The organism is Pseudomonas sp. CH235 (genome assembly GCF_004368175.1).
Classification (GTDB): domain Bacteria; phylum Pseudomonadota; class Gammaproteobacteria; order Pseudomonadales; family Pseudomonadaceae; genus Aquipseudomonas; species Aquipseudomonas paraglycinae.
Genome location: NZ_RRZJ01000019.1, coordinates 1 through 107,018, shown reverse-complemented (window position 1 = coordinate 107,018; position 107,018 = coordinate 1). Strand labels below are relative to the sequence as shown.

92 protein-coding genes are annotated in these 107,018 nt (G+C 60.2%); 31 read left to right on the top strand and 61 right to left on the bottom strand.

The genetic code is table 11. The annotated features are described in order from the left end of the window. Both EIY71_RS19405 and EIY71_RS19400 read right to left on the bottom strand, forming a co-directional pair. Window positions 1-610: TIR domain-containing protein (locus tag EIY71_RS19405; RefSeq protein WP_134022769.1), on the bottom strand; the 610-nt coding region annotated here is incomplete at its 3' end. A 135-nt stretch (window positions 611-745) separates the two neighbouring features. Further along, entirely contained in the window at window positions 746-1,405 is a 660-nt protein-coding gene (locus EIY71_RS19400) for a hypothetical protein (RefSeq protein ID WP_134022768.1), read from the bottom strand. Between the two features lie 171 nt (window positions 1,406-1,576). On the opposite strand from EIY71_RS19400, the gene dusA reads away from it, so the two are divergent. Both dusA and EIY71_RS19390 read left to right on the top strand, forming a co-directional pair. Continuing rightward, entirely contained in the window at window positions 1,577-2,572 is a 996-nt protein-coding gene (dusA, locus tag EIY71_RS19395) for a tRNA dihydrouridine(20/20a) synthase DusA (protein WP_134022767.1), read from the top strand. Window positions 2,573-2,647: 75 nt separating this feature from the next. Next, window positions 2,648-3,028 carry a DUF2388 domain-containing protein gene (locus EIY71_RS19390; RefSeq protein WP_166673438.1) on the top strand — a complete coding sequence of 127 codons (381 nt, stop codon included), beginning with the start codon at window positions 2,648-2,650 and terminating at the stop codon, window positions 3,026-3,028. Here EIY71_RS19390 and EIY71_RS19385 read toward each other — a convergent pair whose 3' ends face one another. Next, entirely contained in the window at window positions 3,029-3,862 is an 834-nt protein-coding gene (locus EIY71_RS19385; RefSeq protein WP_134022765.1) for an undecaprenyl-diphosphate phosphatase, read from the bottom strand. It lies immediately after the preceding gene. 506 nt (window positions 3,863-4,368) lie between these two features. On the opposite strand from EIY71_RS19385, the gene EIY71_RS19380 reads away from it, so the two are divergent. The 3 genes from EIY71_RS19380 to EIY71_RS19370 all read left to right on the top strand — a co-directional run bounded on the left by EIY71_RS19380 (window position 4,369) and on the right by EIY71_RS19370 (window position 7,837). Continuing rightward, window positions 4,369-5,109 carry a winged helix-turn-helix domain-containing protein gene (locus tag EIY71_RS19380; protein WP_102718186.1) on the top strand — a complete coding sequence of 247 codons (741 nt, stop codon included), beginning with the start codon at window positions 4,369-4,371 and terminating at the stop codon, window positions 5,107-5,109. 291 nt (window positions 5,110-5,400) lie between these two features. After that, on the top strand, window positions 5,401-6,060 hold the full coding sequence (locus EIY71_RS19375; RefSeq protein WP_134022763.1) for a helix-turn-helix domain-containing protein: 660 nt from the start codon (window positions 5,401-5,403) through the stop codon (window positions 6,058-6,060). Between the two features lie 382 nt (window positions 6,061-6,442). Continuing rightward, on the top strand, window positions 6,443-7,837 hold the full coding sequence (locus EIY71_RS19370; RefSeq protein WP_134022761.1) for an undecaprenyl-phosphate glucose phosphotransferase: 1,395 nt from the start codon (window positions 6,443-6,445) through the stop codon (window positions 7,835-7,837). 362 nt (window positions 7,838-8,199) lie between these two features. Here the strand turns inward: EIY71_RS19370 and EIY71_RS19365 are convergent, their stop codons facing one another. The 6 genes from EIY71_RS19365 to galE all read right to left on the bottom strand — a co-directional run bounded on the left by EIY71_RS19365 (window position 8,200) and on the right by galE (window position 14,399). After that, window positions 8,200-10,278, bottom strand: a complete 2,079-nt coding sequence (locus EIY71_RS19365; RefSeq protein WP_134022759.1) for a YjbH domain-containing protein — start codon at window positions 10,276-10,278, stop codon at window positions 8,200-8,202. Further along, on the bottom strand, window positions 10,275-11,039 hold the full coding sequence (locus EIY71_RS19360) for a capsule biosynthesis GfcC family protein (protein ID WP_372239290.1): 765 nt from the start codon (window positions 11,037-11,039) through the stop codon (window positions 10,275-10,277). The genes EIY71_RS19365 and EIY71_RS19360 overlap by 4 nt, the downstream gene beginning before the upstream one ends. Then, on the bottom strand, window positions 11,036-11,701 hold the full coding sequence (locus tag EIY71_RS19355; protein WP_134022757.1) for a YjbF family lipoprotein: 666 nt from the start codon (window positions 11,699-11,701) through the stop codon (window positions 11,036-11,038). Before EIY71_RS19355 ends, EIY71_RS19360 begins: the two co-directional genes overlap by 4 nt. An 11-nt stretch (window positions 11,702-11,712) precedes the next feature. Next, window positions 11,713-12,828, bottom strand: a complete 1,116-nt coding sequence (locus EIY71_RS19350) for a polysaccharide biosynthesis/export family protein (protein WP_172829496.1) — start codon at window positions 12,826-12,828, stop codon at window positions 11,713-11,715. Between the two features lie 90 nt (window positions 12,829-12,918). Beyond that, complete coding sequence (locus EIY71_RS19345; protein ID WP_003226528.1) at window positions 12,919-13,155, bottom strand: hypothetical protein; 237 nt, start codon at window positions 13,153-13,155, stop codon at window positions 12,919-12,921. A gap of 227 nt (window positions 13,156-13,382) precedes the next feature. Beyond that, entirely contained in the window at window positions 13,383-14,399 is a 1,017-nt protein-coding gene (gene galE / locus EIY71_RS19340; protein WP_039772766.1) for a UDP-glucose 4-epimerase GalE, read from the bottom strand. A gap of 379 nt (window positions 14,400-14,778) precedes the next feature. Between galE and galU the strand changes: the two genes are divergently transcribed. Both galU and EIY71_RS19330 read left to right on the top strand, forming a co-directional pair. Then, window positions 14,779-15,612, top strand: a complete 834-nt coding sequence (gene galU, locus EIY71_RS19335; protein ID WP_011335161.1) for a UTP--glucose-1-phosphate uridylyltransferase GalU — start codon at window positions 14,779-14,781, stop codon at window positions 15,610-15,612. A 47-nt stretch (window positions 15,613-15,659) separates the two neighbouring features. Next, window positions 15,660-16,067 (top strand): mannose-1-phosphate guanylyltransferase, encoded by a 408-nt coding sequence (locus EIY71_RS19330; protein ID WP_039772767.1) that lies wholly within the window; start codon window positions 15,660-15,662, stop codon window positions 16,065-16,067. 3 nt (window positions 16,068-16,070) lie between these two features. On the opposite strand, the gene EIY71_RS19325 is transcribed toward EIY71_RS19330, so the two are convergent. Genes EIY71_RS19325 through EIY71_RS19290 form a run of 8 tightly spaced genes read right to left on the bottom strand, consistent with a single transcriptional unit; the run spans window position 16,071 to window position 25,557 of the window. Then, the gene (locus tag EIY71_RS19325) at window positions 16,071-17,219 is read right to left on the bottom strand and encodes an SGNH/GDSL hydrolase family protein (RefSeq protein ID WP_134022755.1); all 1,149 of its coding nucleotides are present in this window, start codon (window positions 17,217-17,219) and stop codon (window positions 16,071-16,073) included. 12 nt (window positions 17,220-17,231) lie between these two features. Then, window positions 17,232-18,275 (bottom strand): acyltransferase family protein, encoded by a 1,044-nt coding sequence (locus tag EIY71_RS19320; RefSeq protein ID WP_134022753.1) that lies wholly within the window; start codon window positions 18,273-18,275, stop codon window positions 17,232-17,234. Between the two features lie 12 nt (window positions 18,276-18,287). Further along, on the bottom strand, window positions 18,288-19,391 hold the full coding sequence (locus tag EIY71_RS19315) for a hypothetical protein (protein WP_011335164.1): 1,104 nt from the start codon (window positions 19,389-19,391) through the stop codon (window positions 18,288-18,290). Continuing rightward, entirely contained in the window at window positions 19,382-20,614 is a 1,233-nt protein-coding gene (locus EIY71_RS19310) for a phosphoribosylaminoimidazole carboxylase (RefSeq protein ID WP_134022751.1), read from the bottom strand. The genes EIY71_RS19315 and EIY71_RS19310 overlap by 10 nt, the downstream gene beginning before the upstream one ends. Further along, complete coding sequence (locus EIY71_RS19305) at window positions 20,611-21,723, bottom strand: polysaccharide pyruvyl transferase family protein (protein WP_134022749.1); 1,113 nt, start codon at window positions 21,721-21,723, stop codon at window positions 20,611-20,613. The genes EIY71_RS19310 and EIY71_RS19305 overlap by 4 nt, the downstream gene beginning before the upstream one ends. 14 nt (window positions 21,724-21,737) lie before the next feature. Continuing rightward, window positions 21,738-22,814, bottom strand: coding sequence for a glycosyltransferase (locus tag EIY71_RS19300; protein WP_102718177.1), 1,077 nt, complete (start codon window positions 22,812-22,814; stop codon window positions 21,738-21,740). 41 nt (window positions 22,815-22,855) lie between these two features. Beyond that, window positions 22,856-25,078 carry a polysaccharide biosynthesis tyrosine autokinase gene (locus tag EIY71_RS19295; protein ID WP_134022747.1) on the bottom strand — a complete coding sequence of 741 codons (2,223 nt, stop codon included), beginning with the start codon at window positions 25,076-25,078 and terminating at the stop codon, window positions 22,856-22,858. A gap of 38 nt (window positions 25,079-25,116) precedes the next feature. Further along, window positions 25,117-25,557, bottom strand: a complete 441-nt coding sequence (locus tag EIY71_RS19290; RefSeq protein ID WP_085748355.1) for a low molecular weight protein-tyrosine-phosphatase — start codon at window positions 25,555-25,557, stop codon at window positions 25,117-25,119. Window positions 25,558-25,847: 290 nt separating this feature from the next. Between EIY71_RS19290 and EIY71_RS19285 the strand changes: the two genes are divergently transcribed. Next, the gene (locus EIY71_RS19285; protein WP_102718174.1) at window positions 25,848-26,792 is read left to right on the top strand and encodes a glycosyl hydrolase family 5; all 945 of its coding nucleotides are present in this window, start codon (window positions 25,848-25,850) and stop codon (window positions 26,790-26,792) included. A gap of 188 nt (window positions 26,793-26,980) precedes the next feature. After that, window positions 26,981-27,907, top strand: a complete 927-nt coding sequence (gene tal / locus EIY71_RS19280; RefSeq protein WP_102688112.1) for a transaldolase — start codon at window positions 26,981-26,983, stop codon at window positions 27,905-27,907. Window positions 27,908-27,980: 73 nt separating this feature from the next. Here the strand turns inward: tal and rssC are convergent, their stop codons facing one another. The 3 genes from rssC to EIY71_RS19265 all read right to left on the bottom strand — a co-directional run bounded on the left by rssC (window position 27,981) and on the right by EIY71_RS19265 (window position 30,656). Continuing rightward, the gene (gene rssC, locus EIY71_RS19275; protein ID WP_003226553.1) at window positions 27,981-28,463 is read right to left on the bottom strand and encodes an anti-sigma factor antagonist RssC; all 483 of its coding nucleotides are present in this window, start codon (window positions 28,461-28,463) and stop codon (window positions 27,981-27,983) included. After that, window positions 28,463-29,644: a two-component system response regulator RssB gene (rssB, locus tag EIY71_RS19270; protein ID WP_041475374.1), complete on the bottom strand. Its 1,182-nt coding sequence runs from the start codon at window positions 29,642-29,644 to the stop codon at window positions 28,463-28,465. Before rssB ends, rssC begins: the two co-directional genes overlap by 1 nt. A gap of 322 nt (window positions 29,645-29,966) precedes the next feature. Continuing rightward, a complete protein-coding gene (locus EIY71_RS19265) occupies window positions 29,967-30,656 on the bottom strand; it encodes a VacJ family lipoprotein (RefSeq protein ID WP_085748352.1) in 690 nt (229 codons plus the stop codon). 186 nt (window positions 30,657-30,842) lie between these two features. On the opposite strand from EIY71_RS19265, the gene EIY71_RS19260 reads away from it, so the two are divergent. Both EIY71_RS19260 and EIY71_RS19255 read left to right on the top strand, forming a co-directional pair. Continuing rightward, window positions 30,843-31,463, top strand: coding sequence for an HAD family phosphatase (locus tag EIY71_RS19260; RefSeq protein ID WP_129973233.1), 621 nt, complete (start codon window positions 30,843-30,845; stop codon window positions 31,461-31,463). 108 nt (window positions 31,464-31,571) lie between these two features. Continuing rightward, entirely contained in the window at window positions 31,572-31,835 is a 264-nt protein-coding gene (locus tag EIY71_RS19255) for a DUF4404 family protein (RefSeq protein WP_039772780.1), read from the top strand. 63 nt (window positions 31,836-31,898) lie between these two features. On the opposite strand, the gene queF is transcribed toward EIY71_RS19255, so the two are convergent. Both queF and EIY71_RS19245 read right to left on the bottom strand, forming a co-directional pair. Then, a complete protein-coding gene (gene queF, locus EIY71_RS19250; RefSeq protein ID WP_085608218.1) occupies window positions 31,899-32,729 on the bottom strand; it encodes an NADPH-dependent 7-cyano-7-deazaguanine reductase QueF in 831 nt (276 codons plus the stop codon). Between the two features lie 61 nt (window positions 32,730-32,790). Further along, window positions 32,791-33,324, bottom strand: coding sequence for a plastocyanin/azurin family copper-binding protein (locus EIY71_RS19245; protein ID WP_102688110.1), 534 nt, complete (start codon window positions 33,322-33,324; stop codon window positions 32,791-32,793). A 154-nt stretch (window positions 33,325-33,478) separates the two neighbouring features. On the opposite strand from EIY71_RS19245, the gene EIY71_RS19240 reads away from it, so the two are divergent. Further along, window positions 33,479-34,159: a heavy metal response regulator transcription factor gene (locus EIY71_RS19240; protein WP_134022745.1), complete on the top strand. Its 681-nt coding sequence runs from the start codon at window positions 33,479-33,481 to the stop codon at window positions 34,157-34,159. Then, window positions 34,159-35,496: a heavy metal sensor histidine kinase gene (locus tag EIY71_RS19235; RefSeq protein ID WP_134022743.1), complete on the top strand. Its 1,338-nt coding sequence runs from the start codon at window positions 34,159-34,161 to the stop codon at window positions 35,494-35,496. Before EIY71_RS19240 ends, EIY71_RS19235 begins: the two co-directional genes overlap by 1 nt. Before the next feature lie 119 nt (window positions 35,497-35,615). On the opposite strand, the gene EIY71_RS19230 is transcribed toward EIY71_RS19235, so the two are convergent. The 3 genes from EIY71_RS19230 to EIY71_RS19220 form a co-directional block, all read right to left on the bottom strand. Continuing rightward, on the bottom strand, window positions 35,616-36,860 hold the full coding sequence (locus tag EIY71_RS19230) for a lipoprotein-releasing ABC transporter permease subunit (protein WP_011335181.1): 1,245 nt from the start codon (window positions 36,858-36,860) through the stop codon (window positions 35,616-35,618). Window positions 36,861-36,923: 63 nt separating this feature from the next. Beyond that, window positions 36,924-37,607, bottom strand: coding sequence for a lipoprotein-releasing ABC transporter ATP-binding protein LolD (gene lolD, locus EIY71_RS19225; protein WP_162831788.1), 684 nt, complete (start codon window positions 37,605-37,607; stop codon window positions 36,924-36,926). Window positions 37,608-37,614: 7 nt separating this feature from the next. After that, complete coding sequence (locus EIY71_RS19220; RefSeq protein ID WP_102688108.1) at window positions 37,615-38,865, bottom strand: lipoprotein-releasing ABC transporter permease subunit; 1,251 nt, start codon at window positions 38,863-38,865, stop codon at window positions 37,615-37,617. Window positions 38,866-38,959: 94 nt separating this feature from the next. On the opposite strand from EIY71_RS19220, the gene EIY71_RS19215 reads away from it, so the two are divergent. Further along, window positions 38,960-39,541, top strand: coding sequence for a PilZ domain-containing protein (locus EIY71_RS19215; protein WP_039772787.1), 582 nt, complete (start codon window positions 38,960-38,962; stop codon window positions 39,539-39,541). A gap of 14 nt (window positions 39,542-39,555) precedes the next feature. Further along, window positions 39,556-40,278 carry a glycerophosphodiester phosphodiesterase gene (locus EIY71_RS19210; RefSeq protein ID WP_007953017.1) on the top strand — a complete coding sequence of 241 codons (723 nt, stop codon included), beginning with the start codon at window positions 39,556-39,558 and terminating at the stop codon, window positions 40,276-40,278. Window positions 40,279-40,320: 42 nt separating this feature from the next. Here EIY71_RS19210 and sthA read toward each other — a convergent pair whose 3' ends face one another. Both sthA and EIY71_RS19200 read right to left on the bottom strand, forming a co-directional pair. After that, entirely contained in the window at window positions 40,321-41,715 is a 1,395-nt protein-coding gene (gene sthA / locus EIY71_RS19205) for a Si-specific NAD(P)(+) transhydrogenase (RefSeq protein ID WP_007953019.1), read from the bottom strand. Between the two features lie 197 nt (window positions 41,716-41,912). Continuing rightward, the gene (locus EIY71_RS19200; RefSeq protein WP_178083785.1) at window positions 41,913-42,962 is read right to left on the bottom strand and encodes an FAD:protein FMN transferase; all 1,050 of its coding nucleotides are present in this window, start codon (window positions 42,960-42,962) and stop codon (window positions 41,913-41,915) included. Window positions 42,963-43,015: 53 nt separating this feature from the next. Here EIY71_RS19200 and EIY71_RS19195 point away from each other — a divergent pair, with 53 nt between their 5' ends. Further along, a complete protein-coding gene (locus EIY71_RS19195) occupies window positions 43,016-44,308 on the top strand; it encodes an MFS transporter (RefSeq protein ID WP_007953024.1) in 1,293 nt (430 codons plus the stop codon). Between the two features lie 65 nt (window positions 44,309-44,373). On the opposite strand, the gene EIY71_RS19190 is transcribed toward EIY71_RS19195, so the two are convergent. Then, entirely contained in the window at window positions 44,374-45,837 is a 1,464-nt protein-coding gene (locus EIY71_RS19190) for a glyceraldehyde-3-phosphate dehydrogenase (RefSeq protein ID WP_007953026.1), read from the bottom strand. Window positions 45,838-46,191: 354 nt separating this feature from the next. Between EIY71_RS19190 and mfd the strand changes: the two genes are divergently transcribed. From mfd to EIY71_RS19175, 3 genes are read left to right on the top strand one after another with little or no spacing between them, the layout of a single operon-like run. Further along, window positions 46,192-49,641: a transcription-repair coupling factor gene (gene mfd, locus EIY71_RS19185; protein WP_134022741.1), complete on the top strand. Its 3,450-nt coding sequence runs from the start codon at window positions 46,192-46,194 to the stop codon at window positions 49,639-49,641. A gap of 10 nt (window positions 49,642-49,651) precedes the next feature. Further along, on the top strand, window positions 49,652-50,218 hold the full coding sequence (locus EIY71_RS19180; RefSeq protein ID WP_007953029.1) for a CsiV family protein: 567 nt from the start codon (window positions 49,652-49,654) through the stop codon (window positions 50,216-50,218). Between the two features lie 11 nt (window positions 50,219-50,229). Further along, window positions 50,230-52,920: a DEAD/DEAH box helicase gene (locus EIY71_RS19175; RefSeq protein ID WP_134022739.1), complete on the top strand. Its 2,691-nt coding sequence runs from the start codon at window positions 50,230-50,232 to the stop codon at window positions 52,918-52,920. Between the two features lie 41 nt (window positions 52,921-52,961). Here the strand turns inward: EIY71_RS19175 and EIY71_RS19170 are convergent, their stop codons facing one another. The 3 genes from EIY71_RS19170 to EIY71_RS19160 all read right to left on the bottom strand — a co-directional run bounded on the left by EIY71_RS19170 (window position 52,962) and on the right by EIY71_RS19160 (window position 55,588). After that, window positions 52,962-53,699 (bottom strand): S-methyl-5'-thioinosine phosphorylase, encoded by a 738-nt coding sequence (locus EIY71_RS19170; RefSeq protein ID WP_007953033.1) that lies wholly within the window; start codon window positions 53,697-53,699, stop codon window positions 52,962-52,964. Between the two features lie 12 nt (window positions 53,700-53,711). After that, window positions 53,712-54,722, bottom strand: coding sequence for a beta-N-acetylhexosaminidase (gene nagZ, locus EIY71_RS19165; RefSeq protein WP_134022737.1), 1,011 nt, complete (start codon window positions 54,720-54,722; stop codon window positions 53,712-53,714). Between the two features lie 158 nt (window positions 54,723-54,880). Next, window positions 54,881-55,588: a TetR/AcrR family transcriptional regulator gene (locus tag EIY71_RS19160; RefSeq protein ID WP_007953037.1), complete on the bottom strand. Its 708-nt coding sequence runs from the start codon at window positions 55,586-55,588 to the stop codon at window positions 54,881-54,883. 230 nt (window positions 55,589-55,818) lie between these two features. On the opposite strand from EIY71_RS19160, the gene lexA reads away from it, so the two are divergent. Both lexA and sulA read left to right on the top strand, forming a co-directional pair. Next, window positions 55,819-56,427, top strand: a complete 609-nt coding sequence (gene lexA, locus EIY71_RS19155) for a transcriptional repressor LexA (RefSeq protein WP_007953044.1) — start codon at window positions 55,819-55,821, stop codon at window positions 56,425-56,427. 10 nt (window positions 56,428-56,437) lie between these two features. Further along, complete coding sequence (gene sulA / locus EIY71_RS19150; RefSeq protein ID WP_085748343.1) at window positions 56,438-56,911, top strand: SOS-induced cell division inhibitor SulA; 474 nt, start codon at window positions 56,438-56,440, stop codon at window positions 56,909-56,911. Window positions 56,912-56,997: 86 nt separating this feature from the next. On the opposite strand, the gene EIY71_RS19145 is transcribed toward sulA, so the two are convergent. The 7 genes from EIY71_RS19145 to EIY71_RS19110 form a co-directional block, all read right to left on the bottom strand. After that, entirely contained in the window at window positions 56,998-57,231 is a 234-nt protein-coding gene (locus EIY71_RS19145; RefSeq protein WP_007953047.1) for a hypothetical protein, read from the bottom strand. Between the two features lie 106 nt (window positions 57,232-57,337). Beyond that, the gene (locus tag EIY71_RS19140) at window positions 57,338-57,862 is read right to left on the bottom strand and encodes a DUF6586 family protein (RefSeq protein WP_134022735.1); all 525 of its coding nucleotides are present in this window, start codon (window positions 57,860-57,862) and stop codon (window positions 57,338-57,340) included. A 171-nt stretch (window positions 57,863-58,033) separates the two neighbouring features. Continuing rightward, window positions 58,034-60,664, bottom strand: coding sequence for a type I DNA topoisomerase (gene topA, locus EIY71_RS19135; protein WP_007953057.1), 2,631 nt, complete (start codon window positions 60,662-60,664; stop codon window positions 58,034-58,036). A gap of 114 nt (window positions 60,665-60,778) precedes the next feature. Then, complete coding sequence (locus EIY71_RS19130) at window positions 60,779-61,015, bottom strand: DUF1653 domain-containing protein (protein ID WP_007953059.1); 237 nt, start codon at window positions 61,013-61,015, stop codon at window positions 60,779-60,781. 99 nt (window positions 61,016-61,114) lie between these two features. Beyond that, a complete protein-coding gene (fadA, locus tag EIY71_RS19125; protein ID WP_134022733.1) occupies window positions 61,115-62,290 on the bottom strand; it encodes an acetyl-CoA C-acyltransferase FadA in 1,176 nt (391 codons plus the stop codon). A 29-nt stretch (window positions 62,291-62,319) separates the two neighbouring features. Then, window positions 62,320-64,467, bottom strand: a complete 2,148-nt coding sequence (fadB, locus tag EIY71_RS19120) for a fatty acid oxidation complex subunit alpha FadB (protein ID WP_134022732.1) — start codon at window positions 64,465-64,467, stop codon at window positions 62,320-62,322. Between the two features lie 540 nt (window positions 64,468-65,007). Further along, window positions 65,008-65,445: a hypothetical protein gene (locus EIY71_RS19110; protein WP_102688103.1), complete on the bottom strand. Its 438-nt coding sequence runs from the start codon at window positions 65,443-65,445 to the stop codon at window positions 65,008-65,010. Between the two features lie 103 nt (window positions 65,446-65,548). On the opposite strand from EIY71_RS19110, the gene EIY71_RS19105 reads away from it, so the two are divergent. Further along, entirely contained in the window at window positions 65,549-65,986 is a 438-nt protein-coding gene (locus EIY71_RS19105) for a universal stress protein (protein ID WP_011335197.1), read from the top strand. A gap of 76 nt (window positions 65,987-66,062) precedes the next feature. Here the strand turns inward: EIY71_RS19105 and EIY71_RS19100 are convergent, their stop codons facing one another. Next, on the bottom strand, window positions 66,063-67,985 hold the full coding sequence (locus EIY71_RS19100) for an ATP-binding cassette domain-containing protein (RefSeq protein ID WP_102718167.1): 1,923 nt from the start codon (window positions 67,983-67,985) through the stop codon (window positions 66,063-66,065). A gap of 215 nt (window positions 67,986-68,200) precedes the next feature. Between EIY71_RS19100 and EIY71_RS19090 the strand changes: the two genes are divergently transcribed. Continuing rightward, window positions 68,201-70,129, top strand: coding sequence for a transglycosylase SLT domain-containing protein (locus EIY71_RS19090; protein ID WP_134022730.1), 1,929 nt, complete (start codon window positions 68,201-68,203; stop codon window positions 70,127-70,129). Between the two features lie 93 nt (window positions 70,130-70,222). Here the strand turns inward: EIY71_RS19090 and EIY71_RS19085 are convergent, their stop codons facing one another. Further along, window positions 70,223-72,016 (bottom strand): ABC transporter transmembrane domain-containing protein, encoded by a 1,794-nt coding sequence (locus tag EIY71_RS19085; protein WP_166673437.1) that lies wholly within the window; start codon window positions 72,014-72,016, stop codon window positions 70,223-70,225. A gap of 259 nt (window positions 72,017-72,275) precedes the next feature. On the opposite strand from EIY71_RS19085, the gene EIY71_RS19080 reads away from it, so the two are divergent. Beyond that, a complete protein-coding gene (locus EIY71_RS19080) occupies window positions 72,276-72,455 on the top strand; it encodes a PA1571 family protein (RefSeq protein ID WP_085748338.1) in 180 nt (59 codons plus the stop codon). A 57-nt stretch (window positions 72,456-72,512) separates the two neighbouring features. Here EIY71_RS19080 and pdxB read toward each other — a convergent pair whose 3' ends face one another. Further along, a complete protein-coding gene (gene pdxB / locus EIY71_RS19075) occupies window positions 72,513-73,655 on the bottom strand; it encodes a 4-phosphoerythronate dehydrogenase PdxB (protein WP_134022728.1) in 1,143 nt (380 codons plus the stop codon). 180 nt (window positions 73,656-73,835) lie between these two features. Here pdxB and EIY71_RS19070 point away from each other — a divergent pair, with 180 nt between their 5' ends. After that, window positions 73,836-75,245 (top strand): MATE family efflux transporter, encoded by a 1,410-nt coding sequence (locus tag EIY71_RS19070; protein ID WP_129973222.1) that lies wholly within the window; start codon window positions 73,836-73,838, stop codon window positions 75,243-75,245. Window positions 75,246-75,296: 51 nt separating this feature from the next. On the opposite strand, the gene tusA is transcribed toward EIY71_RS19070, so the two are convergent. Further along, window positions 75,297-75,548, bottom strand: coding sequence for a sulfurtransferase TusA (gene tusA, locus EIY71_RS19065; RefSeq protein ID WP_011335204.1), 252 nt, complete (start codon window positions 75,546-75,548; stop codon window positions 75,297-75,299). A gap of 65 nt (window positions 75,549-75,613) precedes the next feature. Further along, on the bottom strand, window positions 75,614-76,687 hold the full coding sequence (gene rlmM / locus EIY71_RS19060; RefSeq protein ID WP_134022726.1) for a 23S rRNA (cytidine(2498)-2'-O)-methyltransferase RlmM: 1,074 nt from the start codon (window positions 76,685-76,687) through the stop codon (window positions 75,614-75,616). A 221-nt stretch (window positions 76,688-76,908) separates the two neighbouring features. Here rlmM and acnA point away from each other — a divergent pair, with 221 nt between their 5' ends. Beyond that, window positions 76,909-79,650, top strand: coding sequence for an aconitate hydratase AcnA (acnA, locus tag EIY71_RS19055; protein WP_134022724.1), 2,742 nt, complete (start codon window positions 76,909-76,911; stop codon window positions 79,648-79,650). 289 nt (window positions 79,651-79,939) lie between these two features. Here the strand turns inward: acnA and EIY71_RS19050 are convergent, their stop codons facing one another. Further along, window positions 79,940-80,755 carry an aminoglycoside phosphotransferase family protein gene (locus EIY71_RS19050; RefSeq protein WP_134022723.1) on the bottom strand — a complete coding sequence of 272 codons (816 nt, stop codon included), beginning with the start codon at window positions 80,753-80,755 and terminating at the stop codon, window positions 79,940-79,942. Continuing rightward, the gene (locus EIY71_RS19045) at window positions 80,748-81,236 is read right to left on the bottom strand and encodes an SRPBCC family protein (RefSeq protein ID WP_134022721.1); all 489 of its coding nucleotides are present in this window, start codon (window positions 81,234-81,236) and stop codon (window positions 80,748-80,750) included. The genes EIY71_RS19050 and EIY71_RS19045 overlap by 8 nt, the downstream gene beginning before the upstream one ends. A gap of 196 nt (window positions 81,237-81,432) precedes the next feature. Here EIY71_RS19045 and EIY71_RS19040 point away from each other — a divergent pair, with 196 nt between their 5' ends. Further along, window positions 81,433-82,350, top strand: a complete 918-nt coding sequence (locus EIY71_RS19040; protein WP_134022719.1) for an ADP-ribosylglycohydrolase family protein — start codon at window positions 81,433-81,435, stop codon at window positions 82,348-82,350. A 58-nt stretch (window positions 82,351-82,408) separates the two neighbouring features. Beyond that, window positions 82,409-82,813 (top strand): lysozyme inhibitor LprI family protein, encoded by a 405-nt coding sequence (locus tag EIY71_RS19035; protein ID WP_007953090.1) that lies wholly within the window; start codon window positions 82,409-82,411, stop codon window positions 82,811-82,813. A gap of 122 nt (window positions 82,814-82,935) precedes the next feature. On the opposite strand, the gene peaD is transcribed toward EIY71_RS19035, so the two are convergent. The 5 genes from peaD to EIY71_RS19010 all read right to left on the bottom strand — a co-directional run bounded on the left by peaD (window position 82,936) and on the right by EIY71_RS19010 (window position 88,311). Further along, entirely contained in the window at window positions 82,936-84,057 is a 1,122-nt protein-coding gene (gene peaD, locus EIY71_RS19030) for a quinohemoprotein amine dehydrogenase subunit beta (RefSeq protein WP_085748332.1), read from the bottom strand. A 23-nt stretch (window positions 84,058-84,080) separates the two neighbouring features. Further along, window positions 84,081-84,404, bottom strand: a complete 324-nt coding sequence (gene qhpC, locus EIY71_RS19025) for a quinohemoprotein amine dehydrogenase subunit gamma (RefSeq protein WP_008016081.1) — start codon at window positions 84,402-84,404, stop codon at window positions 84,081-84,083. Window position 84,405: 1 nt separating this feature from the next. Beyond that, window positions 84,406-85,836, bottom strand: a complete 1,431-nt coding sequence (gene peaB, locus EIY71_RS19020; protein ID WP_085608195.1) for a quinohemoprotein amine dehydrogenase maturation protein — start codon at window positions 85,834-85,836, stop codon at window positions 84,406-84,408. 94 nt (window positions 85,837-85,930) lie between these two features. Then, window positions 85,931-87,511 carry a quinohemoprotein amine dehydrogenase subunit alpha gene (gene peaA, locus EIY71_RS19015; protein WP_085748331.1) on the bottom strand — a complete coding sequence of 527 codons (1,581 nt, stop codon included), beginning with the start codon at window positions 87,509-87,511 and terminating at the stop codon, window positions 85,931-85,933. Window positions 87,512-88,113: 602 nt separating this feature from the next. Continuing rightward, window positions 88,114-88,311, bottom strand: coding sequence for a hypothetical protein (locus EIY71_RS19010; protein WP_007953098.1), 198 nt, complete (start codon window positions 88,309-88,311; stop codon window positions 88,114-88,116). A gap of 356 nt (window positions 88,312-88,667) precedes the next feature. Here EIY71_RS19010 and EIY71_RS19005 point away from each other — a divergent pair, with 356 nt between their 5' ends. Beyond that, a complete protein-coding gene (locus EIY71_RS19005; RefSeq protein WP_134022717.1) occupies window positions 88,668-90,158 on the top strand; it encodes an aldehyde dehydrogenase in 1,491 nt (496 codons plus the stop codon). Window positions 90,159-90,343: 185 nt separating this feature from the next. Here EIY71_RS19005 and EIY71_RS19000 read toward each other — a convergent pair whose 3' ends face one another. From EIY71_RS19000 to EIY71_RS18970, 7 genes are all read right to left on the bottom strand, one after another. Beyond that, on the bottom strand, window positions 90,344-91,645 hold the full coding sequence (locus EIY71_RS19000) for an NAD(P)/FAD-dependent oxidoreductase (RefSeq protein ID WP_134022715.1): 1,302 nt from the start codon (window positions 91,643-91,645) through the stop codon (window positions 90,344-90,346). Next, entirely contained in the window at window positions 91,642-92,319 is a 678-nt protein-coding gene (locus EIY71_RS18995; protein ID WP_129973213.1) for a S8 family serine peptidase, read from the bottom strand. The genes EIY71_RS19000 and EIY71_RS18995 overlap by 4 nt, the downstream gene beginning before the upstream one ends. Then, window positions 92,309-94,027, bottom strand: a complete 1,719-nt coding sequence (locus tag EIY71_RS18990) for an ABC transporter ATP-binding protein (protein ID WP_134022713.1) — start codon at window positions 94,025-94,027, stop codon at window positions 92,309-92,311. The genes EIY71_RS18995 and EIY71_RS18990 overlap by 11 nt, the downstream gene beginning before the upstream one ends. Further along, on the bottom strand, window positions 94,027-95,931 hold the full coding sequence (locus EIY71_RS18985; protein WP_134022711.1) for a sigma-54-dependent Fis family transcriptional regulator: 1,905 nt from the start codon (window positions 95,929-95,931) through the stop codon (window positions 94,027-94,029). The genes EIY71_RS18990 and EIY71_RS18985 overlap by 1 nt, the downstream gene beginning before the upstream one ends. Window positions 95,932-96,054: 123 nt before the next feature. After that, a complete protein-coding gene (locus EIY71_RS18980; protein ID WP_134022709.1) occupies window positions 96,055-97,080 on the bottom strand; it encodes a histone deacetylase family protein in 1,026 nt (341 codons plus the stop codon). A 3-nt stretch (window positions 97,081-97,083) separates the two neighbouring features. Beyond that, window positions 97,084-98,322: a Zn-dependent hydrolase gene (locus tag EIY71_RS18975; RefSeq protein WP_134022707.1), complete on the bottom strand. Its 1,239-nt coding sequence runs from the start codon at window positions 98,320-98,322 to the stop codon at window positions 97,084-97,086. Window positions 98,323-98,344: 22 nt separating this feature from the next. After that, the gene (locus tag EIY71_RS18970; protein ID WP_134022705.1) at window positions 98,345-99,655 is read right to left on the bottom strand and encodes an MFS transporter; all 1,311 of its coding nucleotides are present in this window, start codon (window positions 99,653-99,655) and stop codon (window positions 98,345-98,347) included. A gap of 163 nt (window positions 99,656-99,818) precedes the next feature. Between EIY71_RS18970 and EIY71_RS18965 the strand changes: the two genes are divergently transcribed. Next, window positions 99,819-100,754: a LysR family transcriptional regulator gene (locus tag EIY71_RS18965; RefSeq protein ID WP_134022703.1), complete on the top strand. Its 936-nt coding sequence runs from the start codon at window positions 99,819-99,821 to the stop codon at window positions 100,752-100,754. On the opposite strand, the gene EIY71_RS18960 is transcribed toward EIY71_RS18965, so the two are convergent. Genes EIY71_RS18960 through EIY71_RS18950 form a run of 3 tightly spaced genes read right to left on the bottom strand, consistent with a single transcriptional unit; the run spans window position 100,748 to window position 103,727 of the window. Beyond that, window positions 100,748-101,677, bottom strand: coding sequence for a glyoxylate/hydroxypyruvate reductase A (locus EIY71_RS18960; protein WP_134022701.1), 930 nt, complete (start codon window positions 101,675-101,677; stop codon window positions 100,748-100,750). The two genes, EIY71_RS18965 and EIY71_RS18960, sit on opposite strands and share 7 nt — an antisense overlap. After that, the gene (locus EIY71_RS18955) at window positions 101,674-102,429 is read right to left on the bottom strand and encodes a class II aldolase/adducin family protein (protein ID WP_011335215.1); all 756 of its coding nucleotides are present in this window, start codon (window positions 102,427-102,429) and stop codon (window positions 101,674-101,676) included. The genes EIY71_RS18960 and EIY71_RS18955 overlap by 4 nt, the downstream gene beginning before the upstream one ends. After that, window positions 102,426-103,727 (bottom strand): MFS transporter, encoded by a 1,302-nt coding sequence (locus EIY71_RS18950; protein WP_134022699.1) that lies wholly within the window; start codon window positions 103,725-103,727, stop codon window positions 102,426-102,428. Before EIY71_RS18950 ends, EIY71_RS18955 begins: the two co-directional genes overlap by 4 nt. 144 nt (window positions 103,728-103,871) lie before the next feature. Here EIY71_RS18950 and EIY71_RS18945 point away from each other — a divergent pair, with 144 nt between their 5' ends. Continuing rightward, entirely contained in the window at window positions 103,872-104,828 is a 957-nt protein-coding gene (locus EIY71_RS18945; protein ID WP_102688078.1) for a LysR family transcriptional regulator, read from the top strand. Window positions 104,829-104,840: 12 nt separating this feature from the next. Here the strand turns inward: EIY71_RS18945 and mrdA are convergent, their stop codons facing one another. Next, entirely contained in the window at window positions 104,841-106,733 is a 1,893-nt protein-coding gene (gene mrdA / locus EIY71_RS18940; RefSeq protein ID WP_085748317.1) for a penicillin-binding protein 2, read from the bottom strand. Window positions 106,734-107,018 lie beyond the last annotated feature (285 nt).

Sequence of the window (107,018 nt, the reverse complement as noted above, 5' to 3'; positions counted from 1 at the left end):
AATACTCGTCTACAGCCCCAGCAGCGAACGACTTACCATTCTTTACTGCGTCCAGCGCCCGCCGGTGTGTCGCACTGGTTCCTAACGAAACTGTAGATGATTCGGTCAGAAATGCTGGGCGTGTGCCTATCTCTGGTTTTAGATGTAGAGGTTGATCATAATTCCATCTGAGCACTTGTTCAAAATTCTTCGAGTAGTTTTCAGCTTCGCTGAGGTCAATATATATTCGCTTTCCATAGAATGTAGGCAACCACGCTTTGCCATCTTCTTTCTCGGGAACTACGGCTACAAATTTTTCTTGCTTAGAGCTTTCATAGACTTTGGCTGAAATAATTTGGCTTTCCGTACCGACACCACCCGCTCGTCCATCTGCTTTGGTTGCGTAGGCCTTATCTGAAACAATGATGACTTTGGTAACACTCTCATCGGTCACCATGGACTCCATAAAACCGATGGAGTCATGTCCTTCTCTGAGGTCCCACTTGTCAAGTATCACATCAACACCAGACTCTCTCAGCTCGGTTGCTAATGTCATTACCCACTGCTGATGGTCAGGAGTCGACCAGCTGTACGAAATAAAAAGTCTTGGCGGTCGGTCGCTACTAATCATGAATTATCCTTAATAATGAAGGTAGGTAAGCTTGGCTTTGACAATGGGGCAGATTCATTTACCTCCCCCACACAAAAAAACTGAATCATCCCGTTCTCATCGCATCTAAGTGCTACGAAGTAATCAACCAACTCATTAAAACGACTCAACCGGCTTCTTAGCCTCAGCCAAAATTTTATTCGCCTCTAACCGCGGAAACGTAAACCGAATAATCATCCCCGAATCAGCCCCCTGCCCCACCATAACCAACTCAGCGGACCGAATATTTTCCGGCGCAGCAGCTAACGCACTAACAGCATTGGTCTGCCCTTTAGCGTTCAACCCTTCAAGAAACGTATAAGTCAGATTCCCAGACGCCAGACCAACCTGTTCAAAATTGGAAATCTTCGTCGTCAGCTCTTCAGTGCTTCTCGACTTTCTCGCGGTATCGAACATATCCAGGATGGACTTTTCATCGCTCATGGAAACCAGCGTGAATGATTTTGAAAGCCCCGCGATGGCTTTGACGTACAGGTTCTGATCAAACGAGCTGATGAGTGAAACCATCATCAGCTTGTCACCCGAGAAGATGAGCGCGACAGTGAATTTCTCTTCCAGGAAATCCACATCGTCGATGCATCTCGCGGTTCCGCCAACGTCTTCGGAGCAGTCGTAGTAACTGGCCGCTTCGGTGAATTTGGCGAGTGGGGTTTGGTAGACGTAGTTTTTGAACAGCTTTTCTTCGGCGAAAGCCCCTTGAGCGGAGGCAAGCAGAGCGCCGGCGACAAGTACAGATGATGCGAGTTTTTTCAGCATGGGATCCCTTCCTCACTCTTGTTGATAGCCCGATGCTATCAGTCCACTTCATGGCTGTCTTGCTTAATCCCACACTTGATGAGGTTGTATTTCCGCCGGATATCACTGAGCCCGAGCGGTCATTCCTGATAAACTCCCCCACCTCCCAGTCACACCGATTCCGTACCCCCAATGCCCTCAATCACCGCCACACCCGCCCCACTCTCCCGCCGTTTCTCCGTCGCGCCCATGATGGATTGGACTGACCGCCACTGCCGGTACTTCCTGCGCATCCTGTCGAAAAACGCCCTGCTCTACACCGAGATGGTCACCACCGGCGCTCTGCTCAACGGCGATCACGAGCGTTTCCTCCGTCACAACGAAGCCGAGCACCCTCTGGCCTTGCAGTTGGGCGGTAGTGTTCCACTGGACCTGGCCGCTTGCGCCCGTATGGCTCAGGAACACGGTTACGACGAGGTGAATCTGAACGTTGGCTGCCCGAGTGATCGGGTGCAGAACAATATGATCGGGGCGTGCCTGATGGGGCATCCGCAGTTGGTGGCGGATTGTGTGAAGGCGATGCGTGATGCGGTGTCGATTCCGGTGACGGTGAAGCATCGGATCGGGATTAATGGGCGGGACAGTTATGAGCAGCTGTGCGATTTCGTCGGCACGGTGCGGGATGCCGGGTGCACCAGTTTTACGGTGCATGCGCGGATTGCGATTCTGGAGGGGTTGTCGCCGAAGGAGAACCGAGACATTCCGCCGTTGCGTTATGACGTGGCGGCGCGGTTGAAGGCGGATTTTCCGGAGCTGGAGTTCATTCTGAACGGCGGGATCAAGACGATGGAGGCCTGCCATAAGCATTTGCAGACCTTTGACGGCGTGATGCTAGGGCGCGAGGCGTATCACAATCCGTATCTGCTGGCCGAGGTGGATCAGCAGTTGTTCGGCAGCAGCGCGCCGGTGATCAGCCGGGCCGAGGCGCTGGCGCAGTTGCGGCCTTATATAGCCGAGCATTTGCTGGCCGGCGGCGCGATGCATCACATCACCCGGCATGTGCTGGGCCTGGGCACCGGTTTTCCGGGGGCGCGCAAGTTTCGTCAGTTGTTGTCGGTGGATATTCACAAGGCCAAGGATCCGCTGGCGTTGCTGGATCAGGCGGCGGAGTTGCTGGCCGGGCGTTGATCGACGCTTGGAGCGTGTGGGCAACGAATGAGCGTTGCCCGGTGTTTTGCTGTACTGACAGGATGTCTTTTGGTTATGCCCGCGTTCAGCTGTGTTTTATTCAAGCGTTTCACCCTCCTCGCTTTACTCTCGACTCTCTATGCAAGCGCCTATGCATCCTGTGATTTTGCGAAGGGGTGCGGCAACGGGGAAAATGGCCCTTTTCAATCTACCCAAATGTCTGGTTTTCTGGTTTTCACGACGACGATGGTCACAGTCGACGGGATGTCGGACATTTCCGGACTGAAAAAACGTGTGTATTCGGTAGAGGAAATAGAAGCGGCACGTTATTTCCTCGCCAGTGACGGCATGCTGCAAGCCGCGTATTTCACCTCGGCGTTGCAGCGGTTTCGTCAGGATTCGCCCGACTCTGAATTGAATGACCTCGCCGTCGCTGCGCTGCTCAGCAGTCAGTAATCAGCTTGCCGCCGCAGCCGTCCAGTTCACCCAACCAAATTGCCAGGTGGCAAGGATCAGCAAGCCGAAGGCGATGCGGTACCAGGCGAAGGTGGCGTAGCTGTGGTTTGCAATGAACTTCAGAAGGCCGCGCACGGCGATCATCGCGAAGATGAATGCTACGACAAAGCCCAAGGCGAAGACCGGCAGGTCGCTGCTCTGGAACAGTTCGCGGTACTTGTAGCCGGAATACACTGCGGCACCGACCATGGTCGGCATTGCCAGAAAGAACGAGAACTCCGTGGCGGCCTTGCGTGACAGGCCGAACAGCAAACCGCCGATGATGGTGGAACCGGAGCGCGACGTGCCTGGAATCATCGCCAGGCACTGTACGCAACCGATCTTCAGCGCGTCGGCCCACTTCATGTCGTCCACATGGTCGACATTCACTACATGATCCCGCTGCTCGGCCCACAACATCACGATGCCGCCCACGACCAATGCAACCGCTACGGTGATCGGGTTGAACAGGTATTCATGAATCGTGTCGGCGAATAACACGCCGAGAATGACCGCCGGGAAAAAGGCGATCAGCAAATTGCGGGTAAAACGCTGGGCATTGCTTTGGGTCGGCAGGCCTTTGACGATCTCGAAGATCTTCGGGCGAAACTCCCAGACCACGGCCAGAATGGCGCCCAGTTGAATAATGATGTTGAACGCCATGGCGCGTTCGCCGCCGAACTCCAGCAAGTCGGCAACAATAATCTGGTGGCCCGTACTGGAAATGGGCAGGAACTCGGTCAGGCCTTCTACCGCCCCAAGAATCAGCACCTTGAACAAGGTCAGTAAATCCATTAATCCTCCGTCAGAGCGCTCTTTGCGGGCGCCCTGTTAAATGCATTCAGGCATTGAGTATCTGAAGTAAAACAATTGGCAGATGCACACCCATTGCCCGACTCGGGGACGGAGAATATGTCTTATCAAAAGCCACACTCAAGGCATGTTAATAAACGTCCGTGTGTGAACTTGTCGACGTTATAGCCAAAAGACAGGCCTCCCCATAAAATGTGACCCACCTCACACTGTTCTGATACGTATGCAGTTGAGTGATGGCCAAGGGACATAAAAACAGCTCGCGATAATTACAAAATAGTGGCACCATTCCATATTGCCACCATCTAACGGCCTCAATTCCGTTAGTTCACAGCCCCGAAAAAATCAACTAAAAGCTTGAATCGCTTAATTATTGTTAGAAAACTCGGGAGCCACGTCTAAAATTCGTCCAAATGTTACCAATTGTCAGTCACAGATGAGAACCGGTGCTTTAACATCCCGATGTCAGCACCTTTTCGAGTCAATGCATGATGCTCACAGGTAACTTAGCGACTAGAAGCCCGCGCCGCACAAGCGACGAACCAGGTGTTCTCACCCTGGGTCGTACCCGTGGCGTGGCTGAACACTTTAGCGCGCTAATCGCGAAGCATGTGCAGAGCGGTGTGGCTGTTGAAGCCGACGCCTACATTAGTTCATATCAGCACAACGAATATCACGGCCTGTATCGGGCGATCTTCATTATCATCGACAGCCCTCAGGCACTCGAAGATAACCTTGCCCTGGTGGAAAACCTGCGCAACGACAACTTGAAGCCGATTATTTGTGCAGTGATCACGGGGCGCGGCGCCCACAACAAGATCAAGTACTTTCTGGCCGGTGCCGACTTCTGTATCAAACTCAATACCTTGTCCGATGAAAGCGGCGAGCTGCTCGGCGAGTTCTTCAACAGTGAAGAATGGCAGCGCGATATCAATCTGGTGCTGGACCCCACCCGCATCTGCCTCTCGGATACCAGCAAGAAACTGGATATCTCCTTTGCCGAAATGAAGATCCTGCAAGCCTTTGCGCAGACCGGCAATCACATTCTCAGCCACGATGAAATCGCCAGCATCATGGGGCTGAACACCCAATTCTACGACCCTCGGGCGCTGGAAAAATCCATCAGCCGCTTGCGCGGGAAAATCAAGGACGTGTACGGTACGAACGCCATACAGAGCATTCGCGGGTATGGCTATCGTCTGATGAGGGGGTTGATCTCAACTCCTTGATTCAGGGAAAACACTCTTTTGCAGCATACGAGGGAACGTCTGATGCAACGCTTCAAACATCCGCTTTCTCATAGTTTTAACCGCGTCACACATCTAATAAAAAGCTGTCAATTGCATGAGCGCTGCAACACTTAAACATAACAATAAACCATTACTCTAACGCAGACCGAGTGGAACTTATCGAGGCCATCTTTGGGCCCAGACCCTGCCTGATCGATTAATTCCGAGGAAAACATTGCTCGCCTGCCATTATTTTTTCGCCAAATTTGGTGTGTACTTTAGGAGAGAGACATGGAAACCAGCACGACCCTCCCAAGAAAATACTTTGTTGTCGTGACTAACAGCTCAGCGTCGCAACGCGAACTCGAGAGCATTCTCTCCAGTGAGCGTTTCAATTCGTTTGGCACGTCTCAGGCACAAATGTTTATTGAAGGTGTTGCTTCGCCCTCTTCCACTCCGATGCTGATGGAGTTCACTTACCCACGCGGCACAAGGAAGCATGTCGCACCCAGCATTGAACATGATACCCAGCGCATATTGGCCACCCTCGAATCGGAATGGCTGGCAGCACAATCGGCGCATTCATTTCACAATTCCACGGCCATGTCCGAAAACCCCACTGACACTACCCGAACGATTAAATCCGACGCGCCCTGCACCGAAGCCTGGCATCTGGACAATGATCAGGGTGCATTGACCAAAGAAGGCGTCGAGATCAGTCTCACCGGGCTCGAAATCGCACTGGTCCGCAAGATGCTTCACCATGAAGAGCGTGTTGTCAGTCGCGACGATCTGATCCTCAGCATCGGCCGCGAGCCGGAGCAGTACCGGGGACTGGAAATGTGCCTGAGCCGTCTTCAAGACAAATTCAAGAACGCCAGCAACGGTGAACGATTGTTTCGTGCCGTGCGTAATCGCGGTTATTGCCTGATCCAGGAAGTTGTTGCCTAAACAACATCCCCCACTACAAGACAAACAGATACAAGTGCGATTACAAAAATAAAAAAGCACTCTGTTTGGTTTCACCCCTCCTTGGTTATACCCGCCTCCTGACCCCACCTACGATAGCAAACACAATATTGATTATTCACCCCCTGCCTTTCGACCTTTTCTAACGTTTGAATATTGGAAATTCAAATAAGTTGGCATTGTGCCATCTTGTTAGAACTCGTCAGACAGCATCCCCGACAATAACTTAGTCTATTGACTGACGACAGTTCCGCATTCCGGCGTTGTTACCTCAGGACACTGGCTCAAACAACAATAACAAGTCTGCTTAACAACTCGGTTTTCTACTGTCGAAACCTGAATGGACGTCTTTTGGGGATATCGTATGGATCTTTCTCTTCGTATCAATCGAAACACCGGCCTCAAGGGACTGACCTTTTGGGGCCAATGGGCGCTGGCACAGAGTTTCATTGTTTCCCTGTTGTTCATACTGGCCGAACAGCACACTGGCACCGTCGAGTTCTACTATCGGATGTGCACGATCCTGGCGGTACTGGCCTCGGTGCCGGCTTATACCTTCAGCGGCGCGTATCGAAAGCGAGACAATTATCTGACCGGGCTGGGTCGACTGTTCATGGGCTGGTTCATGACCATGGCCGGGCTGGCGTTCATCGCCTTCATCTGCAAGGCCGATGCGCTGTTCTCCCGCCAAGTCATCCTTGAGTGGGCGGTGTACGGTTTCCTCGGTCAGGCGCTGCTGTACGCACCGCTGCATGCGTTCTCGAAGTTCTACCAGCGGTCGCGCAAAAGCGAACACAAGACCCTGATCGTCGGCACCGGCGAACTGGCGTTGGGTCTGGCGAAGAAGTTGAGCCAGCACGAAAACCTGCCGCTGGTCGGTCTGGTCAGCAACGGCGATACCCCGTCGCTGGAAGCGGACGCCCCGCGCGTTGTCGGCGCTCAGGACGAACTGCTCGAGCTGATCCAGAACCACGACATCCGCCGCCTGTACATCACGCTGCCACTGTCGGAAGCCGCCAAGATCGAGGCGATGTATGTGGACTTGCTGGATGCCAACGTTGACGTTGTCTGGGTGCCGGATCTGAACAGCCTGACACTGCTTAATCACTCGGTGAAAGTCGTGGATGGCCTGCCGGCGATCTACCTCAACGAAAGCCCGTTGACCAGCCGCCCGACCGCTGCGCTGAGCAAAAGCCTGGTGGAAAAAGCCGTCGCCCTGCTGGCCATCATCCTGTTGAGCCCGGTGCTGCTGGCCGTGGCGTTGGCGGTGAAGCTCAACTCGCCAGGCCCGGTGTTCTTCAAGCAGGATCGCCATGGCTGGAACGGCAAGGTGATCAAGGTCTGGAAATTCCGCTCGATGCGCGTGCACGATGACCGTGACGTCAAGCAGGCCAGCCGCAACGATTCGCGCATTACCGCGGTCGGTCGCTTTATCCGTCGCACTTCGCTGGACGAGCTGCCGCAACTGTTCAACGTGCTGCAAGGGCACATGGCACTGGTCGGCCCACGCCCGCACGCCGTGGCGCACAACAACTACTACTCGGGCAAGATCCTCGCCTACATGGCCCGCCACCGAATCAAACCGGGCATCACCGGCCTGGCACAGATCAGCGGTTGCCGGGGTGAGACGGACACCCTCGACAAAATGGAAAAGCGTGTCGAGATCGACCTGAAGTACATCAACAACTGGTCGCTGTGGCTGGATGTGAAGATCCTGGTGAAGACGCCGTTCACCCTGTTGTCGAAGGATATTTACTGAGACGCAGGGCTTGAGAAGGCAACACCGCAAGGGGACGAAAGTCCCCTTTTTTGTGGGCGGGATTTGGGGGTTGGCGGAGGGCTCTGCGGCCAAGGAGAGTCTGATGTTTTGATGTCGGCTGAGCGGACGCCTTCGCGGGCAAGCCCGCTCCCACAAGTTTCGAGGAGTGGCGAAGATTACGGCATCACCTAAAAACCTGTGGGAGCGGGCTTGCCCGCGAAGGCGCCGGATCATTCAACATCAGGTTTGAACCTGGAACACACCAACTCCCACAGCAATCACGGCTGCATCAAGATCACCCTTCACCACAAACCAAAACGGGAGCCATCAGGCTCCCGCTTTAACTGTCCTTCCCCCCGAACCTACTCGGTAATCTTCCCGAAGTTGCGGTAGAACATGTCCCCTTCCCGACTATCCGTCATGGAGTGCAGCTGGAAGCTGCGATTGAGCCGCGCGCCACCGTCACGGGTCAGCGGCGCCCACACCAGGTTGGCGCGGCGCATGGTCGACATGCTCATCATTTCGTCGAACGGAATCGACAGGTACAGCCCCTTGTCGAAACTACCCTCGCCATACTCGGCGCTGCCGGCAGTGGTGATCGTCGCCCAGGCGCCAAAGCGCACGCCGTTGAAGAACTCGCGGGAGATGTCCACCGTGCCGCCAAAGTCGCCCGCCAGATAACGGCCGACGCTGACCGCGGCCAGCGTGTCGAACGGCAGGTCTGTGTAGCCGGTGATGTGGCCGGTCCAGACCGAGTAATCCTGCAGGCCGAAACCCTGGTCGAATTCACGCTGACGCACGTAGTTCAGATCCGCACCGATCGACCAGCGCTTGCCGGTCGGACGAAACAGCACCTCACCCCCGACCCCGGCGAACATCGACTCCAGATAACCGCCGTAGACCATGCCGTACAAATCCTTGTCCAGTTGCTCGGCGTGGCTGACCTGAAACAGCGGCATGGTGGTGTCCGACGTGGTCAGGTACTGACGCAAGTCGGTGCGCACGCGCGGCAGGCCGCTGGGGGCGTCGTAGGTGAACTTGTCGAAGTTGTTGATCAGGTTCTGACTGAGCAGACCGTTCCACCAGGTGTTGCGGTTGAAGCGGTACTCGGCGTCCAGATCCGCCGTGAACTGATAGAGCAAACCATCGGGGCCGCCGACGTTCTGTTTGAAGCCCAGGCCGACGCCGTAATTGAAGTGCTGCGGCGCTTCGGTGTAGAGGGTTTTCTCGTTGCGCGGCATCGCCGGATTGATCTCGGTGGTGCGGTGCAGCGATTCCAGCGGCTCTTCGTTGTTGATCACTTCGCGGAAGGTCTGCCGGGGCACGCTGGTTTCTTCCAGCGGCAGGTCGTAGCGCTTGTTGACCACGGTGAACCAGTCGATGTCGTCGTTGACGCTGTTATCGAGAATCCGGCTCGCGCGGCCGACGGCTTTGGGCGAATGGAAATAACGCTGCTGCTCGCCGTACACGATCAGTTCGGAATCGCGCTGGGTGATGCGCTCGACCTTGTAACCGGCGTTCTGCTGCAAGCGGCGCGACACGTCGGCCCAGTTGACCTCATCCATCGTCGTGCTCGGCGCCTTCGCCGGCAGCGGTTCGGCCGGTGGGTCGAAGGTCTTGGCCGGGGCCTTGCGGCTGACGAAGTTGGTGTGGAACGTTATGCCGAACATCGCCGTGTTGCCGCGCTCCCAGGCTGCGCTCAGATCGACGGAATCGGTCACCTTGAACACCGCACCGAGGTTGATCGGCGAGTCCTGCTTGATGATGTTGTCCTTGGGCTCGTGCTTGTAGTCGTTGCCTTCGTATTCGAGCTTCAGGCTGAGACGGTCCCAGGGCGTCTGGTAACTCACACCGCCGAAAAACGATGGCTTGCCGCGAAAGTACGAGCCGGCGTTGACGTCACCGGTGCCTTCCAGATCAGGGCGAGTGTTGAAGCGGTCACTGATCGAACCCAACGGGTTGTCGACATCGCCGCGATTACCGATGTAACCCCAGGCGATGCCGGCGCTGAAATCGAAATTGTCCCAGCGCTTGTTGGCCACGAAGAATTCACTGGCAAACAGACCGGTACCACCGATGTCTCGAAAGCCCAGCGCCACTTCCGGCGCCCAGTGGCTTTCCTGCCACAGCCGGACCTTGGCGTCGACCGCCTTGTCCTTATAGCTCTGGCTGCCGCTCAGCGCTTCGGAACCGTACGGACGGTTGGTGATGGCGGTGTAGCGAAACGAACCTTCCAGCCAGTCGAGCGGCTGCAACGAAACGCTGTATCGGCTGTACGGTTCAGTGCGGTTGGCGTTGACGCTCAACTCACCGGCGGGCGACATGCGCGCGGTCGGGGTCTGCAACAGACCGACGCCGCCGAAGTCATTCTGGGTAATCCGAGGCTCGGCATGCACCAGGCCACACGGCAATAACAACACAGCTGCAAAACGCAAATTCAACGAACCACCTCAGCCAACTGCGTGGCAATCAATTCGGCCAACTGCTGATTCAGTTCAGGGACAGGCGGATCCAGATCATCGTTTTTTACCGGCACCAGAATCTTGCTGCCGGCCACGGGCATCTGCCCGCTCTCGCGGTTCCAGTGGGCGATGCCGACCCGCCGCGATTCGCCGTTGGGCTGGATCAGCCACAGATAATCGGCATCGGCGTCCGCCGTCAGCAACGTGCAGCCCTGCAGGTATTCACGGGCCTCCTGCAACGGCTGATAAGGCAGGCGGCACGGCTCGGCGACCGCGCCCAGCACTTCGACTTCGTCGACCCGTTTCGGGTAGATCAGTTGATCGCCATCGTCGAGGCGGATGTTGCGGGCGAAGCCGACTTCCACCGCCACCGGATCGAGATCGGCGATCTGCCGCCCGGTCACCGGCATCTGCCGGACCTGCTCGGCCAGGCGCTGGGCCAGCGCCGCACGACTCGGCTTGTCGAACAGCATCGCCATGCGTTGCAGCACATCCAGATCGAACAGCACGCCGACCTTGAGCCGCGTCTGTTCCTCCAGCAATGACTGACGCAACAGAACGCCCGCCAGCCAATAACCTTCGGCATTCGGTACAGCCTCGCCGATCACATCGTGCAAACGTCCGCCCGCCGGCAATTCGATCGGGCCCGGATTGGCGACATCACCGCTGACAATGACCGCGGCCTCGCTGACACCGGCAAGCAACATCAGGCACGCCGAGAGCGCTCTGAGCCGCTTCACGGGAGATGCCTGCGGTCAGGGGTCAGTTGCACGATCCTGACCCGCAACTGCGAGGTCAGTTGCTGTTCACTCTGCACAATGAAACCGTCCACCGGATCGACCCAGTAACGGTTGGTTGCGCGCAGGCCGATGGCTGGCGCGTCAATCTGCTCATCGACACGCAGCACGGTGTATTCCTTGTCGAGAATCTCGAGGGTTTCCAGGGATTTTCGGGAGAAGCGGCTGTTGAGGATGATCCCGACTTCCTGGCCCTTGTAGAGGTCGATCCAGCGGCGGCTGGTGTAGCCATCGGTGATGCGATGCAGGCCCTGTTTGAACGGCGAGTCATCGGACAGGCGCGTGCCGTCCAGATCGCCCTCCACGCCCAGGCCCACAGTGCGCATGGCCAGGCCGTCGCGCATCAGCAGCACCTGCTTGCCGGAGGCGACCCAGAACTGCAGGTCCTCGCGCTCGCGCACCAGCGCCAGCACCCCGGAGCCGGACGGTGTGGTCAGTTTGAGTTGGGGATACTTGACCCCCGCGACCTGCTCCGCCGACACATCGAGTTCATCCGGCCCGATGACGGCGGACTTGAGGTTGTTCAACGAAGCGCTCATCAGCGGATTGCAGCCACTGAGCAACACGGCCGCCATCAGGCACACGCCCACTTTCAACGTTTTCACAGTCGGCGGCCTTATTTGCTGTTGTTACTGTATTCGCTCCAGTTCTTCGCAGCGGAAGCCCCGGTCCCGACAATCGATGCCGACGGCACCAACTGGCTGATCAGGCGATTCCAGCGAGTCACGTTGGCAGGCCCGACATAGACCACGTCCTGAGGCCGCACTTCGAAGTGCGAGGCGAGCGCCATGGCGGTCGGCGATTCGGCTTCCAGCTGATAGATTTTCGCCGGCTCGACGTCGAGGTTTTCCACCCCGCGAATCACATACACGGCGTTGCCGTTGGAGGTGGTCTGGCTCAAGCCACCGACCGACCCGAGCACGTCGGACAGGTTCATGGTGGCGGTCTTGAAACTCAGCGCACGGGGCTGGTTGACCTCGCCCATCACGTAGATGCGCTTGTTGTCGTTGTACGGCAGATACAGCTGATCGCCTCCCTTGAGGTAGACGTTCTGCAATTCGGAATCCTGCTGATTGAGGGCGTCGAGATTGAGCGGATAGACCCGCCCGTTGCGCGTCAGCATCAGCCCGGACAAGTCGGCATTGTTGGTATCGACACCGGCCGAACCGAGGGCTTCGACCACGCTCAGCGGGTTGGTCGAAATCGCCTGGGGACCGGCCTTGGTTACAGCGCCCGAGACCACGACTTTCTGGCTGGCGAAACGCAACACCGCGACATCCACTTGCGGCTCGGCAATGAACGCCGAGAGGCGTTGCTCGATGTCCGAACGCAGTTGCTGGATGGTTTTGCCGGCGGCCTGAACTTCTTTGATGTACGGGTAATACAACGTGCCGTCGGAGCGCACCAGACGGCCGTTGGCGTCGATCTGCTGCTGCGCACCCGAAGGGGCCGTCAGCTCGGGGTGATCCCAGACCGTGATGTACAGCACATCGTTGCTGCCGATGCGGTATTCGGCCGGGGTCGCCAACAACTCTGCCGGCACCGACTCACGCTTGTACGTGGCGCGGTTCATGGCGATGAGTTTGGGGGTGATCGGAATGAGCTCGACCCGGCTGCTTTCGCTGGCGCCCTGGCGCGTGATGCTACTGGTGCTCAGGTACTGGCCGGGGGAGAACATGCAACCTTGCAAAGCGATACTTGCCAACAATAAAAGAGAAAAACGACGGGTCATAATGGCACTACGCTATTCAAGGGCGAATCCAAAAACAAAGTCACCCGACTTTCGTCGGGCGACCCTGTACTGCACCAACAGATACTTCAGTTAGTTGTGCGTGCCGGTTGTACCCGTGGTACCGGTGGTACCCGTTGTACCGCCGTTGGCACTTCCACCACTGTTGGACGCCGCTACAGCACTGGCGACCATGGCAGTACTGGCAGCAGGCGCTGTAGAAGCCGCGACACTGCCAGATACATTGGTCACTGCTGTAAGCGGCGCTTCAGCTGCGGAGGCCCAGTTGCTCAACATCGTCAACAGGGCGATCGCCATCACTTTCTTCATATCAACTCCTTTCTAACATTGCACCTGAACATCGGGTGTTGGTTAGAGGTGGTAGAGTTCAAGTCGCAAAAAGCGCGAACAAGATCCGTTGTTCTTTCACAGTCTTACGCAACTGATAAAAGTCGAACGGCAGGTTTATATCTACGGACTTGCAAAAGGCATTGCCAGTCTAATTTCCCGACGATATCTAACAACCTGACTGAAACTAACATTGCACTAAAACGCCATCATCCCTGATAACCCCGGGGATGATTCGATTGCCAGCGCCAGGTGTCGGTGACCATGTCCTGCAAGTTGCGCGTGGCTTTCCAGCCGAGTTCCTTCGCCGCCTTCGAAGCGTCGGCCCAGCTCTCGGCAATATCCCCGGAACGCCGTGGCATTACCCGGTAAGGCACCGGCTGCCCGCAGGCCTGCTCGAAGGCCCGCAGCACCTGCAACACGCTGTAGCCGTCGCCGGTGCCGAGGTTCCAGGTATGAATGCCAGTGCGGTCGGCGATGGTTTGCAGGGCTTTCAAGTGCCCGTCCGCCAGGTCGACGACGTGGATGTAATCACGCACGCCGGTGCCGTCGACCGTCGGGTAATCGTCGCCGAAGATCGACAACTCCTTGAGGCTGCCGACCGCCACCTGGCTGATGTAAGGCACCAGATTGTTCGGAATACCGTTGGGATCTTCGCCCATCTGGCCGCTGTGATGCGCGCCGATCGGGTTGAAGTAGCGCAGCAGCGCGATGCTCCAGCGCGGTTCGGACTGGCACAGGTCGCGCAGCACGTTCTCGACGATCAGCTTGGACTGGCCGTAGGGATTGGTCGGAGTGCCGGTCGGGAAGTCCTCGCGGATTGGCATCTGCGCCGGCTCGCCGTAGACCGTGGCGGACGAGCTGAACACCAGCCGGAACACCCCCGCCGCTGCCATCGCCTGGCACAGCGTGATGCTGCCGCTGACGTTGGTTTCGTAGTATTCGAGCGGCTTGCGCACGCTCTCGCCCACGGCCTTGAGCCCGGCGAAGTGCAGCACGGCATCGATGGCGTGCTGCTGGAAAATCCGGTCCAGCAGGGCCCGGTCACAGACATCCCCGCGAATCATCAGCGCACTTTTGCCGCAAATGGCTTCCACCGCGTGCAAGGCGGCGTCGCTGCTGTTGCAAAGATTATCCAGAACTACAACTTCATAACCTGCTTCAAGTAGTGCAAGTGTGGTGTGCGAGCCGATATAGCCGGCGCCACCCGTTACCAGAATCTTCATAGCGCGGTCCATAGTGGGAAAAGTGCCAACTCGCGTGTCAAGCGCTGTTTGTTTAATGTGTGTCTTGATTCACACAAACAGCGCGACAACAACCAGAAACAAAAACAGTTCAATCACTGGCTATAAATATTTTTACAAGCCAAACTGTATTGCCTGGTACTTATTAGCACTCCCGCGCATTCATCACTATCAACGGATGCCGACTAAAAATAACCAATAACTGCAAAACCGACATCTCATAACATTGTCGTGTTTTACACTCATTGCTATTTGCCACTCATCTCCCGAGTCAGGTATTAAAGTACAGCTTCAATAACTTGCAACCTTTCGTTATTGCAATAAACGATGGCAGTGCGCCATGAATGACCAGGAAACTTTTATGATCCGTAAATGTTTGTTCCCCGCTGCCGGTTATGGCACGCGTTTCTTGCCGGCCACCAAAGCCATGCCCAAGGAAATGCTGCCGATCGTCAACAAGCCGTTGATCGAATACGCCGTTGAAGAAGCACGGGACGCCGGCCTGCAACACATGGCCATCGTCACCGGCCGGGGCAAGCGCGCACTGGAAGACCACTTCGACATCAGCTACGAACTCGAACACCAGATTCGTGGCACCGAGAAAGAGAAGTTCCTGGCCGGCACTCGTGAGCTGATCGACACCTGCACCTTCTCCTACACCCGTCAGGTGGAAATGAAAGGCCTGGGCCACGCGATTCTCAGCGGTCGCCCGTTGATCGGCGACGAGCCCTTCGCTGTGGTTCTCGCGGACGACCTGTGCCTGAACCTCGAAGGCGACGGCGTGCTCACGCAGATGATCGAGCTGTACAAGAAATTCCGCTGCTCGATCGTCGCCATCCAGGAAGTCCCGCGCGACCAGACCCACAAGTACGGCGTGATCGCCGGCGAGGCAATTTCCGAGGGCATCTACCGGGTCAACCACATGGTGGAAAAACCAGCCCCGCAGGACGCACCGTCGAACCTGGCGATCATCGGCCGCTACATCCTCACGCCGGACATCTTCGACCTGATCGCCGACACCGAGCCGGGCAAGGGCGGCGAAATCCAGATCACCGACGCCCTGATGAAACAGGCGCAGAACGGTTGCGTGCTGGCCTACAAATTCAAGGGCCTACGCTTCGACTGCGGCGACGCCGAGGGTTACCTGCAGGCGACCAACTTCTGCTACGAAAACGTTTACCTGAAGGGCCGCTGAGCGGCCCCCACTGATCCATCGCAGCACGCACAGCCAACGAGGCAACCATGAACATTGCACAACATTCCGCAGAGATTGAACGTGAGGTGGACAACCTCGGGGTGATGAGCTGGTTATCCCGCCATCAGCCATTGCCCAGCGCCAATGGCCCGTGGCTGGGCACCCTGCTGCTGGTCGACCGCCTCGGCGTGTTTCCCTCGTCCGGGGACATACGCCGACCGATGCGCGATCCCTACCCCCTGCTCGCCCACCTGAAACGGATTTACGGCGAACAGGCGCTGGAGGTCGATGACCGCGACGGCCTGAAGATGATCTTCAGCGACTGGCGTTTTCGGGTGCGGATCTGCTGCAACGACCCGGCGATCATCGTCAACGTGGAAACCCGTTGCGTGACGCAGTTGATGCCGCAGAAAACCGCAGAACTGCTGAGCCATCTGGATCTGTTCGACAACTGACGGCTACTTCGAAGTCTCGCCACAGCTGTCCTGTGGCGAGACTTTTTGCTGTCCGCCCACGACCCAACGATAGAAGTAATCGGCAATCACCCGCCCGCCCGTGGCCGGCAGCGGATGAATCTTGTCCGGCCCGATCATGGCCGCTGCGTAGCGTTTGACGTCGGTGCCGAACGCGCATTGCAGATTGGCGTAACCCAGATGCTGCGCACGGGCCCAGGGCTCGATGACCTGCGCATAAGCCGACATCGGATAGGCGCTGGAGCGGGTGGTGTCCTGACGCAGGATCAGGTTGATGCTTGCCGCCGGTTGAATCTCGCGGAGCATGCCGACCAGCCCCTCAACATTGTGCAGATACTGCTCAGGCTTCACGCCAAAACCCTGATCGTTGCCACCGAGCATGATCAGGTAAATATCTGCGGGGATCTTCGACACCACGGCTTTCCACTGCGCCTGCCAGCGCGCATCGTCGTGATAGAAATCAGCGGATGCCGCGCCGGACGCCGCCAGTTTCGAGACCCGAACCCCGTTCTGATCGTTGCTCAGCCACAGACCGAACAGGGTCGGCGCGCCTTTCACCACTTCCAGCCTGAACGCCCAATCGGTCGCGGCCGACGTACCGGGCAGCGGGACTTCCTGTACGCCCTCGCCCGCGAGTTTCAACGGCTGCCAGTCGGCGGAGGGTGACCAGCGATAACGCAACTCACTGGGCTCACCGTTGCCGAGGTAAAGCAGTTTCGCCTGAGTGACGGCGGTATTGATGGCGGGCGTCGGGCTGGCCTCGACTTGCAGCCAGGCGCCGGGGTGGCCGGTCACCGTGCGGCTGTCGGGGCTGGCCTGGCCGAGGCCGGAGACTTGCCAGCCGCCGCCGAAGTATTTTTCGCTGCTGCGGGTGTACTTGAAATGCGTGCCGCCGAGCGCTGCGCCGTGATTGAACCCGACATACCCCGGCCCGGCAAACCCGACCTCCCCGGCCACGCGTTGCACCAGTTTGTTCAGGTAGAAATCCTGCCCGGCGCTGTAGCTGTCACCGATCACCGAGATCGACAACACCTTGCCGGCCTTGCCTTCGCGCCACTGGCCAAACCGCTCGCGGGCGTCACCGACCTGCACCACCGACGCCGCCACTGGCGGCACCTCATCAACAGCCAGCATGAATCGCTTCCTTCATCCGTTCTGCGCCACCGGTGCAATGGTCGCCGCCGGTTTCTTTTTAGTCGCCGCACGTTCGCCGAGAAACAACACTGAAGTGAAGTTGAACCGACTGAAAATCATCGACAACACCACCGGCCCGAGCAAACCACACGTCAAACCGCAGAACACCAGCACGCTTTCGTCTTTCACACCCAGGCGGCCGAGGATCGAACGCGACGTAGCGGCGAACAATACGTGAAACAGGAAAATCGCGTAGGAGTAACCGCCAAGCCAAGTCAGCGTCTTTGAGCGCATGTCACTCGACAGTAACGCGATGCAGGATACGCAGCCCACCGTCAGGCCGATCAGGCTGCGGCGGTCGACAATCAGCTCGCGATCCACCGCCGCCACGTACAGCAGCGTCAGCGAGATCAGCACAAACACAAGCGGGCCGATCACCTTGAACGTCTGCTTCAGCTCGCTGACTTTCTCCTGGCCGATCATGCCCGCCACGAAGAACGGCAGCAGATAAATCGCCCCGTTGATGCCGAACGCATCCACGGGAAACGGCGGCAACAGGAACACCGCCGCCGCGAAGGCGAACAACAGGTACAGGCGCGTCGGTGTACGCAGCAACCCGCGCCATTCCAGCAGGCCGACGAACATGAAAATGATGAACACCGCCTGCAAGAACCAGAAGTGGTTGATCGGCACATAGAACGACAACAGCGCATCCATCACGCTGACGTCCTTGTTCACCCCCGGCCCCACCGCCTGCAACACCGAGAACGGCACGCCCACGCAAAACAGCGGCACGATCAGCCGCCGCACCTTGCCGCTGAAGAACGCGGAAAAGTCATTGCCGCGAATCTTGTAGAGGGAATAGATGTAGCCGGAGATGAAGGTGAACAGCGGCATGCGCACGTACACCATCGAATCGGCGATCACCCGGAACGGCGAGCCGATGTCGATTTTCAAACCACCGCCCAACGGCCCGATCACGTGATAGAGCACCAGCAACAGGCACGCCAGGCCACGCAGGGTTTCGATCTCCAGGGACTTTTTCTTGCTCGACATAAAGCACCCGCCTCAATTCAGAATTCTTGATTCAACCTTCACCGGCTTGTTCGCCCGCAGCATCAGACCCAGACCCACGAACAGCACCGGCACCACCATCGAAAAGTGCCGGGCGAACGAACCGAAATCCGGCTCGAACAAGCCCTGAACCAACAGAAACGCCAGCGGAATCGCGATCAGTTCCTTGGGTTTGGTCTGGATCGGCGCGCCCTTGTAATCGGTCGAGGTGATGACTTTGAACAGCAGCAGTGCGGTCATGATCATCAACGCGACGAAGATCACCTGACCCGGCCCGGACAGCAGGATCAGCTCAACGGGGAACGACAAGCGGAAGAAAATGATCATCGAGTCCAGGGCCTGCGAGACGAAGTCGCTGCCGCTGAGCCACGAGACGATCAGCGATTTGGAACCCTCCTCGCCCGCCGTGCGCAGTTCGTTGTTGCTGGCGCGAATCGATGACACCGGAAAGCCCAGCGCCAGCTGAATCGCCATGGCAACCGCGAGATAGAACAGGAACAGCATCAGGAAGAAGGTCGTGCGCGAGACGTATTTCTTCATCACGCAGACGCCGACCCAGGACAGCGAAAACAGAATCCAGTAAGGCCGGATCAGCACGCCGTAGATCACCGCCGAGAGGAAAAATCCGCCGCGATATTTGCGCGTCAGCGAGCTGAACAGAATGCTCAGTACCGCCACCGACACAATGATTTCCTTGGTCAGGTTTTCCAGGAAAAACGAACGCACGATGCCCCACAGGCACAAAGTTCCGAAGATGGTCAGCGGCATGCGCCGGAACACCACCACGGGAATCGCCGTGAGGAAAAAATTGCAGAACATCCCGTAGGCCCAGGCGTTGGTCAGGTTGATCCCGGTGGGCCGCAGCAGAAACGCCGAACACTCATAGGACGAGCGATCCGGCGAGAACGGGTTCCAGAAATTACAGTTGTCGGCCCGGGCATAGGACGACCACAGGGTCATCGCGTCCGGGCCCGGATCGCGCGGCACCAGCAGCGGCATCGCCACCGACAGAAACAGCCCGGTGAACAGGATCAGGAACGACAGCGACGAATCCAGACGACGACCACGAAACTCGATGCACGGCAGTTTCAGGCCCATGACACGACAGCCTTTTTCGCCCGCGTGGCACGGGTCAGCAGCGCAATCACGCCGAGCTGCACGATGATCGCAAACACGTTGCCCCAAGCCGCGCCGTAGATCGACCAGTGCTTGATCAGCAGGTAACTGACCGGCGCTGAAACCAACAGACAAATGGCCGCGCTGGCGAGGGATACCCGACTGTTTTTCGAAGCGATCAACCCGCCCCAGACGATGTCGCCAATGGCACGCAGGGCGAAGGAGAAAATCAGCACGCCGAGGATGCCGTTGTCCGGACGCGGAACGCTGGTGGCGACGTAATCGAGCACCACGTTGAAGAACAGATAAATGCCCACCGCGACCGCCGCCGACACCGCCAGCGAACGCGCGACCCACTTGTTCACGAACAACTGCCGGACCGTGAACGGTTGCTGATCGGCCTGATAACGCTTGGCAAGCAGCGGAATGCCGACCACCGCCACCACCGCGTAGGACAGCGCCTGCAAGGTGTTGGCCGCCGACCACGCGTACACGTATTTACCGAGGCTGGCGTAGGGTTCGAGGTCGATGATCAGAAAGCGCTCGGCGTACTGACTCAGGGCGATCAGACCCGTGCCGAGGTAAAACGGCAACCCGGCTTTCCACACGGCCGCCGTCGCCAGGGTTCCCTCTTCGCGCCCGCGATGAACATTCACCACGATCAGGTAACCGGCGACGATCACCAGTACGTTGGCGATGACCCACAGCCACAGCACGCTGGCGATTGCGGACACCCAGCCGAGCGCCATGCCGCCCACGGCCAGCAGCGCCCAGAGCCCGGTTTTGATGAAAAACAGCAGCGCACCCGCCGTGGCTTTCTGCGCGGAAAACACGAACGAGTTGATCTCGAACGACAGGTGTTCGGTGAGCAGCACCAGCGTCACGCAGGCGATCAGCGCAGCCGTCGCTTGCACCGACTGGAACAGTGAATAAATCACCACCGTCAGCACCGACAACGCCAGGCCCACGGCCAGGTACAGCAGCAGCACCTTGTCCACGACCCGTCGCGAACTGCCGCCCACGCTGATCAGCCGATTGATCTCGGAACTGAATCCGACGCTGTAGAACTTCGACGCGATCAACGACGCCGCGACCACCACGCCGTAAAAACCCAGCGCCTCGTAACCGAGGTAATGGGTGATGGCGAGCACCAGCAAGAACTTCGCGCCCAGTGCCCCGCCCCGCAGCAACAGCCGGAATATCATCGAATGACGCCCTTGATGATGTCGTCCATGGCCACGGTTTTCGCCTCGATCTCGCGGCAGGTGTCGGTCAGGCGTTTGCCGAAACTCGACAGCGCGTCCGGCGCGTAAACCGTGTCGATGATGGTGTCGACATTGATGTCGCCGCCGTTGATGACCCAATCCTCGACGCCCATGTCCTGATAGGCGCCGAAGCCTTTGCGTTCGTAGCTGATGTGATACGCCGGGACACCCGAGAGCAGTGATTCGATCGCGCCGTGCAGGCGCACGGAAATCACCAGGTCCGGTTGGTATTTGGCCAGCGTTGCCTTCAGCGGCAACAGATCTTCGGTGATGCCCAGTTCGCGATAGAACGCGCCGTCATCATTACCGCGCACGGCGCTCTGTACGGCGCAGACCACTTTGCTTTTGTTCTTCAAGCGCTGCAGCAGCACCTTCAGGTTGGCCACGTAGGCGAGCTTCTTTTCCTTGCTCCACGCCGGCGGCTTGCGCAGTACCACGCACACCGTGGCCGGCGTCGAGGCGCAGCGGGTGAACTTGGGTTGCTGAAGGATCTTGCCGGCCAGCGCCTGCACCGCGAGGTCCGGTGCGCGGTAGACATTTTCACAGGCATCGAACAGCGCCGAGGAACGGTTATCGCGCACGAACACCGCGTCGGCGCTGGCGTAATGGCCGACGATCTTGTCGCTGTCGCCGTGGAACGGCCCGATGCTTTGCGGCAGGTACACCGACGGCACTTTGCTGAGGATCGCGGTTTCCAGCTGCTTGGCGTGGCCGAGTTTCAGCTTGATGTGCTCGAAGGCACTTTTGGAGCGCATGTAGCCGCCGCCGACACCGACGATCAGATCGGTTTTCTTCAACAGATCCGCCAACCCGGCGTAGGACTGATTGAGAAACACCGCCTGTTTGACTCGGCCCAAACCCTTGGCCGCCATCACCGGCGCGTCGAAACGCGGGTGCGGCAGGTACTTGAAAGAGTCCGGATCGGACGCCACGACGCTGATCGCGGTGTCTTCGCCAAAGTTGCGCTGCACCAGCGCAATGGCCAGATCGACCAGCAGACCATCGCCGGAATTGGAGGCACTGTAGCCATGCAAAATCGTTACGTTCATGAGCGGAGTTCTACTTAATAAGAGGGAGCGGAATACACGTCGTAGGTCTGGCGGATCATCAACGCGGCGCTGAAACGCTCGCGGACGATGCGCCGACCTTCGATGCCGAGAGCCGACAACGCAGGCTTCTGGATTTTCTTCAGGCGCTCGGCCAGCGCCTGGTGATCACCGGCGGGGAACACGTAACCGGACACACCATGGGTGACCAATTCGGGCAACGACGTGCAGTCGCTGGCAATCACCGGCAGGCCCAGCGCCATGCCTTCCAGCGGCACCATGGCAAAGCCTTCCCAGCGGCTCGGCACGATCAGCGCATCGGCTTTCTGATACAGCGCGTGCACTTCGGTTGGCGTCACCCAGGGCAGGTATTCCACCCCGTCCAGCGGCGGACATTCGACGACGTCCTCGTTCACCGCACTGCCCACCACCGTCAGTTTCAGGTCGCTGCGTTTTGCTTCGCTGTAGGCCTTGAGCAACACGTCGAAGCCTTTCTGGTAGTCGAGGCGACCGACGAACAGCAGATGAATCGGTGCCGGATCGTTGGCCTTGCGTTCTTCATGCTTGTGATCGATGCCGTTGTAGATCAGCGTCATGCGCTTGCGCTCGATGCCAAACTTCGCGGCCTTGTCCAGTTCGAACTGGCTGACGCAAATGATCTTGTCCGTGACCTTCTGCAGCACCCGCTCGATCCACGCATAGACTTTCTGCTTGATCGGCGAGCTTTCCATCAGGAACGAAAACGCATGGGGGCAGTAGACGATTTTCGGCTTGCGCCACGGCCGCAGGAGCACGCACACGCAACGGCCGATCACCCCGGAAAAGGTGCTGTGCAGATGCACCACATCGGGTTTTTCCTTGAGCAGGACCCGCGCCAGTTGCCAGGCAAAACGCAGCAGCGACGGCACATTCCGCCCGCTTCGGGCGAAGGTGCGGATCTGCTGTGCATCGATGCCGTGCAGTTCTTTCTTCTGGTCGAGCGGGACCAGATACACCAGCTCATAGCGCCCGTCTTCCGGAGCCGCCGAAATCGTGCGGATGACCGTCGCCACCCCGCCTTTGATCGTTTCCGCCACGTGCAGTATTTTTTTCACAACCCACCCACTTTCATGCCTGTAAGGACCGTCGCTGAATTTCAGGACTGGTCGGACGCGTATTCGTAGTTGTAATAGCTGCCGTTGCCGTAATAGCTGGCCGCACGCTTCTCGACGCCGTTGAACACCGCGCCCTTCAACTCGATACCGTTCTGGGCGAAACGACGGATCGTCATTTCGATTTCCTTGGCCGGGTTCACCCCGAACCGCGCTACGATCAGGCTGATGCCGGCTTCGCGACCGACAATCGCCGCATCGGTCACGGCCAGCAGCGGTGGCGTGTCGATGATCACCACGTCATAGCGCTCGCTGAGTTGCGCCAGCAGTTCGCGGAAATTGGCGTGCATCAACAGTTCGGAAGGGTTGGGCGGAACCTGGCCACGGCTGATGAAGTGCAGGTTGTCGACTTCGACCTTGTTGATCGCCTGATCGAGGGTGCAGCGCTTGACCAGCAGATCGGACAGGCCGTTGGTGATCGGCGTGTTCAGCGTCTTGTGCAGATGCCCTTTGCGCATGTCGGCGTCGATCAGCACCACGCGTTGCCCGCTCTGCGCCATGACCGCTGCGAGGTTGGAAGAGACGAAGGTCTTGCCGACCTGCGGGCTCGGGCCGGAAATCATGATGCGGTTGTTGGTCGAATCCAGCGCCGCGAAGTGCAGGCAGGTGCGCAGGCTGCGGATCGATTCGATGGACAGGTCCGTCGGGTTGCGCAGGGCCAGCAGATACGCCGGCGTGTCCGCCGCGACTTTGGCCCGGACTTTTTTGCTGTCCTCTTCCTGTTGCAGAGCGCTGTAGGGAATCGACGCGTAGACCGGCAAGCCGAGCTGCTCGATGCCTTCCGGCCCTTCCAAGCCCTTGCTCAGGGATTTGCGCAACAGCACCAGCGCCACGCCGACGAAGGCGCCGAGGAAGGTGGCGATCAACACGATCAGGGCTTTTTTCGGTTTGACCGGGCTGGTCAGGTCGACGTCCGCCGTATCCACCAGGCGCACGTTACCCACGGCACCGGCGCGAATGATGTCCAGCTCCTGGGATTTGTTGAGCAACTGGGTGTAGATCTGCGAAGCGACTTCGACATCGCGGGTCAGGTTGAGCAGTTCCTGCTGCGTGGCCGGCAGGTCCTGAACCTTGCCTTCCAGCGAGCGCTGCTGTTGGGTCAGTTCACCGATCTGGGTCATCAGCGCGCGGTAGGCCGGGTGCTGTTTGGTGAACTTGCGATCCATCTCCGCCTGTTGCAGTTTCAGCTCGGAAATCCGCGTTTCGAGCGCCACGGACTGGCCGAGCACCGATTGGGTTTCCATGGAGATGTTCACGGTCTTGCCGTGGGTCTGGTAGGCGTTGAGCGCATCGCTGGCCTTGGCCAGGTCACGCTTGACCTGCGGCAACTGGCTTTGCAGGAAGGCCAGGCTTTGCGCCGCTTCGGCGGAGGTGCGGCGCACGTTCTGATCGACGTACAGCGCGGCGATCTTGTTGAGGATCTTCACCGCTTCGGCGGCGTCGCTGCTGGCCAGGGCCAGACGGATGATGCCCGACTCCTTGCCTTGCTCGGAGATGTCCAGCGCGTCCTGATAACCCTGGATGGTCACGATTCGTGGGTAGCGCACCACTTCGAAACGGGTTCCGGGATTGGCCAACAGTTGCGCGACCTGCCCTTCTACGCCGTCCTGGGCGAAGGCTTCGCCCGCCACGCCTTCTACCAACAGGTTGTCGTTGTCGTCCAACAGCTGAAAGCGATGTTGTTCGCCGGCAATCAGGGTGAGTTTCTTGCCCAGCAGTTCCTTGGGCAGATTGAGCTTCGCAAACTCCAGACGCTCACCGCCCCAGGCGTAGCTGCTCAGGCCGAAACGCGGCGGCGCGACGCTGAGTTCGGTCTCACCGCGATAGCGCCGGGAGAGAAAGCCGCCGATCAGTGGAAAGGTGTTGGGGGTGACGTCGATATCCAGGCGCAGATCGTCGACCGTCTTGCCGATCACTGCGCGGGATTTGATGATGCCGATTTCGGTCACCGACGGCGATTGCCCGCCGAGCATGCTGTTGAGGTCGGAAAAACCGAGCATGTCGTTCTTTTTCGGTTCGACCTGCACCAGCGCGTTGGCCAGATACACCGGCGTGGCCAAAATCGCATAGGCCACACCGGTCATCATGAACGCGCCGGTGAACGCACCGATCAACCACTTCTGATCGATCAGGCTGCCGAAGATGCCGAGAAGATCAATACTGTCTTGATCGTTGTCGCGGGTGCCGATTACTGACGGTAACTGCATAAGTCTTTCTTACCATTCACTGAACTGAAGAATATTCATCAACGCGCCAGGCGTTGCGCCCATGAGCTAACAGCATCTTCAATCAATGCATGGGCATGAATAAAAGCGGCTTGCCCCTGACGATACGGGTCCTGTATTTCTCGTTCGCTCTGCCACTTGCCCAGCAGAAACACTTTGCCCCTGGCGTGAGAGGCAATCTTCAGTACTTGATTAACATGTTGTTTTTCCATGACCAGAATCAGGTCTGATTCATTGACGATGTCCGCTGTCAGTTGCCGCGCCGTGAACCCTTCGGCACTGTGTCCGCGGTCTTCCAGCACCTGGCGCGCGGTCGACTCCATGCCTTCGCCGACCCGCGCAGACAGGCCTGCGGAGGTCACGCTGATCGCCGAAGGTGTCAGTGCATTGCGCAACAGAAGTTCCGCTGTCGGACTTCGGCAGATATTGCCTACGCAAACGACAAGAATCTTTTTGAACAAGGTTTACTTTCCCGTGTAATGTCAATCGGCCAACATGCCTTGCACATTCGAATGAACCCGCAAGACCTTCCTTCACTCGGAAATAGATTCACCCTTAATACCGATGCATTAAGTACCACGGCCTCTAAAAGTCCCCCAACCAGAATTACCGGACTAAAAATAACTGTGATTTTCGGGCGAAAGTTTTCCGACAAAAAATAACATTCGTGCACTTAGCATCTTTATTGCCCTCGAAACCTGTGTAACGAGATAACCCTTCGCTAGATGTCATTCTCATCAGGAGAGCCGACATGAAATCAGCACATCTCAAACATCTTGGTGCCGCCGCCCTGTTGATGCTCAGTGCTACCGCGCAGGTTCACGCCAGCACGTTGTTCCCGTCACTGCCCGCCAGAACCATCGGCGTTCAGGTCAAGATCCAGAACTTCACCCCGGCCGACGCCGAGCAGATCAAGGCGGCGGGATTCAGTTTCGTGCGCTTCGGCGTGTGGAGCGACAGCCTCGGCGCCAAGGCCTATCAGAAACAGATCAGCGATGCGTTCGCGGCGGCGAGGTCCGCCGGCTTGCCGGTCTTGATGACTGTGCGCGCCACCAAGCCGTTGACCGGCGACCTGACAACCGCCGGTGAAGCGTTCGCCAACGCGGTGAGCGGGCTTGAGCAAGCATGGAGCACACAACTGGTGGGGATCGAAATCTGGAACGAGCCGGATCTCGACACCTACTGGCCCACCGGAGACTTCAAAAACACCTTCGTGCCGTTCATGACGGCCATGTGCAAGACGCTGCAGGGCAAACCGCAATCGACGCCTCTGGTAGGCTTCGGTTTTGCCCGCCCGCCGACGGCCGGTTCCGCCTCGACCGTGGCACTCAACAGCATTCTCGGCACCTATCCTGAGTGCCTGGACGCCATTTCCTACCACCCCTACGGCATGACCGCGACACAGATTATTAACGCGCAGAACTTCATTCAGCAAAACTTCCGTCTGCCGGGCGTCATCAGTGAATGGGGCATCTCGGCGCTCGCTTCAAACGGTGGGCCGGAAGGGCAAGCCAGTAAAATCTCTGCGTTCATCGCGGATGTTAAAAAACTCAACATTCCGCTGACGTCGATTTATGAATGGAAGAACAGCGAGTCGGGGAGCAACGACCGGGAGAAGAATTTCGGCCTGCTGACCTCCGATGGCCAGCCGAAACCGGCACAGGCGGCGGTCTCGACGCATTTGAACGCCGATTAAGCCGTACAGCGGGTCGGTTGCTTTGAACCTGTGGTTCTTTTTGGCATCGTATTGATCGATAACGCGCCCCGCCTTTCAAACAGCCGTTTTCAGGTTGTTGCCACCGGGGCGCTCGATACGCCGACATGCCCTTGAGTGGCTGTCGGCGCTCGGGTAATGTCACCAGACCCATAGGACAGAGCACGCTCATGACTTCCAAGCTGGAACAACTCAAACAGTTCACCACCGTCGTGGCCGACACCGGCGACTTCGAAGCGATTGCCCGGGTCAAACCGGTCGACGCCACCACCAACCCTTCCCTGCTGCTCAAGGCAGCCGCGATTCCGGCCTACGCCGAACTGCTGAACGCCAGCGTGCGCGACTGCAAGGGCGATGTCGGCCTGGCCAGCGACCGTTTCGGCGTCGCAGTCGGTCAGGAAATCCTCAAGGTCATTCCGGGCCGCATTTCCACCGAAGTGGATGCGCGCCTGTCGTTCGACAAGGACGCGATGCTCAAGCGTGCCCATCGCCTGATCGAACTGTACGACAAGGCCGGCGTCGGCCGTGACCGCGTGCTGATCAAGATCGCCTCGACCTGGGAAGGCATCCGTGCCGCCGAAGTCCTGGAGAAGGAAGGCATCCAGACCAACCTGACCCTGCTGTTCTCCTTCGCTCAGGCCGCTGCCTGCGCCGATGCCGGCGTGTTCCTGATCTCGCCGTTCGTGGGCCGCATCTACGACTGGTACAAGAAGGCCAACGGCAACGACTACACCGGTGCCGACGATCCGGGCGTGCAGTCCGTGACGCGCATCTACAATTACTACAAGGCCAATGACTACAAGACCGTGGTCATGGGCGCGAGCTTCCGCAACCTCAATCAGATCGAGCAACTGGCCGGCTGCGACCGTCTGACCATCAGCCCGGACCTGATCGACAAGCTGGCAGCCGACACCGGTAAGCTGGAACGCAAACTCGCTCCGGGCCATGCCGGCGAAGCGCGCCTGAGCCTCAACGAATCGCAATTCCGCTGGTTGTCCAACGAAGACGCGATGGCCACCGAGAAACTGGCCGAAGGCATCCGTCAGTTTGCCCGTGACCAGGAAAAACTCGAGGCGCTGCTGCAAGCCAAGCTGTAATCGGCCGAGCGCAAATGCAAAAAGGGCGAACCCTCACAGGTTCGCCCTTTTTTGTGCCTCGCGTTCTGGCTGATCAGTGCCGTTCGAGGGCATTCACCAGGTCATGGAAGGCTTCGCGGTTGGAGTCGTTCAGGCCCATGAGGATCTTGTGCGCTTCGAGCACCTTGATCCGCACCACCTCTTCCGACTGATCCTGATCCGGCAGGTCATCGAGGCATTCCGGGCACGGCACGGGATGGTTGACGATATTGAACACCTGCTCGAAACCCATCGACTGCAACAGACGGGTAATGTCCTCGTGGGTGGTGACCACGGTCGGCAGCAGGCCGACCTTCTGCCGCGACAGGATCGACAGCTTGGCCAACAGGCCCAAGGTGGTGCTGTCGATGCTGCGGGTTTCGGTCAAATCGATCACGATCGCGTTGAAATTCAGCGCGGTGAAGATTTTTTCAATAGTCGCATCCAACGCCGAACACAGGGTCAGGCGAACTTCACCGACGAACTTCAGGACGAAGGTGCCGTCCTGCTCGGCGAACTGGATTCTACCGGTACTCATCAAAGATTCCTGCTCAACACCAACAGGGCGATATCATCCGGCATCTCCCCTAGCGTGGCCAATCCAAAAACCTGCCGCAGACCATCCAGGCTGCCGCCCGCCGACTTTACCTTTTGCGGTAAAGCGGCTTCTTTCTCTTTGAGTGTGGGCTCTGGCAAAAGATCCAGAATGCCATCAGACATCAGCGTCAGGCTGAACGTCGGTGGCAGTTCGAGCACGTGGTCTTCGTAGGTGGCTTCATTGAAAAGCCCCACGGGCAGACCGCGCCCCTCGAGGTAGCGAACACTGTCAGGCGTGTACAACACAGGCAACGGCAGATGGCCGCCGATGCTATAGGTCAACAAACCGGTCTCCTCGTCGATGACTCCACCGACCATTGTGACGTGTTTACCCAGCTTACAACTGATCAGCCCCCGGTTGATATGACCGAGGACTTCCGAAGGCTTGAATTCCGGCAGCGTGCCGTTGCGCTTGGATTCGAACAGCAGGCGCGTAGTCATGAACTTCAGCAGCACGGTGACGAAGGCCGAAGAGGCGCCATGACCCGATACATCCGCCAGGTAGAACGCTACCCGGCGCTCGTCGACCCGGAAGTAGTCGACAAAATCACCCGACAGGTACAGCGACGGGATGATCTGGTGCGCGAACCTGAATTCGTCGATGGCCCAAGGACTTTCCGGCAGCATGTTCATCTGCACCTGGCGACCGGCGTTCTGGTCTTCCTGGAGCAGGTTCAGGCTGGCTTCGAGTTCACGGTTGGCCTTTTCCAGTTTCTCGCGGTAGCGCTGGTTTTCCAGCAGCAGACGCGCACGATCCAGGGCCCGGCGCACGGAGTGCTCGAGCACGGCCAGATCTTCGAGAGGCTTGATCAGGTAGTCCGCCGCGCCCAGGCGCAGGGCCTCGACCGCGTCGTTCATCACGCCGGCGCCCGAGACCACGATCACCGGAGTCTGCGGTGACCGCTCAGTGACCTGACGGATGAGTTCGAGACCGCCCATCTGCGGCATGCGCAGATCGCAGATGACCAAGTCGGGCGTGTCTTGCTCGAATACCTGAAGACCCTGCTGGCCGTTACTGGCCTGCAAGACGCTGAAACCACTGTCTTCCAAATAGGCCGCGAGGCTCGCGCGCACTACTTCGTCATCATCGATTATCAGCAGCGTGGCACTGGTTTTTGGCATGTGGGCAAACGGCGCCAGAATTAGGTTGGCGTAGCAGGCGGGGCAACGGCCCGGCGCAGACTACTGGATTCGCTTTCTAGCCTCTCTGCTGCACCGCTTCGGAGCGTTTGCCCCGCACACGGTTGCACCAGAGGTGCCCTTCTAAGGCGCAGACGGTACTCCCATCCTTCGAGCGTTTCAAGCATGCGCCGATGGTCGCTTGGAGACTTTGTTTGTCAAATCACTCGCAGTTATAAGAACGGCTTCAACCGTAACCCAATCATTGGACGCGCCCACAAAAAAGGCGACCTCGCGGTCGCCCTTTTGTACTGATCAATCGAGATCAGAAATCGTCTTCGACCTGCCCGTCCTTGACCTTGAACTCGCGGTTCTGCAGGTAGGCGTTGCGGATGAAGGTGTACTTGTCGCCGCTGATCAGCTTCTCGCTCGACAGCAGGCTGGCGCGGGTGTCGACGATGTTCAGGCCGAAAATCGAGTTACGCACCGGCACATCGTTGATGTAGCGGTACGGGCCGGTGAAGCTGTCGACGTACTTGGACGGCGCGTCGCGCAGGGTGCTCGGGCCCATCAGCGGCAGCATCACGTAAGGGCCGCTGCCGACGCCCCAATAGCCGAGGGTCTGGCCGAAGTCTTCGTCGCTGCGGTTCAGGCCCATTTTGGTGCCGACATCGAAGAAACCGAGCAGGCCGAAAGTGGTGTTGAAGATCAGGCGAGCGGTGTCGACGCCAGCGGCGGCCGGTTTGGCCTGAAGAATGTTGTTCGCCAGGTTGGTGACATCACCGACGTTGCGGAACATGTTGTGGATGCCGTCTTCCAGGAATTGCGGAGTAACAAATTCGTACCCCTGCGCCAGAGGCTTCAGCGCATAGGTGTCGACGAAATCGTTGAACTGGAAGATCGGACGGTTGACGCTTTCCCAAGGGTCTTCTTCCGTTGCAGCCTGAGCGGCGAACGGCACCAGCGTCACGCTGGCACATACACAAAGCTGAGCAAGAGGATGGCTCCAGCGCATAGAAAACTCCTTGGATAGTACGGACGCAGCACCTGGGCCGCGGCGATTAGTGCGTCAGTATAAGACGGAAACGGCGCTTTAGGCAGTTCCCCCGGTGAAACCCACTGTAGGACGCTTCGCCATTGGCCTGTCATGCAATTGTCACCGACATTGCCTAGCCTGATCGCTATTTCAGGGACGTTTTCCATGCCTCAAGCCGAAGCCTTGCCCCTCGCGGCACCGACGCTGACCGCCGTGCTGTTCGGACTCAGCGGCTGTCTGGTGGACTTCGGCGCCCGCGCCCGTCATCACGCCAGCGTCGGCCCGGAACACGCCGACGTCACACCCGGCGCCCTCGACAGCCTGAGCAGCCTGCAACGCCAGCAAATCCCCTGTGCCTGGCTCGATGAACTGTCGACGGCCTGCACTCAAGTCCTGTCATCGGCGCTGCCTGACTGGATCAAACCGTCGCAACATTCGGCAACAATCAATCCGTGGCCGGCGCCCAATGCCTGCTGGCAAGCGTTGATGGGCTTGAATGTCGATCGCCTCGACGGTTGCGTGCTGGTCAGCGGCGAACCGCGCCTGCTGCAATCGGGTCTGAACGCGGGGCTTTGGACCATTGGCCTGGCGTCGTGCGGCTCGCTGTGCGGCCTGGCGCCGGGCGAATGGCAAGCCCTGAGCCAGAAGGAGCGCGAACAGCTGCGCGGCAAGGCGACGGTGCAGCTGTTCGGCCTCGGCGTGCACTCGGTGATCGATCATCTGGGCGAACTCGACACTTGTCTGGCGGACATCAGCCTGCGCCGTCTCAAAGGCGAAAAGCCCTGACCGGGATCATGCAGGTTGGCCAAGAGTGGATTAGTCTTAAGGAGAGCCATAGACCTTTGGCGCACGGCTGCGGTCTATGCCAGTGCCTCTCGATAAAAGGAAACAACCATGCCCGCTCAAGAACTGCAGAAACAGCTCAATGCCCTGCGCGAGCAACTGGATCAAAATCCTCCGCTGACCGAAGCCGAGCGCGCTGATCTACATGCCCTGATGGAACAGATCGAACTGGAACTTGAACTGGAAACCAAAACCAAGGACTCCAACATTGCCGATGGCGTAAACCTGGCCGTTGAGCGCTTTGAAGTTGATCACCCCACCATCGCCGGCACACTGCGCAACATCATGAATTCCCTGGTCAGCATGGGCATCTGAAACCCGCGAATGCAAAAAAGCCCTGCCATCACTGGCAGGGCTTTTTCATGTCCGCGAGGCGGGTTACTGACGAACCAGACGATGGTTCGGCAGTTGCACGCTTTCAGTGCTGCGATAAGGGTTGATGTCCAGCCCGCCCCGGCGCACATAACGCGCGAACACCGTGAGTTTTTCCGGCTTCAGCAGGCGCTGCAGGTCGAGGAAGATCCGCTCCACGCATTGCTCGTGGAAGTCCGAGTGCTGACGGAAGCTGACGATGTATTCCAGCAGGCTGGCGTGATCCAGCGCCGCGCCACGGTATTCCACCACCACGCTGCCCCAGTCCGGCTGGCTGGTCACCGGGCAATTGGATTTGAGCAGATGGCTGTGCACGCTCTCCTCCACCACGCGCGAATCGTCGCAGCGCAGCAGTTCAGGACGCGGGTGTTCGTAGTTGCTGACGCTGATGTCCAGATCGTCGATGCACACACCCGGCAACGCCACGACGCCTTCGGCTTCGACGTCTTTCAAGCTGCGAACCCGCACGCCCACCGGTTTGCCGGCAGCAGCGGACAAGTCCTTGACCAGCGTCGCTTCAAGGCTCGCGATGTCGGCGAAAGGCGTCTGGTTCAGCGAGTTCAGGTAGAGCTTGAACGACTTGGATTCAATGATGTTCGGCGAATCCGCCGGAATGCTGAATTCACCGATCGCCACCACCGGTTTGCCCGACGGCAGCAGCCACGACAGTTCGAAGCAGTTCCAGAAATCCACGCCTTTATACGGCAGGGTTTCGGCGGTCAGGCCCAGCTCGGCCCATTTCGCGGTGCGCGGGATCGGGAACAGCAGGGACGGCGTGTACGTGGCGATGTATTCGCTGGATTTGCCCAGCGGCGAATGTTCGGCTGCGGGATGCATGGCGGAAACCTGACTGAAGAATCAGCGGATTCTACCAGCCTTTGCTCCCGCCTTTGAGTGCTTACTGACTGACTGTCAGTTTGCCGACCATTCCGGCCTGGTAATGCCCGGGAATGTTGCAGGCAAATTCCAGGTTTACCGCTTTGCTGAAGGTCCAGGTCAACTCGGCGGTCTTGCCCGGCTCCACCAGCACGCTGTTGGGGTCGTCATGCTTCATGCCGTGGCCCATCGAGCTGTGATCCATGCCCGCCATGTCGTGGGACATTTCCTTCATGCCGGTCGGCGTGAGCATGCCGCTTTGCTGCATCTGTAACATTTCCTGCTGATGTTTTGCATGCATCGCCGCGTCGCCGAGGTTGAATTCGTGCAGCAACTGGCCTTTATTCACCAGCACGAAACGAACGGTCTCACCGGCCTTGATCTCGATCGCCTTCGGATCAAAGCTCATGTCGCCCATCACCACTTCGATGCTGCGGGTGGCCTTGGCCGCCGGAGCCGGCTGGCCGAAGTCATAGGTGTGCGCCGGCGATGCCCACAGCGGCGAACTGAGCGCCAGCAGACACGCGGCAAGGGCCAGACGATTGCGCAAAAACATAGTCGTACTCCAACAAATCAAGGTTCAGCCTGTGGGAAACTCTAGCCCGCCTGCGCTGGCAGCGACCTGACAGGGAGATTACAACTTTGTCAGGTTGGCGCGCACCGCGTGAGCCCACGGTATAACGTCCTCGTTCCCGCAACCCGAGTCGCCCATGAAACTGCTCATCGTCGAAGACCAACCCAAAACCGGCCAGTACCTGCGCCAGGGCCTGACCGAGGCCGGTTTCAACACCGAACTGGTGGCCGACGGCACCACCGGCCAGCAATTGGCGTTGAGCGGCGACTATGCGCTGCTGATCCTCGACGTGATGCTGCCCGGTCGCAATGGCTGGCAGATTCTGCAAGCGGTGCGCAGCGCCGGTCTGGAAACGCCGATCCTGTTTTTGACCGCCAAGGACACCGTTGAAGACCGGGTTCACGGCCTCGAACTGGGCGCCGACGACTACCTGGTCAAACCGTTCGCCTTCTCTGAATTGCTGGCCCGGGTGCGCAGCCTGTTGCGTCGCGGCAGCTCCACGCCCCAGGAAACCAGCTTGCGCCTGGCCGATCTGAGTCTGGACCTGATCCGCCGCCGGGTCGAACGCAGCGGTCAACGCATCGACCTCACCGCCAAAGAGTTCGCTCTGCTGGAAATGCTTTTGCGCCGCCAGGGCGAAGTGCTGCCCAAATCGCTGATCGCCTCGCAGGTCTGGGACATGAACTTCGACAGCGACACCAATGTGATCGAAGTGGCGATTCGTCGACTGCGCCTGAAAATCGATGACGAGTTCCCCCACAAGCTGATTCACACCGTGCGCGGCATGGGTTACGTCCTTGAAGAGCGTGCCGACTGATGCGCCGACTGTCCTTGAGCGGTCGGCTGGCGCTGCTGTTCGCCGGCTGCACCGCCGTGGTTTCGCTGGTCGCCGGGGTTGTTTTCAATCGGGCCAGCGAGGGCCACTTCATCGAGCTCGACCAGCAACTGCTCGAAGGAAAACTGCTCAGCGTACGTCAGACACTGCTGAGTGGTAGCGACGCCGCGCACATCACCGATGAGTTGAGCCAACAGGGCGATGTCTCGCTGCGCATCAGCAGCCCTGAGGGACAACGCTGGTTCGGCCGTTCGTTGCATACGCCGGCGAATCTGCCGCAGCAACCCGGTCTGGCCACCATCAGCGATAACGGCACCGACTATCGCCTGCTCAATGCCGCGCTTGAACCGGAAAAACCGGATTCCCCGCAATTGACCTTGCTGCTGGACATCACCCACCACCAGCACTTTCTGCAACGCATGCAGCATCTGATCTGGCTGACCGTCGGCCTGTCGGCGCTGGCTACTGCGCTGCTCGGCGCCTGGGCGGCCCGCAGCGGTCTTCGCCCGTTACGCCGCATGAGTGCGGTGGCCCGTGGGATTTCGGCGCAATCGCTGAATGCCCGATTGCCGGAATCCCGGATGCCCGCAGAACTCGCGGAACTGGCCCACAGCTTCAACGCCATGCTCGGACGCCTCGATGACTCCTTTCAGCGACTGTCAGCGTTCTCCGCCGACATCGCCCATGAACTGCGCACCCCATTGTCGAACCTGCTGACCCACACGCAGGTCACTCTCACCCGCCCTCGCCCCCTCGAAGACTATCGCGAAGCGCTGCACAGCAACCTCGAAGAGCTGCAATGGATGGCGCAACTGGTCAACGACATGCTTTATCTGGCCAAGGCCGACCACGGCTTGCTGGTGCCCAAGCGTGAACCGCTGGAGCTGGCGGAAGAAGCCGATGCGTTGCTGGAGTTTTTTGCGCCGCTGGCCGAAGACGCTCAGGTCAGCCTGAGCCGTGACGGTTATGGGCGGTTTGCGGGTGATCGCGCGATGTTGCGCCGGGCGCTGTCGAACCTGCTGGATAACGCGTTGCGCTTTACCCCTGCTAATGGCGAGCTGCGCGTGCGGGTAACCGAGCAGGCAAAGTCCTTGAGGGTGACCGTGGAGAACAGTGGCGAAGGGATTTCTGCTGAGTTGCTGCCGCGCTTGTTCGACCGCTTCTACCGGGCGGATCCGGCGCGCCAGGAAGGCAGCAGCGAGCATGCGGGATTGGGGCTGGCGATTACTCAGTCGATCATCCGGGCCCATGGCGGGCAGATTCATTGCGAATCGGCTCAGGGCTGGACGCGGTTTGTGATTGAGTTGCCTCGAAGCTGATCGTTCCCACGCTCTGCGTGGGAATGCAGCCCGGGGCGCTCTGCGCCCCTTAAGAGCCGAACGCGGAGCGTCCGTTGATGCATTCCCACGCAGAGCGTGGGAACGAGCATCGCGTGAACTTACGAATAGCGCAACGCGTGCGCCGGTTCGATCTTCGCCGCTCGCCAGGCCGGGTAAACGGTGGCCAGGAAGCTGAGGATGAAGCCCGCCGAGCAGATCAACAGCACGTCGCCGCCCTGCAATTCCGATGGCAGGTTGCTGACGAAGTACACGTCCGAACTGAAGATGTGCTGCCCGGTCACTCGCTCGACCCAGCCCACCATCTCACTGACATTCAGCGCGGCAATCACGCCCAGCACGCCGCCAATGATGGTGCCGACGATGCCGATCACCGTGCCCTGCACCATGAAGATCGCCATGATCTGCCGTGGTGTAGCGCCGATAGTGCGCAGGATCGCGATGTCCGCGCCCTTGTCGTTCACCACCATGATCAGGGTCGCGATGATGTTGAACGCCGCCACCGCGACGATCATCAACAGCAACAAGCCGATCATGGTTTTTTCCATCTTCATCGCGCTGAACAGGCTGCCCTGGGTGTGGGTCCAGTCGTCAGCCTTGAAGTCGGCGCCGAGGCCGCTGGCGATGTCCGACGAAACCTTCGGCGCGGCGTACAGATCCTTCACCGCCAGACGCACGCTCTGCACCTGATTCGGCTCCCAGTGCTGCATGGTCGCGGCGTCGGAGACGTGGATCAGGCCCATGGAACCGTCGAGTTCGGCACCGACCTTGAACACGCCGACCACGTTCAGACGCTGCATGCGCGGGGTGATGCCGCCCGGTGCGGTGCTGACTTCCGGCACGATCAGGGTAATCTTGTCGCCGACGTTGAGGCGGAAACGCCGGGCAGTGATTTCACCCAGCACTACGCCGAATTCACCCGGCTTCAAGGCATCGAGACGGCCCTGAACAATGTGCTGGGCAACGATCGACACCTTGCCTTCCTGGGCCGGATCGACGCCGCTGATCTGGATCGGCTGCATCATGCCCTTGTAGGACAGCATGCCTTCCATCTCGGTGAACGGCACGGCGGCCGTCACTTCCGGGTTCTTCATCGCGGCGGCGGCCACTGGCTGCCAGTCGTCGATCGGCTTGACGCCAACGATGGTCGCGTGGGGCACCATGCCGAGGATGCGCGAGCTCATTTCACGCTGGAAGCCGTTCATCACCGACAGCACCACGATCATCGCCAGCACGCCGAGGGCGAGACCGATCATCGAGGTCATCGAAATGAATGAAACAAAGCGATTGCGGCGCTTGGCGCGGGTATAGCGCGTGCCGATAAAGATCGATAACGGTCTGAACATTCGCTGGGGCACCGTATAAAAATAAAAGACCCGATGCCTTTTCAGGCATCGGGTTTCAAGCCGTCAGATGGGGGTCAGGCAACCTTCCTGCAGTTGCAGGACGCGGTCCATCTGGCGAGCCAGGTTCATGTCGTGAGTCACCACCAGAAACGCCGTGCGCATCGAAGTGCTGAGTTCCAGCATCAGATCCTGAATGCCTTCGGCGGTATGGGAGTCGAGGTTGCCGGTCGGCTCGTCGAGCATCACCAGCCCTGGATTGTTCACCAGCGCACGGGCGATGGCCACGCGCTGACGTTCGCCACCGGACAGTTCCGCCGGCTTGTGTTCCAGGCGATGGCCCAGCCCCACTCGCTCCAGCAACGCCGTGGCACGCTGACGCGCTTCCGGGATCGCGGTCTTGCCGATCAGCAGCGGCATGCAGACGTTTTCCAGCGCGGTGAATTCCGGCAGCAAGTGGTGGAACTGGTACACGAAGCCGAGGGCACGGTTACGCAGCAGTCCACGCTTCTTTTCGCTCAGCGCCGACAGTTCTTCACCGTCGAGCCAGACACCGCCCTTGGTCGGCGTGTCGAGACCGCCCAGCAGGTTGAGCAAGGTACTTTTGCCCGAACCGGATTTGCCGACGATCGCCACCCGCTCGCCTGGATGCAGTTCCAGTTGCAGGTTGGCCAGCACTTCCACCGACTCCGGGCCTTCCTCGTAGGATTTGCCCAGGTTGCGGCAGCTCAAGATTGCTTTTTCACTCATGCCCGACTCACTCATAACGTAGCGCCTCCGCCGGCTGGGTGCCCGCGGCACGCCAGGCTGGATACAGGGTGGCGAGGAAACTCAGGACCAACGCAGCGGCGCAGACCATGACCACGTCCTGGCTCTGCACCTGCGACGGCAGGTAATCGATGAAATACACGTCAGCGTTGAGGAATTTGTGTCCGATCACGCCTTCGAGGGCCGAAATCGCGGCGCTGACGTTGAGCGCGGCGAAGATCCCGACCACGGCGCCGATGGCCGTGCCGACCACGCCTATCACCGTGCCTTGCACCATGAACGTGCGCATGATCGTGCCCGGTGTGGCGCCCAGTGTGCGCAGAATGGCGATGTCGCCCTTCTTGTCGTTCACCACCATCACCAGCGTGGAAATGATGTTGAACGCGGCCACGGCGACGATCAGCAGCAACAGCAGGCCAATCATGGCTTTTTCCATGCGGATCGCCTGATACAGGTTGCCGTGGGTACGGGTCCAGTCGCGGGCGTAGTAACGGTCTTCGCCGAGGCGTTGAGCGATGTTCCACGCCTCACGCGGCGCCTGGAACAGATCGTCGAACTTCAGGCGCAGGCCCTGTACCTGATCAGACTTCCAGCGGTGCATCTTCGCCAGATCCTGCAGGTTGGTGACGCCCAGGTAGCCGTCCAGCTCACCGGCGCCGACATGGAAGATGCCGACCACGGTGAAGCGCTTCATGCGCGGGAACATCCCGGCCGGGGTCACGCTGACCTCCGGCGCGACGAAGGTGATCTTGTCACCGAGGCCCACGCCGAGCTTGGTCGCGGCCTTGTCGCCGATCACGATGCCGAAGCTGCCCGGCGTCAGATCGTCGAGTTTGCCCTGCTTCATGAAGTTGTCGATGATCGAGACGTTGCGTTCCAGCGCCGGATCGATGGCATTGAGCAACACCTTGGACACCTGGCCGTTGTTGGTCAGCAATCCCTGCATCTGGGTAAACGGCGCAACGGCCGCCACCTGCGGGTTCTGCTTGACCTTGGCGGCCAGGCTCGGCCAGTCGTTGATGGCTTCACCGGACTCGATGGTCGCGTGGGGCACCATGCCCAGCACGCGGGTGCGCATCTCATGATCGAAGCCGTTCATCACCGACAGCACCACGATCATCACGACCACGCCAAGGGCGAGCCCGATCATCGAAGTCAGGGAAATGAATGACACAAAATGATTGCGACGCTTTGCACGGGTATAACGCGTGCCGATAAATACGAAGAGAGGTCTGAACATGTCGGGGCTTGTTCGGAGGGAAAAGGAACGTCCTTGTGGCGGGGGTCGATAACCAGCTTTACACTCAGACCACCGCCGCTACCATGGGTTCGCCATGTCGACATTAGATGAAGAAGATCGCCGCGAATACTACCGTATCGAGGACACGATCGCACTGGAAATTCGGCCCCTGTCCGCTCCCGAAGCCGCAGGCCAGGAAGTGTTGCAGGATGCTTCTCCACTGTTCAACCTGCTCAGCGAATTGCACCTGAGCGAATTCGAGTCGCAGCACCTGCTGCGCCAGATCAGCGAACGCGACCGCGCCATCGCGGCGTTCCTGAAATCCCAGAACAAACGCATCGACCTGCTCAGCCAGGTGGTCGCCCTGACCGTGCTCGGCCATATCGGCGAGCCGCAACCGGTGATCATTTCCGAGGGCGGCATCGACTTCCAGCACCCGACCCCGATCGCCACCGGCGCCCACCTGTCGGTGAAACTGGTGCTGATGCCCCAGGCGCTTGGCCTGTTGCTGCGCGCCCGCGTCACCCATTGCGACCGCAAGGGCGACGGCTACGACGTCGGCACCGAGTTCGAACACCTGACCGACGCCCAGCGCCAGTTGCTCGCCCGCTATATCTTGCAGAAGCAGGCCCAGGAACGACGTCTGGCCCGCGAACAGAACGAATCAGGCATCTAAATTAAGGAAGAACCGTGACCCTTATCTACGGCCACCGCGGCGCCAAGGGCGAAGCACCGGAAAACACCCTGAGCAGTTTTCAGGAATGTCTCAAGCACGGCGTTCGCCGCTGCGAGCTGGACCTGCACCTGTCCAAGGACGGCGAGCTGATGGTCATCCACGACCCGACCCTCAAGCGCACCACCGACAGGCGCGGCAAGGTGGTCGAGCACACCGCCGCCGATCTTGTGACCTACGACGCGCGCAAAGGCGGCCCGGGCTGGATCAAGCCCTGCCCTATCCCGACGCTGGAAGAACTGTTCGAAAAGTGCGACTTCGAGCACTGGCAGCTGGAAGTCAAAAGCGCTTCGCGCACCCGCGCCGCGACCACCGTGCTGGCGATCCGTGAAATGGCGGTCAGACACGGGCTGCTCGACAAGGTGACAATCACCTCGAGTTCGCGGGAAGTCTTGAAGGCTGCGCTGGATCTGGTGCCCGACGTATCACGCGGCCTGGTGGCCGAATACGCCTGGCTCGACCCATTGAAGGTCGCGCAAAGTTACGGTTGCGAGATTCTGGCGTTGAACTGGACGCTGTGTACGCCGGAACGCCTGCAAAAGGCGCAGCGTCAGGGGCTGCATGTGTCGGTGTGGACCGTCAACGAGCCTGCGCTGATGCGCAGACTCGCCGACTTCGGCGTTGACAGCCTGATTACAGACTTTCCCGGTTTGGCCACTGCCACCCTCGGGAATTGCTGAAATCGGTCTCCCCGGCCGGCTCAGGCCACCGGCCGGAGCCCGTCAAAAAAGCCGGTTGAGGCCGTCGTACGCCGCTACCCGATAGGCTTCGGCCATGGTCGGGTAGTTGAACGTCGTGTTGACGAAGTACTTCAGGGTATTCAGTTCGCCCGGCTGGTTCATGATCGCCTGACCGATGTGCACGATCTCCGACGCCTGATAACCGAAGCAGTGAACGCCCAGCACTTCCAGGGTTTCACGGTGGAACAGGATCTTCAGCATGCCTTGCGGCTCGCCGGCGATCTGTGCACGCGCCATGCTCTTGAAGAACGCCTTGCCCACTTCGTACGGCACTTTGGCCTGGGTCAGCTCCTGCTCGTTCTTGCCGATCGAGCTGATCTCCGGAATGGTGTAGATGCCGGTCGGCACGTCATTCACGAAACGCCAGCTGCCATTGTCGACGATGCTGCCGGCGGCCGAACGGCCCTGGTCGTGGGCGGCACTGGCCAGGCTCGGCCAGCCGATCACGTCACCGGCGCCATAGATGTTCTGCACGCAGGTGCGGTAGTTCTCGTCGACTTCGATCTGACCACGGCTGTTGACCTTGACCCCGATGTTTTCCAGACCCAGCTGGTCGGTGTTACCGGTACGGCCGTTGCACCAGAGCAAGGCGTCGGCCTTGATCTTCTTGCCGGACTTCAGGTGCAGGATCACGCCGTTGTCCACGCCTTCGACGCGGTCATACTCTTCGTTGTGACGCACGGTGATGTTGTTGTTGCTGAAGTGGTAGCTCAACGCCTGGGAGATTTCCGAGTCGAGGAAGCTCAGCAGCTGACCGCGGTTGTCCACCAGTTCGACCAGCACACCCAGACCGCTGAAGATCGAAGCGTATTCACAGCCGATCACGCCGGCGCCGTAAACGATCAGTTTGCGCGGGGTGTGGCCGAGGCTGAGGATGGTGTCGCTATCGTAGATACGCGGGTGGTGGAAATCGATGTCCGCCGGGCGATAAGGACGCGAACCGGTGGCGATGATGATGTGCTTGGCCACCAGTTTCTCGACCACGCCGTTGGCGCAGACCACTTCGATGGTTTGCTCGTCGGCGAAGCTGCCGGTACCGAAGAACACGTCGACGCGGTTACGGGCGTAGTAGCCGGTACGCGAAGCGACTTGTTTGGAAATGACTTTCTCGGCGCTTTTCAACACGTCCGGAAAGGAAAACCAGCGTGGCTCGCCGATCGCACGGAACATCGGGTTGGTGTTGAACTGCATGATCTGCCGCACCGAGTGACGCAGGGCCTTGGACGGGATGGTGCCCAGGTGGGTGCAGTTGCCGCCGACCTGGCGACGGCTGTCGACCATCGCCACCTTGCGCCCTGCTTTGGCGGCGTTCATTGCCGCGCCTTCTCCCGCCGGGCCGGAACCCAGCACCACCACGTCGTAGTTGTAGACAGCCATGCGTACTCCTCAGAACAGGCCGCGGTGCCAGCAGCACCGGCGGCTAAATCACGCCGAACGACGGCGCGAAGGAACAATTGGGGGCCAGTAGAAAACCCGGACACAGTCTATAGAAGCGTCAACGCCGCGCACATTAACCCTTGGTCGCGTCGTAGGCTACTTTTGCCTGCACTACAACGCCAGCTTTCGTACTGTTCTCAGTCAACTTTTGCGCCACTGAGCCGTTCGAAAGCGTGACTGGTGCGTGTGACGAAACCTGTATCGGCACGAATCACAAAGAATGCACCAATGTCGTGTTTTTCGGCATAGTCCCAGGCCCTTTCAGGCCCGAGAATCAGCAACAGCGTCGATAGTCCATCGGCCATCAGCGCTGAAGGATGAATTACCGTGACCGACGCCAGATCGTGTAGGACCGGCGCACCGGTCCGGACATCGAAGGTGTGGGAATAGCGCCGGCCATCTTGCTGAAAATAGTTGCGGTAGTCGCCGGACGTGGACAGGCCATAGCCATCGACATTGATGACGCGCTCTGCCACCTGCTGATCGTCACGCGGTTCTTCCAGAGCGATACGCCATGGCGAACCATCAAGCTTTTTTCCGGACGCCTTGAGCTCGCCGGTGGCTTCGGCAAGGTAATCATGAATGCCCAGGGCCTCGAGCCGCGTGGCAACGGTGTCGACCGCGTAACCGGCGGCGATGCTGTTGAAATCCACCTCGACCGCCGCGTCCTTGCACAAGCGATCGCCGTCGATGCGCAGGTGCTGATGGCCGACCCGCTGCCGCACTTCGGCCAGCGCCGCCGCATCCGGGACTTTTTCTTCACGCCCTTGCGGGCCGAATCCCCATAGATTCATCAGCGGCTCAACCGTGAGGTCGTAGGAGCCTTCGCTTTGTTGCGACAGCTGCTCGCCCACGCGGATCAATTCAAGGATCGGTGCGGGCATGACCTGACAGCGATCAGCCAGCAATGCGTTGAAGCGCGAGATGTCGGAGTCTGCGCGGTAAGTCGACATCTGCCGGTCGACGTCCGCGAGGATTTTTTCCACTTCGACACGCACCTCCTGCGGGGCAGGCAGATTGGCGTGGCGCACGTACTTGATCGAATAGGTGCTGCCCATCGTCGGGCCGCCGAAAGTCTCCAGAGAATCGCCGTTGCCGCAGCCGGACAAAAAGCCGGTCAGCAGCACGAGAATCCCCCACCGTCCAGTTAACAATTCTTCATCTCCCCGCAAAACCGCGCCGGCCATTATGGGCTACGAGCGCAACGCTTTCTTACAAGATTTAGAGTGAGTACCTACCCATGTCCTCCACGACCGGCAAAGGCAAGGCGATTTTTCGCGTTGTCAGCGGCAACTTTCTCGAGATGTTCGACTTCATGGTCTACGGCTTCTACGCCACGGCCATTGCCAAGACCTTCTTTCCCACCGACAGCGCCTTCGCTTCCCTGATGCTCGCCCTGGCCACTTTCGGCGCAGGTTTCCTGATGCGTCCGCTGGGGGCGATTTTTCTCGGCGCCTACATCGACCGTCACGGCCGCCGCCAGGGCCTGATCATCACGTTGGCCCTGATGGCGGCCGGCACCGTGCTGATTGCCTGCGTGCCGGGCTACGCCACCCTTGGGGTTGCCGCGCCGTTGATCGTGCTGTTCGGCCGATTGCTGCAAGGCTTCTCGGCCGGCGTGGAATTGGGCGGTGTGTCGGTGTATCTGGCGGAAATCGCCACGCCGGGCCGCAAGGGCTTTTTCGTCAGTTGGCAGTCAGCCAGCCAGCAAGCGGCGGTGGTATTCGCCGGGCTGCTCGGTGTCGGCCTCAACCACTGGCTGAGCCCGGAACAGATGGGAGAATGGGGCTGGCGCGTGCCGTTCCTGATCGGCTGCATGATCGTCCCGGTGATTTTCGTCATCCGCCGCTCGCTGGAGGAAACCCCGGAGTTCCAAGCGCGCAAACATCGCCCTACCCTGCAGGAAATCGTCCGTTCGATCGGTCAGAACTTTGGCATCGTCATCGCCGGCATGGCGCTGGTGGTCATGACGACGGTGTCGTTCTACCTGATCACTGCCTACACACCGACCTTCGGCAAGGCGGAATTGCACCTGTCGGACTTCGATGCGCTTCTAGTGACTGTGTGCATCGGCCTGTCGAACTTCTTCTGGCTGCCGGTGATGGGCGCGGTGTCCGACAAGGTCGGGCGTAAACCCCTACTGCTGGCGGCGACGATTCTGGCGATCCTGACCGCTTATCCAGCGTTGTCGTGGCTGGTGGCGAACCCGAGCTTCAGTCACTTGCTGATCGTCGAGTTGTGGCTGTCGTTCCTGTACGGCTCGTACAACGGGGCGATGGTGGTTGCCCTCACCGAGATCATGCCGGTGGAAGTTCGTACGACCGGTTTCTCGCTGGCCTACAGCCTGGCGACCGCAACCTTCGGTGGCTTTACGCCGGCGGCCTGCACTTACCTGATCCATGTGCTGGACAACAAGGCGGCACCGGGGATCTGGCTCAGTGGCGCAGCCGTATTGGGCCTGATCGCTACGCTGGTGCTGTTCCGTGGCAACAGGCACGAACTGCGAACGGCACAAGCCGCCATCCCCCGCTGAGACAAATCGCGCACAAACAAAAACGCCCCGACCTAAGTCGGGGCGTTTTCATTTGCAGCTAAAGCTTAGCGCGGGAACGCTGGCGGGTTTACACCGGCCATGTCTTCCATCACGCGGATCACCTGGCAGCTGTAGCCGAACTCGTTGTCGTACCAGACGTACAGAACAACGCGGTTGTCCTGAACGATGGTCGCTTCAGCGTCGACCACACCGGCGTGACGCGAGCCCACGAAGTCGGTCGAAACCACTTCCTGCGAATTGACGAAGTCGATCTGCTTGTGCAGATCGGAGTGCAGCGCCATGTAGCGCAGGTACTCGTTCATCTCTTCACGGGAGGCGGCTTTCTCAAGGTTCAGGTTGAGAATGGCCATCGACACGTTCGGCGTCGGAACACGGATCGCGTTACCGGTCAGCTTGCCGGCCAGCTCAGGCAGGGCCTTGGCAGCAGCGGTGGCAGCACCGGTCTCGGTGATCACCATGTTCAGCGCGGCGCTACGGCCACGGCGATCGCCCTTGTGGAAGTTGTCGATCAGGTTCTGGTCGTTGGTGTACGAGTGAACGGTTTCGACGTGACCGTTGATGATGCCGAACTTGTCATTCACGGCTTTCAGCACCGGCACGATGGCGTTGGTGGTGCAGGAAGCGGCGGACACGATCTTGTCGTCAGCAGTGATTTCGTTGTGGTTGATACCGTGAACGATGTTCTTCAGCTTGCCTTTGCCAGGCGCGGTCAGAACAACGCGGTCGATACCCGGGCACTGCAAGTGCTGGCCCAGGCCATCGGCATCACGCCATACACCGGTGTTGTCCACCAGCAGCGCATCTTTGATGCCGTACTGGGTGTAATCCACTTCGGTAGGGTTCTTCGCGTAGATAACCTGGATCAGGTTGCCGTTGGCGGTGATGGTGTTGTTTTCTTCGTCGATGGTGATGGTGCCGTTGAACGAACCGTGTACCGAATCGCGACGCAGCAGGCTGGCGCGTTTGGTCAGGTCGTTTTCGGCGCCCTTGCGCACCACGATGGCACGCAGACGCAGACCGTCGCCGCCACCGGTTTTCTCGATCAGGATACGCGCCAGCAGACGGCCGATACGACCGAAGCCGTACAGAACAACGTCGGTGCCCTTGCGTGCCGAAGCGTTTTGCTGGCCAACCACGTCAGCCATTTCTTCGCGAACGAACTGCTCGGCGGTACGACCGTTGCCTTCGTTGCGGAATTTGTACGCCAGCTTGCCCAGATCTACCGAGGCCGCGCCGAGCTTGAGCTCGCTCATGGCCTTGAGCAGTGGGAATGTTTCGTGGACGGAGAGTTCGCTGTCGTCGGCAGAACGGTGGCGAGCAAAGCGGTGAGCTTTGAGAATCGCGATGACAGACTGGTTGATCAGGCTGCGGCCATAGATCGAGCTCACCACGTTGTTGTTGCGGTAGAGCTGACCGATAAGCGGAATCATCGCTTCTGCGAGTGCTTCACGGTCGATCCATTCACCAAGACACTGGTCGGGCTTCTGAGTCACGGTAACCTTCCACATGTAGGGGCAGAAAAAAGGGGCTACATTATGCCGCCGAGAACCTCTTGTAGCAATGCGCGCTTGTCGCGCAATCGGTAACAAAAATCCGTCCAAAAAAATAACGCTCCCCGCCAGCCCAGTAAAACCGGGGCTTCCAGCGCAGCCATTTTTTCGACGACTGTTAGACGATGTCTGTAACCCTCCGTAACACCACCAACATTTGGCACTACATAACCGTAAAAAAAGCGCTGGTTTTTATGGTTACCACTACATTTTTTCGAAACAGCGCAGATAGACGCATCCTGCAACTGACAGGCGGCACCGGACGCCGCTACAATTACCGACTTTGTCGCAACGCCTGGAGCTCAACCTTCCGTGCCTGTTCTGCGTCTACCGCTTCTCCCTGCCGCGGCAGGTAAACAGCACTGGGGCAACCTCCCCGGTGCCGCCCTGAGCCTGGCGATTGCCGAGGCTGCCAGCGCTGCCAAGCGCTTTACGCTGCTTTTGACCGCCGACAGCCAAAGTGCCGAACGGCTGGAGCAGGAGCTGAGTTTCTTCGCCCCGGATTTGCCGGTGCTGCATTTCCCCGACTGGGAAACCCTGCCCTACGACCTGTTTTCGCCGCACCAGGACATCATCTCCCAGCGCATCGCCAGCCTTTATAGACTGCCGGAGCTGGAACATGGCGTGCTGGTGGTACCGATCACCACCGCCCTGCATCGTCTGGCGCCGACCAAATTCCTGCTCGGCAGCAGCCTGGTGCTGGATGTCGGGCAGAAACTCGATGTCGAGCAAATGCGCGCGCGGCTTGAAGCCAGCGGCTATCGCTACGTCGACACGGTTTACGAACACGGCGAGTTCACCGTGCGCGGCGCGCTGATCGACCTGTTCCCGATGGGCAGCAAACTGCCGTATCGCATCGATCTGTTCGACGACGAAATCGAAACCCTGCGCACCTTCGATCCGGAAAACCAGCGCTCCATCGACAAGGTCGATTCGGTCAAGCTGCTGCCGGCCAAGGAATTCCCGCTGCAGAAAGACGCGGTCACCCGCTTCAAGGCGCGCTTTCGCGAGCGTTTCGACGTCGACTTCCGTCGCTGCCCGATCTTTCAGGACCTGAGCAGCGGCATCACGCCGGCGGGTATCGAGTACTACCTGCCGCTGTTCTTCGAAGAAACCTCGACCCTGTTTGATTACCTGCCACAGGACACCCAAGTGTTTTCGCTGCCGGGCATCGAGCAGGCGGCGGAAAACTTCTGGAACGACGTACGCAATCGTTATGAAGAGCGCCGCGTCGATCCTTCGCGTCCTTTATTGCCGCCGGCCGAACTGTTCCTGCCGGTGGAAGACTGCTTTGCCCGCCTGAAGAACTGGCCGCGTGTGGTCGCCAGCCAGCAGGACGTTGAAACCGGTGCCGGCCGCGAACGCTTCCCGGCGCAGGCGCTGCCGAATCTGGCGATCGAAGCCAAGGCTACCCAGCCGCTGGCCGCGCTCTCGGCATTCCTCGACGAATTTCCCGGACGCGTGCTGTTTACCGCCGAATCCGCCGGTCGTCGCGAAGTGCTGCTGGAGCTGCTGGATCGCCTGAAGCTGCGACCGAAAACCGTCGACAGCTGGCCGGACTTTGTCGCGAGCAAGGATCGCCTGGCGATCACCATCGCCCCGCTCGACGAAGGCCTGATGCTCGACGACCCGGCGCTGGCACTGGTCGCGGAAAGTCCGCTGTTCGGCCAGCGCGTGATGCAGCGTCGCCGCCGCGAAAAACGCGCCGACGCCAACAACGATGCGGTGATCAAGAACCTCACCGAGCTGCGCGAAGGCGCGCCGGTGGTGCACATCGACCACGGCGTCGGTCGCTATCTCGGCCTGACGATTCTGGAAATCGACAATCAGGCCGCCGAATTCCTGACCCTCGAATACGCCGAGAACGCCAAGCTTTACGTGCCGGTGGCCAACCTGCATTTGATCGCCCGTTACACCGGCAGCGACGATGCGCTGGCTCCGTTGCACCGCCTCGGCTCCGAGACCTGGCAGAAAGCCAAGCGCAAGGCCGCCGAACAGGTCCGCGACGTGGCTGCCGAATTGCTCGACATCTACGCCCGTCGCGCCGCCCGCGAAGGTTATGCGTTTGCCGATCCGAAGGCCGATTACGCAACCTTCAGCGCCGGTTTCCCGTTCGAAGAAACCCCGGACCAGCAATCCACTATCGAAGCCGTGCGCGAGGACATGCTTTCGCCGAAACCGATGGATCGCCTGGTCTGCGGCGACGTCGGTTTCGGCAAGACCGAAGTGGCCATGCGCGCCGCGTTCATAGCGGTGCACGGCGGCAAGCAAGTGGCGATCCTGGTGCCGACCACCCTGCTCGCCCAGCAGCATTACAACAGCTTCCGCGACCGCTTCGCCGACTGGCCGGTGACCGTGGAAGTGATGAGCCGCTTCAAGTCGGCCAAGGAAGTGAACGCTGCGGTGGCCCAACTGGCCGAAGGCAATATCGACATCGTCATCGGCACGCACAAGCTGCTGCAGGACGACGTCAAAATCAAAAACCTCGGGCTGGTAATCATCGACGAAGAGCACCGTTTCGGCGTCCGTCAGAAGGAACAGCTCAAGGCCCTGCGCAGCGAAGTCGACATTCTTACACTGACCGCCACGCCGATTCCGCGCACGCTGAACATGGCAGTGTCGGGCATGCGCGACCTGTCGATCATCGCCACGCCGCCGGCGCGACGCCTGTCGGTGCGCACCTTCGTCATGGAGCAGAACAAGAGCACGGTCAAAGAGGCCTTGCTGCGTGAGCTGCTGCGCGGCGGTCAAGTCTATTACCTGCACAACGACGTGAAGACCATCGAGAAGTGCGCCGCCGAACTGGCCGAACTGGTGCCGGAAGCGCGGATCGGCATCGGCCACGGGCAGATGCGCGAACGCGAACTCGAACAGGTGATGAGCGACTTCTACCACAAGCGCTTCAACGTGCTGATCGCCTCGACCATCATCGAGACCGGCATCGACGTACCGAGCGCCAACACCATCATCATTGAGCGCGCCGACAAGTTCGGTCTGGCGCAGTTGCACCAGTTGCGCGGTCGCGTTGGTCGTAGCCACCACCAGGCTTACGCCTACCTGCTGACCCCACCGCGCCAGCAAATCACTGGCGATGCGGAAAAACGCCTGGAGGCGATTGCCAATACTCAGGATCTGGGCGCTGGCTTCGTGCTGGCCACCAACGACCTGGAAATCCGTGGCGCCGGCGAACTGCTGGGCGACGGCCAGAGCGGTCAGATTCAGGCCGTGGGTTTCACGCTGTACATGGAAATGCTCGAGCGCGCGGTGAAATCGATCCGCAAGGGCGAACAGCCGAACCTCGATCAACCGCTCGGCGGTGGCCCGGAGGTCAACCTGCGGGTGCCGGCGCTGATTCCGGAAGATTATTTGCCGGACGTGCATGCACGCCTGATCCTGTACAAGCGCATCGCTTCGGCCACCGACGAGGAAGGTCTGAAAGATCTGCAAGTGGAGATGATCGACCGCTTCGGTCTGCTGCCGGAGCCGACCAAGAATCTGGTGCGCATCACGGCGCTGAAATTGCAGGCAGAACAGCTGGGCATCAAGAAAGTCGATGGCGGCCCGCAAGGTGGGCGCATCGAGTTCGCGGCGCAGACGCCGGTCGATCCGATGACCCTGATCAAACTGATCCAGAGCCAGCCAAAACGCTACAAATTCGAAGGCGCCACGATGTTCAAGTTCCAGGTGCCGATGGAGCGCCCGGAAGAGCGCTTTAATACTGTGGAGGCGCTGTTCGAGCGCCTCATCCCGAAAACTGCTTGAAGGACGCCGCATGCGCCTGTTTCGCTCTCTGACTTTGCTACTGACTCTGGTGGCACCTACGGCGTTTGCCGATGACCTCTATCAGGTCGAAATGATTCTGGTACGCCAGAACGCCGTGCCGGCGATTGTCAGCCGCGCTGCACCGGAAGACTGGGCGGCTGGCGCTCAGCGTTTGGGCGATGACAGCAAACGCACCCCGGCGCTGAACGATGTTGTGACCAAACTCACCGCCAGCGGCGAGTACAGCGTGCTGATGCACAAAGCCTGGCAACAGACGCTGGGCGAGACACCGGCGAAGGTTGCAGTCAGCGAAGGTCAGGAGCAATTCGGCCAGTTCCCCATCGAAGGCACGATTGAAATGAAGCTCGGGCGCTTCACCGACGTGAACGCCGACTTCTGGGTCAATCAGATCGACGCCAACGGCATGGTCACCGCCAGCGAGCGCCTGAAACAGGACAGCCACACCAAGAACGGCCAACTCAACTACCTCGACAACGGTCATCTGGCCCTGCTGATCAAGATCACTTCACTGACGGCGCCCGCGCCTCGGGAAGCGCCTGAAGTCGTTCCGGACTGATCGAAGTCCTTATGCCCCCGCCACTGAGTAAACCGCTGGCCTCCTCCTGGGTCAGCCGATTCAAGGAACAAAGCCTGGAACGTGGCCGCCGCTACGCGCTGGAAAACCGGGTGCGATTCGTACAGGTCGGCGACGCGACCATTACCGCCAGCTGCGAAGGCTCTGGCGGTAACGTCTACCGTCAGACGATTCATCTGCGCGAGTCAGCCAAAGGCACGCTGCTGATGGTCGACGCCACCTGCACCTGCCCAGTCCACAGCAACTGCAAACACTGTGCGGCGGTATTGCTGCAAGTGCAGGAAACCCTCGAATACCCCGCCGCCGCCAAAGACGCCGAACTGCTGGAAAAACTCCAGGCCGTCCTGGAAAACCGCAGCCCGAAGGCGCCACCGCAAGTGCTGGTGGACAATGTGCAACCGGTACCGCGCCTGTGGCTGGCCAGCGTCGAATTCAGCGCGTTCGAACCGCGCAACGGCAAGATGCAGCGCTACATCCAGCACCGTGCGGCGCTGTCCTTCAGCTATCTCGACGAATACGTCAGCGGCCAGAAGAACAGCGACATTCTGATTCGCCAGGAAGCCCAGACCTTGCGGGTCAAACGCCACCCGGACGTCGAACAAAGCTACCGCGAGCAGCTGCGAATTCTCGGCTTCCGCATCGCCACCCGGCAGAGCAAGGCCCTGCCGGAAAGCGCCGGCGAACTCTACGAGATGGTCAACGACAGCGCCTGGCTGACGTTCACCCTCAACGATCTGCCGAAACTGCGCACCCAAGGCTGGGAGCTGTTGGTCGACGATGAATTCGGTTTCGACCTGACCGCCGTCGACGACTGGTACGCCACTGTCGAGCAGACGCCGGAACGCGACTGGTTCGATCTGGAGCTGGGGATCATCGTCAACGGTGAGCGCCTGAGCCTGCTGCCGATCCTGCTCAACCTGATGCGCTCGCACACGGAAATACTTAATCCGGAACGTCTCGCCCGCCGTCGCGACGATGAGCTGATTCTGGTGAACATCCCGCAACGCAACAGCGAGCACGGACCGTTGCAAGTCGCCCTGCCCCTCGGCCGGCTGAAACCGGTACTGGCGACCCTTGGCGAGTTCTATCTGCAGGAGCCGGGCGAAACCACCCTGCGCCTGAGCAAGGCCGACGCCACGCGCCTGAATTCGCTGGAAGGTATTCCGCTGCTGTGGGAGGGTGGCGAGCAGATTCGCAGCTTCGCCCAGCGCTTGCGTGATATCCGCGATTACAGTGCCAAAGCACCGAAGGGGTTGAATGCGACGCTGCGTCCTTATCAGCTCGAAGGCTTGAGCTGGATGCAGTCGCTGCGACAACTTGAAGTCGGCGGGATTCTCGCGGACGACATGGGCCTGGGCAAAACCCTACAGACACTGGCGCATATTCTCAGCGAAAAGAACGCCGGGCGTCTGGATCGGCCGTGCATGGTGGTAATGCCCACCAGCCTGATTCCCAACTGGCTCGACGAAGCGGCGCACTTCACGCCACAGCTCAAGGTTGTCGCGCTGTACGGTGCCAGCCGTAAAAAGCATTTCGAGCATCTGGCCGACTACGACCTGATCCTCACGACCTATGCGCTGCTGCCCAAGGATGTCGAGCGTCTGGCCCAGCAGCCGCTGCACGTACTGGTGCTCGACGAAGCGCAGTACATCAAGAACCCGAACAGCAAAGCCGCCCAGGCTGCCCGTGAACTCAATGCACGCCAGCGCCTGTGCCTGAGCGGGACGCCACTGGAAAATCACCTGGGCGAACTGTGGTCGCTGTTTCACTTCCTGCTGCCCGGCTGGCTCGGCGACGTCAAAAGCTTCAACGCCGATTACCGCGTGCCGATCGAAAAGCGCGCGAGCGAAGTCAGACTTCAGCACCTCAACGGTCGGATCAAACCGTTCCTGCTGCGCCGCACCAAGGAGCAGGTTGCGACCGAGCTGCCGCCGAAAACCGAAATCATTCATTGGGTCGAGCTCAACGAAGCCCAGCGCGACGTGTACGAAACCATGCGCCTGGCCATGGATAAAAAGGTTCGCGACGAGATCACCCGCAAAGGCGTGGCCCGCAGCCAGATCATCATCCTCGAGGCGCTGCTCAAGCTGCGGCAGGTCTGCTGCGACTTGCGCCTGGTCAACGACGCCACCCTGCCCGCTCGCGGCAGCACATCGGGCAAGCTCGACAGCCTGATGGAAATGCTCGAGGAGTTGTTTGAGGAAGGCCGGCGGATTCTGCTGTTCTCGCAGTTCACGTCGATGTTGTCACTGATCGAGGACGAGCTGAAAAAACGCAATGTCGCCTATGCGCTGCTGACGGGACAGACTCGGGATCGGCGAACGCCTGTGAAGGAATTCCAGAGCGGCAAGCGTCAGATCTTTCTCATCAGCCTGAAAGCTGGCGGTGTGGGCCTGAACCTGACGGAAGCGGACACGGTGATTCACTACGACCCGTGGTGGAACCCGGCGACCGAGAATCAGGCAACCGACCGCGCGTATCGTATTGGTCAGGAGAAGCCGGTGTTTGTCTACAAGATGATTGCCCGGGGCACGGTCGAGGAGAAAATTCAGCTTCTGCAGAAGGAAAAGTCCGACCTGGCGGCCGGCGTGCTGGATGGGCGCAAGGCCGGGGACTGGAAGCTGCAGAGTGATGATATCGAGGCACTGTTTGCGCCGTTGCCGGACAAGTTTGAAAAGCGCTGAGATCCTCAGCGCTTTTCATTCAAGTCATTGCGGAGCCAGAATCAGCCCTTGAGTACGCGCGCCAGCGTCGACTTCACCTTGCCCATGCCATCGTGCAATGCCTGCTCGATCTCGGCCATGGTGATCACTTCAGTGGTCTTGCCCGCCGCCGGGTTCACCACCAGAGACAGGCAGGCGTAATCCAGATCCAGCTCACGGGCCAGCGCCGCTTCCGGCATGCCGGTCATGCCGACGATGTCGCAGCCGTCACGCTCCAGACGCACGATCTCGGCCACGGTTTCCAGACGCGGGCCCTGTGTGCAGGCGTAAACGCCCTGATCGCTGTACTCGCAACCTTCAGCGGCCAATGCAGCAATCAGTTGCTGACGCAGCGGTTCGCTGTAGGGAAAGCTGAAGTCGATGTGTGTGACATGTTCCAGGTCATCGGCGAAATAGGTGTGCTCGCGACCGCTGGTGTAGTCCACGATCTGATGCGGCACGCAGAAATGTCCGGTGCCCATTGCAGGATGAATCCCACCCACGGCGTTGACCGCGATGATCGCTTCGGCTCCGGCCTGCTTCAACGCCCACAGGTTGGCGCGGTAGTTGACCTTGTGCGGCGGGAAGCGATGCGGGTGACCGTGACGAGCGAGGAACAGCACTTCCTTGCCGGCGTACTCACCAATCTGAACCTCGGCCGATGGCGCGCCATAAGGCGTGTCCACCGCCAGCGACTGACGAATGCTCAGGCCTTCCAGCTGGGTCAGGCCAGTGCCGCCGATGATTGCGTAAACCGTCATAACGAAAAATCCTTAATCGATCAGTTGAGCGTCTTTGAGCGCGCCGACAGCGGTCAGCCAGCGCGGATCCTGACGGTATTGGGTGTTGGCGAACGCCTGACCGCGCATACGTGCGATACGCGGCGACGGCTTGACCTTAATGCGCTGCGCGGCGCTCAGGGCCAGTTCGGCGGCCGCGCGATCGTTGCACACCAGGCCCATGTCGCAACCGGCACTGAGTGCCGCTTCGATACGGCTGGCGGCGTCGCCAACCACGTGCGCGCCGGCCATCGACAGGTCATCGCTGAAGATAACGCCGCCGAACTGCAGCTCGCCGCGCAGGATGTCCTGCAACCAGCGCCGGGAGAAACCGGCGGGCTGTGCGTCGACTTGCGGATAAATCACGTGAGCCGGCATGACGGCGGCCAGTTGCTTGCTGAGTCTGGCGAACGGCACGAGGTCGTTGGCGCGGATCTCTTCGAGGCTGCGCTCGTCGTTGGGGATTGCGACGTGGGAGTCGGCTTCCGCCCAGCCATGGCCAGGGAAATGCTTGCCGGTGGCGGCCATGCCGGCGCTGTTCATGCCTTTGATGAATTTGCCGGCGAGTAGCGCGGCGCGCTCCGGGTCGCCTTCGAACGAACGGGTGCCGACGACGGCGCTGCGCTGGTAATCCAGATCCAGCACCGGCGCGAAGCTCAGGTCGAGGCCGACCGCCAGCACTTCGGTGGCCATGATCCAGCCGCACTGCTCGGCCAGATACTCGGCGTTCGGGTTATCAGCAATGGCGCGCATGGCCGGCAAACGGACGAAGCCCTGACGTAGGCGCTGGACGCGACCGCCCTCCTGATCCACCGCCAGCAGCAAGTCCGGACGAATGGCACGGATCGCCGCACTCAGTTCGCGCACCTGGCGCGGATGCTCGATGTTGCGGGCAAAGATGATCAGGCCGCCCACTTCGGGCTGGCGCAACAATTGGCGATCTTCGGCCGTCAGCCAGGTACCGGCGACGTCCACCATCAACGAGCCTTGCAGGCCAGCAGTCATAGAGATTCCTTGAAAACGAAAAACCCGTCGCCCACGAAATCACCACCTGAGGCATTGCCCGGCGGGTCGGTGATTTCAATGAGAAACGGGTTCAGAACGAGAGTCGACATGGGCGGCTAGCTTAGCGGATGTCAGCTGCCGCGCCCACCCATGGACGGTTAAACCTTGGCAGGTGCCGGTGCGGACTTGCTGCGTGGTCGCAACTGCGCGGTGGCCATGGCCGTGTCGGTGACGCCGGTTTCGGCACGCATGCCGGCAGCCAGAAACGGCACCATCAGACGCATCACCTGCTCAATGGAGGTGTTGACGCCGAAGTCGGTTTCGGCAATCGCGCGCAGGGCTTTGATACCCGACATGCTGAATGCTGCGGCACCGAGCATGAAGTGCACGCGCCAGAACAGTTCGATCGGAGGAATTCGCGGGGCGGCTTCGTTCACCAAGAGCATGTAGCGACGGAACACCTTGCCGTACATGTCTTCCAGATAACGGCGCAAGTGGCCCTGGCTCTGACTGAATGCCAGACCGAGCAGGCGCATGAAAATCGACAGATCGTTGCCGCTGCGTGGCTGAACCACCAGCGCTTGCTCGACGAGGATTTCCAGCAGCTCTTCGAGCGAAGGCTTGTTCTCTGGCTTGGCCTGGCGGCGCTCCAGCTCTTTGTCGAGGCTGATGCAGAACGGACCGAGGAAGCGCGAGAAAACCGCCTGGATCAGCGCCTTCTTCGAGCCGAAGTGATAGTTCACCGCAGCGAGGTTGACCCCTGCCTTGCTGGTGATCAGACGCAATGAGGTTTCAGCGAAACCTTTTTCCGCGAACAGCTGTTCTGCAGCATCAAGAATGCGTTCAACGGTTTCCGACTGGGCCATGGCTACTCCGCCTGACAAACACTTGTTTGAAACATACGTTTCAGCCTATGCCTTGTCAAGCCTGCCAGTTCGTTTTGGGAATGGTCGGTCAGTTATTTAACCACAACAAGGACGCCACATTAATCAGCGTCGTCACTGACCGTCCGGCGGCATGGCAAAAAACGATCATTGCCAAGACTGCTTCACTGTATATAATCCCAGTCACTGTATAAAAAGACAGAGCGATCAATATGCTTAAGCTGACGCCACGCCAAGCCGAGATTCTGGCCTTTATCAAACGCTGCCTCGAAGACAACGGCTACCCGCCGACCCGTGCGGAAATCGCTCAGGAACTGGGTTTCAAATCGCCCAACGCGGCCGAAGAGCACCTCAAGGCGCTCGCTCGCAAAGGCGCAATCGAGATGACTCCCGGTGCCTCTCGCGGCATTCGCATCCCAGGCTTCGAAGCCAAGGTCGACGAATCCACCCTGCCGATCATCGGTCGAGTGGCTGCCGGCGCGCCGATTCTCGCCCAGCAGCACATCGAAGAGTCCTGCAACATCAACCCCGCCTTCTTCCATCCACGCGCCGACTATCTGTTGCGCGTCCACGGCATGAGCATGAAGGACATCGGCATTTTCGACGGCGACCTGCTGGCGGTTCACACCACCCGCGAGGCGCGCAACGGTCAGATCGTGGTTGCGCGGATCGGCGACGAAGTTACCGTCAAACGCTTCAAGCGTGACGGCAGCAAAGTCTGGCTGATTGCCGAAAACCCCGAGTTCGCCCCTATCGAAGTCAACCTGAAAGACCAGGAACTGGTGATCGAAGGCTTGAGTGTCGGCGTCATCCGCCGCTAAAGGAGGCTTTATGCAGTTCCCACACGTACCTCAGCAAACACAACTGCCGTTGTTCGAGGCATTTCTGGCGCAGCCCCTCGCCCCCATCCTCAAAGATGTCGTCGAGCGTCCGTGGAATACCGAACCTGAAGCGTTCAGCGAGCTGTCACTGCGCGGCGCGACCGGGAACTGCCTGAGCCTGCTGGCACCGATTCTTCGCGAACTGAGCGAGGATCAGGACGCACGCTGGCTGACCCTGATTGCACCGCCTGCCAGCCTGACCCAGACCTGGCTACGGGACGCAGGATTGAATCGCGAACGCATCCTGCTGTTACAACCGCGCGGCGCTCAAAGCGCCCAGCAACTGGCCTGCGAAGCATTACGCCTGGGCCGCAGCCACACGGTCGTCACGTGGCTGAACACACTGAGCGCAGGGTCACGGCAACAGCTGATCAGCGCCGCCCGCACCGGGGACGCTCAAAGCCTGAACATTCGTTTGGGGTGATTCAGCAACAATGCGCGCCATGTAAAGCGCAGGGCTTCTCCAGGGATAGAGAAGCCGATCTGGAGCAGTAACTGACAGACAGCGGATCAATGAAGAACCCGCGGCCCCTCATCCTTATCGAATTCGCCTTCAACCATACGCCCCGCCATTTGCACGCCGACGCTCAACATCGCCTTGGCAATTTCAACGTGCTGGCCCTGCAGAAACGCCTTGGCATCCTCGGAGAAATCCAGAGTCACCAGAGAACCCTCGTCCTCGGCTCTGCGCAGTTCGATTCGGCCGTCTGGTAGCTCGACAATTTCTAGAAAGGACGTTGGCATATAGGTCTGTTCTCCACGAAAGGCAGGGATTATATAGACATCATTCAGGCTTCGCTCGGGATCTTGACCAGCAGCACGCCTCTCGTCGCCGCCAGTCCAAAGTTCCTCAGCACTCGTTCAAGCCTTCACGGAAGCGAATCGCCAGCCCTTTGAGGTTCTGCCGCCAGCTCTCGAGCTCTTGGCGGCTCAGCTCTTCAACCACCTCTTCTTCATCCAGATTCACGGTCTGAATCAACGGCTGCGTCACATCGCCCTTCGGTTTGTGTGGCACCCGTGGTGGCTGAAACAGCGCCGAGTGCGCAGCCAGCAATTTAGCCAGCCAAGTCTCCGGGTTGCCTGCCAGCTCAATCATTTCCGCCAGCTCTGGAATGGCAATCGACTCCAGCACTTCGCGGGTCAGCAAGGCTTCCGCCCGCGACGCATTGGCTTGCGGCAGACGGTAGAAGCCGGCGATTTCATGACACAGCCCCAACAACGCACCGTAGAGATGAAACAGTGCGGATTCGCGCCCGGCCTGAATCAGCGCCAGCGAATTCATCGCCCGCCCCTCTTCGGCCCTGGCCAGCGCTTCCAGCGACAAACCCGCGAAATAGATCTTCTGATTGGTACGGGTATAGAGCTCGTGGGCCATGTCGGCACTCTCCACAACGAAATAATTGCTTCACACAGGCCGGACAGTGTCATGGATCAGCCGATCCGACCGCAAGCATTAAACAAAAAGGCCGCATGAAAACCCGAAGGTTGTCATGCGGCCTTTTGTGTTGAAGATACCCAGTCAGGACACCTTCAGATCAACGCCTGCTCAAGCCTTGGCTTTCGCCGGACGCTTGTCTTCAACCGTCCACTTGCCACCGTCAAAGAACGCTTTCCAGCCTGTCGGCTTGCCGTCGACTTCGGTCTGAACGTATTGCTCCTTGGTCTTGCGGCTGTAGCGGATCACGGCTGGCAGACCATCCGGATCCTTCTGCGGCGCTTCACACAGGAAGTGATACTTCGGATCGATCTCGTCCTTGTGCGGCAGAATCTCGATCACCAGCGGAGCACGGGTCTCGCGGTTTTTCGGGAACTGACTGGCCGCCAGGAACAGGCCGGACGCACCGTCACGCAGGATGTAGGTGTCGTTGACCTTCTCGCATTTCAGCTCAGGCATCTTCACCGGATCCATCTTCGGCGGCGCCGCATCACCGCTCTTCAGCAGCTTGCGGGTGTTCTTGCACGTCGGGTTGGTGCAACCGAAGAACTTGCCGAAACGGCCGGTCTTGAGCTGCATCTCGCTGCCGCACTTGTCGCATTCCAGGCTCGGACCTTCGTAGCCCTTGATGCGGTAGCTGCCTTCTTCGATTTCGTAGCCGGCGCAATCAGGGTTGTTACCGCAGATGTGCAGCTTGCGCTTCTCGTCGAGCAGGTAGGCGTCCATCGCTGTGCTGCAGATCGGGCAGCGATGCTTGCCGCGCAGTACCAGGGATTCCGACTCACCCTCGTCATCCGCCGCGATTTCGTCGCCCGGCACCAGGTTGACGGTGGCCTTGCAGCGCTCTTTCGGCGGCAGGCTGTAGCCCGAGCAGCCGAGGAACACGCCGGTCGATGCAGTACGGATCTGCATTGGACGGCCGCAAGTGGTGCATGGAATATCGGTCATCACCGGCTGGTTGGCACGCATGCCGGCTTCCGGATTCTCCGCCACTTCGAGTTTTTTCTTGAAGTCGCCGTAGAACTCGTCCAGCACGTTTTTCCAGTCGCGCTCGCCCTGAGCCACGTCATCGAGATTCTCTTCCATGCCGGCGGTGAAGCCGTAGTCCATGAGATTCGAGAAGCTTTCCGACAGACGCTCGGTAACGATGTCGCCCATCTTTTCCGAATAGAAACGACGGTTGTGCAGGGTCACGTAGCCGCGATCCTGAATGGTCGAGATGATCGCTGCGTAGGTCGAAGGACGACCGATGCCGCGCTTTTCCATTTCCTTCACCAGGCTGGCTTCCGAATAACGGGCCGGCGGCTTGGTGAAGTGCTGGGACGGATCGAGCTTGATCAGCTTCATCACGTCGCCCTGCGCCATGTCGGGCAAAACGTCGTCATCGCCAGGCTTGGTGATTTGCGGCAGCACGCGGGTGTAACCGTCGAACTTCAGAATGCGACCCTTGGCGCGCAGCTCGAAGTCGCCGGCAGCGACGCTGACGGTGGTCGACAGGTATTGCGCCGGCAGCATTTGGCAAGCCAGGAACTGGCGCCAGATCAGCTCGTAGAGGCGCTCAGCGTCGCGCTCCATGCCGGCCAGCTTGGCTGGCGTGGTGTTGGCGTCAGACGGACGAATCGCTTCGTGAGCCTCTTGTGCGCCTTCCTTGCTGCTGTAGACGTTCGGCGACTCTGGCAGGTACTTCTTGCCGAATTCGGTTTCGATGTAATCGCGCGCCATCGCCACGGCATCAGCCGAGAGGTTGGTCGAGTCGGTACGCATATAAGTGATGTAGCCGGCTTCGTAGAGACGCTGGGCCATCATCATGGTTTTCTTCACACCGAAGCCCAGGCGGTTGCTCGCGGCCTGTTGCAGCGTGGAGGTGATGAACGGTGCCGACGGCTTGCTGCTGGTCGGCTTGTCTTCACGCTTGACGATGCTGTAGCTGGAGGATTTTAGCTTCTCCAGCGCGGCCGTGGCCTGCGCTTCGTTCAGTGGTTTGAAGGCTTCGCCTTTCTCGCGAGCCACTTCGAAACGCACGGTCGAACCTTTGGCGGTGCCGAGATCGGCATGCACTTCCCAGTACTCTTCCGGGTTGAACGCACGAATCTCACGCTCACGCTCCACCACCAGTTTCACGGCAACCGATTGCACGCGACCGGCAGACAGGCCACGAGCGATCTTGGCCCACAGCAGCGGCGAGACCATGTAGCCGACGACGCGGTCGAGGAAACGACGGGCCTGCTGCGCGTTCACTCGATCAATGTCGAGTTCGCCCGGCTCCGAGAAGGCTTCCTGAATCGCCTTCTTGGTGATTTCGTTGAACACCACGCGCTTGTAGCGGCTGTCGTCACCACCGATGGCTTCGCGCAGGTGCCAGGCAATGGCTTCCCCCTCGCGATCCAAGTCGGTTGCGAGATAGATGGTGTCAGCATCCTTGGCGAGCCGGCGCAGCTCTTCGATGACCTTTTCCTTGCCCGGGAGGATCTCGTACTTGGCTTTCCAGCCATGCTCGGGATCGACACCCATGCGCGAGACCAACTGCTTGCGCGCCTTCTCTTTCGGCGACAGCGCTGGCGCTTCGCCCGCAGCAGCCTTGCCGCGCTTGGCGGCAGGCTCCTTGCTGGCGCTAGCCGAACCGCTGGTGGGCAGGTCTCGGATATGGCCGATACTCGACTTCACCACGTATTGGTTGCCCAGATACTTGTTGATGGTCTTGGCCTTAGCCGGGGATTCCACAATGACCAGCGATTTGCCCATGGATCAGAAAATTCCTGAATTCTAGAAGTGAAAGGCGGTTGGCGCCTGACGCGGCACCGCTATATATAGTGGCTACAAGGTGAGGTCAAGCGCAGGGTTTTGCGCGCACTCGCCTTACGGCTTCGAAAAAAGGCTCGGTTCGGCTTGCACCAAAGCAAAGCGTGGGACCTGCTCCCCGTCAACCTCGACGGACTCCAGGAACATGCTCAAGGGACGCACCCAAAAGCCGTAATCGCCATACAGGGCTTGGTAAAAGACCACTTCTTCTTCGGTCTCGGAATGCCGCGCAACACTGAATACGCGGTACTGCGGACCTTTGTAATGTTGGTAGAGCCCAGGTTGTATCGGCATGCTTCGGCCCTCACTCAAATTTTTTCAAAATAAAAACAAAAATAAATCCGCAAAAACAAAAACCGGGGCACTTGGCCCCGGCTTCCATCGACGAGACGCTTAAACGCGTTCGAAGACGGTGGAGATGCCTTGGCCGAGGCCAATGCACATGGTGGCCACCCCGAAGGTGCCGCCATTCTGCTTCATCACGTTCAGCAAAGTGCCGGAAATACGGGCACCGGAGCAACCGAACGGGTGACCCAGGGCGATCGCGCCGCCGTGCAGGTTAACCTTCTCATTCATCTTGTCGAGCACTTTCAGGTCTTTCAGCACTGGCAGGGCCTGTGCGGCGAACGCTTCATTGAGCTCGAAGTAGTCGATATCGTTGATACCCAGGCCGGCACGTTTCAGTGCTTTCTGAGTAGCCGGTACCGGACCATAGCCCATGATGGCCGGGTCCACACCCGCTACCGCCATCGAGCGAATCACGGCCAGAGGCTGGATGCCCAGGTCTTGCGCACGCTGTGCCGACATCACGATCATGCACGAAGCACCATCGGTGATCTGCGACGAAGTACCGGCCGTTACGGTGCCGCCCTTTGGATTGAACGCCGGCTTCAGAGCCGCCAGACTTTCCAGGGTGGTTTCCGGACGAATGGTTTCGTCGTAGTCGAAGGTTTTCAGGAAACCGTTCTCGTCGTAACCCTGCATCGGGATGATTTCGTCCTTGAACTTGCCTTCCACAGTCGCCTTGTGGGCCAACTGGTGGGAACGCACGCCAAAGGCGTCCTGCTGTTCGCGAGTGATGCCGTGCATTTTGCCCAGCATTTCAGCGGTCAGGCCCATCATGCCCGAGGCTTTCGCCGCGTACAGGGACATGTGCGGGTTCGGATCGACACCGTGCATCATGCTTACGTGACCCATATGCTCGACGCCGCCAACCACGAACACGTCACCGTTACCGGTCATGATCGCTTGCGCAGCAGTGTGCAGCGCGCTCATCGACGAGCCGCACAGACGGCTGACGGTCTGGCCGGCCGAGGTGTGCGGGATCTGGGTCATCAGCGACGCCATGCGCGCGATGTTCCAGCCTTGTTCCAGGGTCTGGTTCACACAGCCCCAGATCACGTCCTCGACTTCGGCAGGATCGACCTTGGTGTTGCGTTCCAGCAGTTTGCTGATCAGGTGCGCCGACATGTCTTCGGCGCGGGTGTTGCGGTGCATGCCGCCCTTGGAGCGGCCCATCGGAGTACGACCGAAGTCGACAATCACGACGTCTCTAGGATTCAAGCTCATAAGTTCACTCTCACTCTAGTTGGGGGCGCTTAACCGAAGAAGCTCTGGCCGTTCTTGGCCATTTCGCGCAGCTTCGCGGTCGGGTGGTACAGCGCGCCCAAATCAGCGTACTGGTCGGCCAGGGCAACGAACTCGGCAACACCGATCGAGTCGATGTAGCGCAGCGCACCGCCACGGAATGGAGGAAAACCAATACCGTAGACCAGACCCATGTCGGCTTCGGCGGCGGTTTCGACGATGCCGTCTTCCAGGCAACGCACGGTTTCCAGGCACAGCGGGATCATCATCCAGTTGATGATGTCTTCGTCAGTGACTTCGCGCTGCTCGTAGACGATCGGCTTGAGCACTTCCAGTACCGACGGATCGGCGACTTTCTTCTGCTTGCCTTTCTTGTCGGCCTCGTAGGCATAGAAGCCCTTGCCGTTCTTCTGACCCAGACGCTTGGCTTCGTAAAGCACGTCGATGGCCGAACGACGGTCGTCCTTCATCCGGTCCGGGAAGCCTTCAGCCATTACGTCGCGACCGTGGTGGCCGGTGTCGATGCCGACCACGTCCATCAGGTACGCCGGGCCCATCGGCCAGCCGAATTTTTCCATGATCTTGTCGATACGGACGAAGTCCACACCGGCGCTGACCAGTTTGGCGAAACCGCCGAAGTACGGGAACAGTACGCGGTTGACCAGGAAGCCCGGGCAGTCGTTGACGACGATCGGGTTCTTGCCCATTTTCTTGGCGTAGGCAACGGTGGTGGCGATGGCCAGCTCGCTGGACTTCTCGCCACGGATCACTTCCACCAGCGGCATCATGTGCACCGGGTTGAAGAAGTGCATGCCGACAAAGTTTTCCGGACGCTTGAGGGCCTTGGCCAGCAGGCTGATGGAAATGGTCGAGGTGTTGGACGCGAGGATGGTGTCCTCTTTGACCTTGTCTTCGACTTCCGCCAGAACGGCTTGCTTGACTTTCGGGTTCTCGACCACGGCCTCAACGACCAGGTCGACGTGACCGAAATCGCCGTAGGACAGCGTAGGACGAATGCCGTTGAGCACTTCAGCCATTTTCGCGGCGGTCATGCGGCCTTTATCAACGCGACCGACCAGCAGCTTGGCGGCTTCAGCCAGACCTTGCTCGATGCCGTGCTCGTTGATGTCCTTCATCAGGATCGGCGTACCTTTGGAAGCCGACTGATAGGCGATACCGCCACCCATGATGCCGGCGCCCAGTACGGCAGCCTGCTTCACGTCTTTGGCGATTTCGTCATAGGCCTTGGCCTTTTTCTTCAGTTCCTGATCGTTCAGGAACAGACCGATCAAGCTCTGCGCGGCAGAGGTCTTGGCCAGTTTCACGAAACCTGCGGCTTCGACTTCCAGCGCCTTGTCACGACCGAAGTTCGCGGCTTTCTGGATGGTCTTGATCGCTTCAACCGGGGCCGGGTAGTTCGGGCCGGCCTGGCCAGCCACGAAACCTTTGGCGGTTTCGAAAGCCATCATTTGTTCAATGGCGTTCAGCTTGAGCTTTTCCAGCTTAGGCTGGCGCTTGGCCTTGTAGTCGAACTCGCCGGAGACGGCGCGCTTGATCAGCTCAAGGGCGGCATCCTGCAGTTGTTCAGGGGCAACCACGGCATCGACGGCGCCGACTTTCAGCGCGTCTTCAGGACGGTTTTCCTTGCCGGCGGCGATCCACTCGATGGCGTTGTCGGCACCGATCAGGCGCGGCAGACGCACGGTACCGCCGAAGCCCGGGTAGATGCCCAGTTTGACTTCCGGCAGACCGATCTTGGCCTTGGTCGACATGACGCGGTAGTCCGCTGCCAGGCACATTTCCAGACCGCCGCCCAGGGCGATGCCGTTGATCGCGGCAACGGTCGGAACGTTGAGGTCTTCGAAATCGCTGAAGATCTTGTTGGCTTCGAGATTGCCAGCAACCAGCTCGGCATCCGGCAGCTTGAAGTTGTCGACAAATTCGGTGATGTCGGCGCCGACGATGAACACGTCCTTGCCACTGCTGACGATCACGCCCTTGATCGAAGCATCTGCCTTGATGGTGTCTACGGCCTGACGCAGTTCGTTCAGGGTAAGACGGTTGAACTTGTTGACGGACTCACCCTTGAGGTCGAATTTCAATTCGACGATGCCACTTTCAAGAGCTTTAACCGTGATGGCTTTACCTTCGTAAATCATCAACTGATCTCCACGATATGGAAGCTGAACAGTACACGTCGGACGCAGGCAAATGGCTCGGCAGGACGTTTTTTCGTCGATGCTGACACTCATCCACCCGGCACACCCGCCAACGCGATAGTCGGGATTCTGTAGGAGCAGTCTGCAATACAAACGCTCAATTCATACGCCCGTTTGATTTGGGTACGCCACCTTCACGGAATTTCCGACAATTGTCAATCGCCCTAAATACGGGTTGAAATTCGACTTTGCGGTCATTTCTGTAGGACGCAGCCCGGCCACACACGCTTGCATGTGAGGGCATTCATAAGATTAATAGTTAGAAAAGTCGCCCTAATTCGCCGCAAGCCTTGTTTAACAGGCTACGCTGGCTGGACTACGAAGGAAAACAGGCGCAGATTTGCTGACCGGATGACGTCGGTTCAACGCCAAAAAGAATTTCCGGCCTGCCTGGCCAACCCCGCCCGATGAATCATGTCGGGCTTTTTATTGCGCGTCTGCCGGACGTTTCGCACCGTTGCAGCGCGAAAAGTCCGCAAGTCATGCCAGCGCTTTCAGCGTGGCATCAATCTCCAGCAAAACCGACGCATCGCCCTTCTCGCCCCAATAGAGAGCGATCATCTGCTTGTCCGCCTCGACTTTGAAAACGTTGCCCGGCAATTTCTCGAAATGATTCAGCAGCAGTGGATCCTCACAAACTTCCTGCCATTGATTCACCCAAACCCCCGGGGATTTCTGCCAATACGTCCAGCACGCCGGCTGCTTGCCACGGCGTGGCCGATGGTATTGCGCGCACGGGTTTGGCGGCTCCTGAGACATCCAGTGCGGCCACTCCTGAGGCGCCAGCTGCATGGCCAGACCGATGCGCCGGGCCTCGGTGCGCAAGGCTATCCGGCCACTCTGTGCACGTGACGGACGCAACCACGCCAGCGGACTCAACACCACCAGCAGGATTGACACCACCAGCCAGACCGTCATATCTCTACTCCCGTTTTGTCATGAGCCCATTGCGTCACTTTGGAACCAATGCGCTTGAAACCAGCCATACTTAACAATATTGATCCCTCACGAGGAGCACCTCATGCCCTACCACCATATCCTGGTCGCCGTAGATCTGACCGAAGAGTGCGACCCTGTGATCCACCGCGCCCGAGAGCTGTCGGTGAGCAATGGCGCCAAGCTGTCGCTGGTGCATATCGTCGAACCGATGGCCATGGCCTTCGGCGGTGACGTACCGATGGATCTGTCACAACTGCAACAACAGCAATTCGATCAGGCCAAGGAACGCCTTGAACGCCTGAAGCACAAGTACACCGAGCTCGAAGGCGCCAACTGCCACCTGACCTACGGCCAGCCGCGTCAGGAAATCCACCATTTCGCCAAGGAACAGCAATGCGACCTGATCGTGGTCGGCAGCCATGGCCGGCATGGTCTGGCGCTGTTGCTGGGCTCGACCGCCAACGACGTGCTGCACGGCGCACCGTGCGATGTGCTGGCGGTGCATCTGGTCAAGCGCTGATCCCAGGCACTTGTGAAAAGCTAAAAAAGCCCGACGCCCATCACTGGACGCCGGGCTTTTTCATACATTGAAACAATCAGGTGTCCAGTTCGGCCCAACGCTCCACCAGTGCATCCAGCTCGGCCTGCAACTGCTCCAGAGAAGCGATCACCTTGGCCGTCTCGGCCGGCGGACGCTGATAGAAGCCGGCCTCGGCCATTTCAGCCTCGACAGCAGCAATCTGCTGTTCTTTAGCGTCGATGTCGCCCGGCAGCGCTTCCAGCTCGCGCTGAAGCTTGTAGCTCAACTTCTTCTTCGCAGCCGGTGCCGCAGCAACCGGCGCGGCAACCGGAGCCGGTTCGGCAGTGACCACTGCCGAGTTCAGGTCGGCCTTGCCGGACTTGCTTTCGGTCACGCCCAGCAGACGCGGCGAGCCGCCCTGACGGATCCAGTCCTGATAGCCACCGACGTATTCGCGGACCTTGCCTTCGCCTTCGAAGACCAGAGTGCTGGTCACCACGTTGTCGAGGAATGCCCGATCGTGGCTGACCATCAGCACCGTGCCGTTGAAGGTCAGCAGCACTTCTTCGAGCAGCTCGAGGGTTTCCACGTCGAGGTCGTTGGTGGGTTCGTCGAGTACCAGCAGGTTCGCCGGCTTGCTGAACAATTTGGCCAGCAACAGACGCGCACGCTCGCCACCGGACAACGCCTTCACCGGCGTGCGGGCACGCTGCGGGCTGAACAGGAAGTCGCCGAGGTAGCTCAGCACGTGGCGGCTCTGGCCGTCGATATCGATGAAGTCGCGACCTTCGGCGACGTTGTCGATCACGGTCTTTTCCAGATCCAGCTGATGACGCAACTGGTCGAAGTAGGCCACGTCGATCTTGGTGCCCTCTTCCACTTTGCCGCTGGTCGGTTGCAGACCGCTGAGCATCAGTTTCAGCAGGGTGGTCTTGCCGGTACCGTTGGCGCCGAGCAGGCCGATCCGGTCGCCGCGTTGCAACACCATGGAGAAGTCGCGGATCAGGAACGGGCCGCCCGGATGCGCGAAGCTCACGTTATCCAGCACCATCACCTGCTTGCCGGACTTCTCCGCTGTTTCCAGCTGGATGTTGGCCTTGCCGGTGCGCTCACGACGCTCGCTGCGCTCCACGCGCAATGCTTTCAGCGCACGTACGCGGCCTTCGTTACGGGTGCGGCGGGCCTTGATGCCCTGGCGAATCCACACTTCTTCCTGGGCCAGACGCTTGTCGAACAGCGCGTTGGCGGTTTCTTCGGCCGCCAGTGCGGCTTCTTTATGAACGAGGAAACTGGCGTAGTCGCCGTTCCAGTCGATCAGGCCACCCCGATCCAGTTCGAGGATGCGGGTGGCAAGGTTTTGCAGGAAGGAACGGTCGTGCGTGATGAACAGCACGGCGCCCTGGAAATCCTTCAGCGCTTCTTCAAGCCAGGCAATCGCACCGATGTCCAGGTGGTTGGTCGGTTCGTCGAGCAGCAGCAGATCCGGCTCGGACACCAGCGCCTGCGCCAGCAGCACACGACGACGCCAGCCGCCGGACAGTTCGGCGAGGGTCTTGTCGGCCGGCAATTGCAGGCGGCTCAGGGTGCTGTCGACCAGGGTCTGCAAGCGCCAGCCATCGCGGGCTTCGAGGTCGTGCTGAACGTGCATCAGCTTGTCCAGATCGGCATCGGTGACGATGTTCTGGCTCAGGTGATGGTATTCGGCGAGCAAGGCGCCGACGCCGTCGAGGCCTTCGGCAACCACGTCGAACACTGTCCGCTCGTCGGCCACCGGCAATTCCTGTGGCAATTCACCGATTTTCAGACCGGGGGCACGCCACACCGAGCCGTCATCAGGCTTCTGGTCGCCCTTGACCAGTTTCATCATGCTGGATTTGCCAGTGCCGTTGCGGCCGATGATGCACACCCGCTCACCACGGGCGATCTGCCAGGACACCTTGTCCAACAACGGCATCGCGCCGAATGCAAGGGACACATCGCTGAATTTGAGCAGGGTCATGAGCTTCTCCAAAAACCGGGCGCGCATTCTACCTGAATCGGGGCCCGAGCAGGCCGGCAATTTCGCCGCTGACGCACTCTGCACAACAATTGTTGCGAACTTGTGCTGCAAGGCCGGCAAAGCTTTCGCCGCCTGCTGGCAAAAGGCTAAGCTACAGACAATTCAGTGCGGGTTTTGGGCCGGCACTTGTCATGATTTCTCTGCCCGGATGTCTCATGCGCAGTCGCCTCTTCAGTGTTTTGTCATGTTTGCTGCTTTCCGCCGCTGCCGTTCAATCCGCCCAGGCGGTGGACCTGTCCACCCAACGCCAGTATTACGATGAAGCCAAGCGCGCCCTGGCCAAGGGCGACACCGGCCCGTATTTCCGTTACAGCCAGGCCCTCGCCGATTATCCGCTGGAGCCGTACCTCGCCTACGACGAGCTGACCGCCCGGCTGAAAACCGCCAGCAACGCGGAGATCGAAAAATTCCTCGCCGAACACGGTGACCTGCCCCAGGCCAACTGGATGAAACTGCGCTGGCTGCGCTGGCTGGCCGATCGCGGCGACTGGGCGACGTTCGTCAAGTATTACGACCCCAAACTGAATTTCACCGAACTGGACTGCCTCAACGCGCAGTACCAGATCAGCCACAACAAGAAGGCCGAGGGCTACACCAACGCCGAGAAACTGTGGCTGACCGGTAAATCCCAGCCCGCCGCCTGCGATGCGCTGTTCGGAATGTGGGCCGCCGAAGGTCAGTTGACCGAACAGAAACGCTGGGAACGCGCCAAACTCGCCGCCCAGCACCGCAACTATCCGCTGGCCAACAGCCTGGTCAACGGCCTGACCACCCTCGCCCCGCGCGGCCGCCTGCTGGTGGACGTGGCGCAGAAACCGGAATTGCTCAACCAGCCGTCGCGCTTCACGCCGGCCGATGAACCGATGTCGGACGTGGTCAGCCTCGGCCTGCGCCGCCTCGCGCGTCAAGACCCGGACAAGGCCATGGCCCTGCTCGACGGTTATGCCAGCAGCATGCATTTCTCCCGCGATGAAAAAGTCGCGATCGCCCGGGAAATCGGCCTGACCCTCGCTCGGCGTTTCGACAGCCGCGCGCTGGATGTGATGACCAAGTACGACCCGGAACTGCGCGACAACACCGTGTCCGAATGGCGCCTGCGACTGCTGCTGCGCCTGGCGCGCTGGGACGACGCCTATCAACTGACCCGCCGTCTGCCGCAGGATCTGGCGACCACCAACCGCTGGCGCTACTGGCAGGCCCGCAGTCTGGAACTGGCACAACCGCAAAACCCGGAAGCGCAGACGCTGTACAAAAATCTATCGCGGGAGCGGGATTTCTACGGCTTCCTCGCCGCCGACCGCTCGCAATCGCCGTACTCGCTGAACAACAAGCCGCTGGTGCTCAGTCAGGCGCTGATCAACAAGGTGCGCAACACCCCAGGCGTGCGTCGTGCGCTGGAGTTCCACGCCCGTGGGCAGATCGTCGACGGCCGCCGCGAGTGGTATCACGTCAGCCGGCATTTCAGCCGCGACGAAATGGTCGCCCAGGCGAAACTGGCCTACGACCTGAAATGGTATTTCCCGGCGATCCGCACCATCAGTCAGGCGCAGTACTGGGATGATCTGGACATCCGCTTCCCGATGGCCCACCGCGACACTCTGGTGCGCGAAGCCAAGGTGCGCGGCCTGCATTCGAGCTGGGTGTTCGCCATCACCCGTCAGGAAAGTGCATTCATGGACGACGCCCGCTCCAGCGTCGGCGCCAGCGGCCTGATGCAACTGATGCCCGGCACCGCCAAGGAAACCGCGCGCAAGTTCAGCATTCCATTGGCCTCGCCACAGCAGGTGCTCGATCCGGATAAAAACATCCAGCTCGGCGCCGCTTACCTGAGCCAGGTGCACAGCCAGTTCAACGGTAACCGCGTGCTCGCCTCCGCCGCCTACAACGCCGGCCCCGGCCGCGTGCGCCAGTGGCTGCGTGGCGCCGACCACCTGAGCTTCGACGTGTGGGTGGAAAGCATCCCGTTCGACGAAACCCGCCAGTACGTACAGAACGTGCTGTCCTACTCGGTGATCTACGGCCAGAAACTCAACTCGCCGCAACCGCTGGTGGACTGGCATGAACGGTATTTCGACGATCAGTGATCGGGGCGTGTTTCGCCGATAGATCGACGTAAACAAAAATGCCCGCATCGAGAGATGCGGGCATTTTTTATGGCGCTCTACTGGGTCGGTTACTTAATCGGTTACTTGGTCGGTCGAAGCCTGATGACCATCACTGAACTGCAACGCCGCCAACCGCGCATACAACGGATTACTCGCAATCAGCTCCTGATGCGTGCCGATCGCCACCAGTTTGCCCTGATCCATCACCGCGATCCGGTCGGCGTTTTTCACCGTGGCCAAGCGGTGGGCAATGACCAGTGTGGTGCGGTTTTGCATCAGGCTCGGCAGCGCTTGCTGGATCAGGTGTTCGCTCTGGGCGTCGAGGGCGCTGGTGGCTTCGTCAAGCAAGAGGATCGGTGCATCCACCAACAGCGCCCGGGCGATGGCCAGGCGCTGGCGTTGGCCGCCTGACAGGCCGAGGCCGCCGTCGCCCAGGTGGGTCTGGTAACCGTCGGGCATCTGTTCGATGAAGTCGTGGGCGTGGGCAATTTTCGCAGCTTCCCGCACCTGCTCCAGCGTGGCGGTCGGGCAGCCGTAGCGAATGTTCTCTTCGACACTGCCGAAAAACAGCGCCGGAGTTTGCGAGACCAACGCGAAGCAACGACGCAGGTCCAGCGGATCAAGGCTCGTCAGCGGCACGCCATCGATCAGGATCCGTCCTTCCCGGGGATCGTAGAAACGCAGCAACAAGTCATACACCGTGGACTTGCCCGCGCCGGACGGCCCTACGAGCGCGAGGGTTTCGCCGGCGTTGATCGTCAGACTCAAGCCATCGACGGCGAGGCTTTCGGGACGCGAAGGGTAGGAAAAACGCACTTCCTGCAGTTCCAGCTCGCCTTTGACCCGTTCCGGCAGCGTCACTAGTCCCGTGGCCGGTGGCTGAATAATGTTCTCCGACCGCAGCAGCTCCGCAATTCGCTCGGCGGCGCCGGCCGCTCGCTGCAACTCGCCAATCACTTCGCTCAACGTGCCGAACGCACTGCCAACAATCAGGCTGTAAAACACGAACGCCGCCAGTTCCCCCGCCGAAATCCGCCCGGCAATCACGTCCATGCCGCCAACCCACAACATCACCGCGACGGCGCCGAGCACCAGCACGATCACCAGCGTGATCAGCCAGGCCCGCTGGAAAATCCGTTTGCGCGCGGTTTCGAACGCCTGCTCGACAGTACTGGCGAAACGCTCTTCATCCTGCACCTGATGGTTGTAGGCCTGTACGGTCTTGATCTGGCCAAGAGTCTCCGAAACATAGCTGCCAATGTCAGCGATCCGGTCCTGACTCAGCCGGGAGAGGTTACGCACGCGGCGGCCGAAAATCAGGATCGGCGCAATTACCAGCGGTAGTGCGATCACCACGATGCTGGTGAGCTTGGGGTTGGTGATGAACAGCAGCACCACCCCGCCGATGACCATCAGCAAATTGCGCAGGAACAGCGACAGCGACGAGCCGATCACCGATTGCAGCAGCGTGGTGTCAGCGGTCAGCCGCGACTGGATTTCCGAGCTGCGGTTGTCCTCGTAAAACCCGGGATGCAGGTACACCAGATGGTTGAATACCTGTCGACGGATGTCCGCCACCACGCGCTCACCGATCCACGACACCAGATAAAACCGCGCAAACGTGCCGACCGCCAGGCCGAATACCAAAAGCATGAACAGGCCTATGGATTGATTGAGCAGGTGCGGCGACTGGGTCATGAAGCCTTGATCGACCAGCAACTTGATGCCCTGCCCCATCGACAGGGTAATGCCGGCCGTGACGATCAGCGCGAGCAGTGCGCCGAAGGCCGGCCAGCGATAAGGAGCAAGGAAATGACTGGTCAGGCGCAAGGCCCGGCGGTGGCGCGAGGAAAGCATCGGGATCATTCAGATTCACGTCGTGTGCTGATGGATAGGGCCAGCCTACAGACTCAAATGGGGTGGAACTCTGTAAATCACAATGAGTCAGGTTAAATATGACCGGTCCGACTACTCCCTAGATGCTATTGGTCTAAGGTCCGGGTTGAGACAGACGGTCATTTCTGTTTGAGTGGAGATGCCGTTCCGGACCGACCGCAGGGAGTTGTCACAGCCTGGTCACCTGACGGTTTTAATCTAGGCACACAACCTGATGAGGAGACAGGCCATGTCCTTGCAAAACAGCAGCGATGACAGAATTGAAGTGATCCGCACCAAGCCCGGCCAACCTCTGGGTTGCTCGATCATCGATAAGGATGGGCGCGAAGTGCCAATCACTGAAGACATGATCCAGGACGCCTGCCGCGAACTGGAGAAGCGATTGGTCAAGCCTGCCGAACAAGAGTGATATCGCCACCGTCTTCCTGACCCGGCCCCTGCAGGCCGGGTTTTTTCTGCCCGCTGTTTATACGGCCACAGCGCCCAACGCGGTCACGATCTGGCGCAAGGCCGGCGAATCACCGTCGATCCGCACCTTCAAACCTTCGATCTCGCGTCGCGACGGATACTGTTTGCGCAGCAAATCAAACGCGGCACGTTGCTCACCGACGCTGCCCAGCAGCGTGCGACGGAAATCCGCGTCGTCCCGGCGCGGGTCGTACACGCCACGGCACAACATCGCCAGCGCCCAGGCCGGATCGCTGTCGGCATGCAGGGAAACTTCCGACAACCATGGTGCCGGCAGCAGATCACCGAGCTGAATGCTGGCGGGCTCACCGATAAATTCGCAGTACGCCTGATAGATCTGCGCGGTGCCGCGCTGTTTGCCGTCGAGGCTGTAACCGGCAATGTGCGGCGTTGCCAGCACGCAGAGTTCGGCCAGCGCGACATCGACTTGCGGCTCGGCCTCCCAGACATCGAGCACCGCTTGCAAGTCTTCACGCTCCAGCAGCACTTCGCGCAACGCGTTGTTATCCACCACCGGACCGCGAGCCGCGTTGATCAGCCAGGCGCCGGGCTTGAGCTGCTGCAAACGCTGCTCGTCGAACAAATGCCAGGTCGCGCCGTCGCCGCTGCGGGTCAGCGGGGTGTGCAGGCTGATCACGTCGCACTGCGCGATGACCTGCTCCAGACTGACATAGTCGCCGCCCTCGACCGCCTGACGTGGCGGATCGCAGACTTTCACGTTCCAGCCCAGGCCTTTGAGCACCTTGATCAGGCGACCGCCGACCTCACCGGCGCCGATCACACCGTAAGTGCGCTCACGCAAATCGACACCTTCGATTTCAGCCAGGGTCATCAGACTGCCGAGTACGTAATCAACCACGCCCCGGGCATTGCAGCCGGGCGCGCTGGACCAGGTGATCCCGGCCTCATTGAAGTAATCGAGATCCAGATGATCGGTGCCGATGGTGCAGGTGCCGACAAAACGCACCTTGCTGCCTTCAAGCAGTGCGCGGTTGACGTTGGTCACCGAGCGCACCAGCAATACATCGGCCTGTTCGACCGTGGCCCGGTCGATGGAACGGCCCGGTACTCGGCGAATCTCACCGAAACCGGCAAAAAAGGCATCGAGCAGCGGGATATTTTCGTCGGCAACAATCAGCATGGCGGGGCTCCTTGGGCGGATCGGCAGTGTAGGCGCTGGGACTGCGATGAGCCAGCAGGCTGTTCTTTCTTGATCGGTCGAAGGCGATTACAAATCCGCAACAGAGGATTTTTCCTGACCACAACGTCAGCGGCGTAGAATGCCCGGCCTTGCGCATCAACCCCTGTGGACGCTTTGCCTGTGAATTCCGTGACCGACCGCCCCGCTGCCGTTTCCCTCAACCGCCCTGCCCGGGTTCGCCTGGAGCTGAAGAATCTGCTCGGCCTGGCCCTGCCGATCATGATCGCGCAACTGGCGACCACCGCCATGGGCTTCGTCGATGCGGTGATGGCCGGGCGCGTCGGGCCGAAGGATCTCGCGGCTGTGGCGCTGGGCAACTCGATCTGGGTGCCGGTGTTCCTGCTGATGACCGGCACCCTGTTGGCCACCACGCCGAAAGTCGCTCAGCGCTTCGGCGCCGGCACTCACAGCGAAATCGGCCCGATCGTGCGTCAGGCCCTGTGGCTGGCTCTGGTAGTCGGACTGATGGCGACCACCATGCTGTTCAGCGCCGAACCGATCCTGCACCTGATGAAAGTCGATCCGGAGCTGATCGGCCCGTGCATGCAATACCTGCACGGCATCGCCAGCGGCCTGCCAGCGGTGGCCTTCTACCATGTGCTGCGCTGCACCAGTGACGGCCTCGGTCGTACCCGCCCGGCGATGGTGCTGGGCCTGTGCGGCCTGGCGCTGAACATTCCGCTGAACTACGTGTTCATTTATGGTCACTTTGGCGTGCCGGCCATGGGCGGCGTCGGCTGCGGCTGGGCTACAGCCATCGTGATGTGGGTGATGGCACTGGGTCTGGCCGGTTACGAGCGCTGGGCGCCGGCCTACAAGTCGAGCGAACTGTTCAGCCGTTTCGACTGGCCGCAATGGGCAGTGATCAAGCGTTTGCTGGCCATCGGTCTGCCGATCGGCGTCGCGGTGTTTGCCGAGTCGAGCATTTTCGCAGTGATCGCGCTGCTGATCGGCAGCCTCGGCGCCACGGTGGTGGCCGGGCACCAGATCGCGCTGAACGTCAGCTCGCTGGTGTTCATGATTCCGTATTCGCTGGGCATGGCGGTGACCGTGCGGGTCGGCCAGGCCCTCGGCCGTGAAGAACCCCGTGAAGCGCGATTCGCAGCGGGCGTCGGCATGGGCACTGCACTGGCTTACGCCTGCCTGTCGGCGAGCATGATGCTGCTGTTGCGCGAGCACATTGCGGCGATCTATACCTCTGACCCGATGGTGATTCACATCGCGGCGATGCTGATCGTGTATTCGGCGCTGTTCCAGTTTTCCGACGCGATTCAGGTCACCGCCGCCGGCGCCCTGCGCGGTTATCAGGACACTCGCGTGACGATGATCCTGACCCTGTTCGCCTATTGGGGCATCGGCCTGCCGGTAGGTTACGCCCTCGGCCTGACCGACTGGCTCGGCGAGCCACGCGGCCCGAGCGGCTTGTGGGAAGGCCTGATCGTCGGCCTGAGCTGCGCGGCGCTGATGCTGTCGATCCGCCTGACGCGCAGTGCACGCAAACGCATTCGCATCAGCCGTTCGATGGGCTGACCGGCCATAAAAAAAGACCTGCACATGCAGGTCTTTTTTTTTGCCTTCCGATCAACCGGACTTCTTGCGAATCCAGTACAGATAGGTCCCGGCTTCTTCGTGCTGCCCCACCAGTTCATGGTCGAGAAACACGCAGAACTTGGGGATGTCGCGACGGGTCGACGGGTCGGTGGCGATCACCTTGAGCAGGCCGCCGGGCACCAGGTCACGGATGTGCTGGTGCAGCATCATCACCGGCTCCGGGCAGTTGAGGCCCGTAGCGTCGAGGGTGCCGTCGACCGGCGTATTGATCATTTCACTCATGATTCACTCCTGAAACTGGCCGGCATTGTCGCCCAATGCCGGGTGTTCGGTCACCTGTCGCGCGCTCAGCGGGCTTTGGTTTTCTTCACGTCATGGCGGCGCAAATGGCAGGTCACTTCCTCGCGGTCGTGGTAAAGCTGCTTGCAGCCGATGTCGACCTTGATCCCGCGGGCCTTGAAACCGTCGGCGATGCGTTCGAGCAGGCGCTTCACTTCGGCGTAACGCTGCTTCATCGGCAACTTGAGGTTGACCACCGCTTCCCGGCAATGCCCCTCGCCGATCCACTCTTCGAGCATCGCGGCATTGCGCGCCGGTTTCTCGACGATGTCGCAGACCATCCAGTCCACCGGTTGCTTGGGCTTGAAGGTGAAGCCGTCAGCCATCAAGTGCTGCACCAGACCGGTGTCCATCAGGCTTTCGGCCATCGGGCCGTTGTCGATGGCGGTCACCAGCATGCCGCGATTGACCAGTTGCCAGGTCCAGCCGCCCGGCGCCGCGCCGAGGTCGACGCCGGTCATATCGCTGTGCAGGCGATCGTCCCACTGATCGCGGGGGATGAAGTGGTGCCAGGCCTCTTCCAGCTTCAGGGTCGAACGGCTCGGCGCCTCGCGCGGGAACTTCAGGCGCGGAATGCCCATCGGCCACATCGCCGAGTTACCGGCATCGGCGAGACCGAGGAACACCTCACGACCGCTCTTGAAGGTCAGCAGCAGACGCGGCTTGCTGGCGTCCTCCACCAGTTTGCCGGCGCCGGTCAGGGCCTTGCGCAGCGGGCCTTCGAACTTCTTGCAGAAGTTCGACAGCTCCTTGCCATCGTTGGTGTCGACGACTTCCAGCCACAGGCTGCCACAGACCGGGAATTCCGCCATGTGCGCGAGGATCACGCTGATGCGGTCGGTTTCCGGCAGATCGATGAAAAAACCGCGCGCCCACTGGCGCGGGAAGATCAGCTCGGCGAAACGCTGACCGCGCATCAGGCGTTCGGCGCCGTCTTCTTCGGTGCAGACAAACTCGGCGCAAGCGGTGGCTGGTTTGGCCTTGGCGTAGCCGGCCACGTTCAGTCGGGCGGCGAGGTCGGAAATCTCCGAGCAGACTTCGCCTTCGAAGCCTGGCCGGCAATGCATGAATAGGGTGTTCATTCTTACTCCTGGGCAGAGGGCGATCATTCATCCCCTGCGCGATGCCCAGACCTGCGTTGAAGCAAAGCCTGTCACGAAAACCGGCGCATGATAGCCCATGTCGGAACCTTGGACTTGCCCATAGAGTCCAGTTATTAGCCAGCTACTGAAAACAGGGCTACGTTGATAGCTCTGCCCGTCCCCTCAGTCCGTAGCCGTGCGGACTCAAAGGAGTGATCGTAATGCCGTCCCTCGATAGTCTGAATTCACTGAAAACCCTGAAAGTCGATGACAAGACTTACCACTATTTCAGCCTGCCGGATGCCGCCAAGACCTTGGGCGATCTCGACAGGTTGCCGATGTCGCTGAAAGTCCTGCTGGAAAACCTGCTGCGCTGGGAGGATGAAAAAACCGTCACCGGCGCCGACCTCAAGGCCATTGCCGCGTGGCTCAAGGAGCGCCGCTCCGATCGCGAAATCCAGTACCGCCCTGCCCGCGTGCTGATGCAGGACTTTACCGGCGTTCCCGCCGTGGTCGATCTGGCCGCGATGCGCGCCGCCATGGCCAAGGCCGGCGGTGATCCGCAACGAATCAACCCGCTGTCGCCGGTGGATCTGGTGATCGACCACTCGGTGATGGTCGACAAATTCGCCAGTGCCAGCGCCTTCGAACAGAACGTCGACATCGAAATGCAGCGCAACGGCGAACGCTACGCCTTCCTGCGCTGGGGCCAGAGTGCGTTCGACAATTTCAGCGTGGTGCCGCCGGGCACCGGGATCTGCCACCAGGTCAACCTCGAATACCTCGGCCGCACCGTATGGACCAAGGACGAAGACGGCCGCACTTATGCCTTCCCCGACACGCTGGTCGGCACCGACTCTCACACCACCATGATCAACGGCCTCGGCGTACTCGGTTGGGGCGTCGGCGGGATCGAGGCGGAAGCGGCGATGCTCGGGCAACCGGTGTCGATGCTGATTCCCGAAGTGATCGGCTTCAAACTCACCGGCAAGCTCAAGGAAGGCATCACCGCCACCGACCTGGTGCTGACCGTGACCCAGATGCTGCGCAAGAAAGGCGTGGTCGGCAAATTCGTCGAGTTCTATGGCGACGGCCTCGCCGACCTGCCGCTCGCCGACCGCGCAACCATCGCGAACATGGCCCCGGAATATGGCGCGACCTGCGGATTCTTCCCGGTGGATGACGTGACCCTCGACTACCTGCGCCTGTCTGGCCGTCCGCCGGAAGTGGTGAAGCTGGTCGAAGCCTACACCAAAGCTCAGGGACTGTGGCGCCTGCCCGGTCAGGAACCAGTGTTCACCGACAGTCTGGCGCTGGACATGGGCAGCGTCGAAGCCAGCCTCGCCGGGCCTAAACGTCCGCAAGACCGTGTCTCGCTGCCGAATGTCGGCCAGGCGTTCAGTGACTTCCTCGACTTGCAATTCAAACCTACCAGCAAGGAAGAAGGACGCCTGGAAAGCGAAGGCGGCGGTGGCGTGGCGGTGGGCAATGCCGATCTGGTCGGCGAATCGGACTACGAGTACGACGGCCACACCTATCGCCTGAAAAACGGCGCCGTGGTGATTGCCGCGATCACCTCCTGCACCAACACCTCCAACCCCAGCGTGATGATGGCTGCCGGCCTGCTGGCGAAAAAAGCCGTGGAAAAAGGCCTGACCCGCAAGCCGTGGGTGAAGAGCTCACTGGCACCGGGTTCGAAAGTCGTCACCGATTACTACAAAGCCGCTGGGCTGACGCAGTACCTCGATCAGCTCGGTTTTTCGCTGGTGGGCTATGGCTGCACCACTTGTATCGGCAACTCCGGGCCGCTGCCGGAACCGATCGAAAAAGCCATCCAGAAAGCCGACCTGACCGTGGCTTCGGTGCTGTCCGGCAACCGCAACTTTGAAGGCCGGGTGCATCCGCTGGTGAAAACCAACTGGCTGGCCTCGCCGCCGCTGGTGGTCGCTTACGCCCTGGCCGGCAGTGTGCGCACAGACATCAGCAGCGAACCGCTGGGTAACGACCAGCAAGGTAACCCGGTTTACCTGCGTGACATCTGGCCGAGCAGCAAGGAAATCGCCGACGCGGTGAATCAGGTCAATACAGCGATGTTTCACAAGGAGTACGCCGAGGTGTTTGCCGGTGACGAACAGTGGCAAGCCATCGAAGTGCCGCAAGCCGCGACCTACGTCTGGCAGGCGGATTCGACTTACATCCAGCACCCGCCGTTCTTCGACGACATTGCCGGGCCATTGCCGGTGATCGCCGATGTGAAAGGTGCGCGAGTGCTGGCGCTGTTGGGCGATTCGGTGACCACCGACCACATCTCCCCCGCCGGCAACATCAAGGCAGACAGCCCGGCCGGGCGTTACCTGCGCGAACAAGGCGTCGAGCCACGGGACTTCAACTCCTACGGTTCGCGCCGGGGCAACCACGAAGTGATGATGCGCGGCACCTTCGCCAACATCCGTATCCGCAACGAAATGCTCGGCGGCGAAGAAGGTGGCAACACGATCTACATTCCGACCGGCGAGAAACTGGCGATCTACGACGCAGCCATGCGCTATCAGGCCTCAGGCACGCCGCTGGTGGTGATTGCCGGGCAAGAATACGGTACCGGTTCCAGCCGCGACTGGGCGGCCAAGGGCACCAATCTGCTGGGGGTGAAAGCGGTGATCGCCGAAAGCTTCGAGCGGATTCACCGTTCCAACCTGGTGGGCATGGGCGTGCTGCCATTGCAGTTCAAGCTGGATCAGAACCGCAAAAGCCTGAACCTTACCGGCAAGGAAACCCTGGATATTCAGGGCCTGAGCGGTGTCGAGCTGACGCCACGGATGAACCTGACCCTGGTCATCACCCGTGAAGACGGGCGTCAGGAGAAAATCGAAGTGCTGTGTCGCATCGACACCTTGAACGAGGTCGAGTACTTCAAGTCCGGCGGGATCCTGCATTACGTGTTGCGCCAGTTGATCGCCTCTTAAAACCTGCAGATGCAGAAACACCGCCAATTGGCGGTGTTTCTGTTTGGGCACGGCACTTTTCTGTGGACGAAAAAAAACCCGCCGAAGCGGGTTTTTCCCAAGACCATTATCGACTCCCTGTCGGCAGCGATCCTTGCTAATGGTCGATCATCCGTGATCCTGAAACACTCCCTGTGCTTCAGTTGATGAGGCTAGATTACGCTGTGGATCCAATCGGCAATAGTCGAAATAGCTACCATCGCGTGTAAGACATTCGCCATAGCGGGCCTTCCGAAAACCCTTAGACGTGTCAGGCATCGAGCGCAGAAGCCGCCAGTTGCGCGACTTTCAGCTGTCCTTTTGCCGCGGTTTGCTCGTCATCCTCCAGAAACCATGCGGCAGACAGTCCGGCGAACGCCAGCACCCATTGCAACAGGCGTTTTCGCTCGATTCCCGCTGCTTCGCAGATCACATCGACTTGCCTCCGAAAGCGCTCGGGATCGGTGGCGGTGGGTAATTCCGGGTTGCAGATCAGGTTGGCGTAGTCGTAGCCGCGCTCGCCCCGCACCCGCTTGGGGTCGATGGCCAGCCAGCCTCGTGGGCCGAAATCGAGGACGTTGTCGTGGTGCATGTCGCCGTGCAACACCACCACATCCTGCGGTTCGGCAAGCAAGGCCTGGGCGGTTTGCAGGCAATCGGCATATGGGCCGCCGTATCGGGCTGCGGCCACTCGTAATGAAGCGAACCAAGGCGTCAGTTCCACTAACGGCGGTGGCGGCGTCAGACGCGGTGCGTGCAGCCGGGCCAAGGATCGGCACATGATCCGCGTGGCCTCGTCGTCCTCGCCGTTGAGCGCCATGTGCATCAACGAACGCTGGCCCATCGCCCGCTCCAGCAACAGGCCTTCGTCGTGATGGGCGAGCACCCGGGCGGCGCCGTCGCCGTCCCACCAGGTCATCAGCAGGTTGCCGTACTTTTCTTCGTCGTCCACCGCGACTTTCAGCATCGCCGGTGCATCGCACTGACGCACCGGCAACAGGCGGCTGCCCGGGGTGATGATCGGCTTGCCGTCCGGCGCCAGCTTCCAGCGTTCCAGCCACGGCGTGAACAGGTCGAGATCAGCCACCTTCACGCTCGCGGGCCCGGTCGCTCTCCGCGAGGAAGTGTTCAAGTCGACTCAACTGTTCCTCCCAGCCACGACTGTCCATGTAGTACGCCTCCTTCTGGCGCACGTCGGGAATGTGCGCAAAACCTGACTCGGAGACTTTCAGCAGCGTGCCGTTCTCGTAGTCCTGCAGTTCGAATTTGACCAGCGTGGTCGGTTCCTGGGAATAGTCGATTTTCGGGTTCACCGCGTACGGGTGCCAGCGGAAGGAGAACAGCTGCTGCGGCTCGACCCGTTCCACCAGCACGTTCCAGAGCACATGTTCATAACCGGGGTACGTCACCTGCCCCTGCGTCCATTCACCCGCGATAAACCGCCGGCCCTCCAGCGCAACGCCGAACCACTGGCCGAACGCCTCGGCATCGACCAGGGCGCGCCAGACATGAGAGCGCGGCGACCTGAGCATGATTTTACGTTCAAAGCTGTTGGGTACTGGTTTCATACGTCACCTCCTGTTTTGAACAGTAGGCTTGTATGACCACATGTCCAATCCGAAGTTGTATCAATCCAGTGCAACGGTCGGGTCTGATTGAAATATCCGGCAGTATTTCAGGGCGCCGGTTCGTCAGAATGCGCACGGATCAGCGCGGCGAAACTGATAACGTTCGCAGCGAACTGAACGACACAAGGACGTCATCATGCAGCTCTCTCTCCCCGAACGTTACCGTGGCGCCCTGCTCGGCCTGGCCTGCGGCGATGCCGTGGGAACCACCGTCGAATTCCAGCCGCGCGGCAGCTTCCAGCCCCTGACCGACATGGTCGGTGGCGGGCCGTTTCATTTGAAGCCCGGACAATGGACCGACGACACCTCGATGGCGTTGTGCCTGGCGGAAAGTCTGCTGAACAAAAACGGCTTCGATGCCGCTGACCAGATGGGCCGCTACCTGAACTGGTGGCAATGGGGTTATCTGAGTTCGACCGGCGAATGTTTCGATATTGGCATGACCGTGAGTCAGGCGCTGGATCGCTACCAACACACCGGAGAGCCGTTTGCCGGCTCTACTGACCCGCACAGTGCCGGCAATGGCTCGTTGATGCGACTGGTGCCCGTGGTTCTGTTTTACTTCCCCGATGCCCGAAAAACCAGGCGATTCGCCGCCGACAGTTCGCGCACCACCCACGCGGCGCCCGAGGCCGTTGAATGTTGCCAGCTGTTTGCCGAACTGCTCGGCAAGGCCCTGGAAGGTGCATCGAAATCGGAACTGCGCACCCTGCCGCCAACAGCCTTCAGCCAGCCCAAGGTGGCGGCGATTGCCCGGGGCGAGTACCTGCACAAGACCGAGCGCGACATTCGCGGCAGTGGTTACTGCGTCGAATCGCTGGAAGCGGCGTTATGGTGCTTCCAGCACACTGACAGCTTTGCCGCGGCCGTCCTGCAAGCGGCGAATCTGGGTGATGACGCAGACACCACAGCTGCCATCGTCGGCCAGTTGGCCGGCGCCCATTACGGCGTGCAGGGAATCCCATCCGGGTGGCTGGAAAAACTGCATGACGGGGAGGAAATTGCGGCGACTGCCGAACGCTTGCTCAACGCATCGAGACAGCACAAACCCTGATGGCGCCACGAAGTCGCTAAACTGCCCGGCACGTTCATTCATCAAAGCGAGATGACTCATGTCCCCACGTCTGCTTCTGGCCCTGACACCCTTTCTTTTCACTTCTGTTGCTCACGCTGCCGTGGACTGCGCCAATGCCAGCGATCAGGCGACGATGAATCAGTGCGCCGCACAGGAAAACAAGGCGGCGGACAAGGAGTTGAACACGGTTTATCAGCAGATTACCGCCCGGTTGAAGGACAACCCTGATGGCAAAAAACTGCTGGTGAGCGCGCAACGGGCGTGGATTGGCTTTCGTGATGCCGAGTGCAAGTTTTCGGCTTCCGGCGTGGCAGGCGGGAGTGTTTATCCGTTGATCTACAACAATTGCATCGCCTCGGTGACAAAGACGCGAACCGAAGCGCTCAAGCAGTATTTGAAGTGTGAGGAAGGTGACATGAGCTGCCCGGTGCCCGGGGCCTGATTTTTCCGAGCCGTTGAAGGCCTCATCGCGAGCAGGCTCGCTCCCACATTGGTTTTGTGCCGTTCACAAATTCCCTGTAGGAGCGAGCCTGCTCGCGAAGGCGTCATCCCTGACGCCGCTAATTACCGAACAAAAATCTGCGCCGTGGTAATCGCCATATCCCCACCCGGCAATTTGATGCTGCCGGTCTGTTTCATGGTCTCGGCGTCAAAGATCGCCACGTCGTTGAACGTCCCGGCGAGGTAGATTTTGCTGCCGTCCTTGTTGAACGAAATGCAGTAGTAGGAATGATCCAGTGTCGCCGCCTGAATCAGCTTTTTCTGCTTGATATCGTACTTGGCCAGACGATTGAGCACGCCGAACATCAGGTTCGGATCCTTGGGCGAGCGCATACCGCTGAAGTAGATCTCGGTCAGCGGGCCGAAATCGGTGGTTTCGGTCTTGCCGGTTTTCAGATCGACGCTGAACAAGCCGTACAGGTATTCAGCGGTGGCCGGGTCCTGCTTCTTGTCCTTGAACCTGGCGGCGGTGTACAGCAGCGAGAAATCGTGGCGGTAAGTCTGCTGGTTCCACACGTAAAGCACGTCCGGCGCGCTGTAGTTCGGGCGTTTCCAGTGACGGCTGGGGATCAGCACGTCGAACTTGCCGCTCTTCACATCGACCTTGTACACATCAGCGCCAGCCACATAGAGCGTGCCGTCATCGCCGCTCTGCATGATCGTCAACTGCCGTGGCGCCGGGAAGCTGCGCACCGGTTTGGCGTCCATCCCGGCGTCGGTGGCGTAGACATCCAGACGCGGTTGTTTGACCTCGTAGCGGTCGTTGAGCATCTGGGTCGGGTTGGCGATGGTGTACAGCTCCTTGCCGTCATGACTGACGGTGAAAGCGAACATCGAGCGCGCCTTTTCCCCCGGCTGCTGGGTGATGCTGGCGTGGAACACCTGCTTGCAGTTGTCCAGTTCGACACCGTAAACATCGGCATAATGGTTGTTCAACACGTACGCGGTCTTGCGATCCGGCGACAGCTGTACGGTGCCGGGGCCAAAGGCGTCAGGCATCTTGCAGGTCTTGTACAGGCTGTCGGTCGCCAGGTCGATGACGTGCAGGTTGTTCGGATAGTTAGTGGTCAACATGTACTCGTGACCGTCTTGCAGCGCGGTGTTCTCATCGGCCAGAACCGGGAGCGAACAGGCGCTCAGAACCGCGAGTGCGGCAAGGCCGCAGGCTTTGTTGAGGCTAGGCATGCTGGAATCCTTCTTCTTAGCGATCACTTGTCTTTCGGGAAGACAGTGCCGAGGTTGCGCCAGTTGTCGTTGGACGCCTGGGCATCCTTGTTCCAGTCCGGGTAGGTGCTCATCATGTCCGGCACCTGGGCCGGCCACCAGCACGGATCAGAGCAGCCATACAGGTCAGCCTCCATCGGCTGGCACAGCGACGACACCCCGCCGAACGCATCGATTTCCCAACCCGGGTCGGTGGTCGAGGCACAGCCGGCGACGGAGCTCATCGCCACCACTTCTTCGATGCGGTTCTCGTCCGCGGCCTGATCCAGCTTCAACGCTTTGTTATTGATTGCCTTGAGATGTTTCATATCAGTGAGCCTTGCGCGGAGTGATGTAGCTGCTGATGAACGCAGGGTTGTTGGCCATGATCCGGGTGTAGACCTCGATGCCGAAGTCGACCCAGTCACGCATCAGTTCGCAGTAGTGATAAGTCGGGTGCGCCGGATCGCCGTAGCGGGCATAACTCTCGTGGTAGCAGCCGCCGGAGCACAGGTTGCGGATCTGACAGTCATGGCAACCGGTGTTGGTGCGATCCAGGCGCTGGGACAGGAAGTCGTTCAACTCAACCTGCTTAACGCCGCTGTGGACGTTGCCAAAGGTCGGCAGCGACGAGCCGGTGAAGCGATGACACAGGTTGAGTTCGCCCTTGTGATCGACCGCCAGCATCTTCAATCCGGCACCGCACGGCAGGGCTTTTTTGTGGCCTTCGTGGATGTCAGTGATCAACTGATGCAGGTTGGAAAAACCGATGTTGCGGTGCTCCAGCGCAGCCTCCAGATAACGCCGACCGAGGCGTTTCATGCTGGCAAAGACTTCGATCAATTCGTCAGTGGTCAGGTTGAAGCTGCTGATATCGCCGGAGGTCACCGGAGCAAATCCGACCTCGGCAAACCCCAACTCGTTAAACAGGTGATCCCAGATGGTTTCAACGTCGGTGACGCCGGTGGTCAGGGTCACCCGCGCACCGACCGGACGGCTGTTGTAACGCGAAAGCAGCATTTCAGCCTTGCGCCGCACCACGTCATAGGTGCCCTGCCCGCCCACGGTGATGCGGTTGCGGTCGTGCACGGTTTTCGGTCCGTCGATGCTCACTGACAAGCCGAAGCGGTGGGCATTCAGGTAGTCCACGGTTTCTTCGGTGAGCAGCGTGGCATTGGTGGTCATCACGAACTCGACGAACTTGCCGGCCTCGGCAAACCGCTTCTCGCAGTAATCGACCATGTACTCGATCAGCTTGCGATTGCTCAGCGGCTCGCCGCCGAAAAACACCACGGTGAACCGTTCTTCGTCGGGGGACTCACGCAGCAACATTTCCACCGAGGCGATGGCGGTTTCGACGTCCATCTTCTTGCCGGCGGACGGCTTGTCGAGGTCTTCCTTGTAGCAGTAGGTGCAGCTCAGGTTGCAGCCGGTGTTGACGTTGAGCACCACGGTGTTGATCGCCGTGCGCTCGACACGTTTGACCGCGATGTCCGGCGTCAGCGGCGAGCCGTCGCTGACCAGTTCCAGCGAAATCAGCTCGCGCAGGGTCTCGTTGATTTCCTCGCCGTTGAACCGCGCGCCGAGGCGCTGGATCAGGTCTTCCGAGGAGCAACCGGGGCCGCGCAACGCATCAATGATAGTCCCGGTCAGTTCATCGCTGGCGAACAGCGAACTGCTGGGGATGTGGAACAGCATGCGGTCGGCGTCGACGTGCACTTCGTGCAGATTACGTTCGACCAGATTCAAGATAGCGCCCATTGCAAACCTCCTGTGCAAGCCCCGCTTGGGGGACTTGCGGTCATTCCGAAAAGTGTCTGAATCGCTGTCGCTCAGCTCAACTCACGTTTCAACATCAGGGAATGGGTGGATTGTTCCAGCGTTGCACGGTGACGATCAGGTGGCCTTCGCCGGTCAGGGATTTCCCTGCGTCGTCGACGGCGGCGATCACCTTGAGGTTGCCGGCATTGTTGGTGGACATCTTGCGTGCCGGATTCGGCCCGGCATCGCCCGGGGTGAACACGCCCGCGTCGGTCTGCATGGTGCCGGCGAACTTGACGTCCTCGTCCTCTTTGGCGCGCTCGTCGAAGGCTTCGACTTTCCATTGCGCCGGGAACACGCCGATGCGATACGGCTTGCCGTCGGCACCCTTGCCCCAGGCTTCGGCATCGAAGCGGCCCTGGACTTTCGGCGTCGAACCGCCGCCCTCGCCGATCCGTGCCACCGAGAATTCCGGCACCACTTTGACCGAGGCGATCCTGCTGTACACCGACAGGCTCGGGCCTTTCAGGCTGCCGACGCTGACCGCGCGCAGGCCCGGCTGGGCATTCGCTGCCGCTTTTACTTTGACCTTGATCCGGTCGGCGTTCTGCTCGACCACTTCGACCACGTCCACGCCTTTACCGAAGTTCGGTTTGCCGCTCAGACCGCTGCCGATCAGGGTCACTTCAGTTTCGCTGCCTGCCTTCACATAACCTGGCTGCACCGCCAGCAAACGCTGCGAACCCTGTTTGGCGGCGACAAAGTCCAAACCGCGCTCATCGTGCTCGGCCTCGAACATCCGGCCCTGCATGGCGTTGCCTTGTGCGGCGAACACCTGACGCATGGTCACGCCATCGACGGTCACGTTGCCGCGCCATTCGTAGCCGCTGTAAAGGATTGCGCTGCCATCGCCGTTGAACGGGCTACCGTCGGCGTACTGACCTTTGACGGCGACCTTGAAGGTGTCACTGCCATCGGCGGTGACGCTCATGGTGCCGGCCAGTTCACCCTTGCCCGGCAAGTGGCCGCTGAAGCTCCAGTCGCCCACCAGCGCTTCCGCTTTCGGTGCGGTTTTGATCCAGGACTGCCACGCCGGGTTGTCCAGCGGATAACGCTTGGCCAGCAGCGGGACCATTTCCTTGCGGGCGATATCGAACCAGTCACGATCACGGGACATGGCCTGATATTCCAGCGACGGCCATTGACCGAGGTGGAAATTCACCAGACGTTCCCATTCCTGAGCCGGACGCCGTTGCAGGGCGATCCGCGCGCCGGAGTGGCAGCGTCCGCACATCTGCGCGGTTTTCTCGTCGAACTGCTCGACGGTGTTCAACCGCCGTTCCAGTGCGTAACGCACGCCATCGGTTTCGCTGGGCGCCAGGCCCTGGGTGTCGGCGAGGTATTTGACCAGCGTGCGACGGTCGTCATCACTGATCTGCAAACCGTGCATGGTCTGCATCCGGGCGATGCTCATCAGCCAGCCTTCCGGGGTCTTGCGCTGGTGGCTGATGCGGCTCAACTGGTCGCCGGCTTCAGGGGTGTGACAGCCCTGGCAGGTTTCCTTGAGGATGGTCTGGGCATCGCGGGCTGCCAGGCTGTACGGCGAATGCAGGGCCACGCAAGCGGCCACGGCCAGCAGGCTGGCGCTCATGCCTGATCGGAGTTTTCTCTTCATCAACGTCTAACCTCGCACGGTGCTTTCTTATTGTTGTGGCTTATCGTTTTTATGGTTTCTGCCGTTCGTGGCGATGCACGAACGGAGGCAAGCGAAACGTCTGCTGTGAGCAATACACGGAGCGTGCCAGCTTGCCGATAAGCTTTTCAATCAAGCAGTTACGTGAAGATCAAGGCGAAGTGGCGGTGCCGCCGGTGCTTGCCGGCGTCCAATTTCGCGACAGCTGTTGCAGTCTGAGACAAGCATAGTTGTTGCGGCGTCAGCGACATTGCGTCACGCGACAGATGACCCGGAGCTGACAGTATCCCCCATGAAAACCTCCAGAAGAGTGACGCCTGCCGAACCCGCACGAAAACAAGCCCCGCCAATGACGGGGCTCTTGGATTGGTTGTTTACCCGCGCCTAGCGAACAGAGTTGTCCGGGTGAACCTTGTAACGCCCACAATGGTTGCAAACCATCGAGCATTCACAGTGGGCGCCGGCCTTGGCTGCCAATGCCGCGGAATCACGCTGGGCCGCTTGAATTCGACGATCCCGGTGATACGCATACATGAGCAGCATACTGACGCCCATACACCACAGCCCCACAATTAAAGCCGCCATCATTTTCCCTCCATCATGGCAACACCGAATGAGGTAACGATTACGAAAAAACTGGTTGAAGCCATCCACGCACCTGCCCGAATCGTATCGACATCGGTCAAGTCGCCGATCAATAGCGCCGCAATCCCTGTCACCAGAAATCCAGTCCCCACGCCCATCGTAAAATTGGTTAGCCATCGAATGGTTAAGTTGTTCATCGACATCCCTGTGAAGACACTGACCCGCCAAATCCGTGGCAGGAAAACCCTATACACCAAGCAACTTAGCTCGTACCTCATGCCTCCACCAGTCGGTAAAAACTGTCAGACGCGCGACTTTTCCTACACCTGAAACGGCCCGATTTCGCCAAGGCACCGTGACAGCTGTATTGGCTTTGTAGGACGCGTATCTTACTTCTCAACGGGTGTCGCGTTTTGAGACAAATTCACCCTCATTGCCACTCAAACTCTTCCTCCTTTCGCCCGTGCAACCGGGCTGTGCGCCACCTTCGAGCATTTGGCACAACCATTGCGAAAGCCCCTCTCGATCCCATCGAACAACAAGAGGTTTCGCCATGCCCCTGCCCTATCTGCTCCCTGCCACCTCGGCCTTTATCCAGCGCCCGCCACGCATGCTGATCGGCGGCGACTGGGTCGAAGCCACCGACGGCCAGACCATGCCGCTGCACAACCCGGCCACCGGTGAAGTGCTGTGCGTGGTACCGCGCGCCACGCCGGAAGATGTCGATCGCGCGGTGCTCGCCGCCCGGCAAGCCTTCGATGATTCAGCCTGGAGCCGAACCCGTCCGCGCGAGCGGCAGAACCTGCTGTGGAAACTCGCTGACCTGATGCAGCGCGACGCCGAGCTGCTGGCGCAACTGGAATGCCTGAACAACGGCAAGAGCGCGGCGGTGGCGCAGGTGATGGACGTGCAACTGGCCATCGACTTCCTGCGCTACATGGCCGGTTGGGCGACCAAGATCGAAGGTTCCAGCGTCGACGTTTCGTTGCCGCTGATGCCCGGCGATCAGTTCCACAGCTTCATCCGGCGCGAGGCGGTGGGCGTGGTCGGCGCCATCGTCGCCTGGAACTTCCCGTTGCTGCTGGCCTGCTGGAAGCTCGGCCCGGCGCTGGCCACCGGTTGCACCGTGGTGCTCAAACCGGCCGACGAAACCCCACTGACCGCGCTGAAACTGGCGGAGCTGGTGCTGGAAGCGGGTTACCCGGAAGGCGTGTTCAACGTCGTCACCGGCACCGGCATCACCGCCGGATCCGCCCTGACTCACAACCCGCTGGTCGACAAACTGACCTTCACCGGCTCCACCGCCGTGGGCAAGCAAATCGGCAAGATCGCCATGGACTCAATGACCCGGGTCACCCTGGAGCTGGGCGGCAAATCACCGACCATCGTCATGGCCGACGCCGACCTGAAAACCGCCGCGGCGGGTGCGGCCAGTGCGATTTTCTTCAACCAGGGCCAGGTCTGCTGCGCCGGTTCGCGCCTGTATGTGCAGCGCAAGCATTTCGACAATGTGGTGGCCGATATCAGCGACATCGCCAATGCGATGAAGCTCGGCAACGGCCTCGACCCAAGCATCGATATGGGCCCGCTGATTTCCGCGCGTCAGCAGGAGCGGGTCTACAACTACATCGAAATGGGCCGGGAAAGCGGCGCGACCATCGCCTGCGGTGGCGAGCAGTTCGGGCCGGGGTTCTTCGTCAAGCCGACGGTGATTGTCGATGTCGATCAGCGGCATTCACTGGTTCAGGAAGAGATCTTCGGGCCGGTGCTGGTGGCGATTCCGTTCGATGACGAGGCCGATGCGCTGCGCATGGCCAATGACAGCCCTTACGGGTTGGGCGCGAGCATCTGGTCGAACGATCTGGCGGCGGTGCACCGGATGATTCCGCGGATCAAATCGGGATCGGTGTGGGTCAACTGCCACAGCGCGCTGGATCCGGCGCTGCCGTTTGGCGGCTACAAGATGTCCGGAGTCGGGCACGAGATGGGGTATGCGGCGATCGAGCATTACACCGAACTGAAGTCGGTGTTGATCAAGTTGTAGGAGATCAAGATCAAAAGCCCACCCTCACCCCAGCCCTCTCCCGGAGGGAGAGGGGGCCGACCGAGGAGTCTTACGCTATACATCGACCTGAAAAACCTGGGCGATTATGGATTCGGCACAACGCCTTCACGTCGGCGTAACTCTTTAATATCCCCCAATCAGTCCCCTCTCCCTCTGGGAGAGGGTTAGGGTGAGGGCCGATATCCCTGACTCAACAACCACCCTCGGATCACACATCCCTGCTCTTCACTCAATCCCGCCAACACCTGATCCGCCGGTTCATCGCGCAAGCGCCGCACCAGCGGAGCCAGCTCGACACCTTGCACATGCCAGATCCCCAGCGGTTGATCCGCCGTGATCACCACCTCGGCTTCATCGACAAACCCGTCACGCAACACCGGCATTCGTTCGATCCGCAACGCGGAAAAATCCACCGCAGCATGGGCCACTTCAGCGTCCGGCCACTGTCGCCGCGCCTGCCAGAACGGCCGATCGAGCCAGCGCTGTTCATCGGCATAAAAGTCCCGACCGATCCGCGCAAAGCGCAGGAACAACTGCTCCACACGTTGCCGGTGAAAACGTTGCGCCAGCGCCGCCCGCTCAGGTTTACGCAACAGCGTGTTGATCACCACCGGCGCCTGCAACGCCGAGGACAGCGACTGAAAGATCCCGTTGCCCGACAGCGGGTCCACTGCCATCGCTGCATCGCCGACACGAATCCAGTTTTCGCCACAGACCTTCGGGGCAAGGATCGCGGTGCTGCTGCGAGCGTGCTGTTGCAACTCCAATTCCTGCCCGCCGGCGAAGAAGGATTGAGTAAAATCCGAGGCCAGACGTCGCGCGCGGCAGTAATCGAGCAACTGCGCCTTGCCCGGCAATTGGGCGCTGGCCACATCCACTGTCCACTGCCAATAACACTGACCATCGTCCCGTCGAGCCATCCACGCCCAACCGTCCTCGAGGCTTTCCACGGCACTGGCAGTCACACCCGGCGTGCCTTGCCAGCGATTGAGCAGGCTGACCGTCTCCGGCCCGCGCAGACCTTTGCCCGACGCTGGCGCCTGTCGCCCACGGGCTTCCACCAGAAAATCCGCCGTTAGCGTCTGACCGCCATCGAGTTCAACCCGATGCCCCTCAGCCGAAGAATGAACATTCAGGATTCGCCCTTGAATCACCTCGACCCCGGCCACCCGCAGGTCTTCCCGCAAACCACGATCAAAAGTCGGGCGATCCAGCAGAAACTCGATGTTCTGCGCATGCTGCTGACCGTTCCACGAAACCTGCCTTTGGGACGGCAACGTGGCGTTCGTCAAAGCATGATTCAACCCGGCACCGCGCAACGCCTCCAGCACCCGTTGCGACACGCCTTCGAGCGCCGCAAACCGCCGCCATTCGCTGACCAGCGTCACGGGGTAACCCAGTCGTCGCAGCCCCAATGCGACCGCCGCACCGGCCGGACCGGCACCGAGAATCAGGCTCGCAGTCATGGGCCGAAACGCCGTTCAGGACCACGATAACGAGCGTGCTGTTTCAGCCAGTCGATAACTTCGGCATTGCTCGCCTGCGGATGCTCCAGCAGATAACCGGCAATATGCCCGCTCAACGCTGCACACCCCAGACTGGCCCCGGACTGCCCCGGATAAGTGCCACGAACACACGCGGCAAAATCCGCCTGCGCACTATCGAGCCATGACCATTGCTCATCGGTGCAACGGGCATCGCCGGTCACCCGCAGCACCTGCGGATAACTCGCCGGAAACACCGCCGCGCCCTGTGCCGGGCTCGACGCACACAGCAACACTCCACGGGCCACCGCCGCCGCGCAGGCTTCGCGCAACAGGCTGCGATCCTGGCGCAGGCCCAGGCTCAGATTGATCAGCCGCACGTCCTGCGCCACCAGCCAGTCGATGGCCGAGGCGATCTGCAATGCACTGGTAACGCCGCGCTGATCGAATACCTGCGCCACGCAAATCTGTGCGGCGGGTGCCCGACGACTGATCGCTTCGATCACCGCGCTGCCATGCCCGAGGGGATCGTCGCGCAAATCGGATTCAGCCAGACCATCCTCCAGCAACGAGAATCGCCGCCCGGCAATCACCTGCACCCGTTGCGCTGCGGAGTGTCCGCTGTCGACCACACCAATCCGCAACTCAGGCTTCATGCAGCACCGTTTTCGAAATCAGCACACCGTCGAGCAATTCGAAACGCAGATCGGCATCGGCCAGAGTCGACGGACGATGGCTGATGAGGATCCGTGTGCGCCCGGCAAACAAGCGGTCGATGGCCTCGATCACCTCGCGCTCGGTAGTTTCGTCGACGGCCGATGTAGCCTCGTCGAGCACCAGAATCAGCGGATCCTGCAACAGCGCCCGGGCAATCGCGATCCGCTGTTTCTGTCCGCCGGACAACTGCTGACCGCGCTCGCCCAATGGGCTGTCGAGACCTTCGGGTAACGACACGATCAGGCTGTCAAGTTGCGCCAGCCGCGCGACTTCGGCGATGGCTTCGCGGCTGGCGTCCGGCACCGCGTAAGCCAGGTTGTCGGCGAGACTGCCGCGAAACAGCACGATGTCCTGACTGACCACGGCGATGCGTCGACGCAGCTCGAACAGCTCCAGTTCACGCAGGTCCACTTCGCCGAGCAACACCCGCCCGGCCTGCGGATCGTGATGCCGTTGCAGCAGGTCGATCAGCGTCGATTTGCCGACGCCGGAGCCGCCGCTCAAGGCGACTTTCAAACCGTAGGGAATCGTCGCCTCGATGCCGCTCAACGTACTTGGGCGGCCCGGATGGCTGAAATGAACTGCATCGAATCGCAACTCGCCCGAAGTTGGAAAAGGCTTCGGCGCGGCTGGTGAAAACACCGTGGGTTCTTCGCCGCGCAACTCCATGACCCGACCGAGGCTGACGGTCATGCGCTGGATCGCCACGTACAACCCCAACAAACTTTGCACCGGCCCGACCGCCATCCCCAAATAGGTGGAAAACGCGATCAGCGCACCGAGTTGCCAGGTGCCCTGCACCACCCAATAACCGCCGATCAAAAACGCGCAGGCGCGGGACAGCGACGTCAATGTGCCCGGCACAGCCTGGGTGAAAAACTCGGTGACCTGCAGGCGCAGCAACTGGTTCATGTAGCCCTGCCCGAGGCTTTCCAGACGCCGCGCTTCACGCTGCTGCTGGCCGGCGGACTGGATGAATTTCATCACCGGCAGGGTCTCGACCATGAACGACGACATGTCCGCCGAACGCTCGCGCAATTGCCGCACGTCGCGCTCGACCTTGCGCCGCATCCAGCGCAGCCACAGCACATCGAGCGGGATCAGCACCAGCGCCAGCAATGACAGTTTCCAAGACAGCGTGAACAACATTGCGATCGCCACCACCAGGCCGATCACGCTCGATACCGCCGAGAACAACGAGTCCACGGCGAAGCGCTGAATCTCCGCCACATCGCCGTCGAGCCGCGACATCAGATCGCCGATCCGCCGCTGGCCGTAGAAACTTGGCGACAGTTTTTGCAGATGCCGGTAAAGGTCATCGCGCAGGGCAAACAGAATCCGCCCGGAAAGGCGCGTGTGCAGATAGCGGTTGATCCCCGACAACGCCGTGCCGAGCAGTCCCGCGATGATCATCAACACCGCGATCAGTACCAGCATCGGAAAGTTGCGCGCCAGCAAGCCGTCGTCGATCAGCAGTTTGATCAGCCACGGCTGCACCAGCACCAGCAGCGACGCGCACACCGACAGACCGAGCAGGCCGGCAATCGCCAACCGCTGCGGCCGCACGAAACCGTACAACCAGCGCAACGCCGCTTGCAGCGCGGCGGGGTTCGAGCTGTCGATCAGCCTTACAAACAGGCGCTGCATCACGAGCGCAACTGTTTGAGTTTGCGGTACAGGGTCGCGCGGCTGATGCCAAGGGCATCGGCGGCGGCCGAGACGTTGCCCTGATGGGAATCGAGGGACTGGCGGATCATCTCCAGCTCGTTCTCGCGAATGCTGCCGGTCTGGGGTTTCTCGGTGGCGCAGAGTTCGTCGAGCATGCTGTCGGGCAGATGATCGAGGGTCAGCACCGTTTCACCGGGTTCGCGCATGGCCAAAGCGGTGCGCAAGACCATTTCCAGTTGGCGGATGTTGCCCGGCCAGTGATAACCCGCGAGCAGGCGATTGAGGTCGTCGTGCAGTACGGCGTTCGGCGCGTCGAGTTTATTCAGCAGCCGAGTGACCAGCGCGCTGAAGTCATCGCGCTCACGCAGGGCCGGGAGCATCACGCTGATGCCGTTGACCCGGTAGAACAGGTCCTCGCGAAATTGCTTGTCTTCGACCTGACGCTTGAGGTCGCGGTGGGTGGCGCAGATCAGCGCGACGTCGATGTCCTGCTCTTCCCCGGCACCCAGCGGCGCGACCTTACGATCCTGTAAAACCCGCAGCAGACGCGCCTGCAAGGCCAGCGGCATGTCGCCGATTTCATCGAGGAACAAGGTGCCGCCGTGGGCCTGTTGCAGGCGCCCGATCATGCCGCCCCGGCGCGATCCGGTGAATGCGCCTTCGCGGTAGCCGAACAGTTCCGACTCGATCAGGCCTTCGGGAATTGCCGCGCAGTTCACGGCCACGAACGGTTTGTCGCTGCGGCTGCCGGCCAGGTGCAGGGCACGGGCGATCACTTCTTTACCGGTGCCGGTTTCGCCGAGCAACAGCACCGGCAATTCATTGGCCAGACCTTGGCGAGCCATGCGCAGGGCTCGGGCGTAGCGAGCGTTGTTGCCGGCCAGTGCTTCCAGATCCGGCTGTGCCTTGGCGGTTTTCGCCACGCTGCGCGGCGGGCCGCCGAGGTTGACCGAACGCGCCGGGGCTCGCAGGGTCTTGTAGAAAAACTCACCCTTGGCGGTCTGCACACTGCCGACGCCGCCCTGTTGCAAACGGGTCAGCAATTGCACGCCATCGACTCCGAGAAACTCTTCGCAACGTTTGCCGACCAGCGCCGAACGCTCGGCCCGCAGCAACTGACAGGCCTGGGCGCTGACCGCCAGAATCTGCCCGCCGAGACTGACCGCGAGCAGGCCTTGCCATGGCGATTCGAGATACTGGCGGCGACTGTGGAAGGCGAGGACGATTTGATCGGGAAAGCTGTTGTTGAACACCCGGCTCTCGATCTGGCTGACCGCCATGCTCAGCAGCGCGGTGCTGTCGTGGACGCGGCCGAGCGGGCCTTCGCGGGTCAGGTCGAGGACGCCAAGAATTTCGCCCTGAGGGCAATGAATCGGCACCGAGGTGCAGGAAAAATCGGTGAGGCGGTCGAGGTAGTGTTCGCCGCAATCAATCAGGGTGGGCCGCGCTTCGACCAACGCCGTGCCGAGGGCGTTGGTACCACGAGCGGCTTCGCTCCAGCAGGCGCCGAGGGTGATGTCCTGCAGACCGCTGCCCTTGAGCCGGTCGGCACGTCCCTCGACCGCAAGGATGGTGGCGTCGGAATTGGCGAGGATGATCAGGCCTTCCTTGCCCTGACGTTCGGCCAGGTAATCGATAGCCGGTATCGCCGCATCGATCAGCAGGCGATTGCTCGCCAGCAACACATCGAGACTGGCGCTCGACTCCAGCGCCAACTCATGTTTGCCATTGAAATGCACGCCGTGGCTCAGGCTGCGCCGCCACGAAGCATCGATCTCCGCACGCAACACGCCATCCGGGACCTGCCCTTCGAGATGGAGTTTTTCCCGGGCCAGCCGGGCTTCGTGGTGAGACTTGGGATCGGTTGTTTTTATAAGAGTCATCAAGCGCTCCGGAGCGGTCCGCTTTGCGCTTTTTTACATCAGCGCCCTGACGCCAATGTTTACGTTAACGTCAGGGCGATGGCAAGCACCGTAGGGCGCTTGTGTTCCAGCAGGTGGATTGCCTCAGTGCTGCCACACCTCGGCATTCACGAAAAACGCCCGGGCGTTGTCTTCGAGACTTTCCAGGTGATAACCGCCCTCCTGCACGATCAGGCATGGCAGGCCCAGGCTGCGGATTCGCTCGCCCAGTGTTGCAAAACCTTCACGGGTCACGGCGACTTTGCTTTGCGGGTCCAGCTCATAGATATCGAAGCCCAACGACAGCACCAGCACCTCGGCGCCGAACTCGCGCACGGCAGCCAAAGCGACTTCCAGTTGCCCAAGGAAATCCGCTTCGCTTGAACCATGGGCCATCGGCAGATTGAGGTTGAAGCCCTCCCCCGCGCCGCTGCCGCGCTCGTCAGCAAACCCGGCGACGCCCGGATAGAAGTTGGTCGGATCGCCATGCACCGAGACGTAGAGCACGTCATCGCGGTCGTAGAAAATCTCCTGGATGCCCTGACCGTGGTGCATGTCGGTGTCGAGCACCGCGACTTTATCGAACTTGTCGCGCAGCACCTGCGCCGCCACCGCCGCGTTGTTCACATAGCAGAAACCGCCCGCCGCTTCGGCCCGGGCATGATGCCCCGGCGGACGGCACAAGGCGTAGGCCGCCGGCTCACCTTCGATCAGTGCCTGAGCGCCAGCCACTGCGCTTTGCGCCGACCAGTAGGCCGAGCGCCAGGTCTGCTCGCCGACCGGGCAACTGCCGTCCGCCAGATAGCGCGCCGCCTGGGCGAGGATGCCGCGCAAGGCGTTGGGTTCGCGGACAAAGATGTTCGACATGACTTCATCGCCCCAGTCTTCGGGGATTTCCTTCCAGCGTGCATGCGCTTCCTGAAGAAAGGTCAGATACGGCGCGCCATGCACCGCCAGCAACGGCGCGAGGCCGGCATCGGCGGGTTGCTCGACACTGAAGCCCAAGCCATGGGCGGCTTGCACCAAACGTTGCGCACGCTCGGGCACTTCCTGCGGCGTACGCATCTGCCCGCGCGAGTAATAGCTGCGTGGATGGTGGAGCAATTGTTCGGGGTGGAAAAAACTGCGCATGGTTCAGGCTCCCTGTTCGATTCGACCGGCGCGGGCCAGCACGGCGTTGAGCAATACGTCGGTGCCCTGCTTCACGTCTGCGGGCAACACATCTTCGGCTTCGTTGTGGCTCAGGCCTCCGACGCACGGGATGAACACCATCGCCGTCGGGCAGTAACGCGCGAGGTGAATCGCGTCATGGCCGGCGCCGCTGACAATCGACTGCTGAGCGTAGCCCAGCGCATCCACAGCCTCTTGCACGGCCGCCACACATTCGGCGTCGAACGGCGTGGCCGGGCTGATCCAGTGCGGGGTGATCGTCAGGTTCAGGCCTCGGCCGTCGGCGATGGCCTGCAAGCGGGCACGGACCTGTTGTTCCATGGCGGCAATGGCGTCGTCGCGGTGATGACGCAGATCGACGGTGAAATTCACCAACCCCGGAATGGTATTGCGCGAGGACTTGTTGATACTCAACTCGCCGACCGTGGTCAGGCCTTCGGGGGCAAAATCTGCGGCCAGACCTTCAATCGCCTGAATCATCCGCGCCACACCGTACAGCGCATCTTTGCGCAGCGGCATCGGCGTGGTGCCGGCGTGGGCGGCCATGCCTTCCACGCGCACATCGAGCCAGCGGATCGCCTGACCGCCCGTGACCACGCCGATGCTTTTGGCGTTGTCTTCGAGAATCGGGCCTTGCTCGATGTGCGCTTCAAAATACGCATCCACCGCGCCGCCCAACGGGCGATCACCGGCGTAACCGGTACGCTGCAAAGCTTCTGCGACGCTGATGCCATCGACATCACGCACCGCCAGAGCGGCGTTCAGCTCCATGATCCCGGTGAACACCGCCGAGCCGAACATGGCCGGGGTGAAGCGTGCGCCTTCTTCGTTGGTCCACACCGCCACTTCCAGCGGTTTGCGGGTCTGGATGTTCAGATCGTTGAGGCAACGCACCACTTCCAGCCCGGCGAGCACACCGTAGACGCCATCGAAACGCCCGCCTTCGGGCTGGGTGTCAAGGTGGCTGCCCATCATCACTGGCGCGGCGTCCGGATCGGTGCCGGCGCGACGGGCGAACAGGTTGCCGATGGCGTCCACGCTCAGGGTCATGCCGGCTTCGCGGCACCAGTGGGCGAACAGTTCGCGACCGGCCTTGTCTTCGTCGCTCAATGCCAGACGGCAGCTGCCGCCCCGGGCTGTCGCACCGATTTCGGCCATGGCCATCAGGCTCGCCCACAGGCGTTCGCCATTGATTTTCAACATGAGGTTCTCCTGAAATTCCGGGTCAGGCACGGGCCATTTCCGCGCGATGGGCGCTGGCGTGACGACGAGCGAGGGACAGCACGCAGACCAGCGAAATGCCGGCGATCAGGCTGTAGAACACCGCCATCGGCCACCATTGCCCGGTGAACTTGTGCGCGAGCATCGTGCCGATCAGCGGCGTCAGCCCACCGGCCACCGCACCGCAAATCTGATAGGCCAGCGAGATCGCGGTGTAGCGCACGCGGGTCTCGAACATGCCGCTGACGTAACCGGCGATCACCGCGTAGAACGAGGCCATGCACACCACCGCCAGCGCGATGCCGAGGATGATCAGCGGCGCCTGGGCCGAACTGACCAACACGAACATCGGGTACGGCGAGACCATCGCCAGCAGCGACACCAGACACAGGAAACGCGTCGCGCCGATCTTCTCCGCCGTCCACGCGGCCAGCGGCTGAATGCAGAACTGGAGGATCGCGACGAAGAACAGGCATTCGAGAATCAGCGAACGCGGCAGTGCAAGTTGCTGAGTGGTGTAGGCGATCATGAAAGTGTTGGTGAAATACACCCCGGCGATGCCCAGCGTGTTGGCGCCGATGCACAGCAACAGCGGACGCCACGCGGTGCGCAGGACTTCCATCACCGGCGCCTGTTCTTTCTTGATCTGCTTGCTGGCCTGCTCGCGGCTGGCGAGGAATTCCGGTGACTCGTTCACGCCCAAGCGAATCGCCAGGCCCACCAGCAGCAACAGCGCACTGGCGAGGAACGGCAGACGCCAGCCCCAACTCATCAGGTCTTCTTCCGGCAAACGGGTGACCGCACTGAACGCCAGCAGCGACAAAATCAAACCCGCCGGGCTGCCCAGTTGCGCGAACGAAGCGAAAAAATTGCGCCGGCCCTTCGGCGCATGCTCGCCGGCCATCAACACCGCCCCGCCCCACTCGCCACCCACGGCGATGCCCTGGACGATGCGCAACAGAATCAGCAGCACCGGTGCGGTTGCGCCGATCTGCGCGTAGGTCGGCAACAGACCGATGCACACCGTGACCACGCCCATCATCAACAGCGTGATGATCAGCGATTTCTTGCGGCCGATGCGGTCACCGATATGACCGAAAATGATCCCGCCCAACGGCCGGGCAAAGAAGCCCACCGCGAAGGTGCCGAATGCGGCCATGGTGCTGAACAGCGGATCGTCGGAGGGAAAGAACAGCGCGCCGAACACCAGCGCGGCGGCGGTGGCGTAGATGTAAAAGTCGTACCACTCGATCATGGTGCCGATGAAGGCTGCGGCCGCCGCACGGCGCGGCTGGTTCGAAGCGTGGGGCTTCATGGGGTCGGGCTCCTTTGATTGTTTTTTTGGCAGGAGGAAAACGCTAAATCCGAGGCGCTCTGGCGGCGCCTGTCGTGGGGTGATTTATCGTCCCGGGGCTATGATTAGTCAATTTTCTATTTATTATTCCGATTATTACCTCATCTTATAATCGAGAGTCGCCATGGCCGAACGTGATGTGCAACGCCTGCTCAACGACCGCCTCGACTGGAACCTGCTGCGCACCTTTCGGGTGATCGGCCAGGAGCTGAGCATCAGCCGCGCCGCCGCGCGTCTGCACCTGACCCAACCGGCGGTGAGCCAGGCACTCAAGCGTCTTGAAGAGCAACTGGGCCGACAGTTGATCGCCCGGCGCGGCCCGCGCTTTGCCCTCACCGAAGTCGGCGAGCAGATCTTCGAACTGGCCGGCGAGATCTACGGGCAGATGTCCCAGGTCAGCAGCCTGCTGGAGCAACCGGCCGACGAAGTGATTGGCAAGGTGCGACTGCTGATCATCAGCCGGATTTTCTCCGAGCGCTTCGATGACTTCCTCGCTGACTTTCATCGGCAGTATCCACGGGTGGACCTGGAGGTCGATGTGATGCGCAGCTCGGACATCGTCAGCGCCCTTCAGGAGAAAACCGCGACCCTTGGCCTGAGCCTCAATCGCCGCCCGCAACCGCGTCTGGAACAGCGTCTGTTTCTGCGTCAGCGCTATGCGTTTTTCTGTGGCAAGCACCATGCACTGTTTGGCCGGCAGGACGTTGGTGAAGGCGACTTGCAGCGGGAGAACTTCGTCAGTTTCACCAGTGACCAGATTGGCGGCATGCTCTCGCCGCTGACGATTTTTCGCGATCAACAGGGCTTCAGCGGACGCATCGTCGCGTCATCGCCGAGCCTGGAAGAAGTGCGGCGACTGGTGATCGCCGGGTTCGGCATCGGCTGTTTGCCGGAGCACGTGGTGGCGGCGGACGTCGACGCCGGATTGCTCTGGCGCCTGCCGCCCCACGAGGGGATTGCCGATGTCGACATTCATCTGTTGTGGAACCGCGAGCAGCGCATGAGCCGCGCCGAAACGCTGTTCATCGAACGCTTGCAGGCCTGTCTGGCGGATCAGTAACCGAGCAGTCGATCCGCGCTGTTGAGCAAAGGCTCACCGGCATTCAGACGGCGGAAGTTCTCGGCGATCTGCTCGGCGATGCAATCGTGGGAGGCCGCCGAAGCCATGTGCGGGGTGATGGTCACGCCCGGGGTTTTCCACAACGGATGGTCGCTGGGCAGCGGTTCCTGTTCGAAGACATCGAGCAGCGCCCCGCGCAATTTTCCACGGGCCAGCGCCTGTTGCAGATCCTCGATGTTCAGGTGACCGCCGCGCCCGACGTTGACCAGTGCCGCGCCGTTGGCCAGCCGTTCGAAGGTCTGGCGATTGAGGATGCCGCGAGTCTCGTGGGTGAGCGGCAACAGGTTGATCAGCAACTCGACGCCGTCGAGAAACGGGTTGAAAGCTTCGCAGCCGGCGTAGGTCTGCACGCCCGATAAATCCTTTTTGCTGCGCGCCCAGCCCCGCACGTCGTAACCGGCACTGGCCAGGTCCTGGGCAATCGCGCTGCCGAGCGAGCCGAGCCCCATCACACCGATCCGAAACTCATGGGCCGGGCGTTGCAGCGGTCGCTCCCAATGCTGTTGGCGCTGTTGCTCCAGCACTTGATCGAAGCCGCGATGAAAGTGAATCACCGCCCAGCGTACGTACTCGGTCATGCCTTGGCGGTGGCCGGGATCAACCACGCGGCACACCGGCAAATCGGGGCAAGACGGATCGTGCTCCAGGTGATCGATCCCGGCGGCGACCGAGTGAATCACTTGCAGATTGGGTAACGCGGCGAGGCTGTCCGGCAGCGGAAACCAACAAGCCGCGATCTGCGCATTCGCCGCCCGGGGATCGTCGGCCAGCACCGCCGAAAGCTGCGGCGCGCGGCGGGCAAAGGCTTCCTGCAATTGTTTGAGCAACAGCGTGTCGCGGGACATCAGTGCAACGGTGTTCATGACAGATAGGACTCGCGCTGGGATTCGATCAGGGTCAGTGCGGCCTCCCAGGCCAGGTCGATGATGTTGTCCTGCTCATCGCGGTCGAACTGTTCGGCGGTGTGGGCGCAGACTTCCGGCGAGGGGAAATGCAGTTCGCAGCCACCGGCCAACGCCTGCACTTGGGCCTGGCAGGCACGCTCCAGAAAGTGGATCTCCTGGAATGCCTGGGCCACGCCCGAACCGCCGACCAGCAGGCCATGATTGCGCAGGATCATCGCCCGGTGCGGGCCGAGGTCAGCGATCAACCGCTCGCGCTCGTCCAGCGACAGCGCGATGCCTTCGTAGGTGTGGTAAGCGAGTTTTCCGTAGAACTTCAGCGCGTGCTGACTGATCGGCAGCAGACCTTGTTTCTGTGCAGCGACGGCCATGCCGGCAGCGGTGTGGGTATGGATCACGCAGTTCAGATCCGGCCGCGCCATGTGGATCGCCGAGTGGATCACGAAGCCGGCGGCGTTGACCCGATGCCCGGCGTATTCAGGGTCGACGATGCGCCCGTCCTGATCGATGCGCACCAGATCGGAAGCACGCATGCGGTCGAAAATCACCCCGTAGCGGTTGATCAGAAAATGATGCTCCGGCCCCGGAATCCGCAGGGTGATGTGGGTGTCGATCAGGTCAGTCATGCGAAAGTGCGCGATCAGGCGGTACAGCGCGGCGAGCTCGCAACGGGCTTGCCATTCGATCGGGTCAATGTGGGCGGGCTTACTCACGAATACACCTCTTTGCTTGTGTGAAGGACGACCGGGTTGGCCCGCAGACGCGCGAGGCCACAGACACCGATCAGAGACAGGGCCGATAGCAGCGTGAAGAACACCGCCAATGGCAGCCACTGTCCGGAGAACTTGCTGGCCAACAGCGTGCCGATCAGCGGCGTGGTGCCGCCGGCCAACGCGCAGCTCAGTTGATAAGCGATGGAAATACCCGAGTAGCGCAGATGCACCGGGAAGGCCTGGGTCATGTACCCAGCGATCACCGCATATAAGGCCGAGAGAATCACCACCGCGACGGCGATGCCGAGGGTCATCAACAGAATGTTTTGAGTGCCGACCAGCAGGAACATCGGGTACGGCGTGACCATGCACAGCAACGCCACCAGCATCAGGAATCGCCCTTCGCCAATGCGTTCGGCGAGCAATGCCGATACCGGTTGCGATAGCAGTTGAATGACGGTCACCAGAAACAGGCAGTCGAGAATGGTCGAACGCGGGATGCCCTGATATTGGGTGACGTAGGTGATCATGAAGGTGTTGGTGAAGAAGAAGCCGGCCGAACCGATGGTGACGGCGGCGGCGGCAAACAGGATCTGCCGCCAGCACTGACGGATCACGTCTTTCACCGGGTACTTCGCTGTCTCGTTGTTGTCCTTGGCCTTGGCGAATTCCGGCGATTCATGCACCCCGGAGCGGATCATCAGACCGACCATCATCAGCACGCCGCTGGCGAGGAACGGCAGACGCCAGCCCCAGGCGAGGAAGTCTTCCGGCGACAGCGACGTCACCAGTCGGAACGCGATCAACGCCAGCAGCAAACCCGCCGGGCTGCCGAGCTGGGCGAACGAGGCGTAGAAGGTTTTGCGTTTGGCCGGAGCGTGCTCACTGGCCATCAACACTGCCCCACCCCACTCGCCGCCGACGGAGATGCCCTGGATCAGGCGCAACACGATCAATCCGATCGGCGCCCAGATGCCGACGCTGGCGTAGCTTGGCAACAGACCGATACCCGCCGTGGCCAGGCCCATCAGCGCCATGGTCACCAGCAGCATTTTCTTGCGACCGAGGCGATCGCCCAGATGGCCGAACACCATGCCGGCCATCGGGCGGGCGATGAAGCCGACGGCGAAACTGCCGAACGCGGCGAGCGTGCTGGTCACCGGGTCACTGCTGGGAAAGAACACCTGCCCGAGCACCAGTGCAGCAGCGGTGGCGTAGATGTAGAAATCGTAGAACTCGATGGTCGTGCCAATGAAGGCAGCGGCCGCGGCGCGACGCGGCTGAGCGGTGGTGTGCATGCAAGAACCCTGTGTATTTATAGTTTTGGGCAGGTGTCGAGGCGGCTGACGCTCGCGCTCTGTGGCGCTTGTGGGCTTTATCGCTTCCGTGACAGGATTAGTCAATTTTCAAAAACTTATCTTTACTATTAGCGTGGCTACTACATGAATACTTCCAACTCATGGGTCGGTCGGCGTTTTCTCAATGACCGGCTGGACTGGAACCTGCTGCGCACCTATCTGGTGATCGGTCAGGAAGGCAGCATGAGCCGTGCTGCTGCGCGATTGCACATCACCCAATCAGCCGTCAGTCAGGCGTTGAAACGTCTCGAGGAACAACTGGATTGTGTGTTGATTGCCCGCAGCGGACGGCGCTTTGATCTGACGGTAACCGGGGAGGAAGTTCTGCGGATTGCGGCGGATATCTACGGCGATATTTCCCGTTTGGGCACCGTGGTCGAAAACCGCCATGACGACGTGGTGGGCAAGATCCGTATCCTCACCGTGAGTGGCGTTCAGGCGCGGCATTACGATGAGTTTCTTGCGGACTTCCACGAAACTCACCCGAAAATCGAGCTGGAAGTCGAGGTGATGGGCAGCTCGAACATCATCAGTTCATTGCTGCAAAAGACCGCTACGGTGGGAGTGGGATTGTGTCGTCTACCGCAGCCCAGGCTGGAACAACGGGTATTGTTTCGTGAGCGCTACGCGTACTTTTGCGGGCAGCGGCATCGACTGTTCGGGCAGCAGAATCTGACATTGGAACAGCTGGCGGCGGAGAACTTTGTCAGCTTCACCAGCGATCAGCTCGGCGGCAATCTTTCGCCGTTGACGCTGTTTCGCGACCAGCAGGGGTTTACCGGCAAGATCGTCGCCTCCTCCACCAGTTTCGAAGAGATTTACCGCCTGATCTGTGCAGGGTTCGGGATTGGCTGTCTGCCGACTCACCTTGTACGGCGGGATGTCGAACAGGGTCTGCTGTGGCGCTTGCCGCCGGAGGATGGGGTGGTGGATTTCGATATTCAGCTGCTGTGGAATCGCGAACAGAAGATGACTCAGGCGGAAACGGTGTTCCTCGACAGCTTCCAGCACATGCTCAGCTTGCGTGAGCCTGTGCTGTGAAGCTGTGGCGGGTTAAACGTGGGGATCGCCCGGCGCCTTGGTCGGCGCCGCGTATTGCGGCTTGAGATGACCGTCCTGATCGAGTAGCCAGGCGTCCATGATCTGCCGCACCACAGGACCTGCGACTCGGCCACCGGCTTCGCCGTTTTCGATCATCACCGAGATGGCGATCTTCGGATGCTCGGCCGGGGCGAAACCGACGAACAACGCGTTGTCACGATGGCGCTCGAGGGTTTTCTCACGGTTGTAGCGCTCGCCCTGCTTGATCGCCACCACCTGCGCCGTACCACTCTTGCCGGCGATCCGGTATTGCGCACCGGCCGCTGCCGCACGTGCGATGCCTCGGGCATCGTGCATCACCATCTGCATGCCGTGGTTGACCTGCTCCCAGTCACGCGGATCCTTGAGCAGGATGTTCGGCATCGGGTGTTCGTCCACCGGCGCTACACCGTCGACAGTCTTGGCCAGGTGCGGACGGTTCCAGATGCCCTTGTTGGCAATCAGTGCGGTGGCTTGAGCCAGTTGCAGCGGCGTGACCTGCATGTAGCCCTGACCGATGCCGAGGATCACTGTTTCGCCGGGGAACCAGGCCTGCCGGCGCGTGGCGCGCTTCCAGGCCTGGGACGGCATCAGGCCGGGAGATTCCTCGAACATGTCGAGTGAGACTTTCTCGCCGAGGCCGAACATCGCCATGTAATCGTGCAAGCGATCGATGCCGAGCTTGTGCGCCAGATCGTAGAAGTAGGTGTCGTTGGAACGCATGATCGCTGCGTCCATGTCCACCCAGCCATCGCCGCTATGGTTCCAGTTGCGGTACTTGTGGTCGAAGTCCGGTAGTTGGTAGTAGCCAGGATCGAAAACCCGGGTTTGTGGCGTGACGACACCAGCGTCGAGGCCAGCGATGGCCACTTCCGGCTTGATCGTCGAACCGGGTGCATACAGGCCGCGCAGTACGCGGTTAAACAACGGGCGGTCGATTGAGTCGCGCAGCGCGGAATATTCCTTGGAACTGATACCGGTCACGAACAAGTTGGGGTCGAAGCTGGGGTTGCTGACCATGGCCAGCACTTCACCGGTCGATGGGTCTAGTGCAACGACCGAGCCGCGACGGTCGCCGAGTGCGGCTTCGGCGGCTTCCTGGAGTTTGACGTCGAGGCTCAGGACGATGTTTTTGCCGGGTACCGGATCGGTGTGTTTTAGCACGCGCAGGACGCGGCCCTGAGCATTGGTTTCTACTTCCTCGTATCCGACGTGGCCGTGCAGCTGTGGCTCGTAGAAGCGTTCGATACCGGTCTTGCCGATGGATTGGGTGCCGCGGTATTCGACGGAATCGAGAGTCTTGGATTCTTTCTCGTTGATGCGGCCGACGTAGCCGATCGAGTGTGCGAAGTGTGCGCCCAGCGGGTAGTTACGAACGAATTGCGGCTCGACATCCAGGCCGGGCAAGCGGAACTCGTTGACTGCCAGCACGGCGATCTGTTCTTCGGTCAGTTCATAGAACAGCGTTACGGGTGTAAACGGGTGACGCGACTGCTTCATGGCCTTGTCGAAGACTGTGCGGTCTTCAGCGGGCAGGTGCAGGAGGCTAATGACTTCATCCAGCTCCTGGTTGACGTCGGTCGCGCGTTCGCGGGTGATGGTCAGGTTGTAGCTGGGACGGTTGTCGGCCAGCAATACGCCGTTGCGATCGTAAATCAAGCCGCGTGTCGGCGGGATCGGCAGGACATGGACGCGGTTGTTTTCGGAGATAGTCGAGTGGTAGTCGAACTCGACGACTTGCAGGATGTACAGGCGCACAACCAGGGCGCAACTGACAGCGAAGACGAACAAGGCACAGGCGATCAGGCGTTTGTTGACCAATCGCGTCTCTTTTTCGTGATCCTTGATAGGGATGGGTTCGGGCATTTCTGCAGCCACTCTTTGACAAAAAATGAGCGCCGATCCTTGGGCGTGACATCAGTCCGTTAAAAAACGAGCTGCACCATACCAAAAACGGAGCGGTCATTTCAGAGGGATTTCCCCAATGGTTGCAGTAACGGCGGTCGGACCACTTTCCTGCGGGAAAAACAAAACCCCAACTGCTTTCGCAATTGGGGTTTCGGAATTTAATCTTGACGATGACCTACTCTCACATGGGGAAACCCCACACTACCATCGGCGATGCATCGTTTCACTTCTGAGTTCGGGATG

What these genes read in the sequence shown, in the direction of transcription:
- EIY71_RS18950 (WP_134022699.1), bottom strand. Translation starts at nt 103,727, where the DNA reads ATGCACACCACCGCTCAGCCGCGTCGCGCCGCGGCCGCTGCCTTCATT.
- EIY71_RS19000 (WP_134022715.1), bottom strand. Translation starts at nt 91,645, where the DNA reads ATGACTGCGAGCCTGATTCTCGGTGCCGGTCCGGCCGGTGCGGCGGTC.
- EIY71_RS19200 (WP_178083785.1), bottom strand. Translation starts at nt 42,962, where the DNA reads ATGGCCGGCGCGGTTTTGCGGGGAGATGAAGAATTGTTAACTGGACGG.
- EIY71_RS19180 (WP_007953029.1), top strand. Translation starts at nt 49,652, where the DNA reads ATGCGCCTGTTTCGCTCTCTGACTTTGCTACTGACTCTGGTGGCACCT.
- EIY71_RS18985 (WP_134022711.1), bottom strand. Translation starts at nt 95,931, where the DNA reads ATGACTCTTATAAAAACAACCGATCCCAAGTCTCACCACGAAGCCCGG.
- EIY71_RS19380 (WP_102718186.1), top strand. Translation starts at nt 4,369, where the DNA reads ATGATGCTCACAGGTAACTTAGCGACTAGAAGCCCGCGCCGCACAAGC.
- dusA (WP_134022767.1), top strand. Translation starts at nt 1,577, where the DNA reads ATGCCCTCAATCACCGCCACACCCGCCCCACTCTCCCGCCGTTTCTCC.
- rssC (WP_003226553.1), bottom strand. Translation starts at nt 28,463, where the DNA reads ATGAGTACCGGTAGAATCCAGTTCGCCGAGCAGGACGGCACCTTCGTC.
- acnA (WP_134022724.1), top strand. Translation starts at nt 76,909, where the DNA reads ATGCCGTCCCTCGATAGTCTGAATTCACTGAAAACCCTGAAAGTCGAT.
- EIY71_RS19260 (WP_129973233.1), top strand. Translation starts at nt 30,843, where the DNA reads ATGCCTCAAGCCGAAGCCTTGCCCCTCGCGGCACCGACGCTGACCGCC.
- EIY71_RS19105 (WP_011335197.1), top strand. Translation starts at nt 65,549, where the DNA reads ATGCCCTACCACCATATCCTGGTCGCCGTAGATCTGACCGAAGAGTGC.
- topA (WP_007953057.1), bottom strand. Translation starts at nt 60,664, where the DNA reads ATGGGCAAATCGCTGGTCATTGTGGAATCCCCGGCTAAGGCCAAGACC.
- EIY71_RS19350 (WP_172829496.1), bottom strand. Translation starts at nt 12,828, where the DNA reads ATGACCCGTCGTTTTTCTCTTTTATTGTTGGCAAGTATCGCTTTGCAA.
- galE (WP_039772766.1), bottom strand. Translation starts at nt 14,399, where the DNA reads ATGAAGATTCTGGTAACGGGTGGCGCCGGCTATATCGGCTCGCACACC.
- EIY71_RS19245 (WP_102688110.1), bottom strand. Translation starts at nt 33,324, where the DNA reads ATGTTTTTGCGCAATCGTCTGGCCCTTGCCGCGTGTCTGCTGGCGCTC.
- EIY71_RS18960 (WP_134022701.1), bottom strand. Translation starts at nt 101,677, where the DNA reads ATGAACACCGTTGCACTGATGTCCCGCGACACGCTGTTGCTCAAACAA.
- qhpC (WP_008016081.1), bottom strand. Translation starts at nt 84,404, where the DNA reads ATGAAACATCTCAAGGCAATCAATAACAAAGCGTTGAAGCTGGATCAG.
- EIY71_RS19010 (WP_007953098.1), bottom strand. Translation starts at nt 88,311, where the DNA reads ATGAACAACTTAACCATTCGATGGCTAACCAATTTTACGATGGGCGTG.
- EIY71_RS19145 (WP_007953047.1), bottom strand. Translation starts at nt 57,231, where the DNA reads ATGCCAACGTCCTTTCTAGAAATTGTCGAGCTACCAGACGGCCGAATC.
- rssB (WP_041475374.1), bottom strand. Translation starts at nt 29,644, where the DNA reads ATGCCAAAAACCAGTGCCACGCTGCTGATAATCGATGATGACGAAGTA.
- EIY71_RS19400 (WP_134022768.1), bottom strand. Translation starts at nt 1,405, where the DNA reads ATGCTGAAAAAACTCGCATCATCTGTACTTGTCGCCGGCGCTCTGCTT.
- EIY71_RS19320 (WP_134022753.1), bottom strand. Translation starts at nt 18,275, where the DNA reads ATGTCGAGCAAGAAAAAGTCCCTGGAGATCGAAACCCTGCGTGGCCTG.
- EIY71_RS19315 (WP_011335164.1), bottom strand. Translation starts at nt 19,391, where the DNA reads ATGGGCCTGAAACTGCCGTGCATCGAGTTTCGTGGTCGTCGTCTGGAT.
- lexA (WP_007953044.1), top strand. Translation starts at nt 55,819, where the DNA reads ATGCTTAAGCTGACGCCACGCCAAGCCGAGATTCTGGCCTTTATCAAA.
- EIY71_RS19390 (WP_166673438.1), top strand. Translation starts at nt 2,648, where the DNA reads ATGCCCGCGTTCAGCTGTGTTTTATTCAAGCGTTTCACCCTCCTCGCT.
- EIY71_RS19170 (WP_007953033.1), bottom strand. Translation starts at nt 53,699, where the DNA reads ATGACGGTTTACGCAATCATCGGCGGCACTGGCCTGACCCAGCTGGAA.
- tusA (WP_011335204.1), bottom strand. Translation starts at nt 75,548, where the DNA reads ATGAGTGAAATGATCAATACGCCGGTCGACGGCACCCTCGACGCTACG.
- sulA (WP_085748343.1), top strand. Translation starts at nt 56,438, where the DNA reads ATGCAGTTCCCACACGTACCTCAGCAAACACAACTGCCGTTGTTCGAG.
- EIY71_RS18995 (WP_129973213.1), bottom strand. Translation starts at nt 92,319, where the DNA reads ATGAAGCCTGAGTTGCGGATTGGTGTGGTCGACAGCGGACACTCCGCA.
- EIY71_RS18945 (WP_102688078.1), top strand. Translation starts at nt 103,872, where the DNA reads ATGAATACTTCCAACTCATGGGTCGGTCGGCGTTTTCTCAATGACCGG.
- EIY71_RS19045 (WP_134022721.1), bottom strand. Translation starts at nt 81,236, where the DNA reads ATGAAACCAGTACCCAACAGCTTTGAACGTAAAATCATGCTCAGGTCG.
- EIY71_RS18975 (WP_134022707.1), bottom strand. Translation starts at nt 98,322, where the DNA reads ATGTTGAAAATCAATGGCGAACGCCTGTGGGCGAGCCTGATGGCCATG.
- EIY71_RS19175 (WP_134022739.1), top strand. Translation starts at nt 50,230, where the DNA reads ATGCCCCCGCCACTGAGTAAACCGCTGGCCTCCTCCTGGGTCAGCCGA.
- EIY71_RS19240 (WP_134022745.1), top strand. Translation starts at nt 33,479, where the DNA reads ATGAAACTGCTCATCGTCGAAGACCAACCCAAAACCGGCCAGTACCTG.
- rlmM (WP_134022726.1), bottom strand. Translation starts at nt 76,687, where the DNA reads ATGAACACCCTATTCATGCATTGCCGGCCAGGCTTCGAAGGCGAAGTC.
- EIY71_RS19100 (WP_102718167.1), bottom strand. Translation starts at nt 67,985, where the DNA reads ATGACCCTGCTCAAATTCAGCGATGTGTCCCTTGCATTCGGCGCGATG.
- pdxB (WP_134022728.1), bottom strand. Translation starts at nt 73,655, where the DNA reads ATGCTGATTGTTGCCGACGAAAATATCCCGCTGCTCGATGCCTTTTTT.
- EIY71_RS19130 (WP_007953059.1), bottom strand. Translation starts at nt 61,015, where the DNA reads ATGCCGATACAACCTGGGCTCTACCAACATTACAAAGGTCCGCAGTAC.
- EIY71_RS19385 (WP_134022765.1), bottom strand. Translation starts at nt 3,862, where the DNA reads ATGGATTTACTGACCTTGTTCAAGGTGCTGATTCTTGGGGCGGTAGAA.
- EIY71_RS18980 (WP_134022709.1), bottom strand. Translation starts at nt 97,080, where the DNA reads ATGCGCAGTTTTTTCCACCCCGAACAATTGCTCCACCATCCACGCAGC.
- lolD (WP_162831788.1), bottom strand. Translation starts at nt 37,607, where the DNA reads ATGAGTGAAAAAGCAATCTTGAGCTGCCGCAACCTGGGCAAATCCTAC.
- fadA (WP_134022733.1), bottom strand. Translation starts at nt 62,290, where the DNA reads ATGAGCTTGAATCCTAGAGACGTCGTGATTGTCGACTTCGGTCGTACT.
- EIY71_RS19285 (WP_102718174.1), top strand. Translation starts at nt 25,848, where the DNA reads ATGAAATCAGCACATCTCAAACATCTTGGTGCCGCCGCCCTGTTGATG.
- EIY71_RS19330 (WP_039772767.1), top strand. Translation starts at nt 15,660, where the DNA reads ATGAACATTGCACAACATTCCGCAGAGATTGAACGTGAGGTGGACAAC.
- EIY71_RS19035 (WP_007953090.1), top strand. Translation starts at nt 82,409, where the DNA reads ATGTCCCCACGTCTGCTTCTGGCCCTGACACCCTTTCTTTTCACTTCT.
- tal (WP_102688112.1), top strand. Translation starts at nt 26,981, where the DNA reads ATGACTTCCAAGCTGGAACAACTCAAACAGTTCACCACCGTCGTGGCC.
- EIY71_RS19040 (WP_134022719.1), top strand. Translation starts at nt 81,433, where the DNA reads ATGCAGCTCTCTCTCCCCGAACGTTACCGTGGCGCCCTGCTCGGCCTG.
- EIY71_RS19295 (WP_134022747.1), bottom strand. Translation starts at nt 25,078, where the DNA reads ATGCAGTTACCGTCAGTAATCGGCACCCGCGACAACGATCAAGACAGT.
- EIY71_RS19090 (WP_134022730.1), top strand. Translation starts at nt 68,201, where the DNA reads ATGCGCAGTCGCCTCTTCAGTGTTTTGTCATGTTTGCTGCTTTCCGCC.
- EIY71_RS19005 (WP_134022717.1), top strand. Translation starts at nt 88,668, where the DNA reads ATGCCCCTGCCCTATCTGCTCCCTGCCACCTCGGCCTTTATCCAGCGC.
- EIY71_RS19235 (WP_134022743.1), top strand. Translation starts at nt 34,159, where the DNA reads ATGCGCCGACTGTCCTTGAGCGGTCGGCTGGCGCTGCTGTTCGCCGGC.
- EIY71_RS19110 (WP_102688103.1), bottom strand. Translation starts at nt 65,445, where the DNA reads ATGACGGTCTGGCTGGTGGTGTCAATCCTGCTGGTGGTGTTGAGTCCG.
- EIY71_RS18970 (WP_134022705.1), bottom strand. Translation starts at nt 99,655, where the DNA reads ATGAAGCCCCACGCTTCGAACCAGCCGCGCCGTGCGGCGGCCGCAGCC.
- peaD (WP_085748332.1), bottom strand. Translation starts at nt 84,057, where the DNA reads ATGCCTAGCCTCAACAAAGCCTGCGGCCTTGCCGCACTCGCGGTTCTG.
- peaA (WP_085748331.1), bottom strand. Translation starts at nt 87,511, where the DNA reads ATGAAGAGAAAACTCCGATCAGGCATGAGCGCCAGCCTGCTGGCCGTG.
- fadB (WP_134022732.1), bottom strand. Translation starts at nt 64,467, where the DNA reads ATGATTTACGAAGGTAAAGCCATCACGGTTAAAGCTCTTGAAAGTGGC.
- EIY71_RS19255 (WP_039772780.1), top strand. Translation starts at nt 31,572, where the DNA reads ATGCCCGCTCAAGAACTGCAGAAACAGCTCAATGCCCTGCGCGAGCAA.
- EIY71_RS19085 (WP_166673437.1), bottom strand. Translation starts at nt 72,016, where the DNA reads ATGATCCCGATGCTTTCCTCGCGCCACCGCCGGGCCTTGCGCCTGACC.
- EIY71_RS19160 (WP_007953037.1), bottom strand. Translation starts at nt 55,588, where the DNA reads ATGGCCCAGTCGGAAACCGTTGAACGCATTCTTGATGCTGCAGAACAG.
- EIY71_RS19370 (WP_134022761.1), top strand. Translation starts at nt 6,443, where the DNA reads ATGGATCTTTCTCTTCGTATCAATCGAAACACCGGCCTCAAGGGACTG.
- sthA (WP_007953019.1), bottom strand. Translation starts at nt 41,715, where the DNA reads ATGGCTGTCTACAACTACGACGTGGTGGTGCTGGGTTCCGGCCCGGCG.
- EIY71_RS19305 (WP_134022749.1), bottom strand. Translation starts at nt 21,723, where the DNA reads ATGAACGTAACGATTTTGCATGGCTACAGTGCCTCCAATTCCGGCGAT.
- galU (WP_011335161.1), top strand. Translation starts at nt 14,779, where the DNA reads ATGATCCGTAAATGTTTGTTCCCCGCTGCCGGTTATGGCACGCGTTTC.
- EIY71_RS19220 (WP_102688108.1), bottom strand. Translation starts at nt 38,865, where the DNA reads ATGTTCAGACCTCTCTTCGTATTTATCGGCACGCGTTATACCCGTGCA.
- EIY71_RS19195 (WP_007953024.1), top strand. Translation starts at nt 43,016, where the DNA reads ATGTCCTCCACGACCGGCAAAGGCAAGGCGATTTTTCGCGTTGTCAGC.
- queF (WP_085608218.1), bottom strand. Translation starts at nt 32,729, where the DNA reads ATGCATCCCGCAGCCGAACATTCGCCGCTGGGCAAATCCAGCGAATAC.
- EIY71_RS19310 (WP_134022751.1), bottom strand. Translation starts at nt 20,614, where the DNA reads ATGATATTCCGGCTGTTGCTGCGGGGCGGGGCACTGGGCGCGAAGTTC.
- EIY71_RS19345 (WP_003226528.1), bottom strand. Translation starts at nt 13,155, where the DNA reads ATGAAGAAAGTGATGGCGATCGCCCTGTTGACGATGTTGAGCAACTGG.
- mrdA (WP_085748317.1), bottom strand. Translation starts at nt 106,733, where the DNA reads ATGCCCGAACCCATCCCTATCAAGGATCACGAAAAAGAGACGCGATTG.
- EIY71_RS19190 (WP_007953026.1), bottom strand. Translation starts at nt 45,837, where the DNA reads ATGTGGAAGGTTACCGTGACTCAGAAGCCCGACCAGTGTCTTGGTGAA.
- EIY71_RS18990 (WP_134022713.1), bottom strand. Translation starts at nt 94,027, where the DNA reads ATGCAGCGCCTGTTTGTAAGGCTGATCGACAGCTCGAACCCCGCCGCG.
- peaB (WP_085608195.1), bottom strand. Translation starts at nt 85,836, where the DNA reads ATGGGCGCTATCTTGAATCTGGTCGAACGTAATCTGCACGAAGTGCAC.
- EIY71_RS19215 (WP_039772787.1), top strand. Translation starts at nt 38,960, where the DNA reads ATGTCGACATTAGATGAAGAAGATCGCCGCGAATACTACCGTATCGAG.
- EIY71_RS19375 (WP_134022763.1), top strand. Translation starts at nt 5,401, where the DNA reads ATGGAAACCAGCACGACCCTCCCAAGAAAATACTTTGTTGTCGTGACT.
- EIY71_RS19265 (WP_085748352.1), bottom strand. Translation starts at nt 30,656, where the DNA reads ATGCGCTGGAGCCATCCTCTTGCTCAGCTTTGTGTATGTGCCAGCGTG.
- EIY71_RS19325 (WP_134022755.1), bottom strand. Translation starts at nt 17,219, where the DNA reads ATGCTGGCTGTTGATGAGGTGCCGCCAGTGGCGGCGTCGGTGGTGCAG.
- EIY71_RS18965 (WP_134022703.1), top strand. Translation starts at nt 99,819, where the DNA reads ATGGCCGAACGTGATGTGCAACGCCTGCTCAACGACCGCCTCGACTGG.
- EIY71_RS19230 (WP_011335181.1), bottom strand. Translation starts at nt 36,860, where the DNA reads ATGTTCAGACCGTTATCGATCTTTATCGGCACGCGCTATACCCGCGCC.
- nagZ (WP_134022737.1), bottom strand. Translation starts at nt 54,722, where the DNA reads ATGACTGCTGGCCTGCAAGGCTCGTTGATGGTGGACGTCGCCGGTACC.
- EIY71_RS19140 (WP_134022735.1), bottom strand. Translation starts at nt 57,862, where the DNA reads ATGGCCCACGAGCTCTATACCCGTACCAATCAGAAGATCTATTTCGCG.
- EIY71_RS19080 (WP_085748338.1), top strand. Translation starts at nt 72,276, where the DNA reads ATGTCCTTGCAAAACAGCAGCGATGACAGAATTGAAGTGATCCGCACC.